Source organism: Arthrobacter sp. JZ12 (genome assembly GCF_035189165.1).
Lineage (GTDB): Bacteria > Actinomycetota > Actinomycetes > Actinomycetales > Micrococcaceae > Arthrobacter_D.
In genome coordinates this window covers 1315183-1430525 of the sequence record NZ_CP045246.1, presented here as the reverse complement: position 1 = coordinate 1430525, position 115343 = coordinate 1315183, and the positions used below count along the sequence as shown (strand labels likewise).

Below are 115343 nucleotides of genomic sequence, written 5' to 3'. Positions count from 1 at the left end.
GATAGGCTCCCGGCCGTACTTCTGGACCTCGACCACCTTTTCGGGAGTCATGTCGAGCTCCAGCGCAAGCTCTTCCGGAGTGGGTTCGCGGCCGAGGTCCTGCAGCATCTGGCGCTGCACACGGGCGAGCTTGTTGATGACTTCAACCATGTGCACCGGAATACGAATGGTGCGTGCCTGGTCTGCCATTGCGCGGGTGATGGCCTGTCGGATCCACCAGGTTGCATAAGTGGAGAACTTGAAGCCCTTGGTGTAGTCGAACTTCTCGACAGCACGGATGAGACCGAGGTTGCCTTCCTGAATCAGGTCCAGGAACAGCATGCCTCGGCCGGTGTAGCGCTTGGCGAGCGAGACCACCAGGCGGAGGTTGGCCTCCAGCAGGTGGTTTTTCGCGCGCTTCCCGTCGTGGATGACCCATTCAAGTTCGCGCCGCAGCTTCGGATCGATATTCTCGTTGGCCGCCAGCTTCTCCTCGGCGAACAGGCCGGCCTCGATACGAAGGGCCAGATCGACTTCCTGTTCGGCGTTGAGCAGCGCCACCTTACCGATTTGCTTCAGGTAGTCCTTGACGGGGTCGGCAGTAGCACCGGCCGAGACAACCTGCTGGGCGGGGGCGTCGTCGTCATCAGCGTCCGAGTAGACGAAACCCGTGCCGGTGGTCGGTTCGGTGACCTCAGGTTCAGCGGTCTCCGCCTCGACGGTGTCGACGTCGGCAGCCGTCGGCTCGAGCTCCGGCTCCTCCTGCAGTTCCTCGTCGGGAACAACCTCGACAGCCTTCGTGTCCGCACTGCCCTCTTTGGCCGTGCGCTTGGAACCACGTGCGGTACCCGCCTTCGACGCCGGTTTTGCGGCGGAGGCTTTGCGCTTGGTTGCGGTTGCACCGGATTCGGTCAACACCGGTGCTGTTGTCTTCTTGGCCGACACAGAGAACCTTTCATACGGCGGTGTGTGGCGCCACCAAGGGGGTAACACCACTATGACCCTGTCAAGTCCGTGTTGAATTCAGACCCGATGGCGGAAACTGTCAGCATGTACAACAGCTCCGCCAAGTGCGCTATTCCCTCATGCTCATGCAAGCCGAATGGCTTCACACGCGCAGACATCCTGGCGCTTTGATCTGAAACACGAACCCAACCGGGTCTCGGTTCCATTGTCGCACGCTTTGGCGGGCGGGCGTAATCCCGGCCGGCAGAGATGAGCAGTTGAACCTGACCCTCGGAAACCGGGTGTGTTCGGCGCGGACAGGCAACTCGGACCCTCAGGCGGCACTGCGCGAATCGGACGTCCACGCCGTTTCCCTGCTGCGCGCCCACGGAGAGAGTGAACCAGTGCCAACGAGAGCCAGAAGCAACTCCCCCAGTGTGTATCCGGGCGTCTCCGCCAGGGCTTCCTGAAGGTAACGGTGTGCGCGGGACCCTCGACCCCGTGCCCATTCAATCCAGCCGAGAATACTGAGCAGCGCGGATCGCGGCTCGCCGCACGTTATCCCTGCCAGCCGAAGAAACAGTGTGTGGGCACAATCCATGCGGGTCCAGTTCGGAGCAGCGAGCGTTGCCAGAAATACCTCCCTGAACAATGCTGCCGGCTCGGGTCGGGACGGACAGGTCGGAACTGACGAACCGCCGTCCGCTTCGTCCTGGTCAGCGGCTGCCTGTCTCGAGAGCAGCAGCGCGCATTCGGGCGGCACAATCTGCTCTTCGGGAGCGACAGGCAGCACGCCGCTATGCTCGGTTGCGTCCAGCGCTTCAGCCAGCCCGGTTGCCGACAGGACGATCACGCTGTCCCGGATGGCGGCGCACTGCAACCCGGCCAGCAGGAAAGCAATCGGTTCCGGACCGCGCCCGAACTGCGTGTCATCGGGGTTGGTAATCAGGGCGTTCCAGAGGATCAGCGAGTCGCGCCCCAGACTGGTGCGGTCCCACTTGCCCTTCCACTGTTCGCTGTAGACAGAGGTCAGGCGCTGGATGTTTTCGCTGGGGACGCTCGCAAGCGTCCCCACGGCCGCCTCAAGCGTCTGCTCGTAGGCGCTTCCCTGATACACCAGTTCTGCGTTGAGCACGCTCTCGGTGATGCTCGCGAGTGGGTGCCCGGGCCAGGGACAACATGCAGCATCAAGGCAGAAATAGTCCCTCCAGTGGCTCGAGCTGACCAGCCACCCGTCCAGGAGGCCTAGGCCTCCAGTCTCAAGCACGAGGTCGAGACAGTGCACCAGATCCGCATATGGCGGGCTGCACGGCTCACGCCATGCGCGGTCTGTGTATAGGACCATCAGCACGCCGTCGGCGGACGTGTCCGCCTCAAGGTAGCTCCGGACGCTCTGCGCATAGTCCAGCGGATCTGCCTCGGCCATCGGAAGGTCGAGCCGGAGGGTGGCTCCGATGCGCTTGCCGGACATGCTGAGGAACACAAGGCTCTCCTGCGGCTGGAAGCCGAGGACGTGGGGGATGTAACTCAGGATGTCCGCGGGGTTGGACACGGAGATGGGTGCGTTGGAAGTCATGCATAGAACTGTGGTGCTTCCGCAAAGGGTTGCAACGCGGGACGTCCCGTATGTGGAAAGGTGACGGGCAACCTGCATGGTGTGGAGGACCGGTCCCTACGGAAGGGAAACCCTCCCTACTTCCGTGCTTCCCGCCGTCGTCGGATCTCACGGGCAATCGCCTGCCTGAGGGGTGGCACAACCACCGACTGCCGGGCCAGCTGAGCCCTTACGCGACGCCGCAGCACAAGAATTGCGACTGTTCCGACGGCGAGGAAGAGGAACTGCACTGCGAAGGCAATCCGGAAGGATGCGAGGTCGTAAAGGTTCCCGTTCGAGAATCCGCTCGCAAGGAGCACGTCCAGGATCAGGCCCACTGCGAACATGGTCAGCAGCGCAGCGGTGAAACCACCGATGTTCACGATTCCGGTGGCGGTTCCCAGGCGCGATGCGGGATTGAAGGTTCTGGCGAAGTCGAAGCCGATCATTGAACCCGGGCCACCGATCGCGACCGTGACCACCAGCAGCGCGAGCAGCCACAGCGGAGCCGGGCCGGGGTATGTGAGAACCACGAGCCAGCCCAGGGCGGTAGCTGCAGTGATGGCCAGAACCATGGTGGAGCGGCGCAGAGGGTGCCGGGCGACATAGATTCCGAGGAGGGGTCCACACACAATCCCGACAACCACGAAAAGGGTCATGAGCGCCGAGGCAACGGCGGCCGGCTGTTGCTCGGCGCTGACCAGGTAGGGATAGCCCCAGATCAGGACAAAGACCGTGCCGGAGAACTGGGTAGTGAAATGGCACCAGAGGCCGAGCCGCGTGCCGGGTTGTTTCCAGGCCTGGTTCAGGGACACGCCGGTCTGCCGTAGGGACACGCGCTGACGTTGTCCTTCACCCTCCCGATGATCACGGATCAGGGTGATGCCCAGCACCGCGGCGAGCACACCGAGCCCTGCTGCCGACAGGAAAGCCGGGGTCCATCCGGCGTGCTGCAGAACGGCGAGGAACGGGACCACGCTCAGAATCTGCCCGAGCTGCCCGAGAATGCCGGTCAGCTGGGTCAGAATGGGGATCCTCCTGGCTTCGAACCAGGCGGGGAGCAACCGCAGCACCGCCACGAAAGTCATCGCATCACCGCCGCCCACCAGAAGACGACCGGCGATACCGCCCGAAAGGGAGTCCGCGAATGCCAGCTGGGTCTGGCCCAGCGCCATCAGTGCGGCACCCGAAACAATGAGAACCCGTGGACCGAACCGGTCCACGAGCACTCCTACGGGGATCTGCAGGCCGGCATACACAATCAGCTGCGCGACGGTGAACACGGCAAGGGCGGAAGCAGCGGCGTCGAAACGCTCAGTGGCTGCGATGCCGGCTACACCGAACGATGTCCGTTGGGTGACCGCGATCAGGTACGCCAGGACACCGGCACCCCAGATGATCCAGGGACGCCGGTCACCCGTGCGCGTCGCCTCAGTCCCCAGGTTTCCGGTTCCCGTCTGTGGCGCTGTCATCAGCGGAACTGTCACCGGCGTCCTCGTGGAATGCGTCGTCGATGTTCTCATACAGGCGCTCGGGATCGGTCGGGGCGTTCAGCGCCTGTTCCAATTCTTCGGCGGCCCGGGGCCCAGCGAGGTAGGCCTCGACTGCAGCACCGATTTCGTCCGCACCGGCCAGTTCCATGTTCTGCTTCACCAGCAGGGACCTGCGGGACCCGTCGGCGTGCTCGTCGTAGCGCTTCTCGAGGGACGAGACCACGCCCCGGACCTCGGCCGAATTGTCCACCTGGCGCGCGATCTGGCGCTCGACGTCCCTCCCCGCTTCCCGGAGCCTGTCGGTGGGAAGAACCCTGCCGATGGAGGCGCCGAGGTATTCGAGCGCAGCGACGGCGGCGGGCGGGTACTCAGCCTCCGCAAGGTAGTGAGGCACGTGCACGACGTAACCGACGACGTCGTGCCCCTCCTGGGTGAGGCGCAGTTCCAGCAGGTGCCCCATTGAGGCCTGCAGTTCGGCAGTGGGCTTCCAGGAAGATCCCATCCCCTCGATGAGGTCACTTCGGTTTCCGTGAACGGTCACCCCGATCGGCCGGGTGTGCGGAACCGGCATGGGAATCGAGTGGATCCACGAGACCAGCGGAGTATCCAGCCGGGTGACAAGCTGCCGGACGGCGGCGGCGAACCGCTCCCACTGCAGGTCCGGTTCCATACCACTCAGCAGGAGGAACCGCTCCCCCAGCCGGTCCTGGAGTACCCGCAGTTCGAGGGCAGGGGGCTGATAGTCGGTCAGGTGATCCTGGTCAAAGGTGATCCGGGGGCGGCGGCTGCGGTAGTCGATCAACTGGTCCGTGTCGAAAACCGCGAGTACCTCGTTCTCCAGGGAATCCAGAAGCTCCTCGCGGACCTGGGACACGACCTGGCCGGCGTCAACAAAGCCCGTGAAGCCGGCAACGAGCGGCAGACCCTGCAGGGCAGGATCGTCAATGATCGAGTTGTTGAGGTTGTACAGGGTTCGCGGCTCCAACATTGCTTCCTCCTCAGCTGGAATCCCGGCGCAGACGGCCGACCGGACAGTGTGCATCTCACCCTAGATGATGCCTGTGGACTTCCAGAGATACGCAACGTCGGGGCTCCCGGCGGACATTCCCCGTTCGGCTGCCGTAGGACGCATGTCACAGGGTGCCGCTACGATCGGTAGGAACGGATGGGGCCGCACAACCTGCGCTCCAGACAGTCACCTCCAGACACTCGGAAGCGAGGATAAGCCTTCGTGAGCAACACCAGCGAAATTGACCTGACCGCGGTCTCGAAAGACATTCGGAAGTCAGGGTGCGAGGTCCTAGTGATCGGCACCGGCCAGAGCCCTGACGGTCCGGTGCTACTGGACAACCCGCTGACGGGCAAATCAGCGCGCGCGCTCGCCGACACCCTTTCATCCCTGGCAGTCACGGGTGCCGCGGATGAGGTCCGGCGTTTCCCCGGCCTGCCGGAAACAGGTGCGGACGTGCTCGTGCTCGCTGGAACAGGCCGTTCAGGCTCGGGACAACCCCTGACGGAGGAGACGCTGAGGCGTACGGCCGGAGCCGTCGCCCGCCAGCTGTCCAATGTGGAAAGCGTTGCCTTCGCACTTCCCGCGCCCACCGTCGATCAGGCCGCAGCGGTGGCCGAGGGCATCCTGCTGGGCAGCTACACCTACACCGAGCATTACTCAACGGTGGGCGGCAAGGCACCTCGTCCCTCCACCCGTTCCCTGCGTCGGGCCACCATCCTGACGCCGGCCGCCCAGGACCGCCGCCTCAAGCCGGCCCTCGAGCGGGCCAGGACAATTGCTCACGGCGTCAACGCCACCCGGACGCTCGTCAATCAGCCGCCCAGCCACCTGTACCCCGAATCCTTCGCACAGTTCGCTCGGGAACATGTGAAAGGCCTTCCGGTGAAGGTGACTGTGCTCGATGAGAAGAAGCTGGAAAAGGACGGCTACGGGGGCATCCTCGGCGTCGGCAAGGGATCGTCCCGGCCTCCGCGCCTGGTGAAGCTGGAGTATTCGCCGGCCAAGGCAAAGATCAACCTCGCCTTCGTCGGCAAGGGAATCACCTTCGATTCGGGCGGCCTGTCGCTCAAGCCCGGTGCAGGCATGCAGACCATGAAGCTTGACATGGCGGGTGCCGCCGTCGTCCTCGCCGCCGTGGCGGCCGTCGCAAAGCTGGGGCTTCCCGTCAGCGTCAGCGGCTGGCTCTGCCTCGCCGAGAACATGCCCTCGGGCACCGCCCAGCGCCCCTCCGACGTCCTCACCACCTTCGGCGGCCGCACCGTAGAAGTCCTGAATACCGATGCCGAGGGGCGGCTTGTCATGGCCGACGCCCTGGCCGCGGCCAGTGCGGAGGGCCCGGATGCGATCATCGACATCGCCACTCTCACCGGCGCACAGATGGTCGCCCTCGGCAAGCGCATGTCGGGCGTGATGGGCGACGACGGCGTTCGGGACGCGGTGAAGGCCGCAGCCGACCGCGTGGGTGAGCAGTTCTGGCCCATGCCCCTGCCCGAAGAGCTGCGTCCTAGCCTCGACTCCACCGTCGCCGACATCGCGAACGTGGGCGAGAAGTTCGGAGGCATGATGACCGCTGCCGTCTTCCTGCGGGAATTCGTGGGAGATGCCGACGGCGCCAAGATCCCCTGGGCCCACCTGGACATCGCCGGTCCGGCCTTCAACGAGGGCGGTGCGTACGGTTACACCCCGAAGGGTGCCACCGGCGTCGGAGTCCGCACCCTGCTCGCCTACGTCGAGGACGTCGCCGAGCGGGTGGACCGGCACTCGAACTGAGCCCCGCCCGGCAGGGTGAGACTCGACACATAGGGGCGTGCTCTGCCCTTCATCAAGTGGCTGATGGTGTGATCTGGCGATAGGGTGAACCCTGATCACACAGCATTCCGCCAGACATCAACCGACGCGCGCGATCCAGGCGCGTCACCGATCACGCGAGGGAGCGTCCACGTGGCCGATACGGCAACTGCGCAAGAATTCGACATCCTGGTACTGGGCGGAGGCAGCGGGGGTTACGCCGCCGCCCTTCGGGCCGTCCAGCTCGGCTTCACCGTTGGGCTCATTGAAAAGAGCAAGCTCGGAGGAACCTGCCTCCACAACGGGTGTATCCCCACGAAGGCACTGCTGCACTCCGCCGAGGTTGCAGACAGCGCGCGCGATGCCGGGAAGTACGGAATCAAGGCAACCTTCGAGTCGATCGACATGGCCGCGGTGAACGCGTACAAGGACGGCATCATTGCCGGCAAGTACAAGGGGCTGCAGGGCCTGATCAAGGCCAAGGGAATCACCGTCATCGAGGGCGCCGGCAAGCTGACCGGGCAGAACACCATCGAGGTCAACGGCACCACCTACACCGGCAAGAACATCATCCTTGCCACCGGTTCGTATTCCCGTTCGCTGCCCGGCCTCGAAATCGGCGGCAAGGTCATCACCTCCGACCAGGCGCTCACCATGGAGTCCATTCCCAGCAGCGCAATCGTCCTCGGCGGCGGCGTCATCGGCTGTGAGTTCGCCTCCGTCTGGAAGTCTTTCGGCGTGGACGTCACCATTATCGAGGGTCTGCCGTCGCTGGTCCCCAATGAGGACGCCTCCATCGTCAAGAACCTTGAGCGCGCCTTCAAGAAGCGCGGCATCAAGTTCAACACCGGCACCTTCTTCGAGAAGGTCGAGCAGAGCGATGCCGGTGTCAAGGTGACGCTGGCAGACGGCAAGACCTTCGAGGCGGACCTCCTCCTGGTTGCCGTCGGTCGTGGACCGGTGACAGACGGACTCGGCTACGAAGAGGCCGGCATCACCCTCGACCGCGGATTTGTCATCACCGATGAGCGCCTGCACACCGGCGTCGGAAACATCTACGCTGTCGGCGACATCGTTCCCGGCCTCCAGCTTGCACACCGCGGCTACCAGCAGGGCATTTTCGTCGCCGAGGAGATCGCCGGCCTGAAGCCGGTCATCGTCGAAGACGTGAACATCCCCAAGGTCACCTATTGCGAGCCGGAAATCGCTTCGGTCGGCCTGACCGAGAAGGCGGCCAAGGAGAAGCTCGGCGATGACCGGGTGGAAACCCAGGAGTACAACCTCGCCGGAAACGGAAAGAGCTCCATTCTCGGAACCGGCGGAATCGTCAAGCTCGTGCGGGAGAAAGACGGACCGGTCGTCGGCGTACACATGATCGGAACCCGCATGGGCGAGCAGATCGGTGAAGCCCAGCTCATCGTGAACTGGGAAGCGTACCCGGAGGATGTGGCCCAGCTGGTCCACGCACATCCCACCCAGAACGAGGCACTCGGAGAGGCTCACCTCGCTCTCGCCGGCAAGCCGCTTCACGGCTGACCGCAGCTTCCGCTGCAACACGGGGCAGCCTTTCCGGCTGCCCCACCCTCCAACCAAAGCATCACTGGCAACCTCACACCGACCGGCTGTTACCGGGACCGGCGGTCGGGGTAGAACAAACAAGGAGAAACGGACACCATGTCTGAATCCGTGAACTTGCCGGCCCTGGGCGAGAGCGTCACCGAGGGTACCGTCACCCGATGGCTCAAGCAGGTCGGCGACCGCGTTGAAGTCGACGAGCCCCTGCTCGAAGTATCAACAGACAAGGTCGACACCGAGATTCCCTCCCCCGTAGCCGGGGTGATCGAGGAAATCCTCGTTGCCGAGGATGAGACCGCCGAGGTTGGCGCTCCCCTGGTGAGGATCGGTGACGGGTCCGGAGGCTCCGGCAGTTCGGACAACTCCGCTTCCGCTGCTGCTCCTGAGGCTCCGGCCGAAGAGCCCGTAGAGGCGCCTGCCCCCGCTCCGGAACCTGCAGAGGAAGCTCCCTCCGCCCCCGCAGGCAGTGGTGAGGGCAGCGGTCAGGGCACGGAGGTGACCCTTCCCGCCCTCGGCGAAAGCGTCACAGAAGGAACCGTGACGCGCTGGCTCAAGGCAGTAGGCGATGAGGTCGCCGTTGATGAGCCGCTCCTTGAGGTGTCCACTGACAAGGTGGATACCGAAATCCCCTCGCCGGTTGCCGGTACCCTACAGGAGATCAGGGTCAATGAGGACGAGACCGCGGAAGTGGGCTCCGTCCTCGCCGTTATCGGTTCCGGAAGCGCCGCTCCCGCCCAGGCAGAGCCCGCCAAGGCCGAGCCTGTTGCCGCGGCACCTTCCACTGAGCGTGAGGAACCGGTAGCCGAGCCTGCGCCGAAGGCTGAAGCCCAGCCGGAACCGGCTGCACCCGCACCGGCCGCAGCACCGCAGCCGGCTGCACCGGCACCTGCCCCTGCAGCGGAGAAGCCCCGCGAAGAGTCAACCGGCTCCGACTCCACCTATGTCACTCCGCTGGTGCGCAAGCTCGCGAACCAGCAGGGAGTGGACCTCTCCTCCGTCAAGGGCACCGGAGTCGGTGGACGCATCCGCAAGCAGGACGTCCTCGAAGCCGCTGAAGCAGCCAAGGCAGCACAGCAGGCACCGACTGCTCCTGCAGCGTCCTCCGCACCCGCTGCGGCGCCCGCCGCAGCCTCGAAGCTGCGCGGGACGGTTGAGAAGGCACCGCGGATCCGCCAGACCATCGCCCGGCGCATGCGCGAGTCCCTCGAGGTATCTGCCCAGCTGACTCAGGTCATCGAGGTGGATATGACCCGCGTCGCCCGTCTCCGTTCCAAGGCGAAGGACACCTTCCAGGCACAGAACGGCGCAAAGCTCACCTTCCTGCCGTTCATCGCCAAGGCGGTCACCGAGGCTCTCAAGCAGCACCCGAAGCTGAACGCCTCCTTCGATGAGGAAGCGAAGGAAGTGACCTACCACGACGCCGAGCACCTCGCGATCGCGGTGGATACCGAGAAGGGTCTTCTGGTTCCGGTGATCAACGATGCCGGCAACCTCAACCTGGCCGGCCTCGCAAAGAAGATCTCCGACGTCGGTGCGCGCACCCGCAACGGTCAGATCGGACCTGATGAGCTGTCCGGCGGCACCTTCACCATCACCAACATCGGATCGGTCGGAGCGCTCTTCGACACGCCGATCATCAACCAGCCCCAGGTTGGCATCCTGGGCACCGGTGCGATCGTCAAGCGCCCCGTCGTCGTGACCGATGCGGATGGGGAAGACACCATCGCCATCCGTTCGATGATGTACCTCTGCCTCACCTACGACCACAGGCTGGTGGACGGCGCAGATGCAGGCAGGTTCCTGCAGTCGCTGAAGTCGCGTCTGGAAGATGGCGCCTTCGAGGCCGACCTCGGTCTGTAGATGCACTGTGCACAAGGCAGCGTCCGGGATTCCTGGGCGCTGCCTTTGCCTTGCTGCCGGTTACACAATCTTCCCGTCAATGACGGGGAAACCGGACACTTCCGTCCGGATGCATGATTCAACCACTGAAGAGGAGAACTCATGGCTACCGTACGCTCAGCACACACCGTGTGGACAGGTGACCTTCCGTCCGGCTCGGGACAGGTGTCGCTGGACACCTCCGGCCTCGGCACCTACGACGTGACTTGGAAGGCACGAGCGGAGCAGGCAGAGGGCAAGACCAGCCCGGAGGAATTGATCGCTGCCGCGCATTCGGCGTGCTTCTCCATGGCGTTCAGCCATGCACTCGGCGGCGAGGGAAAGACTCCCGACCGTATCGAAACCAAGGCTGAGGTGGACTTCCAGCCCGGTGAGGGCATCACGGCCATTCGTCTCACACTGAGGGCATCCGTGCCCGGTCTGAGCGAGGAGGACTTCCAGCGCCTCGCCAACGACGCAAAGACGGGTTGCCCGGTCTCCCAGGCTCTCGCAGGCGTCAAGAACATTTCATTGGATGCCACCCTGGAGTCCTGATTCACGGATCAACAAAGGAAGAGCGCCCGTCCACCATCAGGTGGAAGGGCGCTCTTTCTTTGTGAGGCTCTGCGGTGTGACTAGCGGTGTGGCTAGCGACGCGGAGGCAGCGGAGGCGGAGCCAACCGTGGATGGTTCTCCCGCACCGGCGGAACATCCGTGGGCAACTCGGCGATCATCTCGCGAAGGATGCCCACGGCATGCTCCAGCTGCGGGTCCTCCTGGTTCGCGTATGCATGTGGCGGGAACGGCACCTCGATGTCGGGATCCACGCCGTAGTTCTCGACACCCCACTCCACGCCGCCGGTCATCCAGAAGGCATACCGCGGTTGGGTGACGCCGGTTCCGTCGGCAAGGTTGAAGCGGCCGTCAATACCGACGACGCCGCCCCAGGTGCGGGTGCCGATCACCGGACCGATCCCCCTTAGTTTGGCTACCTGCGTGATGATGTCCCCGTCTGAACCGGCGAATTCGTCCGTCAGCACCACTACGGGGCCGCGCGGGGCGTGGGCCGGGTAGGTGCCGGGCTGCTCACCGCGCGGCAGGGACCAAGCGGTGACCTTCCGCCCAATCAACTCAGCTACAAGCTGGGACGTGTGACCGCCGCGGTTCCGTCGAACGTCGATGATCAGGCCGTCGCGCGCGGTCTCCCGGTCCAGGTCCCTGTGCAGCTGCGCCCATCCACGCGCAACCATGTCCGGAATGTGCAGGTAGCCGAAGCGCTTATCCGACGCTTCATGCACGATCGCACGATTGGCATTCACCCAGTTCTGGTAGCGCAGCCGCTCTTCGCTGCGCAGCGGCACCACCGCCACGCGGCGCACGGCGGGCTGGCCGCCGTCGTCGTCAACCCTTGCAACCGTAAGTTCAACGGGGCGGCCACCAGCTGCGGTGAGCAGCACGGAAGGACCGAGCTCCGCAGGCACAGGGACACCGTCAATCGCCTGGATGATGTCCCCAGGCTCTACAGCGACGCCGGGAGCGGCGAGCGGCGAAGTGGCCTGTGGGTCTGACGACTCACCGGCGAAGATGCGGTCAACACGCCAGCCGTAGGCGGACCGGCTCAGTTCCGCGCCCAGGAAGCCGTGGGAACCGGCGCCGGGCTCGCTGACCAGGGCCGGTGTGACGTAGGCGTGGGAGGTCCCGAGCTCACCGTGCAGTTCCCACAGCACGTCCACGAGGTCGTCGTGTGAGCCAAGGCGATCGAGCAACGGCCGGTACCGGTCGCGGACCGCATTCCAGTCCAACCCGCCCATGTCTTCCGCCCAGAAGAAGTCACGCTGGAGCCGCCAGGCATCCTCGAAGGCCTGACGCCATACGCTCGGCGGGTCGAGCAGCACACGGATCCGGTTCAGGTCCACCGTGATCCGGTCGGGAGAGTCGGCGTCTGCCGGTCCCGAGGTCGGCACCGCCGTCACAGTGCCGCCCTTTATGATGACGGCACGCTTACCGTCGCTGCTCACCTCGAATGAATCGACTTCCTGCACGAGGGTTGCAGTTTCCCGCTTGACCATGTCGAACCGTTCCAGCCGCTTGGCGGGTTCTTTTTCGTCTGTCGTGGCGCGGCCGTCGCCCGTGGTGCCCATCAGGTCTCCCGCAACCCAGAGAAGCGCGTTCTCGACTGCCCGAAGGCCCTCGTAGGTGCCCTGCGGTACCGGAACCGGGATGATGCGTTCGGCCAGGCGTTCCGGCGCTACCTCCACCGCCGGAGCTTCCCCATCGGACTTCTCCGCGCCGTTGCCTGCCACGGCGGCAGGCCGGTCATGTACGGCCGGGCCGAAGGGCGAGGCGGTGTCCGCCGCAAGCGCGACCAGGAACGGCTTTGTTGAGGCAGGGAAGCTCAGGTCGAACCTGTGTGTGTCGTAGACCGGATCGAAACTGCGGTCCGACAGGAAGGCAAGAAACCTGCCGTCGGGTGTGAACGACGGCGCGTGGTCGCGGAAGCGGCCGTCGGTGACATCAAGGACCTCGGAATCCCGGGTGATGCGCGCCAACCGGATCCGGGTGCGCGCACCTTCGCCCGTGACCGGCTCGGCCCACACCAGCCATTTTGAGTCGGGTGAGAACGCGAGGTCGTCGATTGCGCCATGCGGCGTCGACGAGAGCGCGAAGAAGTCGTTGGAACCGACCTCGTGGATCAGGATTTCGCCCATTTCCCCGGCAACCGCCACGGCCTGCCCATCCGGGCTGACCGCCAGATTGCTCGCCCTGAAAGGTTGGGGGAACGCGATCCGTTGTCCTGCCGGTGAGCCGGCGCTGTCCTGAGCATCGACGACGACGGTCTGGGGCGACTCACCGTCGCCCGGGCTACCTGCGCTGCTGTCTTCCGTTCGGCCCACGGCTTCGTCGGGCTGCGACGCCGGAACAGGTGCGGGCAGATCGTGATCTGCGGGCTTTACATCCGGATCGGCGGGAGCAGGCGAGACCGGTAGGTCGACGTCGAACATGTTGCGGATGAACAGCGCTTCCTCACCGTCGTGGTCCGCCACGTAGGCAACGCTGTCGGGGCCGAGCGGGCGGCCGAGCCGGGAGCGCACGCCGGCAGTGGCATCGACCACGCGCGACGGTCCGTCGCGGTGGGTAAGGAGGTGAAGCGTCCCGTGTGACTCAACTATGCTGGCGCGACCGTCGGGGACCGGCACGGCGGCCGAAAGATGCCGGGCGACGTTGAGCGGTTGCGGGCGCCGCAGCGTGGATGCGGAACCGAGGGAAATATTTAGCGGCGCCGGCTCGGCGTCCAGCCCGTCCAGGAGCCATAGGGCACCTGCCGACTCATAGATCACCCTGGTGCCGTCGGTGGTTGCGTGACGGGCGTAGAAGTCCTCGTGGTCGGTGTGGCGGCGCAGGTCATCTCCGCCGGGCGTAACTGAGTAGAGGTTGCCGTAGCCCTCATGGTCGGACAGGAACGCCAGGCGCCCACCGACCCACATCGGGTCCGTGAGGTTGCCGTCAAGGTCAGAGAGGAAGCGTCGAAAGTCACCCGATCCATCGCCGTCGATCCAGAGCTTGCCCGCCGTACCGCCGCGGTAACGCTTCCACCATGCCTGCTCGCGGGTCATGACGCTGCCGATGACCGCAGGGCGTTCATCTCCCAGCGCTTCGCCATGGACGATCGCGTCAACCGGGCCATAGGGAATGGTCCCGTAGGAAGAGCCGTCAACCGGGAGGGTGTAGGCCCAGGTGTGCCGGGGATCTTCGTGGCGGAATGCGCTGGTGGCGATGATCCGGCCGTCGGCTGTGAACCCTTTCACCCGCGTGCTCTGGTGACCCCAGTAGGTGAGGCGCCTGAAATTGCCGCCGTCGGCGTCCGCAACGACGACCTCCGGCGCTGCTCCCTGCACGACCGTCCAGGCGATGATCGAGCCGTCCGGCGAAAAGCGCGGATTGCGGACCGGTAGCTGCAGTGCCGAGATCCGCCATGCCCTCCCTCCGGACACTGGGGCGACCCAGACGTCATTCTCAGCCGCGAAAGTGATGAGATCTCCGGACAGATGCGGATAGCGCAGGTAATGAGAGGAGGCCATTGTCCGATCATAACCACACATATGAAAGGGGCCTCAGACCCCGTCCGGCGTGTGCACCTGTCCTATTTTCCATGTGCCGTTGACCCTTTCCAGCAGGAAGAGCAGTTCCTGCGGCGCCGGCTCGGGGACGTTTTGCACCACCTGTCCCGATGTGTCCGCCTCGGTATATCCCGACATCTGGGCGGTCGCCCTTACCGCTGCTTTGTCATCCGCCGCACCCTCCGCCATGGTGTTCTCTTCCAGCAAGCTCATGCTCTCCAGCCGGACGCTCAGGCCTTGATAGACATGCCCCTGCTCTGCCAGGGTGCCGAGGATCTCCCTGTCCGCGGCCATCGCATCAGAGCCGTCAACGTTCACATGGGAAAGAAGGCCGGGGTCTCCCGTGGCAAACGCACGGGCACGAACTGTCGCCAGGGCGGGCAGCGCTTTCAGCGGGTCTCCGTTGTCAAGGCGATCCAGCACCGCCTCGGAAAGCTGCGTGTTCGTCCTTGCCGTGTGGATTTGCGTCGTGTCGGTGCTGTCGGCGTTTTCACTGGCACTTCGGTCATTCAGGTCGGCCGGCCCAGGAGATGTTTCAGCTGCTCCGGGAAGCTGAGGAAGGACCAGAAAGGTCCCGGAAACGACGAGACCCGCTGCGACGGCAGGCCTGACCATGCGTTGCAGACGCTGCCCGCCTGCGCCACCGGTACCGTGAGCGACGTGGGCACGGCGGCCCTGCGCCTTCCTCCGGCGGGCCAGCACCTTGATCCCGCCCAGTGTCGCCGACAGCTTCCGGTGCCCGTCCGTCTGCTGGTCCCGCGTCGCGCGGCGCGTCAGCAAGTGCGGCAGGACCGTCGGATGCACCGCGTTAACGAGATCGAGGGGCTGTGCCTCTGCCGCGGAAAGTACTGCCTGCGCAAGGTCAGACGCAGTTGGGCGCCGGCGCGGGTCCTCGTCCAACCCTGCCTCCAGAATGTCGCGCAGTTCCGGCGAGACCTCGGGCACCAGGACTGTCAAGGGCGCCCGATGGCGGGCTTGCCCGGGAGCCTGCCCCGTCAGTACGTACCAACCGAGCGCTGCCACGGAATACACATCAGAACGCGGGTCAGGCGGATGCCCCTGAATCACTTCTCCTGCCGCAAAACCGTCGGTGAACCTCTCGACGGATTCTGCCTCCGCGATGAGGCGCCCCGTGCCCAGGTCTGACAGCAGCGGCATTCCCTCTGGGGTTAGAAGCACATTTCCCGGTGCGACATCGCCATGCACCACTGACCGGCTATGCAGGAAAGCCAGCGCCCGTGCTAAAGGCACCAATACCGTGACACATTCGCCAACGCTCAACCGGCGCCGCACCGTCACGAGGTTGAGCACTGAACCGCCGGCAGCGTAGTCCATCAGAAGCGCGGGCCCGAGGTCCGTCGCTACGACGTCGTGGATTGCCAACAGGTGAGGATGCGTGAGGCCGGCCAGGACGGTCACTTCCCGCCGGAGCTGCCTCAGGTCCGCGACGCCGTTCGGCGAAGCCTTCGGGACCTTCAGGGCTCGCGCTTCACCCGTTCGCGCATCCGTTACGAGCCACACGGCGGCGCTCCCGCCCACACCAAGCAGTCTTCCGGTGTGATACCCGTCCGCGTGCGGCGGCACCGCAGAATCGGAATCGGTCACCGTGTCCGCAGGCCCTGCTGCCGTCTGGCGAAGGAAGTTGTCCATGGCGACCAGTCTTGGGCATTTCCGCCGAGCCCGCAGAAGTTATCCACAACACATCCCGGTCCCCGAATGTGAGTTCACTGTCGGCCGGGTCTACCCTTGAGGAATGACTCTGGAGTTCTCCCGAATCGGGTTCGACCCGCACTTCGTCGACTACCTCGACGGCTGGGAACGGCAGCGTGTGCTGCATGAGGCGGTTGTCGAAGGTACGCACCCAAGCACGGTCCTGCTTTTGGAGCACTCTCCCGTGTACACCGCCGGCAAGCGGACCGAGGAGCACGAAAAGCCGTTCGATGGAACCCCGGTTGTTCCCGTGGACCGCGGAGGAAAGCTGACCTGGCACGGTCCGGGCCAGCTGGTGGGCTACCCCATCCTTGCGCTTCCGGAGCCCACCCGTGTTGCCGACTACGTGGGAATTCTTGAGGACGTCATCATTGCTGTCCTGCAGGACTACAACATCCGCGGTGTCAGGATCGAGGGCAGGTCCGGAGTGTGGTTGGCGGCGGACGATCAGAAGCCGGCGCGCAAGATCGCAGCGATCGGCATCCGCATCAACCGTCGGGTTACCATGCACGGCTTCGCCATCAACTGCAGCAACGACCTCTCCCCCTTCGCCCAGATCATCCCGTGTGGCATCACCGACGCCGGAGTCACCAGTATCTCGGCGGAGCTCGGGCGTACGGTCACGCCTGCCGACATCGTGTCGCGGATCGAGGAAGAGCTGCGCAAAAATAAGGAATCGCTGGTTCTCGACGCCGAAACCGTAGTGCCGGCGTCCGGCACAGCCCAAGCGGTCGGAAACGACCAGCCGGAAGGAGCATTACTGTGAGCCTGGCCCCCGAGGGACGCCGTCTGCTGCGCGTCGAGGCGCGAAACGCCGCGGTTCCCGTCGAACGCAAGCCTGACTGGATCAAAGCCAAGGTGAACATCGGCCCCGAATTCGTCAGCCTGAAAAACCAGGTTAAGAAGGAAGGGCTTCACACCGTCTGCGAGGAAGCAGGCTGTCCCAACATCTTCGAATGCTGGGAGGACCGTGAGGCCACCTTCCTCATCGGTGGGTCCGAATGCACCCGCCGCTGCGACTTCTGCCAGATCGACACGGGGCGTCCCGCACCGCTGGACCGCAGTGAACCGTTCAAGGTTGCGCAGTCCGTGCAGTCGATGAACCTGCGCTACGCAACTGTCACCGGCGTGGCACGTGATGATCTCCCGGACGAGGGTGTCTGGCTGTATGCCGAGACCATCCGGCAGATCCACGCTCTGAACCCTGGCACCGGCGTCGAAATACTCATTCCGGATTTTTCCGGCAAGCCCGAGCACATCGCTGCCATCTGCGAAGCCCAGCCTGAGGTCTTCGCCCACAACGTCGAGACCGTTCCCCGGATTTTCAAGCGCATCCGTCCCGCCTTCCGTTACGAGCGCTCACTCGACGTCATCACGCAGGGCCGCGACCGCGGCATGGTCACCAAGTCGAACCTGATCCTCGGAATGGGAGAGACCCGTGAGGAGATTTCCGAGGCACTGCGCGATCTGCACGCCGCGGGCTGTGATCTGATCACGATCACCCAATACCTTCGCCCAAGCGAGCGGCACCTGCCCGTGGACCGCTGGGTGAAGCCGCAGGAGTTCGTTGAGTTGCAGGAGGAAGCGGACGAGATCGGCTTCCTTGGCGTCATGAGCGGGCCCCTGGTTCGTTCCTCCTACCGCGCCGGCCGCCTGTGGGCTCGCGCCATGCGGAAAAAGGGTCTGGAGCTGCCCCCCGAACTGGCACACATCGAGGATTCGGGAAGCACCCTTCAGGAGGCCTCCAGCCTGATCGCTGGCTGATCCCCTTTCCAGTACGACGGCGGACGTCCCCTTGGTGCGGCGTCCGCCGTACGCCCGGCATCCCGTAGAATTAACCCACTATGGCCAACAGCACTGATACCGACGGATCACGTCCACAGCGTCGTCTCTTCTCTCGCAAGCCCAAGGCGGACAAGCCGCCCAAGAAGCCGGGAACCTGGAAGCGCATCGCTGAAGTTTTCGCGATGACGCGGCGCAACGATCCGAACGTCGTCTGGATCATGGTCCTGACTTTCCTGGCTGTTATCGCCGTCGGACTGCTGATCGGCTTCCTTATCCGCAACGTGATCACCATGGTCATTATCGCGGTGCCGCTGGCATTCCTCGCTGCGCTGTTCATCCTCTCGAGGCGTGCTGAACGGGCCGCCTTCGCGCAGATCGAAGGAAAGCCGGGCGCGGCCGGGGCTGCGCTGAGCGTCCTCCGCCGTGGCTGGATCCTCAAGGACGAACCGGTGGCGGTCAACCCGCGTACTCAAGACGCCGTCTTCCGCGCAATCGGCCGTCCCGGGATCGTCCTGGTCGCCGAAGGGCCCGTTGTCCGCGTCAAGCAACTGGTCAATGGGGAGCGGGTAAAGATGAACCGGATCGTCCCCGGTGTCCCGGTGCACGTGGTGCACGCCGGCAGCGGAGAGGGACAGGTGCCGCTCCAGCGCATCGCCAAGAAGCTGCAGAAAATGAAGAAGACCCTTACCCGTCAGGAAGTCACCGCCGTCGACAAGCGGTTGAGCGCCCTCGGAACCCGTATGCCTATTCCCAAGGGTGTGGATCCGTTCAAGGCCCGCCCGGACCGGAAGGCCATGCGGGGCCGCTAGCCCTGAGGGACAGAATCAAGCAGAAGGCCGCCGGCGCCCTTGGGTGCCGGCGGCCTTCTGCTACTTCTCGTCGGTGCTGTGCGGCGCCGCCCTCAGGCCGGGACGGTGTCACAACTTCCCCAGGTCATATCCTCACGAGGACGGTTCGGGCCGCGCGGTCATGCAGGCCGCGTTGATCCTCGTCGAAAACCACCGCTGGGATCACGAGGCAGATCAGCAGGGTACGGATGATCCCTGAGCCGAAGCCCGCCGCCTGCCCGGTCAGCTTTTGGACCTGCATGCCGAAAACCCTGTGACCCACGCTGTAACCGAGCGTTCCGACGAGAACCATCTGCTCGATCGCGAAGATTCCCAGCGTTGCCATCCCGTCGTAGCGAAAGAATGCGGCGGAAATCAGGGTGCACAACGCCCAGTCAATCGCAAGGGCACCCAATCGGCGTCCGGGACGGGCAATGGAGCCCTTGCCGTCCCTCGGACGGCCGAGGCGCTGCCCCGGCCAGTGGCCCTCTCCGCGCGACGGCGGACCCTCCAGCCATGAACTGATATCTCTACGCTCAACCACTTCACCACTCTATCGCTCGGCGGTGAGGCGCCGTTGGAAGCAGGCGCCCGCCGTCGGGCCGCCGGCCCCGGGGCCTGAGTAGCCGCAAGACGTTAGGGTGGAGAAGCAACGGGTGCGCTGCATCCCGGTTAAGTTACACGCCGGAAACATTTGCGACACCAACGGGTAACTGCGCATTCATAGTGTTGGGGCTGTTGCGGCCGCGGCTCGTATGCCAGGCGGCGGTTCCCCCGCGCTACCGACTCCCGGTCGCTCTCCCCCGAATATGCGTTAGGAGCATAATCCGATGTTCAAGAATGCGGACGAAGTCCTCAAGTACATCGCTGACGAAGATGTGAAGTTCGTAGACGTCCGTTTCACCGACCTTCCGGGCGTTCAGCAGCACTTCAACGTGCCGGCGAAGTCAGTAGACGCCGACTTCTTCGTACATGGTCAGCTGTTCGACGGATCCTCGATCCGGGGCTTCCAGGGCATTGCGGAATCCGATATGCAGCTGATCCCCGATGTCACCACCGCGTTCATCGACCCCTTCCGCATCGAGAAGACCCTCGCGCTGAACTTCTCGATCGTGAACCCCCGTACCGGTGACCCCTACCACCGCGACCCGCGCGGCGTGGCTGAGCGCGCCGAGGCCTACCTGGCATCAAGCGGCATTGCAGACACCGCCTTCTTCGCCCCCGAGGCCGAGTTCTACATCTTCGAGAACATCCAGTACGAGTCCAGCCCGCAGGGCGCTTTCTACAAGCTGGACTCGATCGAAGCACCCTGGAACACCGGCCGCGAGGAAGTCGGCGGAAACCTGGGCAACAAAACCCCCTTCAAGGGCGGCTACTTCCCCGTCTCGCCCGTTGACAAGCAGGCCGACCTGCGCGACGCAATGTGTGTTGAGCTGGATGCCGTAGGCCTTGAGGTCGAGCGTTCGCACCACGAAGTCGGCGGCGCCGGACAGGCGGAGATCAACTACAAGTTCACCACCATGGTGCACGCGGCTGACGACCTGCAGAAGTTCAAGTACATCATCAAGAACGTTGCCAACGCCTGGGGCAAGTCGGCAACCTTCATGCCGAAGCCGATCTTCGGTGACAACGGTTCCGGCATGCACTGCCACCAGTCGCTTTGGAGCAACGGCGAACCGCTGTTCTACGACGAGCGCGGCTACGCCGGCCTGTCGGACCTTGCTCGCTGGTACATCGGTGGCCTGTTGAAGCACGCTTCTGCAGTCCTCGCCTTCACCAACCCGACGGTCAACTCCTACCGCCGCCTGGTCAAGGGCTTCGAGGCTCCCGTCAACATGGTCTACTCGCAGGGTAACCGTTCGGCTGGCATCCGCATCCCGATCACCGGTTCCAATCCCAAGGCCAAGCGCATCGAGTTCCGCGCTCCGGACCCCTCCTCCAACCCGTACCTGGCGTTCGCCGCACAGCTGATGGCGGGCTTGGACGGGATCAAGAACAGGATCGAACCGGCTGACCCGATCGACAAGGACCTGTACGAGCTTCCTGCCGAAGAAGCCAAGGACATCCAGAAGGCACCGGGTTCGCTCGAAGAAGCTCTCATCGCCCTTGAGAACGACAATGAGTTCCTGCAGGCGGGCGGCGTGTTCACCCAGGATCTCATCGATACCTGGATCGCCTACAAGCGCGAGGTGGAGATTACTCCGCTCGCGGCACGCCCGAACCCCTACGAGTTCGAGCTGTACTACGGCGTCTAGGACGTGACTACGGAAATAGGGCCGCACCTCGGTGCGGCCCTATTTCCGTTAAGCAACCCGTGTCCGTTCAACCCCCGTTTCGGCTTCCGGTCAAAGTCCCAAGTAGTCAGCCGTCGTAGCCGTAGAAGTGGCGCTCGAAGATGGCACGGCTGCGTCGGGTCAGCCGCAGGTAGTCCTCTTCAAGCTGGGTTCCCTTGCCCGACCCGTACCCGCACCAACGCGCTACTGCCTCGAGGTCGCGTCGCGAGGACGGCAGGAGGTCGGACTGCTTCCCGCCCCAGATGGTGTTCGCCGACCGGATGCGGGAGGCGAGTCGCCAGCTGGCACGCAGGGTGGCGACGTCGTCGGACGGCAGAAGCCCATGTTCCTGCACAGCGTCCATTGCTTCCAGCGTTGAAGTGGTCCGAAGGGCGCGGATGTCGCGGGCGTGTTGAAGCTGCAGGAGCTGTATCAGCCACTCGACGTCACTGAGTCCGCCCCTGCCCAGCTTCAGGTGGCGTGAAGGGTCCGCTCCACGCGGAAGCCGCTCGGATTCGACCCGGGCCTTGATCCTGCGAATCTCCCGGAGGTCCGCATCGGTGACCGTCCGTTCATACCTGAGCGGATCGATCAGTTCCTGGAATGCCGAACTGAGCCCGTCATCGCCGGCCATCGGAAGGGCCCGCAACAGCGCCTGCGACTCCCACACCAGCGACCAGCGGCGGTAGTACTCGCGGAAGGATTCGAGCGACCGGACCATCGGCCCCTGCTTGCCCTCAGGTCGGAGGTCCGCGTCGACTTCGAGGACGCGCTCAGCGAGGATCGGCGGCGTGCACGGCTGCTGGAGGCGCTGGCGCAGCAGCGTGACGATCCGTTCAGCCTCCCGCTGCGCGGCCTCGGCCTCCGCACCGGGGCGCGGCCGGTGCACGTACATTACGTCGGCATCCGAGCCGTAGGTGATCTCCCGCCCGCCCTGGCGCCCCATCGCCACCACCACGACGTCGGTCAGCGGCTCATCGCCGCCCCGTACCTCTGCTTCTGCAACGTTGAGAGCACCGAGGACCGCGGCCCGGTCGGCGTCGGCAAGGGCCCTTCCCACTTCCTCCTGGCTGAGCAGACCGGAGCTGTCAGCGATGGCGATCCTCAGGATCTCGCGGCGTCGGATCAGGCGGATGAGCCGGATCGCCTCCTGCGGCTGCGGATGACGGGACATCTTCGACTGGATCTCCTGCCACTGCGCTTCAAACGGCAGCGGCTCCAGTTCCTTGTCCGTTCCCAACCACTTGGTGGACTCGGGCGAGACTTCCAGCAGGTCGGTGATGAACCGGCTCGATGAAAGGATGTGGCAGAGCCGCTCGGCGGCGGCCTTGGCATCCCTCAGCATGCCCAGGTACCAGTGGGTCTCCCCAAGCGACTCACTCAGGCGGCGGAAGCCGAGGAGGCCTGCGTCGGGATCCACGCCGTTGGCCAGCCAGTCGAGCAGCACCGGCAGGAGTTGGCGCTGCAGGGCGGACCTCCGGCTGATGCCGCTTGTGAGCGCCTCAATATGCCGCAGGGCGCCACGCGGGTCGAGATAGCCGAGTGCTGCAAGCCGCGCGCGCGCCGCTTCCGGCGTCAGACGAACCTCGTCGGCACTCAAATTTGCTGCCGCGTTCAACAGCGGACGGTAGAAGATCGACTCGTGCAGCCGCCGTACCAGCCGTTTGGTCTGCTGCCACTCATCGGTCAGGGCTGCTGCCGTCGGCCGGGTGTCGACCAGCGGACTCGCCGAGGACTTCGCCAGTGCCTTAAGGCTCGCCTCGTCCTCCGGCATCAGGTGCGTGCGGCGCATCTGGACCAGTTGAATCCGGTGCTCAAGGACACGCAGGTACCGGTACGCCCGGTCGAACTCCTCAGCGTCCCGCCGCCCGATGTAACCGGCGGCGCTGAGCGCAGCAATGGCGGCGGTGGTTGCCGGCGTACGCACGGACTCGTCCACCTTGCCGTGCACCAGTTGGAGCAGCTGCACAGTGAACTCGACGTCGCGAAGGCCGCCCGTGCCGAGTTTGATCTGCCGGTGGACCTCGTGGGATGGGATGTTGTCGGTCACGCGGCGGCGCATTGCCTGCACTGATGCCACGAAGCCCTCGCGTTCCGATGATGTCCACACGAGTTCGGAGACGGCTTTGGCGTACCGGGCGCCGAGGTCGGCGTCGCCCGCGACCGGCCGGGCTTTCAGCAGCGCCTGGAATTCCCACGTCTGCGCCCATCGGGCGTAGTAGGTCAGGTGCGAATCCAGCGTCCGTACAAGGGGTCCGTCCTTGCCTTCGGGCCGCAGATTCGCATCGACTTCCCACAGTCCGGGTTCCCGGCCCGCCGAGATGATCGCACGGGAAATCCCGGAAGCAAGTGCGGTCCCAATGCGGGTTGCACGCTCCTCCTCCAGCCCGTCTGCTTCAATCACGTAGATGACGTCGACGTCGGAAATGTAGTTCAGTTCGCCGGCACCGCACTTGCCCATGCCGATCACCGACAGCCGGACCGCCGCGATGTCGGCTTCGGGGAATGTGCCGGCCAGGTCCGCGCGGGCGACGGCGAGGGCCGCTTCCAGCGCGGCAGCAGCGAGATCGGCCAACTCCCGTCCCACCGCAGGCAGGAAATCGGTGGGAGAGGCGGCACTCAGATCGCGGATGGCAAGCTCTGCGAGATGCCTGCGGTAGCGCGTCCTCAGGGCACGGTAAGCGTCCGCTCCCGCTACACCGGCAACCGGCTGTGATGACCGGTGATCCGCTTCAACCGAGGACAGCAGTGATGTCCGCAGCTCCTCGGCATCTACGCGACCCGGCTCAGCGCTCGTCCGGGCCCGCACAACATCAACATGTTCCGGATGCCGCATCAGGAACTCGGCCAGTGCCTCTGATGCGCCGAGGAGCCGGAAAAGCGCCTCTGCATCACCGTCCCCGGACCGGACAAGGTCTGCCAGATCCGGCTGGACTGCGAGCAGGCGCACCAGGGACTGCAGGGCCAGATCCGGGTTCGCGGCGCTCACGAGGCCCGCGAAGAGCCGGTCTTCAGGTATGTTCCGCAGCTCCGGCGCGGCGAGGAACCGGCTGCTCTTGTCGAGGTCGGTGAATCCCCTGCTGATCAGTTCCCTGTTCAGGCTCATCTGGTGCCTTCCCGCCTACAGGATGCCGAGGTTCCGCCTCAGTTCGTAGGGCGTGACCTGGATGCGGTAATCATGCCATTCGGCGCGCTTGTTCCGCAGGAAGTTCTCGTAAACCTGCTCGCCCAGAATCTCGGCTACGAGTTCCGAATCCTCCATTGCCCGGACCGCGTCATGCAGGCTCGCGGGGAGGGGATCGTGTCCCATCGCCCGGCGCTCTGCGGCGGTCAGGCTCCAGACATCGTCCTCGGCGCCGGGAGGAAGATCGTATCCTTCCTCGATACCCTTCAAACCGGCGCCAAGAAGAACCGAGTAGGCAAGGTATGGATTGGTTGCCGAGTCGATGCCGCGGTATTCGATCCGCGCCGACTGCCCCTTGTTGGGCTTGTACAGCGGAACCCGCACCAGGGCGGAGCGGTTGTTGTGGCCCCAGGAAAGGTAGCTCGGCGCTTCGCCTCCACCCCACAGCCGCTTGTATGAGTTCACGAACTGGTTGGTGACGGCTGTGAATTCCGGAGCGTGGCGCAGGATTCCTGCAATGAACTGCCGCGCCGTCTTCGAGAGCTGGAACTCCGCTCCTGCCTCGAAGAAGGCGTTGGTGTCTCCCTCGAACAGGGAGAAATGAGTGTGCATGCCGGAACCGGGATGGTCGGAGAAAGGCTTCGGCATGAAAGTGGCGTAGCTGTTCTGCATGAGTGCCACTTCTTTGATGACGGTACGGAACGTCATGATGTTGTCAGCGGTCTGCAGGGCATCGGCGTACCGCAGGTCGATCTCGTTCTGGCCGGGCCCGCCCTCGTGGTGGCTGAACTCTACGGAGATACCAACCGATTCGAGCATTGCGACGGCGGTGCGGCGGAAATCCTGCGCAACCCCACCGGGCACATGGTCGAAGTAGCCGGCCTGGTCCACCGGGACCGGCTGCCCGTCCGGACCCAGCTCAGCCGACTTGAGCAGGTAGAACTCGATCTCGGGGTGCGTGTAGCAGGTGAATCCCATGTCGGCGGCCTTGGCGAGGGTCCGCTTCAGCACTCCGCGAGGGTCAGCCGACGACGGCTGACCATCCGGCGTGAGAATGTCGCAGAACATGCGTGAGGTTTGTTCCCGCTCGCCCCGCCAGGGAAGGATCTGGAATGTCGAAGGGTCCGGCTGCGCAAGCATGTCCGATTCGAAGACGCGGGCCAGTCCCTCGATCGAGGACCCGTCGAAGCCAAGGCCCTCTTCGAAGGCGCCCTCCACTTCCGCCGGGGCCAGCGCCACGGACTTCAGGGATCCGACGACGTCGGTGAACCACAGCCGCACGAACCGGACGTCCCGTTCCTCGATAGTGCGTAGGACGAACTCCTGCTGCCGATCCATTCCAACCTCTTTCCCACTCGATGCCGATGCCGGTGCCGTGCCCGCACGCGGCAGGGCGCTCCGAAGTCCGTGTTCACTCTACTGACAATTGGGCAGCGCACGCGGATCCACCGGGCGTCCAAGACCTCGGGGAACAGTATGTCGAGGCTGTGTTACGGCGGCGTTACCCGTGAAGTAGGCTCAGAAGCATGAATTCCGCGGAGATTCCTGCCCCCTACGGAACCGGATCGCAGCAGGGCGGTACGCCGTCGTCCGCTTTGCCGGCACGGATTCGCGTTCATCACCTGCAGGCCGCGAAGGACGAAGGCCGCCGCTTCGCCATGCTTACCGCATACGACCAGTACGCCGCACAGATTTTCGACGAGGCCGGCATCGAGGTCCTCCTGGTCGGCGACTCCGCTGCCAATAACGTGCTTGGACACGCCACCACCCTGCCCATCACCCTGGACGAGATGATTCTGTTCTCCAGGGCGGTTGCCGGCGCTTCAAAGCGTTCGCTCGTCGTCGCCGACCTGCCGTTTGGGAGCTACGAGGTCTCCCCCGCGCAGGGTGTGGAGTCGTCCGTCCGGCTCATGAAGGAAGGGCTGGTGCACGCTGTGAAGATGGAGGGCGGGAAGCACCATGCTGAGACGGTTCGCGCCATTGTCCAGGCAGGGATTCCGGTCATGGCCCACGTCGGCTTCACTCCGCAGAGCGAGCACTCGTTGGGCGGCTACCGGGTTCAGGGGCGGGGCGAAGCCGCACGAACGGTGATTGACGACGCCGTTGCGCTGGCTGAGGCAGGAGCGTTCTGTGTGCTGATGGAAATGGTGCCGGCTGATGTGGCAGCCGAGGTGGACCGGTTGGTGGCCGTTCCCACGATCGGCATCGGAGCAGGCTCAGCAACAACCGGCCAGGTTCTGGTTTGGCAGGACATGGCGGGCCTTCGCTTGGGGAAGCAGGCGCGGTTCGTGAAGAAGTTCGCGGACGTCCGCACGGTCCTATCAGACGCAGCCCGCGCCTACGCGGACGAGGTGCGCGAGGGCACGTTCCCCGGCCCGGAGCACAGCTTCTAGCGGTCAGTCCTCGTCGTCCTGGGCTTCCCAGGCGCGGTTCCGCTCGCGGACCTTCTCCAGCGCCCGTTCCGCTTCAGCCCGGGTTTCATAGGGACCGATGAGCTGGCTCCAGTCCGATTGAGCATCTTCTTCAACCTCATGGGTCCGCACGTTGTACCAGTACTGCACCATCCCGGCCTCCCCGTTCCATGAACTGTTGCTCCAGTCCCGTTATTTTTCGGCACCGGCGGTTCTCCACCGCTAGGATCTAGCGTATGCCCCAGCACTCTTCTACGGCACCCGTCGGCACCCTCAGCCAGGGAACGGTCAGCCCCCAGCGCAGCGTTCCGTCGTCGATCAAGCGGCCGGAATACGTTGGACGTCCCGGCCCGGCGCCATTCGAGGGGTCGGAGGTCAAATCGGAAGAGACCATCGAACGCATCCGGCGGGCATCGAAGATCGCCGCGCAGGCCATTCAGGAAGTCGGTCGCCACATTGCTCCTGGTATCACTACTGATGAACTAGACGCCATCGGCCACCAGTTCCTGATCGACAACGACGCCTACCCCTCGACCCTCGGCTACCGTGGCTTCCCGAAGTCAATCTGTTCGTCGCTGAACGAGGTCATCTGCCACGGCATCCCCGATTCGACTGCGCTGGCCGACGGCGACATCATCAACATCGACATCACGGCGTATATCGACGGCGTGCATGGTGACACGAACTACACCTTCCTAGTTGGCGACGTTGACGAGGAATCCCGCCTGCTGGTTGAACGTACGCAGGAAGCGCTCAACCGGGCCATCAGGGCGGTGGCGCCCGGACGAGAAATAAACGTCATCGGCCGTGCCATTGAGTCCTACGCCAAGAGATTCGGTTACGGTGTGGTGCGGGACTTCACCGGCCACGGCGTAGGAGAGGCCTTCCACACCGGGCTGATCATCCCCCATTACGACGCTGCTCCTGCGTACAACAGGATCATCGAACCGGGGATGGTCTTCACCATCGAGCCCATGCTGACGCTCGGAACCATTGAATGGGACATGTGGCCGGATGACTGGACCGTGGTCACGAAGGACCGTCGGAGAACCGCCCAGTTTGAGCACACGCTGGTTGTCACCCAGAACGGCGCCGAAGTACTGACGCTTCCCTGATTAGAGACTTCCCCGGCACCACCTTGCGCGCGGACACCGTTCCCGTGCGCTTCGACCTGAACCATCCCAACGATCCCCTGGAGAATCATGGGCAAGAAGAGCGAGAAGAAGCTGGGAAGCACCAAGCTCCCCAAGACCGTCATCGGCATCGATATCGGCGGGACCGGCATCAAGGGAGGCATCGTTGACCTCGCGGCCGGTGAAATCGTAGGCGAGCGGTACCGGGTGGAAACACCCCAACCTGCAACTCCCGAGGCAGTCGCCGTCGTCGTTGCCGACATCGTCGCCGAGCTTTCCAGCCGTGAGGGCGCCCCAACAGAGAAGCTGCCCATCGGCGTCACCTTCCCCGCCATCATTCAGCACGGTGTCGCGCGCTCAGCTGCGAATGTTGATGAGAGCTGGATAGACACGGATGTCGATGCGCTGTTCACGAAGGTTCTCGGCCGGGACGTGCATGTCATCAACGACGCCGACGCCGCCGGCCTTGCCGAGGTTCAGTACGGCGCGGGCAAGGGCGTCGACGGCACCGTGCTGGTGATCACGCTCGGCACGGGCATCGGGTCAGCCTTCATCTTCGACGGCAAGCTGGTCCCCAACGCTGAGCTTGGCCACCTTGAGATTGACGGACACGACGCCGAGACGCAGGCTTCAGCCGTGGCGCGCGAGCGTCTGGGCCTGGACTGGGATCAGTACGCGGTCAAGCTGCAGCGGTACTTCTCGCATGTCGAGTTCCTCTTCTCGCCGGAGCTGTTCATCGTCGGCGGAGGAATCTCCAAGCGAAGCAAGGACTTCCTTCCCCAGCTGAATCTTCGCACCCGAATCATCCCCGCGGAACTGCGTAATCACGCGGGCATCGTTGGAGCAGCTTTGCAGGCGGCCCTGCACTTCAAGAGCGAGCCGGTCGAAGTTCACTGAGACTGTTGCTTGGTGCCGGTGGTGGCGGCGGCTTCCCCTCCGCTGCCACCACCGGAGATCAGGTAGCGGTGAGCGGACGCTGGGTACCGGCCGGCACGCTGCGCGCAGAGCTTGATGCCTCGCGGCGCAGCTTCTCGATCGCCTTTTCGAAGTCCTCCAGCGAGTCGAACCCCTGGTAGACGCTGGCGAAGCGGAGGTAGGCAACCTGGTCGAGGTTCTGCAGTGGCCCAAGGATGGCCAGCCCCACCTCATGCGCGTCGATTTCCGCCGCGCCGCTGGCACGGATCGATTCCTCGACTTCCTGCGCAAGCAGGGCCAGGTCATCCTCGGTGACGGGCCTTCCCTGACAGGCTTTGCGAACCCCGCTCACAACCTTGCTGCGGCTGAAGGGTTCGGCGACGCCCGAGCGCTTGATGACCGAGAGACTGGTGGTTTCCAGCGTTGTGAAGCGCTTGCCGCACTGGGGGCACTGCCGACGGCGACGGATGGCAGAGCCGTCTTCGGTGAGGCGGCTGTCCACCACGCGGGAATCGGAACTGCGGCAGAACGGACAGTACATTCCACCCCTCGTTTCGGCACTTTGGCTTCTGAACAGCTGCTGGACGGCTACTAGGCCCCATTGAACAGCTACGACACGAACGCACCAAAAGGGCTCGTCGCGCAACACCATTTTAGAACTAGATGTTGTGAAACTACAACATTGTTATTACTACATGTGGGGTTCCAATGACCCGCCGCGGGTGCCGGCGCGGCGGATCAGCTCAGGAGAATCGGACCCGCACAGCGTCACCGTGACCCGGAAGATCCTCAGCCTTGGCGAGCTCGACAACATGGGCGCTTACTTCCCGAAGGGCATCAGCGGAATAGTCGATGACCTGCATTGAACGCAGGAAGGTGTGTACTCCCAGCCCTGATGCGAAGGCGGCGGTTCCTGCGGTGGGCAGCACGTGGTTGGATCCAGCGCAGTAGTCGCCCAGGCTGACCGGACTGTAGTCCCCCACGAAGATGGCACCGGCATTCCGGATTCGCCCGGCGACCGCTGCTGCGTCAGCAGTATGAATCTCCAGGTGCTCGGCAGCATAGGCGTCACATACAGCGATGCCGTGCTCGACGTCGTCAACCAGGATAGTGCCGGACTGCGGCCCCGACAGGGCCGTCTCCACCCGCTCCCGATGCCGGGTTGCAGGCACCTGCGCCGCGAGTTCGGACCGGACGGCAGCGGCCAGTTCTTCGGACGGGGTGATCAGCACGGATGCCGCGTTCGGATCATGCTCAGCCTGGCTGATCAGGTCGGCGGCAACCAGACGGGCCTGAGCGGTCCCATCGGCCAGCACGGCGATCTCGGTGGTACCTGCTTCGGCATCGATCCCCACCACACCCTTGACCAGGCGCTTGGCGGTAGCCACGTAGATGTTACCGGGGCCGGTTACGACGTCGACCGGCGCGATCGCTTCCCGGTCCCCTTCCGCGCGAACGCCGTAAGCGAAGGCAGCGATAGCCTGGGCACCGCCGATGCCATACACCTCATCGATGCCCAGCAGCGCGGCTGCGGCCAGGATTACCGGATGGGGCATGCCTCCAAAATCCTTGTGCGGCGGTGAGGCAAGCGCGATGGACTCGACCCCTGCAGCCTGCGCGGGCACCACGTTCATCACCACGGAAGACGCCAGAACTGCCAGCCCTCCGGGAACGTAGAGTCCCACCCGGTTTACCGGCACCCAGCGTTGGGTCAGCGCGGCCCCGGGCCGGATGTTGACGGAAACGTCCTGCGGCTTCTGCGCCAGAGCGAAGACCCGGGCGCGGTCGATCGACTCTTCAAGGGCGGCCCGCACATCCGGGTCCAGCGATTCGAGTGCCTCCTTGAGCGCCTTGGCGGGGACGCGCGGATGGGGCTGCGTTACGCCGTCGAAACGCTGGGCGAGATCACTGAGCGCATCAAAGCCCCGGGAGCGCACATCGTCAATGATGTCCTCAACGCGCGACGCGACCGAATCGAAGGAAGCGGTTTCGCTGCGGGGCATCGCCCCCTTCAGATCAGCGGCGGACAGCTGGGCTCCGCGCAGGTCGATCGTGCGGAAGGCATCAAAGGAAACGGGGGAAGTCTGTGCGGTCACACCCGCAATTCTACCGGCGTGAAAGCCGGTCCCCTCCTACTCCGTCTGGTGGGGAGACCGAACCAGCAGCAGCCCGAGCAGGGAGGCGAGGAACACCACCAACGCGGTGGCCGCCGGCCAGATCACCGCAGCACCGAGCGACCGAAGGACGAACGGGAACTCGGTGTCGCCTCCGGAGAACAGCGCCCCCAGCCCCTGGCCGACCACAACTGCGAGCAGCGAACCCAACAGAGCACCCGTTACGGCCGCGCACACCCGCTCCCAGGCGCCGGGACGCTCCAGCCGGTTGGTCAGCAGCCAGCCGACAACGACGCCGGCAAGCAGTTGCAGACCGGCGAACACCAGGTCCCGCAGCAACCAGGTCTCGGCCTCGGAGCGGTCACCGTACAGCGCTCCTCCTGGTGCGGCGAGCCACCAGACCACACCGAGGATCGGCCCGAGAAGCGTCATCGCTGCCGCCCACCACGCGAGGGACGATGGCGGCGCCGTCGTCGTCGTGGCCGGACCGGTGTAGACCGGAGGTGGGTACGTGCCCGGCTCCGCCGGTGATTCCTGCATCCGTCTACCCTAACTGCCGCTGCAACCTGCGCCCGTCACGCATCGAGGCAGGTGGGCCCGAGCAGCACTTTCAGGTCCCCGAACAGGGCCGGCGTGGGATTGACCCGCAAGTCTACCGGCAGCGAGAGGACGGATAGCTGTCGCTCCTTCCGGACATGCAGGCGCACCTCGGAGTTGCCCCGATGCTGGCGGAGTACGGAACCCAGCTCGTGGATAACCGGTTCGGTGGCTCGGTGGTGCAGCAGCGAGATGACCACTGGGCCGGAGTGGCCCTCCGTCAGGTCCGGGACGGAGAGTTCCTGGGCGTTGAGGGTGACCGTGCCGTCGTCGCGCTTCTGGAGCCGTCCGCGCACCACCACGATCAGGTCCTCGGCCAGCACTGAGGCAATAGGGCCGTATACCTGGCCGAAGAACATCGCTTCGATGGACCCTCCGAGATCCTCGATCTCAGCACGGGCGTAGGCATTGCCGCTGTTCTTCGCGATCCTCCGCTGCAACGAGGTGATCATGCCCGCGATGGTGACCATGGCGCCGTCGGGCGGGCCGTCTTCCCCGATTATGGAGGTGATGGCAGAATCTGCGTGCTGGCTGAGCAGTCCCTCCAGTCCCTGGAGCGGGTGGTCCGAAACGTACAGCCCCAGCATGTCGCGCTCGAAGGCCAACTTGTCCTTCTTTGCCCACTCCGGCAGGTCCGGAACGTCGACTGACAGTCCGGTCCCGGCGCTGGGATCGTCGAAGGCGCTGAACAGGTCGAACTGGTTGGCCGCCTCATTCCGCTTGAGCACGACGACGGAGTCCACCGCTTCCTCGTGGATCATCGCCAGCGCACGGCGCGGGTGGCCGAGCGAATCGAATGCGCCCGCCTTGATCAAGGATTCGATGGTGCGCTTGTTGCACACCACGGCAGGCACCTTCTGCAGGAAGTCGGAGAACGACTCGAACGCGCCCTTCTCCTCCCTCGCTGAAACCATGGCGCCGACCACGTTAGCTCCGACGTTGCGGATTGCACCCATGCCGAAGCGGATATCCGTGCCCACTGGCGTGAAGTTGACGCTCGATTCGTTCACGTCCGGCGGCAGAACCGTGATGCCCATGCGGCGGCACTCGTTCAGGTACAGGGCGAGTTTGTCCTTGTCGTCGCCCACGCTGGTCAGCAATGCCGCCATGTACTCCGACGGGAAGTGGGCCTTCAGGTAGGCGGTCCAGTACGCGACGACACCGTATGCGGCGGAGTGCGCCTTGTTGAACGCGTAGTCGGAGAACGGAAGGAGGATGTCCCACAGGGTCTTGACGGCGGCGTCAGAATAGCCGTTGTCCTTCATGCCCTGCGAGAAGCCGGCGAACTGCTTGTCCAGTTCCTCTTTCTTCTTCTTGCCCATCGCACGGCGGAGGATATCCGCCTGTCCGAGCGAGTAGCCCGCGACCTTCTGGGCGATCGCCATGACCTGCTCCTGATAGACGATCAGGCCGTAGGTTGTGTCCAGGATCTCGGCGAGGGGTTCCGCCAGCTCCGGGTGGATGGGAGTGATCTCCTGGACGCCCGTCTTGCGCAGCGCGTAGTTGGTGTGCGAGTTGGCACCCATGGGCCCGGGACGGTACAGCGCGATGACAGCGGAAATGTCTTCGAAGTTGTCCGGGCGCATCAGCTTCAGAAGCGACCGCATGGGACCGCCGTCGAGCTGGAACACGCCCAGCGTGTCACCGCGTGCCAGGAGGTCGTAGGACTCCTTGTCCTCCAGCGGGAGGGTCTCGAGGTCCAGGTCGAAGTCGCGGTTGAGCTTGATGTTCTCAATTGCGTCGGTCATGATCGTCAGGTTCCGCAGACCGAGGAAGTCCATCTTGATCAGGCCGAGGCCCTCACAGGTGGGATAGTCGAACTGCGTGATGATCTGGCCGTCCTGGTCGCGGCGCATGATCGGAATGATGTCGATCAGCGGCTCGGAGGACATGATCACACCGGCCGCGTGAACGCCCCACTGCCGCTTCAGTCCCTCGAGGCCCAGGGCCGTTTCGAACACCTTCTGCGCGTCCGGGTCGCTCTTGAGCAGCTCCCGCAGTTCCTCGGCCTCGGAGTAGCGCTTGGCGTCCTTGTTGTGGACGTCAGCAAGCGCGATGCCCTTGCCCATGACGTCCGGGGGCATAGCCTTGGTCAGCCGCTCGCCCATGGAGAACGGGTAGCCCATCACTCGGGACGAGTCCTTCAGCGCCTGCTTGGCCTTGATGGTGCCGTAGGTGACGATCATGGCCACCCGCTCGTCACCGTACTTCTCGGTGACGTATCGGATCACCTCGGGGCGGCGGCGATCGTCGAAGTCGACGTCGAAGTCGGGCATCGACACACGGTCCGGGTTGAGGAACCGTTCGAAGATCAGTCCGTGCCGCAGCGGGTCCAGGTCGGTGATGCGCATGGCGTAGGCGGCCATGGAGCCGGCGCCGGAGCCACGGCCTGGTCCCACGCGGATGCCGTTGTTCTTGGCCCAGTTGATGAAGTCGGCAACCACCAGGAAGTAGCCCGGGAAGCCCATCTGCGAGATGACGCCCACCTCGTAGTCCGCCTGCTTGCGGACGTCGTCCGGGATGCCGTCCGGGTAGCGGTAGTGCAGTCCCTTCTCGACTTCCTTGACGAACCAGGACTGCTCGTTCTCGCCCTCCGGGACGGGAAAGCGCGGCATGTAGTTGGCGCTCGTGTTGAACTCCACGTTGCAGCGCTCCGCGATGAGCAGCGTGTTGTCGCAGGCCTCGGGATAGTCGCGGAAAATGGCCCGCATCTCCGCCGGGGACTTCAGGTAGAACTCGTCGGCGTCGAACTTGAACCGCTTTGGGTCTGCCATCGTGGAGCCGGACTGCACGCACAGCAGCGCCGCATGCGCCTTCGCGTCCTCGGCATGGGTGTAGTGGAGGTCGTTGGTGGCAACCAGCGGAAGTCCGAGCTCGCGGGCCAGTTTCAGGAGGTCCGCCTGGACGTTCCTTTCGATGTCCAGGCCGTGGTCCATCAACTCGCAGAAGAAGTTGTCGGCGCCGAAGATGTCCCGGAAATCCGAGGCGGCCTGCATGGCCTCCCGGTAGAGACCAAGCCGGAGCTTTGTCTGCACCTCACCGGAGGGACAGCCGGTGGTGGCAATGAGTCCCTTCCCGTAGGTCTGCAGCAGGTCCCGGTCCATGCGGGGCTTGTAGAGGTAGCCCTCCAGCGATGCCAGGGAGGACATCCGGAACAGGTTGTGCATTCCCTCGGTGGTTTCGGACCACAGGGTCATGTGCGTGTATGCGCCCGCACCGGAAACGTCGTCACGTCCGCCGCCGCCCCACTGGACACGGGTCTTGTCGGCGCGCGCTGTGCCTGGGGTGAGATAAGCCTCGACGCCGACAATCGGCTTCACGCCCGCGTTGCGGGCCTTGTTCCAGAAGTCGAAGGCGCCGAAGACGAACCCGTGGTCCGTGGTGGCCAGCGCGTTCATCCCGAGCTCAGCCGTGTGGCTGAAGAGGTCGTTCAGCCGAGCGGCGCCGTCGAGCATTGAATACTCGGTGTGGTTATGCAGATGGACGAAGGAGTCCTGGGACAACTGGGAGGGGGAAGCTGAGGAAACCACCAATCCATTCTACCGAGCAGCTCCCCCGGCATCCGGACCGGACACCCGGGTGTCGCCCTCTAGACCGTCCCGCTGCCGAGGGCGTCGAGTGCGTACTGCAGGTCCATGGGGAACCTGCTCTCCACCGTCACCCGCTCACCGCTGCGGGGATGGTCAAACGACAGGAGGCTCGCATGCAGCCACTGCCGGGTCAGTCCGAGCTCTGCGGCGAGCCGCGGATCTGCCCCATAGGTCAGGTCGCCCGCGCACGGGTGGCGCAGCGCGGAAAAATGCACGCGGATCTGGTGCGTCCGCCCGGTTTCCAACCGGACCTTGACCAGACTCGCTTTTCCGAAGGCCTCGACCACCGAGTAGTGCGTGACGGATGGACGTCCATCCTCCAGAACGGCGAATTTCCAGTCATGAGCCGGATGACGGCCGATCGGTGCGTCGATGGTGCCCTCGAGCGGATCCGGCAGACCCTGCACAAGGGCGTGATACTGCTTTTCCACAGTACGTTCACGGAAAGCCTGCTTGAGGACCGTGTAGGCGTGCTCCGACTTGGCGACCACCATGGCCCCGGAGGTTCCGACGTCGAGCCGGTGCACAATGCCAACCCGCTCGGGCGCCCCGGACGTGGAGATCCGGTAGCCCGCGGCCGCCAAAGCGCCCACGACGGTTGGGCCTACCCAGCCCGGTGAGGGATGCGCCGCCACACCTACGGGCTTGTCGATCACTACAAAATCTTCGTCGTCGAGCAGGATTTCCATCCCGTCGACCGGCTCGGCCACGATCGCCAGCGGGTCGGCTTCTTCCGGTACGACGACGGTAAGCCGGCTCCCAGCCACGGCCTTCACCGACTTCTGCACGGCAGCACCGTCCATGGTCACGTAGCCGGCGCTGCACCAAGCGGCCGCGGCAGAACGTGACGCACCGGTCAACTGGGCAAGGACGGCATCCATCCGCTGGCCGGCAGCGGACTCGGGGACATCGAAGGTGCTAGGGGCGTTCGTCATTGTCCACTCCGGCGCCGTCGGTGGCCGCTTCATCCTCGTTGCTGCGCCTGCCGTCCAGGCCCACACCGCGCAGGGTGAGCAGGCAGATCAGAACCACACCGCTGACCACCGCGCTGTCCGCGATGTTGAAGATGGCGAAGTTTGGAAGCGCGATGAAATCGACAACATGGCCCTGGCCGAACGCAGGCTCACGGAACAGCCTGTCCGTCAGATTTCCAAGCGCACCGCCCAGCACCAGTCCGAGCGCAACGGCCCAGCCCCAGGAAGCTACCTTCCGGATCTGCGTGATGATCGCCGCCGAGACCAGGACCATGATGATTGTGAAGACCCAGGTGATCTCCGTACCGATCGAGAAAGCAGCACCCGAGTTTCGAATGAAGTGCCAGCTCAGCAGCGGAGGAAACACCTCCGTGATCTGACCCTCTTCCATGGTCGAGACAACCCAGATCTTGGTGAGCTGGTCGAAGATGTAGGCGACCACGGTACATGTGAGAAGAACCAGGGCATAACGGGCCCCGATGCGCTTCCCGTGCCGCGCATGTGCGCGGCCGGAGTCCGGACTGGATGCGGGCGGTTGCTCGGTCATGGTGCTTTCGGTTGTGTTGCGCCGGATCGGCGTCGAGGATGGCTCACTTCCAGAGTACGTCAGAGGCCAGCCACCGGAAGAAACCGGTGGCTGGCCTCATGAACGTGGCTGGTGACTAGGCGTCAGCCGTCTCGGCTGCCAGCGAACCGCGGGAGTCGAGGTCACGCAACTGGCCTTCGATGTAGGCCTTGAGCCGCGAGCGGTAGTCACGCTCAAAGCTGCGGAGCTGCTCAACCTTGCGTTCGAGGACGGCCTTCTGCTGCTCCAGTGCGCCCAGAATCTTGCGGCTCTTCTCCTGGGCGTCATTGACGAGGCCGCTTGCCTCGATCTGCGCCTCGGCGATGATCTTGTCGCGCTGCTCGACGCCTGCATTCACGTACTCATCGTGCAGCTTCTGTGCCATGGCGAGGACTCCGGCGGCCGATTCCGCGGTTCCGGCATGCTGGTTGGCAACCGGGGCAGGTGCGGGAGCAGGAGCAGGAGCCGGGCGCTCCTCAACCTTCGGAGCCTCAACCTTGGGCTCTTCCGGCTTCTTCTCCTCGCGCACCTCTTCAGTCTGGGTGCTGGCAGCAACCGGAGCCGGAACGGCAGTGTTCTGCACGGTGCCGGACGACGCCTCGGAAAGCTGGCGGCGAAGGTCGTCGTTCTCCTGGTTCAGGCGGCGAAGTTCGACGACGATTTCGTCGAGGAAGTCGTCCACCTCGTCCTGGTCGTAACCCTCACGGAACTTGGTGGGCTGAAACCGCTTGTTGACAACATCTTCTGGCGTCAGGGCCATCTGGTCACCTCATGTGGATTAGTCGAAGCGGCCTGTCGAGCAGACCTGACAACGGTACCGATTTGTGGACGTGTTCGGGGAGGTCCCCTCCTGCATCACACCAATATGTGATTCAGCGTATATCTTTTAGGTCTCGAAAACTAACCGGCTCAACCGACGGCGAGACCGCCGACGATCGACTTCAAAATGGCAACCGCGAGGAAGACCACAATGAAGGCGAGGTCGAGCGCAACACCACCGAGCCGAAGCGGGGGAACCAGTCGCCGGAAAAGCTTGATGGGCGGATCCGTAACCGCGTACACCAGCGAAGCAAGCACGAGGGCCAGCCTCCGTGGCCGCCAGCTTCGGGCGAACATCTGGACCGCGTCGTAGACGATGCGAATGATCAGCGCCAGCTGGAAAAGCATCAGCACCAGGTAGATCAGGGCGAAGACCAAGCTCACGTGCGGGTTCCAGTCCTCTGGCAGCTAAGGGAAACAGTTAGCAATAACAGTAACTGCGTCAGCTCTGATTGAAGAAACTGCTCTGCCCGTCGCTCGCCTTCTGGTCTTCCCCGAGGACCTCAATGTAGGACGGTGAGAGCAGGAACACCTTGTTGGTGACGCGCTCGATCGACCCGTGCAGGCCGAAGACCAGGCCTGCGGAGAAATCAACCAGCCGCTTGGCGTCGGATTCCCCCATGTCGGTGACGTTCATGATGACCGGGATACCGTCACGGAAGCTCTCACCGATCACTTTCGCATCGTTGTACGAACGCGGGTGCACCGTGGTGATCTGCCGGAGGGACGCGGAATCCTCCCGAGCCGACTGTGCTCGCTTGATGGGGGTGACCGGAGCGCGGTATTCCTCGGGAGCAGCCTTTGTTACAGGCGCGGCCTCGACATGGCGTTCGTCACGGTCGTAGTCCACGGAGTAATCCTCATTCCTGCTGTTTGCTGTCTTGGGCTCGGGCTCGTAGTGCTCGTCACCGTCGGCGAGCCCAAGGTAGATCATTGTCTTGCGCAGTGCGCCAGCCATGGTTGCTCCTGTCATTCCTTCGTCATGCGAGGTGTCGTGCAGCGTCTTGTGCAAGTAATTCCATCAGCGCCTTTCAGCGCCCGCAGTTACAGCTCAGACGCTACCCCACGGGAGGGCGGGCACCGAGGACATCTGAACCGATACGCAGGTGTGTCGCACCGGCAGCCACTGCTTCCTCAAGGTCACCGCTCATGCCGGCCGAAATCGCCGCGGCATCGGGAAATCGAGCCTTCACCTCAGCCGAGATGTCCGCGAGGCGGCCGAACGCCTCACGGGCAACACCTCCAAGCGGGGCCACGGCCATCACCCCCGCTATGCGAAGGTGAGGAGCTGCGTCGATAGCGGCCGCCAGGTCCTGTACTTCTTCCGGCCGCGCACCGCCCCGACCTGGGGCAGCATTCGGATCCAGGTTCACCTGAACGAAGCAGTCAAGGAGCTCCCGGGGCCGCAGTTCCTCCGACGCCTCCCCGGCTCCCCCGCGTTCAGCCTCGCGCTGTGCAGCCTTCTGGAGGGCATCAACCAGACCCATCCGGTCAACGGAATGAACAGAATGCGCGTATGAAACCACGGACCGTGCCTTGTTGGACTGGAGTTGTCCGATGAAATGCCACCGCAGACTGCGATCACCAACGCTGGATGCTTTTTCCGAAGCCTCCTGATCGCGGTTCTCACCGACGTCCCTGACACCGAGTTCGGCGAGCAGCCGCACGTCGCTGGCCGGAAAGAACTTGGTCACAACGATGAGGGATGGACGGCCGGTACGTCCGCAAGCCGCCATAGCCGCGTCGATCCGTTCGTTGACACGCCGAAGATTCGCCTCGAGCTCCCCGCGCCGCTGCGATCCCTCAGCCACTGAACCACACGAGTCCGGCCATCCTGCCTTCCGGACGACCCTGGGGCACAGCACGGTGCGAGAACAGGCGCTCGTTCTCGAGGCTGCAGAGGTCGTTGCCCTCAGCGATGGAGCCCACTTCCACGCCTGCGTCCTCCAGCTGGCTTCGGACGCCGGCCGGCAAATCGAGCGAAGGCGCCCCCCAGCTGGTGGTGCCGTAAGCGGCAGGAACTTCGCGCACCACCTGTTCCCGCATGTCGGCGGGAACCTCGTAGCAACGCCCGCAAATTGATGGACCCACCCAGGCCGACAGGGAGACTGCTCCGGCTTCGCGCATGCGGGTAACCGTCCTGGCGACAATATTGCCCTGGACACCGAGCCTTCCGGCATGCACGGCGGCGGTCACCGGTTCCCCGTTCCCTTTCTGCCCGACAAGGATCACAGGTACGCAGTCCGCTACCATCACCGCGAGTGGGAGCGATCCGTCGGAGCTGACCAGCGCATCTGCTTCCGGCGTCCCATCTCCGGCGTCGGCCACGGTGGTTGAATGAATCTGCTTCATGAACCGCAGGGATCCGGGCGCAACGCCAAGCGCAGTTTCCAGCGTCCTCCGGTGGAGAGCGACGGCCTCCGGGTGGTCACCGACGCGGGTCGCGAGGTTTCCCGCGGTCCGATCGGTGAAGGCCACCCGGACACCCGGCGCCACCGTCGACGTCCAGAAGAACACCGGTTACTTCAGGAAGTCGGGAACGTCCAGGTCGTCGGAGCGGCCGGCAGCATAGTCCGGCTCGACAACCGCAGGCAGATCGACGTCGAACCCGGCGTCGCCTGGCACGTCGTTGCGGCTACCCCCGGAGGAGTGCTGGGACCAGCCGCCGTAGCCGGCGCCTACTGCCGCAGTCTGCGGCGCGGGAACCTGCTGCTCCCGGCCGATTGCCGGTGCAGCTGCCGGCTTGGCTGCGGGGGCGGCCGGCTGTGAGGTGGCGTCAACCTGGTCGAACCCGGCGGCGATCACGGTGACACGGGCCTCGTCCCCGAGAGCGTCGTCGATCACTGCACCGAAGATGATGTTGGCCTCGGGGTGGGCAACTTCCTGCACCAATCGCGCGGCTTCGTTTATCTCGAAGAGACCCAGATCGGAACCGCCCTGAATGGACAGCAGGACTCCGTGGGCACCGTCAATTGAGGCTTCGAGGAGCGGGGAGGCAATTGCAAGCTCGGCGGCCTTGACCGCCCGGTCCTCGCCCCGCGCCGAACCGATGCCCATAAGCGCGGATCCAGCTCCCTGCATCACGGACTTCACGTCGGCGAAGTCCAGGTTGATCAGACCCGGCGTAGTGATGAGGTCGGTAATACCCTGGACACCCGAGAGCAGCACCTGGTCGGCCGAGCGGAACGCGTCCAGCATGGAGACGTTGCGGTCGCTGATCGACAGGAGGCGATCATTAGGGATCACGATGAGGGTGTCGACTTCATCCCGCAGCGTGTCGATGCCGCTCTCTGCCTGGTTGGAGCGACGGCGGCCCTCGAAGGTGAACGGGCGGGTGACCACACCGATGGTCAGTGCTCCGAGGGACCGCGCGATCCGCGCGACAACCGGCGCACCGCCGGTTCCGGTACCGCCGCCCTCGCCGGCCGTCACGAATACCATGTCAGCGCCGCGGAGGACCTCTTCAATTTCTTCCGCGTGGTCTTCTGCGGCCTTGCGGCCAACCTCCGGATCAGCGCCGGCTCCGAGTCCGCGGGTAAGCTCACGACCGACATCAAGCTTGACGTCAGCATCGCTCATGAGAAGGGCCTGCGCGTCGGTGTTGATCGCGATGAACTCCACGCCTCGCAGGCCAACTTCGATCATCCGGTTGACGGCGTTCACGCCACCGCCGCCGATGCCGACGACCTTGATGACGGCCAAGTAATTCTGCGGTGCTGCCACGTCCTGTGTCCCTTGTTCGATCTGTGCGCTGGTTGGTTTTGTCTGATTGGTCTGTAGGGCTGGGGTTCCAACCTTCAACCTGACGAACATTTACCTTCAGGTTGAGGGTTAACGTTATGTCAAGTAGTTTCTTACTGAGACGCTAGGTGTCACGCCACGCGCATGCAATGACCGTCGCCGCGTGTCGGGAAAGTTCATCGCGTCACCGGTCTGGATGGCGTACTGACGTCATAAACCTTGACCGGTAAGTCCTTCTCGGTGAGCATGGCGGCGATTACCTTCGCCTTGGCCTGGTTCTGCTCCGCGCTCCCCCAGAAGATCGTCTTGCCGTCCGTCAGCTTCAGCTCCACGGAATCGATAGAGCTTGCCGAAGCGTGAACAAGCCGCTCGCGAATCTCAGCCGGCAGAGAGGCGAGCACGTCGGTGATCGACGAAAAGACTGCGCTGTTGACCGCGTTGGTGCCGCCGTCGATCAACGGCAGCGACGCGGATTCGCGTTTCGCGACGGTGGAGAGCTGCCGGCCTTCGGGGTCAATGAGGATGAACTTGCCGCCGCTCTCAAGGACAGCAACCGGCGTGCGCTCGTGCACCGTTACGATTAGCGTGGACGGCGGTGAGGCCGCAACGGACACGTCTTCAACGGGTGGGAAATCGGCAAGCAGCGCGCGGACCCCATCCTCCCCCACCTGGGTCAGTGACTGGCCGACCAGGGGGGCGAGCGCGGCCGAAACCTGATCCTCGGGTACCAGCCGGTTTCCCTGCACTTCGATGTTCCGCACTGCCAGGGCCGGCGACAGGACGAGGAACGCAAGCAGCCCCGCAACCGCAAGCACGGTCGTAACGACGCCGATCAGCCACCAGCGACGCCGACGTCGTCCCGGAGGTTCCGGAAAGGCAAGCACCGTGCCGGATTGTTCACGGTCCAGCAACGCAACGGGTGTCTCCCGATGTGCTGTGATGGTTTCAGGCGCGGGATCCTCATGGGTGCGCCGAGCCGGCACCAGCTTTGTTGCGCTGATCGTTTCGGGTGCGTCGGGCGTTGGCCTACTGCCGTTCCCCGGCCGGCGCGGCGGCCGCCGCGTCACCGGGAGTCCCCGTCCCCGGCCAGCAAGTCGACCAGCAAGGGGCCGAATCGCGTAACGTCGCCCGCCCCGACAGTGAGGATGATGTCTCCGCGCTCGGCGGTCCCAGCTATTGATCGCAGCGCTTCCTCGGCATCCGGGGCATGGCCGCCGGGAACCGTCAGCCGGTCGCTGATCAGCCTGCTGGTAACGCCTTCCACCGGATCTTCCCGCGCAGCGTAGATATCCAGGACGTGGACTGAATCAGCAAGCGAAAGAGCCGCGGCGAATTCTTCCGCGAACTCCATCGTGCGCGAGAAAAGGTGCGGCTGGAAGAGGACATGCACCCGGTGCTCGCCCGCAACAGTCCGTGCGGCCGCCAGAGCCGCTGCCACCTCGGTGGGGTGGTGGGCGTAATCGTCGAAGACGCGGATGCCCCGGGATTCGCCCTTGGCCTCGAAACGGCGGGCGGCACCGGAAAAGGTTGCCAGTCCGGCGGCGGCAGCAGCCGGATCGATGCCGAGCTCGAGGCCTACGGCGAAAGCGGCCGCAGCGTTGAGGACATTGTGCCGTCCGGGCACTCCGAGCTGGAGCTCCTGCTGGCTGTCCAGTCCGTCCAGGGTGAAGGACAGAAGGCTGTTCGACGTGCTCCCAAGCGCCCGTGTGTTGCTGATGCGTATATCGGCGCCGTCCCCATAGCCGTAGGTTCGGACGCGCCGGGTCGCTGCCGTCCGCTCCGCCAGAGCTGCGGCGCCGGCGTCGTCGTGACAGGTGACCAGCACGCCGTCGTCAGCGGGCAGGAGCGCAGCAAAGCTGTCGAAGGACTGGAAAACCGCCTCAGCGGAGCCGTAGTGATCAAGGTGATCGGCCTCGACGTTGGTGACGACCCCGATTCGGGGCCGGTAGTTGAGGAATGATCCATCGGACTCATCTGCCTCTGCCACGAAAACATCGCCCTCGGCCCACTCGGCGTTGACGCCCAGCGCAGCAACGTCACCCCCGATAGCGAAGGAGGGCTTCGCCCCGGCACTTTGCAACATCACGGTGATCATCGCCGTCGTGGTGGTTTTGCCATGGGTGCCCGCGACCGCGATCACTTCCCGTCCGCTCATCGCCGCGGCCAGGGCCTCCGAGCGGTGCAGGATGCGCAGTCCGCGGGACCTCGCTTCCTGAAGCTCGGGGTTGGTCTCGCGGATGGCGCTGGAGACGACGACTGTGTCAGCGTCGCCAAGGTTGGCGGCGTCGTGTCCTACATGCACGCGCGCACCGAGGGACGAAAGCGCCTGGAGACCCCGCGAGTCCGCGGCATCCGATCCGGACACTGACACAGAGCGGCCGAGGAGTACTCGAGCAACGGCCGACATGCCCGCTCCGCCCAGACCGATGAAATGCACCCGTCCGAGGGGTTCAAGTTCCGGCTGTCCTGCGTGCTCCGGGTGTCCTGCGTGATTCATGCTGTTGCTCATGCGCGTCCTCCGGCGGCTTCGAGAATCAGGTTGGCCATCTGGACATCGGCGTCTCGCACGCCAAGGGACGCTGCCGCAGCCGACATCGCGGCGAGGCGGTCCGGATCACCCAGTAGGGGAAGCGCTTCGGAGAGCAGCCATTCGCGTGTGAGGCGGGCGTCCTCGACCAGCACCGCGGCTCCGGCCTCAACAAGGCCCGCGGCATTGAGCCGCTGCTCACCGTTGCCATGCGGCAACGGGACCAGTACGGAGGGAAGTCCGACGGCGGCGACCTCGCAGACGGTCGCTGCACCGGCTCGTGCGAGCAGGAGGTCCGCCGCGGCGTAAACCTTTTCCATGCCGTCCACGTACTCAATCTGCCGGTAGCCCGGCGCTTCAAGGAGTCGACCGTCGGGCGTGGTCACCTGCTTCCCACGGCCCGTGATGTGGAGGACCTGGACATCACGGCCGTCCTCGGCGATCCTCGGCGCCGCCGACGCAACAGCGCGGTTGATGCTGGCGGCGCCGGACGACCCACCCGTAACAATGAGCGTGGGAAGGTTCGGGTCAAGTCCCAGCTCCGCCCGCGCTTCTTCCCGCTGCTGCACCCGATTGAGGCCTGATATCTCGGTGCGCATGGGCATACCCACCCACTTCTCCTCCGGCAGGCCGGTGCCGGGGAACGCGACGGCAACCGAGCGGGCGATTCGGGCACCGATCCGGTTGGCGAGGCCGGCCCTGGCATTCGCTTCGTGGATGACCACCGGGATCTTCCGGATCCAGGCGGCCAGGTACAGCGGGGTGGAAACATACCCGCCAACACCCACGACGACGTCGGCCGATTCCGCGTCGATGATCGCCAACGCCTGCCGCACCGCCCGTACTAGGCGGACCGGCAGCTTGATGAGGTCGATCGACGGCCGGCGGGGCATCGGGACCCTTTCGATTGTCTCCAGGCGGAAACCCGCAGCAGGAACCAGCCGGGTCTCCATTCCGGCCGCCGTTCCTACGGCGGTGATGCGTGCGTCGGGCCGGGCTGCTGCAACTGCGCGCGCAATCGCAAGCAGTGGGCTGATGTGGCCTGCAGTCCCTCCGCCGGCAAGGACAACGGACAGGGCAGCGGATTCAGTCACTGGGTTCTCTTGGTCTTTCACTTGGTTGGAACTGCCTCTGGATCGTTCCGGAGGGCGTCAGGAACGGCTGGCGGCATTCGCCGCGCGAAGGCCAGCAGGACCCCGACGGCGGCGAGGGTGAACGTGAGAGCCGAGCCGCCGTAGGAGATGAACGGCAGCGGCACTCCGATCACCGGAAGGATGCCGGTGACCATGCCGATGTTCACGAATGCCTGGCCGATGAGCCAGACAAGGATTGAACCCAGGAGGATCCGGACGAAAGGGTCTGTGTACCGGCGGGCGACACGCAAGGTGGCAACGGCCAGGATGCCGAACAGCGTGATGACAACCAGCGTGCCGATCAGCCCGAACTCCTCGCCGATGATGGCGAAGATGAAGTCGTTATGGGCTTCGGGAATCCAGTTCCACTTTTGGCGGCTTTGCCCGATTCCCACCCCCCACCAGCCTCCGGACGCCAGGGCGAACAGGCCCTGGTTCGTCTGGAAACAAGGGTCGGAAGCGCTATCGCAGTTCAGCCGGAGCCAGGCCTGGATACGCGTGCTGCGGGTGCTGTTCAGCAGGATCGCACTGAAAGCTGCTGCGGTGAGGAATGCGCCTGTCACCAGAAACATCTTGATCGGTGCACCGGCGAAGAAGAGTGCTGCGGTCAGGACCATCGTGAGGATGATGGCCGTACCGAGGTCGCCTCCGATCACCACGAGACCGATAACCAGTCCGCCGAACGGAAACAGTACGGGCACAAGGACATGCTTCCAGTTGCGGATCAGGCCCCGCTTGCGTTCGAGAACCGTGGCGCTCCAGAGGGCAAGCGCAAGCTTCGCCGGTTCCGAGGGCTGCATGGTGAAGCCGCCGATCTCGATCCAGTTCTGGTTACCGTTGATTTCCTTGCCGATGATCAGCACCAGAACCAGAAGGACCACGGCGATTCCCAGGCCGAGCCACGCAAGGCTCTTGAACACGCGGGGACCGAACCGGGACAGGATGAACATCAGCAGCAGGCCGCCGACAGCCCACATGCCCTGCTTGAGGAAAAGGTCAAAGGCGGTGACGCCGCTTTCAACCGCATCGCCTTCAGCCGCGGCCGCGGCGATAGATTCCACCGACGATGCCGAGAGCACCATCATCAGGCCGATTGCCGTGAGCGCGAGGGTGGCTCCGAGAATCATGTAGTAGCTTGAACCGCTGCTGTGTCTCTCCGACCCTTCCAGGAAGTGCCACACCCGGACAAACAGTCCGAGGAAGCCCTTCCGCTGCGGTCGGACGGCGGTGGCTGCTGTGGCGCCCTGCGGCGCCGAATCGGCCGGGACCGTACCGTCGGTCCGCGAGGAGTACTGGCGCATCGCCGGTTTCCGGCGCGGGTGCCGGGTTGGCGTGCTGGCCATTTACAACTCCTTAGCGGTGAATCCCTGCCCCTCCACGATTCCGCGTACCGCCTCAATGAAGGCGGCACCCCGGTGGGCGTAGGAAGGAAACTGGTCCATCGAGGCGGCTGCCGGCGCCATGAGCACGGCGTCGCCGTCCGCCGCCAGGCGCAGCGCTTCGGTAACCGCAGCGCGCATGGCCTGGACGCCGTCCAACTCCGTGTCCTGGGACAGCTGCTCGTCCTTACCAGTGTGACCTGTGGCCAGGTCGATCACCGGAACATCCGGCGCGTGTCGGCGCAGGGCGGATCCAAGGTCGGTACTGTCCCTGCCGATAAGGACTACCGCCCGGAAGCGGCTTGCGTTGTCGCGGACAAGATCCGTGTAGTCCACTCCCTTGGACAGTCCGCCCGCGATCCAGACCACTGAGTGGAACGAGGACAGCGATGCATGGGCGGCATGAGGATTGGTGGCCTTGGAATCGTTGATCCAGAGCACTCCGTCCCGCGCTGCCACCAGCTCGATACGGTGTCCGGACGGTCGATAGTTGCGGATTCCCTCACGAACGGCGGCAGCCGGTACTCCAGCCGCCCGAACCAGTGCTGCAGCCGCCAGCGCGTTGGCCACGAGATGGCGGGGAACCACGTCGCCCAGGTCTGAGACCGACGCCAGTTCGGCTGCGGAATCCCTGCGCTGCTCGATGTATGCGCGGTCCACGAGCAGGTCGTCCACGACGCCAAGCATGCTGATCGACGGTGTGTTGGTGGTGAAGCCGATGGCGCGGCAGCCCTCCTGGACATCGGCTTCCTCGACCATCCGCTCGGTTGCCGGCGCCTCGACGTTGTACACGCAGGCCACCTTGGTGTTCTCATACACCTTCGCCTTGTCAGCGCGGTAGCCTTCGAACCCACCGTGCCAGTCCATGTGGTCCTCGGCGAGGTTCAGGCAAACACTCGCCAGCGGAGCAATGCTGGAACTCCAGTGCAGTTGGAAGCTTGAAAGCTCGACGGCGATGACGTCGTAGCCCTGCGGGTCCCGGATCGCATCCAATAACGGGGTGCCGACGTTTCCGGCGGCTATAGCGCGCAGACCGGCAGCGCGGAGCATCGACTCGGCGAGGGTCACCGTCGTCGTCTTTCCGTTCGTTCCGGTGATGGTGAGCCATTCAGCTGTCGGGCGGCCTTCGCGAATCCGTACCCGCCATGCCAGTTCCACGTCGCCCCAGATGGGGATACCGGCAGACGCAGCAGCTGCAAGCAGGGGCTGGTTAGGGCGCCATCCCGGCGAAGTGACCACCAACTCGGGAGTCTGGCCATCGATCTCCGGGAGCTGCTCGGCGGCGCCGCCCCCGAGCAGCACGTCAACCGCTCCGACAATTCGAAGGGTGTCCGCCTTCGCCCGCGTCTCCTCGGAATCCGTGGAGTCGCACACCACCACGCGGGCACCGAGCTCGATCAGCGTGTCAGCCGCCGAGAAACCCGAGAGACCGATCCCGGCGACGACGACGCGGAGTCCCTTCCAGTCGGCGTCCCAGGAGGTCAGATTCTCCAGGCGCCCGGAAGCGTCGGAACCAGTCACAGCAGCACAACCCATTCAGCGTAGAAAATTCCCAGGGCAACGGCGACGAACAGGCCGGCCAGCACCCAGAAGCGGACAACCACCGTTACCTCTTGCCACCCCTTCAGCTCGAAGTGGTGCTGGAGGGGCGCCATCTTGAACACCCGTTTGCCGCCTGAGAGCTTGAAGAAGCCCACCTGAATGATGACGGACAGGGTGATCATGACGAACAGGCCCGCCATGATGACCAGGAGAAGCTGGGTGCGGGACAGGATGGCGAACCCGGCGATAGCGCCGCCGATTGCCAGGGAACCGGTGTCGCCCATGAAGATTTTGGCGGGAGAGGTATTCCACCAGAGGAATCCAACCAGGGCACCGCACATGGCTCCCGCAATGAGCGCAAGATCCAGTGGGTCGCGGACTTCGTAGCAGATGTTCGCAGGCACGTCGGGTGAAGCGCAGCGCTGGTTGAACTGCCAGATACCCATCAGCATGTAGGCGCCGAAAACGAAGACCGAAGCACCGGTGGCAAGCCCGTCGAGCCCATCCGTGAGGTTCACGCCGTTGGTTGCCGCCGTGATGATCAGGTTTGACCAGAGAACAAACAGGATGGCTCCGATGACGGAACCTGCGAAGGCCAGGTCGAAGGCGGTATCGCGAACGAATGAGATTGCCGTTGATGCGGGCGTCCGGCCGTTCTCATCGGGGAAGTTCAGCGCCAGGATGGCGAAAGTGACGCCGACCGCTGTCTGGCCGACGATCTTCGCGGGCGCGCTGAGCCCGAGGCTGCGCTGCTTGGAGATCTTGATGTAATCGTCGAAGAACCCAACGAGGCCCATGCCCACTGTCACCATGAGGAGCAGCAGCCCTGAAACGGTGGGGCCGTCGGAGACACCCGCGGCGGTCATGATCAGGTGCGTCGCGAAGTAGGCAAGGACAACCGAACCGATGATGACGGCCCCGCCCATAGTGGGCGTGCCGCGCTTGGTGTGGTGCGCGGTAGGCCCATCGTCGCGGATGAACTGGCCATAACCCTGGCGCACCAGGATACGGATGAACAGCGGGGTACCGACGAGTGCAAGAACCAGGGCGGAGGCTGAGGCAATCAGCAGCGTGATCACAGCGAAAGTCCCCCTGGGTGATTGTTCGACGAGGTTGCTAAACGATCACCCAGGTGGCGCAGACCCGCGCCGTTGGATGACTTCACCAGAACGAGGTCGCCCGGCTCCAGCTCGCGGTCGAGAATTCCCTCAGCCTCGCTGACATCGCTGACAAAGACAGCCTCGTCTCCCCAGGACCCTTCGAGGACTGCTCCGGTATGCATTGCGCGCGCGCCTTCACCGACCACGATCAGCTTGGAGATATTCAGGCGAACCACAACCCGGCCGAGCGCGTCATGGGCAGACACTGAGTCCTCGCCGAGTTCAAGCATTTCTCCGAGAACCGCCCAGGTGCGGCGTCCGCGGCCCAGTTCGGCCAGCGTTGCGAGGGCTGCCCGCATCGATTCGGGGTTTGCGTTGTAGGCGTCGTTGATGACCGTGACGCCGTCGGGCCTGTCGGTGCGCTCCATGCGCCAACGGCTTACCGCGCGCGCGCCGGAGAGCGCGGACGCAATCCGCTCTCCCGGCACGCCGAGGACGTGCGCTGCTGTCGCCGCCGCAAGCAGGTTGGCAACGTGGTGCCGGCCGATCAGGAGCGATCGCACCTGATGCCGTCCGCCGTCGGGAAGCACCAGCGTGAAGCATGGGTTGCCCTCGACCGACAGGCTCACGTCTTCCGCTCGCACGGCAGTGCCTGCGGTTCCGAAGGTCGGGTCCTCTGTGAACCAGACTGTGGGAGCCTGGGTCATCTCCGACATGGCCGCAACGCGGGCATCGTCGCCGTTGAGGATGGCCACCCCGTCCCGGCTCAGTGACCGGGGCAGTTCCGACTTGGCTTCCGCAATCCGCTCCACTCCCCCGAATTCGCCCGCGTGGGCCGAGCCGACGCAGAGAACGATTCCGAGGTCAGGACGCACCATGGAGGTCAGATACTCAATGTGTCCGACGCCGGTCGCCCCCATCTCGATAACGAGGTAACGGGTTCCGTACTCGGCTGAGAAGACAGTCAGCGGAACACCGATCTCGCCGTTGTAGGAGCCGATCGGGGCTACGGTGGGACCCTCCTCCTGGAGGATCTGCGCCAGCACGTCCTTGGTTGTGGTCTTGCCTGCGGACCCGGTGATGCCGATGACAGTCAGGGGCGAGTGCTCCCTCAGGCGACGCACAACTTCCGCTGCAAGCTTGCCCATTGCTTCCACTGCATCCGGTACGACGACGGCGGGATACTCGTTGCCCGCATCATCCGTCACCGGGCGCTCCACGAGGGCGAGGACCGCGCCGTTGGCGAAGGCACCCGCTACGAAGTGATGGCCGTCGGTTGCCTCTCCCGGCTTCGCGATGAATAGGCCTCCCGGCAGGCTCTCCCGGGAGTCGGTGGTCGCGGAACTGACTACCCGGGACGGCTCCTGCTGAGCCGGGCCCGAAAGTACTCCGCCGGTGATCGCCGCGATGTCGGCTGCACTGAGTTCAATCATGACGATCTAGGACTCTATCCTGTTGCCGGGAAGCGCAGAGAATCCATGCCGTGTCAATGCCGCGGCCAGTTCCACGCGGTCGTCGAGGGGCAGGTTCACGCCCTTGACCTCCTGCCAGACCTCGTGCCCGCGGCCTGCTACCAGGACGACGTCGCCCTCCCGCGCAAGTGCCACAGCCCGGTCGATCGCAGCTGCCCGGGGAAAGATTTCCAGGATCTCGCAGTGCAGGTTTTCGTCCTTCTGCGCTTTCAGCGCACCCTCCAGTACCCCCGCGCGAATGACGGCGTCATCCTCGTCGTGGGGGTCGTCGTCGGTGACAATGACCACGTCGGCGCGCCGGGCGGCGGTGGCTCCCATGATCGGGCGCTTCGAGATATCCCGCTGTCCGGTCGCGCCGAAAACCACCAGCACCCTCGAGTCGCTACCCTGCACCCGGACCGACTCAAGGGTCAGCGCCAGTGCGTCGGGGTTATGGGCGAAATCGACGATGGCAGCGGGCCTTTCACCGACCAACTGCATCCTGCCCGGCACCTGCGTGGTGAAGGGATCGTGGCCATCCGCTGCCTGCTGCAGCTCGTCTGCGTCTACTCCCGATGCGAGGACCATGACGGCCGCCAACGCCGCGTTGGCCACATTGAACGTACCCGGCAGGCCGCAACGAAGGCGTAGGCGAACGCCGTCGGGCCCGCAGAGCGTGAAGGCGTGGCCCAGGCCGTCCCGCACGAGGTCCACGACCTTCCAGTCCGCCGGGCCGGTCCCGGCCACGGACAGTGTCAGAACCTCAACGTCCGTTTCAGCGGCGAGTCGTCGCCCCCACGGATCGTCCACGGTCACGACGGCGCGGACGGCCCGGTCCGAGCGGAAGAGCGCCGCCTTGGCCGCGTAGTACTCTTCCATGCTTCCATGCAGATCCAGGTGGTCCTGCGTGAGGTTTGTGAAACCGACGACATCGAAACGCACCCCGTCGACCCGCCGGTACTCGATCGCATGGGAGGACACCTCCATTGCAGCTGCGTCAATGCCCCGCTCCCGCATGAGTCCGAGAATGCCATGCACCTGCGGCGACTCCGGTGTGGTGAGGATCGACGGGATCGCCATGTCACCGGCGCGGATTTCTATGGTTCCGATCAGACCGGTGCTGCGCCCCAGCGCCGAGCTCAGCGCGTTGAGGAAGTAGGTGGTTGTGGTCTTGCCGTTGGTGCCGGTGACACCGTAGAGAACGGGCTTGCCCGTTGCGGGCTGGCTCTCGAAGACGACGCCGGCAAGTGGGCCCACGTAATCGCGCACCGGTGATGCGCGGTACAGGGGAACGCTCGACCCACCGAGCGCAGCGGAAGCGGCGGGCACGCCGTCGTCGTCGGTGAGGACTGCCGCAGCCCCGGCTGCCACAGCCTGTGCGGTGAAATCGGCACCGTGGCGCCCCGTTCCGGGAACGGCGATGTAGAGGTCTCCCGGCACTACCTGCCGGGAATCAATGGTGACCCCGGAGACGAGGGTGGAAGCGCCGTCGTTCTCGGCCGAAGCCACCGAAACAGGGGCTGGAAGCGAGGACGGCAACGAAGCCAGGACGTCATCGAGACGGCGCGGTACGACTGTTGCCGGCCGCATGCGCGCGGCGACAGCTGACTGTTCATTTGTGGACACGGTGAGAGCCTGCTCTGCGGATCAGTAGACGACCGGGTAAACCTCAGGCTTACCGGTCGAGGGCGGGACGTTGTTCGAGTTCAGAACGTGCTTCATGACCTTCTGGAAGGATTCCCCCGGAACCAGATAGTACAGGTCCCCCTGGGGTCGCTGCAGGGTCACCACGACCACGTACTGCGGGTCTTCGATCGGCGCGATGCCCGCGTAGGACAGGGTATAACCGTCGTAGCCGCCTGATGCTCCGGGCGCCTCCGCGGTACCCGTCTTGGCTCCCACGCGGTACTCCTCGAGGGCACCCGAAGCACCCGATCCCTCCACGGTGACCGTCTCAAGCATTTTCTGGAGCTTGCCCGCCGTGTCCTCGGAAACCACCCGGGTACCCTCCGCCTGGGGCACCTTGTGCTCGGTGCCGTCCGGATCGATATACGCGTCAATGAGGCGGGGCTGCAGGCGTACGCCGTCGTTGGCGACAGTCTGATAAACCATGGCGGTATGCAGTGCGGTCTGGGCAAGGCCCTGCCCGAAGAGCACGGTGTACTGCTGCCTCTCGTCCCAGGAATCGGGAGTGGGCAGGATACCGGCGGTCTCACCGTTCAGGCCCACGTTGAGGGGTTCGCCGATTCCGAACTTCCGCAGCCAGTCATAGCGTTCCTGCTTGGTGAGCTGCTCGCCGATCATGACCGTGCCGGTGTTCATGGACTTGGCGAACACACCCGCGGCTGTGCGCTTCTCGGTGCCGTGCTCGAAGGCGTCCTTGAACGTCTGGCCGTCCACGGTGTAGGTGGGAGGGGTCTCGAAGCGGCTGGTCGGCTCGATGATGCCCTGCTCAAGCCCGGCTGCCATGGTTATCAGCTTGGTGGTGGAACCGGGCTCGAACGCAGCGGTGACCGAAAGCGGCTCACGGAACTTCGGATCGGTTGCGGCGTAGTCGTTCGGATCGGGCGTCGTGGATTCGGCCATCGCCTTGATGGCGCCGGTCTTGGCTTCGACCACCACGATGTTTCCCCACTCGGCGTTGTAATCCTGGACCTGGGCCGCGATTGTCTGCTGCGCGAAGTACTGAAGGTCCTGATCAATGGTGGTACGGACCGACTGCCCGTCCTCGGCCGGGACATCCTCGTTGGTGGCATACGGGATACGGATACCGTCGCCGCCGATCTCGAAGGTCCGGCTTCCGGCGGTTCCCGTGAGCTGCTCGTCCTGGGTCAGCTCAAGCCCGCTGAGCGGGCGTCCGTCACCGCTCATGAACCCGAGGATGGAACCGGCAACAGCACCGGATGGGTAGGTGCGCACCGTGGTGGGGTCGGCGTACACCCCCGGCATTCCTACGGCAAGGACCCGATTCCGCACTTCAGGGGTAACGGAGCGCGCCACGAAGGCAAACTTCGCGTCGCCAAGGATCGCTTCCTTCAGGGCGGCAACATCCTGACCGAGAATCGCCGAGAGTTCCTGGAAGCCCTGCTCCATCGGGATGCCCTCGACACGCTCGTCGGTCTCCGCGTCATACCTGTCGAAGGTTTCACCTCCGCTGAGCGTCTGGTCCACCACGATGTCATAGCGCTGGACGGTGTGTGCCAGTTCGTTGCCCTCGTCGTCCAGAATGCTGCCGCGCAGCGCGGGCACTTCCTGCGTGACCAACCGCTTGTTGAGCCCGGCCTGGGCCATACCGTCGAAATCCAGGGCCTGCACCTGGAACAGCCGCACGCCGAGCACCAGGAGCAGGATCAGCACGAAGGCCAACCCCACACGGAGCCTCGTGGCTCCGAGCGCGACCCGAAGTGATTCGTGGTTGGGGTTCTCGGCAGGTGCCACCGTGGTTTCCTCGTTGCGTTCGGTTGACTGCTGTCTCTTACTGTCCGGGCGTTGCCTGCTGCGGCGCGGGGATGGATCCGCCGCCTTCCGCCGGCTTCTCCGCCGGTGCGGATTCTGAAGCAGCGGACACCGCCGGCACCTCCTCGACCGCGGGTGCGCTCACGGCGGGCTCTGGCGAATCAGCCACCGGCTCCGAAACGGGAGGCAGCGGGCTGGGCAGGCTCACCGCGGGTGCGGGCACAAAAGCTTGCGGAGCATCTGACTCCTTGGCGGGCTCCGGACTTCCGGTAACTGTTTTCGAATCTACATCAATGGTTCCGAATGTCGGGGAGGTAACCATGTCGAGTTCATGAGCTGCCGCGGCCAGATTCTGCGGCGCGCGGAGGTCCTCGAGCTGCTGGGCAAGCGCCTCGTTTTCCTCACTGAGCGCAGCTTCCTCACCACGCATCGAAACAAGCTCGTACTGCCTGCTCGAAACCGAAATGTTGAGCATAAGGACCACGACAAGCGCGGCTACCAGCGCAGCCATTGAGAACACTGCGAAGGGAACCCGGCCGCGCGTCGGAGGGGCCGGTACAAGCGACAGTGGGGTTCGCCGTCGTTCCCGCTCCGGGTGCTGCACCGCAGGCTGACGCAGGGCACGGGCGGTGTTGCCTGCCACGGCGAGTGCGGCGGCGTGTACGCTCTGCTGCATCTGGCTCATCGTGCTTTCCTGTCTGTAGTGCGTGTTCCGGTTCGTTCAACTGCCCTGAGCTTGGCTGAAGCCGCTCGCGGGTTCTCGGCTATTTCCTCGTCGGTGGGGGCTTCGGTTCCCCTGGTCAACGTCCTCAGGTACGGACGGTGCTCCTCCAGCTCAACGGGGAAACCGACCGGCGCCGAGGACTTTGTTCCCGCGGTGAAGGCCGCCTTGACGATCTTGTCCTCAAGAGAGTGGTAGGACATGACCACAACGCGTCCCTGCACTGCGATGGCATCAATGGCTGCCGGGATTGCCCGGGTGAGCACGGAGAGTTCTTCATTGACCTCGATGCGCAGGGCCTGGAAGGTCCGCTTGGCGGGGTGGCCGCCTGAACGGGCTGCTCCAGCGGGAACCACGGAGCGAATCACATCAACCAGTTCTCCGGTGGTCGTGAAGGGTTTGCTTCGCCGTGCAGCCGCAATTGCTGAGGCGATCCGTCCAGCGAACTTCTCTTCTCCCCACATGCGGATGATCCGGAGCAGCTCATCCTCGGCATAGGTGTTCACAACGTCGGCTGCGGTTTGACCCCTACTGGTGTCCATACGCATGTCGAGGGGAGCGTCGTAAGAATAGGCAAATCCGCGCTCACGCTCATCAAGCTGTAGTGACGAGACACCTAGGTCGAACAGAACGCCGGATACCCGGCTGATGCCGAGGTCTTCGAGCACGGAGGAAATTTCGTCGTACACCGCGTGCACCAGATCGATGCGGTTCTGGAACGGCGAAAGCCTCTCACCGGCCAGCCGGAGTGCCTGCTGGTCCCGGTCGATTCCAACCAGGTGCAGATTGCTGAACCGCTTCAGTAGGGCTTCGGAATGCCCGCCCATGCCGAGGGTGGCGTCGACGACGACTGCGTCATCTCCCGCTGCCTCGATTGCGGGTGCTAGCAGGTTGATGCACCGATTCAGGAGAACGGGGATATGCCGTTCCTCGGTTGGGCGCTCCTCCCCCATGTACCCGCTCCTTCTGCCGTTTCCTGCAGACTGCATGCCTGCTGAGGACGATGCGCCGGTTCTTGGATCAGATCCCCATCCGCTCCTGACTGCCGGCCTGCCTGACTCCGGGGAAGGTGAGTCAGGTAGCGGCCGCCGGGCGGCTGGAGGTCTCATCCGAGAACGAAGCGCTGTGCTGTTGTATCGATGAGGGTGACCGCAGGAATCAGATGATCCCCGGCAGCGCATCCTCGTCAGTTTCGGAGAAGGCAGTTTCCTTCTCTTCGAGGTAGGCATTCCATGCGTTGGCATCCCAGATCTCGGCCCGGTTTCCCGCGCCGATAACTGCCAGTTCCCGGTCCAGCCCCGCGTAGGTCCGCAGCGCCGGCGGGATAGTTACCCTGCCCTGCTTGTCCGGAACCTCGTCAGAGGCACCGGACAGGAATACCCGAATGTAGTCACGAGCCTGGCGCGAGGAGATTGGCGCCTCCCGCATCTGTTCGTGAATCTTCTCGAACTCCCGCTGACTAAAAACGTAGATGCAGCGCTCCTGCCCCCTGGTCAGTACCAGCCCGTCACTCAGTTCGTCTCGGAACTTCGCCGGGAGGATCAACCGCCCCTTTTCGTCCAACCGGGGCGAGTGTGTTCCGAGGAACATCTGCCACCGCCTGTCGGTCCGGGAGAGCCAAGCGCCACCACGCTCTTATGTCCTCCACTTTACTCCACATCGCTCCCCCGTCAACGTGAACAGGGGTGTTTCGAGGCATGGTTTCCCTCAGGATTTCCCTAATTTCCGCGGGAGAACGGACGTGGTGGAAAGTGGAGGAATTTCGGCGTCGGAAGGAGCGCTCACACCTCCGGCGGGCCTTAAAACACCCAGGGCCCGCCATCCGGCGGGCCCTGGGGTGGAAAGTGGAGGGCAGTGATTGGTACGGCGCTAGGGCTGATCCCTCTTACGTTCGTCCCATTTCTCTTCGAGACTGCTGAAGAAACTGCCCCGCGGCGAACTCGAAGCCTTGGGTGTTTTGCCCGACCTAGGGACAGCGCCGTCCAGCTTGGCCTTCGTGGTGGCGTAATAAACGCCGGCGCCCATGAGCAGGAAACCTGCTACCCCAACGGGGATGAACTGGTTCCAGATTCCCAGTAGCAGAACCGCGAGACCCGCAACGGTCACGAGCGATCCCAGAACAATACGACGGGTTGACATCGATCGCGTTGTACTCGATGCCATGGAGTTGGCGAACTTGGGATCATCGGCATGAAGCTGTTGTTCCAACTGGTCAAGCAGCCGCTGCTCGTGCTCCGAGAGTGCCATCACTGCCTCCTTGCTACTAATACCGAATCCCTCAAACCCAACAACGAGTTCAGCCGGGAACAAGTTCCCGGCTGCTGCCGCTGCGGGTTACCGCTGCAGCCCTTCGAAAGTGGGCGGGTCAAACTGCTTGATCCCTACCAATAAGGATAGATTGCAATGACGCCAAGCGAAAGCTGCACGGGTTGCTCCGACCGGCTGTCTGGCCCGGAATTTCAGCGATCTGGGGACGGTATGGACGAGCCGCTGCCACCGGCCTCGGGCGGGCGCCGGAGCAGCCTCGCGGGCCGCAGCATGGAGGCCCCGAACTTTCCGTTCACCCTGTCGAGTGCCGCCTCCGCGAGCCGCCAGTTGTCGTCCTGACGATCGATGGTGAGCTGTTGAACGCCATCAGCGGACTCGAGTCGCTCAGCGCGGATGCCGATGAGCCGGACGCTCATCGGCCGGTCGCCGAGCGCCTCGAGCAGTTGGCGGACAGCGCCGTACAGGGCGTGGGCACTATCCACAGGTTCAGCCAGCCGGCGCGATCGCGTGATGGTCGAAAAGTCCGCGTAGCGCAATTTCAGGGACACTCCCCCTGCTCGCAGAGCCGCAGACCGTAGCCGGGCAGCCGTCCGGTGGGAGAGCCGGAGGAGCTCGGCGAAGAGAACGTCGTCGTCGGCCACGTCAGCGGCAAAGGTCTCCTCTGCTCCGATGCTCTTTTCCTGGCGCGTCACTGTGACCGGCCTTGGATCCTCGCCCCAGGCAAGCCGATGCACATGGGTGCCCGTCGCACCCAGCACCCGCTGAAGAACGGACACCGGCGTCCGCGCCACATCCTCGACCGTCCGTATCCCAAGCCTGGCGAGAATATCCTGTGTTTTCGATCCCACTCCCCATAGCGCGGACACCGGCAGGGTGTGCAGGTACTCGACTGTGCGGTCCGCCGGGATGAGCAGCAGTCCGTCCGGTTTTGCCCGGGTGGAGGCGATTTTGGCGACAAACTTGGTCGAGGCGATTCCCACACTCGCCGTGATGCCGAGTTCGCGGTGGATGGTGGAGCGGATCTGCTCGCCGATCGCCCTTGGGGAGCCCAACCGGCGAAGAGAGCCGCGAACATCAAGAAAAGCCTCGTCTACGCTCAACGGCTCCACCACAGGTGTGACCCTGCCGAAGATTTCCATCACCGCCCTGGACACCTCGGCGTACTTGCTGTGATGCGGTTCGACAATGACCGCCTGCGGACAGAGGCGCAGCGCGGTGGACATCGGCATCGCTGAGCGGACTCCGAAGCGCCGGGCCTCATAAGACGCAGACAGTACAACGGAGCGGCCCGAAGGCGAACCTGCAATAACAGGCCTGCCGCGAAGTTCGGGCCGGGTCAGCAACTCCACGGACACGTAAAAAGCGTCCATATCCACGTGCAGGATAGTGCACTCCGCGTCCTCTACTCCCGCGGTGCTGGAACGGGCGGGCATGGATTCATCCTAGCCCCCGGCCCATCAGGAATCGGCAGAGCCCCGCATCAAGGCGGGGGCGGACCATCCGCAAGCAGCATCGGCCAACGACCTAGACTGGGGCTATGACTGACGGAATTGCTGCGCCTTCGACACCGGTACATGCCGAACAGGAAGCCTTCCGCCAGTCGCTTGCGGCAGCAGTCACGACCTTCCTGGCCCGTCAGCGCAGCATCCTCTCGTCTGTGTCACCCGACAGTGCCGTCCTGGTGGATTCCATCGAGCGGCTCACGGCCGGTGGCAAGAAACTGCGGCCCCTCCTCTGTTACTGGGGTTGGCGTGGGGCGGGTGGAACCGCGGGCGACGACGGGATCGTCACGGCCGGTCTGTCACTTGAGCTGTTCCAGGCGGCAGCGCTGATGCATGACGACATCATTGACCGCTCGGACTTCCGCCGCGGCGCGCCCAGCGTGCATAAACAGTTCGAGAAACTCCATGCCGACGGCGGCTGGCATCTGGACGGCCAGCGCTTCGGTTCTGCGGCGGCGATCCTTGCCGGTGATCTCTGCCTGTCAATCAGTGAAGAAGCTTTCGCCGCCATCGCCGCACCGATCCCCGCGCTCCAAAGCGCTCGGAGCATTTTCAACCGCATGCGCACCGAGGTTATGGCCGGTCAATACCTGGACCTTCTGGAAGAGGCGGTCGGTCCTGACAGGCGCCCGGCCGACGCGGTCGAGCGGGCCCTCGGAATAGTTCGGTTCAAGTCCGCGAAGTACTCGGTGGAGCATCCCCTCTGCATCGGCGGCGCGCTTGCGGGGGCAGACCCGGCCCTCCTCGCCTCATACTCGGCCTTTGCGTTGCCCCTAGGCGAGGCATTCCAGTTGCGCGATGATCTTCTTGGCGTTTACGGCGATCCGGCTGTCACCGGCAAACCGGCCGGCGACGACCTGCGGGAGGGAAAGCGGACCGTCCTGATCGCGAAGGCTCTGCAGGCTAGCCACCGCGACGAATCACGCGCACTCAACGCCGGCCTGGGCAAGGCCGGACTCACCGACGACGAAGTGAACCATCTGCGGGACATCATCGACCGTTCGGGCGCCCGGGAGGAGGTCGAAGCGCTGATCGCTGAGCTTGCGCGCTCTAGCCACACTGCCTTGGAAACGCTTAGCGTCGATCCGCTGAGCCGGGAAGCCCTGACGGCACTCGCGGAAGCAACGGTAAGCCGGGTTTCCTGAACTACCAGGCGAGCGCCTGCGCGCGGCGACGGATCTCGGTCTTGCGTCCACCCTTGAGTGCATCAATGGGACGTCCGGGAAGGGATTCGTCCTCTGTGAACAGCCAGCGGATGATCTCCTCGTCGGAGAATCCAGAGTCACCGAGGACTGCGATGGTGCCTTTGAGGCTGTCCAGAACGGCATCGTTCACGAGAAATTCTGCAGGTATCGAGCGGATTCCCCGTTCCCCGATCCGAACCGCTACAAGCGCCCTCTCATTCAGGAGTCCATGCACCTTGGTGATGGACAGATCAAGCGCTTCAGCGACGTCGGGAAGGGCGAGCCACTCGCCTACGAGATTCTCCAGAGTTTCCATTCTCTAAGCGTGCCATGGCGAAACCAGTACACTCCACCCCTGCGCCCGACACGCCTAAGAGCCCAAATACAGGTCGTTACACAACTGTTGTGCTATCGCCTGAATGGTGTACATTCACATGAGTCACACAAGTAACAGTAACAACTTGTGTCGCAACTGCACCAAGGGGACGGGGAGCACGGCGCTTTGCCGGTAGTGGCCCTGCCCTGCCATGGGGGCAACCCCGCCGACATAGATGAGGACCAGACCATGACCGCCCAGCGCCCGTCATCGCCGCTGAACGCACCGGCCGCCTGCACTCCAGCCCTCGGTAAGCGCGGACTCGGCATCGCCGTATCCTCCGCCGCGATTCCCGCGGTTGTACTGTCGTCGGTTGCTCTTGCAGCACCCGCCGTTGCCGCTCCGACTCCTGGCCTTACCGCTTACCAGCCGCTGAAGACCATTCCCGCTACGAGTGGTTCCGCAGCATCCGTGATTCCGGCCGCCCTCGTCCCGGCGCAGGTTCCGAGCATGCTTTCCATGCAGAGCACGCCCAGCACCTACGTGGTGCGTGCGGGGGACACGATCAGCGGTATCGCTGCCCGACATGGGCTGGATATGCACGCCGTACTCAAACTGAACGGCCTCAAGATCAACTCGATCATCCACCCGGGCAAGAAGATCAAGCTTTCGGGTGCTTCTGTGAATACTGCGCCCGCGGCGAGGACTGCACCTGCCGGCCAGCGGCCCGCGAGCACATACACCGTCAAGTCCGGGGACACCTTGGGGGCCATCGCCGCGCGCCACGGCGTCAGCCTCGCCTCGGTGCTCAAGGCGAATGGCCTCTCAATGACATCGATCATCCATCCGGGCCAGAAGATCAAACTGTCCGGCTCGTCAGCCGCACCGGCTCCGAAGCCTGCGGCTCCCAAGCCGGCCGCTCCCGCCTCGGCCAGTACTTACGTCGTCAAGCCCGGGGACACCCTCGGCGCCATCGCCGCCCGCCACAAGATCAGCCTCGGCTCCATTCTCTCCGCCAACGGATTTTCCATGAACTCCGTCATCTTCCCGGGCCAGAAAATCAGACTGGCAGGTGTGAAGAGCGCGCCCGCTCCCAAGCCCGCCGCCCCGGCCCCTGCGCCGTCGTCATCCGGCGGGCAATACACCATCAAGCCGGGTGACACGCTGGGCGCAATCGCCGCCCGGCATGGTGTCAGCCTCAGCGCGCTGCTTTCCGCCAACAAGCTGACGGCTTCCACCATCATCTACCCGGGCAAGAAACTCACGATCCCGGGAGGCTCGAAGCCCGCACCAGTGCAGGCGCCCAAGGACCTCGTACCGTCGACCTTCCTTCACTACACCTACCCGGACGCGGTTGTCGCGGAGGCTAACCGGAACAAGCACACGCTCAACAACCTGCCGGCTCCCACGCAGGCGCAGATGAAGGCCATCGTCGCCGATACCGCCCGTAGGATGGGCGTGGATCCCAGCCTCGCTCTCGCCTTTTCCTACCAGGAGTCCGGGTTCAACCAGAGGGCTGTGTCCCCCGCCAACGCGATCGGCGCCATGCAGGTAATTCCGATGTCGGGCCAGTGGGCTTCCGAGCTGGTCGGGCGGAAGCTGAACCTTCTTGACCCCCACGACAACGCAACAGCCGGTGTTGCCATCATCCGTGCTCTGATCCGCAGCAGCCCCAACCTGGACATAGCGATCGCGTCCTACTACCAGGGCCAGTATTCGGTGAAGACCCACGGCATGTTCCCGGACACCAAGAACTACGTGGCGGCGATCAAGGCTCACCAGAAGAATTTCCGGTAAGCCCTCGCGACATCCGGACGGCGGCTGAGCCCTGAACCGACTCGTGTTGGTACGGGCTCAGCCGCCGTTTCACTTAGTATCGAAGGGTGCGGGAGCGACCGAAGGATCCATTGGAAGGTAGCGTCGTCGAAGGACGTTATCTCGTTCACTCTCGGCTCGCGCGCGGCGGCATGTCGACGGTCTACCTGGCTACTGACCAGCGGTTGGAACGGAATGTAGCGCTCAAGGTCCTTCACCCGCACCTCGCGGAGGACGAACACGCCGTCGAGCGCTTCGAGCAGGAAGCCAAGTCGGCCGCGAGGCTTTCGCACCCTCATGTGGTGGGTGTTCTTGACCAGGGCGTCGAGGACGGGCCGGAAGGCAGCCTTGCATACCTCGTGATGGAGTACGTGCCCGGACGCACCCTCAGGGACCTGCTCAGGGAGAAGGGGCGGCTCACGCCGCGGCAGGCGCTTGCGCTGCTTGACCCGGTTCTGGAGGGTCTGGGCGCAGCGCACGACGCCGGCATCATCCATCGCGATGTGAAACCCGAAAACGTGCTTCTTGCGGAGCGCGGAGGCATAAAGATCGCGGATTTCGGGCTCGCCCGTGCAGTTTCAGCGAATACCCATACCGGCACTCTTATCGGCACCGCAGCCTATCTTGCCCCTGAACTGGTTACGGATGGCACGGCCGACGCCCGCAGCGACATCTATTCGACGGGCATCATGCTTTTCGAACTGCTGACCGGGCAACAGCCCTACCATGGGGATTCCCCCATACGGATTGCCTTCCAGCACGCCAACTCCCGCGTTCCTCCTCCATCCCAGTTGGTTCCCGGCCTGGCTGCCGACCTTGATGAACTGGTGCAGTGGTGCACCGCCGTCGACCCTGAAGAGCGCCCTATAGACGGAAACGCCCTCCTCGGGGAACTCCGTCATGTGAGGACCACGCTCAGTGACTTCGAACTGGATGCGGGCACTGAGGAGCAGGTAGGGCCCCAACCCCAGGAGGCGCACCACACCGAAGTCATCGGGGCCGGTGACTCACTCACCGAGGTGGTGGGAATCCCTTCCTCCCCCACCACAGTCATAGGAGCGGGCAATCATCCCGCAACCGTCCTCAGTGGAGATTTAAGTCCCACCTCCGTGATCGGCGCAGCTCCACGTGCACGCCCTGATCGCACCATGGATGGACCCGCAGCGCAGAAGCTTGCGGCACGGGACTTCAAGGCCTATCAGAAAGAACAGGCTCGGGCGGCCCAACGTCCGGCGAAGAGCCTCCGGCGAGGCAACAGCCGACGCAGGAACGCCGTGCTGGTGATCCTGCTGGCACTTCTGGCGATTCTTGCTGCCGCGGCCGGGTGGTTCTTCGGAATGGGACCCGGCGCCTTTGTCGCTGTCCCCGATGTCACGAGTCGGCCGGTGAGCGCCGCCCAGGCCCTGCTCACAGAGGTAGGCCTGTCCTCAAGCACCGACGAAGTCCACTCCGATTCGATCGCAGAGGGCCTCGTCGTTGCGAGCGAACCCGAGGCCCGCACGCAGGTGAGGCCCTGGCAGGATATCCGGTTACTTGTGTCGATCGGACCTGAACTGTTCATGGTGCCCAACACAGTCGGGCTCGCAGAAGCCACCGCAGCTGCGTCCCTGGTTGCGGCCGGTTTCGACCTGGGTGAGGTGACTCGCGAGTTCAGCGAACAGGTGCCTAGCGGCGAGGTGATCGGCTCAACGCCGGCAGGCGGCGAGCAGGTGGCAGCAGGCACCCCCGTTGCTCTCGTGGTGTCCCAGGGTCCCGAACCGATCGATGTCCCCTCATTGGTAGGCCTCACCGAAGCGGAAGCGGTTGCTGCCGTTGAGGCCGCGGGCCTGACCGCGGGCATCGCCGATGAAACGATCAACGACGCCGACGTTCCGGCGGGTTCGGTGGCAACACAGAATCCGCAAGGAGGGCAGCTGACGCGGGGTGAGACGGTCACGCTGACGATCTCAGCCGGACCAAGGCTCGTTCAGGTGCCGGACGTCTTCTCCGAGCCCGAGGCCGACGCTGTCGCGGCGCTCGAAGAAGCCGGCTTCGAGGTGCTGGTCGACTACGCCTTCGGTGTACCGGTGCTCGGGCTGGTAGCCGGGCAGGACCTGACGGGAGAACAGCCCGAAGGCTCCACGGTCACCATCACAGTGACCTGACCTGATGTTTCTGCCCCGTCAGTCCTGACAGCCGCCGGCGGGCAGCTACCGCCGTGACGTTTACCGGCGGGAGAGCGCTCCGGCAACCAGGAACGCCATCTCGAGTGACTGCATGTGGTTCAGGCGAGGATCGCACACCGACTCGTACCGGTCCAGGAAAGCTTCCTGATCGATCGGGTCAGCTCCGCCAAGGCACTCGGCGACGTCGTCGCCCGTCATTTCGACATGCAGGCCGCCGGGGAAGGTTCCAAGCTCGTTGTGCACCTCGAAAAATCCACGGACCTCGTCCATGACGTCGTCGAAGTTGCGGGTCTTGTAGCCGTTCGGCGAGGTGACAGTGTTGCCGTGCATCGGGTCGGTGACCCAGAGCACCTGTGCGCCCGAGTCCGTGACCCGCGATACGAGGTTGGGCAGCTTCTCCCGGATGTTCTTCGCGCCCATGCGGGTGATGAAGGTCAGGCGTCCCGGCTCGCGGTTGGGGTCCAGCTTGTCGATGAGCGCAAGGGCGTCGTCGGGTGAGGTGCCGGGTCCGAGCTTGACTCCAATGGGATTGCGTACGCGCGAGAGGAAATCGACGTGGGCTCCGTCGATGTCCCGGGTCCGCTCTCCGATCCACAGGAAATGTGCGGACGTGTCGTAAGGCAGGCCGGTACGGGAGTCGGTCCGGGTAAGGGCGCGCTCGTAGTCCAGCAGGAGTGCCTCATGGCTCGCGAAGAATTCCACACGCTTCAGCGCGTCGAAGTCGGCACCGCATGCTTCCATGAACCGCACTGCGCGGTCGATCTCCCGGGCCAAAGACTCATACCGGGAGTGCGCAGGGTTCGCTGTGAAGCCCTTGTTCCAGTGATGGACCAGGCGAAGGTCGGCGAAGCCTCCCTGGGTGAACGCACGGATGAGGTTCAAAGTCGATGCCGAGGTGTGGTAAGCCCGGACCATTCGGGACGCGTCATGTCCACGGCTCTCAGGAGTGAATTCGTAGCCGTTCACCATGTCACCGCGGTACGCCGGCAGGGTTACACCTTCCCGCGTCTCATCGTTCGAGGAGCGCGGCTTCGCGAACTGGCCCGCCATCCTGCCCATCTTGATGACAGGCAGTGACGCACCGTAGGTGAGTACAACCGCCATCTGGAGGATGGTCTTCACACGGGCGCTGATCTTGTCGGCGGTGGCGCCGTCGAAAGTTTCAGCACAGTCACCGCCCTGCAGGAGGAACGCCTTCCCCTGGGCGGCGGCCGCAAGCCGCTCCCGAAGCACGTCGACCTCTCCGGCGAAGACGAGAGGTGGAAGCGCAGACAGCTCGGCAAGCGAGGACCTGTGAACTGCCGGGTCCTGCCACGTGGGCTGCTGGGAGATGCTCAACTCCCTCCATCTATCCAGCCCCTGGTCGGAGGCTGTTGAATCGGGAGCGGAGGCCAGGGTTGTTTCGGTCACCGGTTAAGCCTAATGGGTTTGGCGGACGACGGCGGACTCAACCGTCATGAGGGACAGTACCGTCCGTCACACGGCCTTGCTGTCGGGGTTCTCATCGGCCGCCGAACCGTCCGAGATAGGCTCTACGCCGCCTGACGGGCCGGCAGCACGACCGATGGTGCGCACTTCTCCAGGCAGGGGACTTTCCGCACTGGGAGGGAGGGACGAATCCGTTGCCGGTTCCGTACTGCGATCGGGCACTGCTCCCTCGAGCCGCACCGCGGCCTGGCGAACCGGGTCGACGGGTCGCTGAGGCTTTTTCCCGGCCGTCTTTGCCCCGGCGAGGCGCTCCTTCACGCTGCTCGCGTACACGTCCACGTACTCCTGGCCGGAGAGCCGCATGAGCTCGTACATGATTTCGTCGGTGACTGAACGCTGCACGAACCGGTCATCGGCCATGCCTGCGTAACGGCGGAAATCCATGGGTTCTCCCACAATGATCCCGATGCGGCGGATGTTGGGGATCTTACGTCCGATCGGCTGGACCTTGTCGGTACCGATCATGGCGATCGGAATGACCGGCACGCCGGTTGCCAGGATGAGCTTAGCGACACCGGTCTTTCCGCGGTAGAGCCGTCCATCGGGACTACGTGTTCCCTCGGGGTAGATGCCGAGAAGTCCGCCGCCCTTCAGTACCTCCTCACCTGCTGAAAGCGAGGTGGCGGATGCAGCACCTCCCGACCTGTCCATCGGCAACTGGTTGGAAAGCCTGAAGAAGGCAGCCGTGAGCTTGCCCTTGATCCCCTTGCCGGAGAAGTACTCGGACTTCGCGAGAAAAACGACGGGACGCGGCACCGCCAACGGCAGGAAGATGGAATCGGAAAAGGAAAGGTGATTACTCACGAGCACCGCCGGACCGTTTGCCGGGATGTTGTCCAGTCCCTTCACCCACGGCCTGAACAGGAGATTCACAAGCGGACCAAGGATGATCCGCTTCATGATCCAGTAGAACACTCTGCCAGCCTTCCTGCGAGGATGTTCCCGGTACCTGGAGACGCACCTACCGTGCGTCCGGAATCTACCATGCGTCCGGAACGGGCTTCTTGAACACTACTCTACGGGCGGACACCGCTCGCGGTGTCACTGGCCGCCTGAATTACGCAATGACACCATTGCACTCATGACGGCAGATCCCGCAATTGCAGCGTTCTCTTCCGAGGGCAACGGCGACCATGGTCGGATCGGCGTGCTTCTTAGCCACGGCTTCACCGGATCGCCCGCCAGCCTCATCGACTGGGCCCGCTACCTCGCCGATCAGGGTTTCGCTGTCCGGCTCCCCCTTCTTGCCGGACATGGCACTACCTGGCAGGAACTCGCCCGCACGCCCTGGCTGCGCTGGTACGACGGCGTGGAAGCCGCCTACCGTGAGCTCGCGCAGAATACCGACGCCGTGGTCGTGGCTGGACTGTCCATGGGTGGGGCTCTCGCGCTGCGGCTGGCCGCGCTGGAACCGGTGGCCGGCGTCGTCGTCGTGAATCCCGGCCTGACTTTCACCGACCCGCGAGCCCGGTACGCAGGCTTGCTGAAGTATCTGCTGAGGTCAGTGCCCGCCATCGGCAACGACATCCGGCTGGAAGGCGCAGACGAGCGCGCCTACGCCCGCACTCCGGTGGCTGCGGTCCACCAACTATCCCAACTTTTCCGCGATACGACCGCACGACTGCCGCAGGTCACAGCACCGACCCTGGTATTTCGGTCGAGCGTGGACAGAATTGTTCCGGAAAGCAGCATTGAGGTGCTGAGACAGCACATCGGAAGCGCAGATTTTGAGATAATACGACTGGAGAACAGTTACCACGTGGCCACCATGGACCATGACCGGGAGCTCATCTTCGAGCGCTCCGCAGCATTCATCAAGAACGTGACGGCAGGTACCACCGCATGAGTCCCCGACCACAAGAACCGAACGAGTCGACGGACGACGCCATTTGGCAGGACCTTGTGGCCCGTCTGGAGAACACCCCGAGCAGCAGCATCGATCCCGAGGCCGGCTCCCCCAGCGGCACCACAGCGGAGGAACGGGTTCGGGCAATCTTCGAAGCCCAGCCCGCCCTCGACGCCGGCGGTCCACGCGACTATACGGCTGCAGACGATGACGAGAGCTATCAGCCGCCCGAACCTCCCGCGCTGGGCGTAGGCGACCCGCTGGTGGTCCTGGCCTGGCTTGGCGCGGTTTGCGGCCCGATTTCCCTGGTGCTCATCACCATGTTCTGGCGGTCCGCGCCCAGCAGCGTGATGCTCGGCATCGTGGCCGTTGTGATCGCCAGCGTAAGCTTCCTGATCTTCCGGCTGCCGAAGACCCGCGATTACGACGACGACGGCGCGGCGGTCTAGCGCACCGCTCACCCACCGTGCGGGGTTAGCTTGGCGTGGAGTTACTACGGGCGTCGGTCGCTCCAGCGTCCGGAACCCGCCGTGCCATAAGGCCGGCCCAACAGCGGACGGTGGCGGATTCTTGAGAGGTCTGCCGCACCCACAAGACCCGCGTCCGGTCCGAGGGCTGCCGCAATGATGCGTGCGGCCGGCCGGAAGCCCCGCCCGGTGAGGTTGCGTTCGAACGTCCTGCGCGCCGGGTCGATCAGTAGTTCTCCGGCCGCTCCCAATCCGCCCCCGATCACGAACGTCCCCGGGTCCAGGGCAGCAGCCAGATTCGCCAGGCCAACCCCGAGCCACTGTCCGACGTCCTCGATCAGCTCCCGGCACGTCGGGTCGCCCTTGAGCGCCAGGCGGGTGACGACGGCGCCGGTGATGGCGTCCACATCACCCCGAACTTCGTGCAGCAGGGTCTGTGCGACCGGAGAGTTGGCCGCGGCAAGCTCACGGGCTTCCCTGCCGAGGGCGTTGCCGGATGCGTACTGCTCCCAGCAGCCGCGGTTGCCGCATTCGCAGCGGTGACCGTTGGGGACGATAATCTGGTGGCCGAACTCCCCTGCCACCCCGTGCCGTCCCCGTTCGAGCACACCGTCCATGATCATGGCTCCGCCGATTCCAGTGCCGAGCGTGATGAGCACAAGTCTGGGCTCGCCGCGGCCGGAACCGAAGCGCCATTCAGCCCAGGCCGCGGCATCTGCGTCGTTCAGGACGGTGACGCGCCGGCGTAGTGCCTTCTCAAGGTTCGCCCTCAGCGGCTCGTTGCGCCAGGCAAGGTGCGGGCTGAAGAGAACAGTCCCGTTGTCCAGGTCCATCCACCCCGCCGCGCCGATCCCGACAGAGCGAATCCGCCGCCCCCGGCCAAGCTCGTCCACCAGGTCAACGATGACCGATTCCACTGCCCGCGGATCAGAACCGGGCGTCTCCCAGCGAGCGGACGCCACAATTTCACCCGCTGGATCGACGACGCCGGCTGCAACCTTGGTGCCTCCGATATCGATGCCTATCGCAAGGCCCCGGGTTCGCAACGGGCGCGGGGCATACCGGGCGCTTGCGGCGTCGGGCGCGCGCCCGGTCCGGCGGTATGCATCGAAGACACGTCGTGACCCCTGGTACCCCGGCCCGCCGCCCTCTGGTCCTTCGTGCATGAAGCGCCGGCCTCCCGCCGTCGTTCTGGGCTCGCCGCAAGATGGGCGGCCGATCACCGTTACCGTTTCGTAGATTACTGGGAAGGAAGTGGCTGCGGGAAAAGCTATAGGCTAGAAACGTCCCTCAATTTGTGACGTAGATCAAAGGAGATATCCGTGCGCGAATTCAGCGTTCCGGCCAGGGTCCAGGTGCCTCGGGACAGCAACACCACCGAACTGGTGATGAAGCAGGCCCGCAAGGCAAGCAACCCAGCCCTGTTCGCCACCAAGGACGCTTCAGGGCAATGGTCCGACGTGCGCGCTGTCGACTTTCTCTCGGATGTCCAGGTACTCGCCAAGGGCCTGATCGCTTCAGGCGTCGGTGCCGGGGACAGGGTGGCCATCATGGCGCGCACCCGATATGAGTGGGCGTTGGTGGACTTCGCAATCTGGTTCGCCGGCGGCGTCTCCGTGCCGGTCTATGAGACCTCCTCGCCGTCACAGGTTGCCTGGATCCTCGGAGACTCCGGCGCGATAGCTGCGTTCGTCGAGTCCGGCCGGCATGAGAACGTGGTGCGGCAAGCCGTCGCCGCCGAGAAGCTCGAGGGTTTCACTGATGTATGGCAGTTCGACGGTGGAGGCCTGGACAGGCTGCGAGCCGCTGGAACCGACGTTGACGATGCAACGCTGGAGGAGCGCCGCACAGCCGCCGGCCTCGATGACCTCGCGACGATCATCTACACCTCGGGCACAACGGGAAAGCCCAAGGGCTGCGAATTGACGCACGGCAACTTCGTGGAGCTGGCAGAGAACGCTGCAGCGTCGCTGCCCGAGGTTGCACACGAGGGTGCGCAGACCATCATGTTCCTTCCGCTGGCGCACGTTTTTGCTCGATTCATCTCTGTGCTGTGCGTTGCGGCCGGAGCAACCGTGGCGCACACCCCTGACGTCAAGAACCTGCTACCTGATCTGCAGAGCTACAAGCCCACCTTCATCCTGGCCGTGCCGCGCGTCTTCGAGAAGGTGTACAACAACTCGATGCTCAAGGCCGAGGACGGCGGCAAGGGCAAGATCTTCCATGCCGGCGCCGACGTCGCCATCGCCTGGTCCAAGGCTGAGCAGGCAGGCAAGGTGGGCCTCGGGTTGAAGGTCAAGCACGCGATTTTCGACAAGCTGCTGTACAGCAAGATCCGCACGGCCATGGGTGGCAGGGTGCAACACGCCGTGTCTGGAGGGGCTCCGCTGGGCGACAGGCTCGGCCACTTCTTCCACGGCATCGGACTGATGGTGCTTGAGGGGTATGGGCTCACGGAGACCACGGCACCGATCTCCGTGAACACGCCCCAGAAGATCAAGATCGGTACCGTCGGGGCGCCACTCCCCGGGAACGCGGTGAAGATTGCCGACGACGGCGAGATCCTCGCCAAGGGCGTCTGCGTGCTGAGGGGCTACTTCAAGCGGCCCGACCTCACCGAGGAAGCCTTCACCGACGGCTGGTTCCACACCGGTGATATCGGCCAGCTCGACGACGACGGCTTCCTGAGCATCACCGGACGGAAGAAGGAAATCATCGTCACCGCCGGCGGGAAGAACGTCATCCCGGCCCATCTCGAGGACACTATCCGCGCCAATGCACTCGTCTCGCAGTGCGTGGTGCTGGGAGACCAGAAGCCTTTCATCTCCGCGCTGATCACCCTCGACGAGGAGGCTCTGCCGGGCTGGCTTGAGCGGCACAACCTGCCCGCGGAAACCACTATGGCGGAAGCGGCAAGGCATTCCGCGGTGCAGGCCGAGATTCAGTCCCTGGTGGACGCGGCAAACGAATCGGTCTCGCAGGCAGAGGCAATCAAGGTCTTCCGCATTGTGGACCGCGATTTCACTGAAGCCAGCGGGCACCTCACGCCCTCGATGAAGATCAAACGAGCACAGGTGCTGGCGGACTACTCCACTCTGGTGGATGAGATCTACGCACAGCCGCGCACGCAGCAGAACGTCTGACAGCCGCCCCGGACTAGGTGGAGGGTGCCTTCAGCGAGAGCAGGGCATTCTCCACCACTTCGGACAGCGCCGGATGGATCCAGTACTGGCCGCGCGCCATAGTGAAGGCGTCGAGCCCGAAGTGCATGGCCTGGATGACCGGCTGGATAAGGTTGGATGCTTCATGGCCGAGGATGTGTGCCCCCAGGAGTGTCCCGGTGTCTTCCTCGGCGATCAGTTTCACGAACCCGATCTGGTCCTCCATCGCCCATCCATAGGCAGTTGATCCGTATTGTTGAACCGCCACGAGCACCCGGGAGCCGGTCTTTTCCGCCCGTTCCAGGGCTTGCTCCTCAGTGAGGCCGACCGTGGCAATCTGCGGCCGGGTGAACACTGCGGCAGGGACATACCGATGGTCGCTCGTGCGCAGCGCATCGGGATGCAGCAGATTGTGGGACACAACTCGCGCCTCATGGTTGGCCACGTGCTTCAGCTGGAACGGACTGGAGATATCTCCCAGTGCCCACATGCCCGGGACGGGCTGACCGTCGCGAAGTACCCGCTGGAAAGCATCAACTGCCACACGGCCGTCGTCGGTCAGATCGAAACCGACATCCGCAGCTCCCACCCGGTCGCTGTTGGGCGTACGGCCCGTCGCGACCAGCACGACGTCGGACTCGACGTCGATCTCTGTCCCGTCCGGTCCTGCGATTGTTGCCATCACCGATCCGTCAGCGTTTGCCGCTACTGACCGGACATGGTGCTCCCGCAGTACGGTCCACTGTGTCTGGGCAACCCGGGTGAACTCCTCCGAGAGCGTTCCGTCGAGAGCGCGGAGGAGCTGGGCTGACCGGGCGACCATTGTCACGTCCGTGCCGAGGGCGGAAAAGATGTGGGCGAATTCAGCTGCGATGTATCCCCCGCCGATGATCAGCATGCGTCGGGGCTGCTGATCCAGCCGCATCACTGTGTCGGAGGTGTGCACCTGCGGCAGGTCCAGTCCGGGGATATCTGGCACCACTGGTCGCGAGCCCGCCGCTATCACCACCTGGTCAGCGGTGATTTCCCCACCGGAGGCCGTGACAATCGTCCTGTCAGCGGTTAGGCGCACCTCCTCCTCGTAGAGGTCCACGTGTTCGAGCTCATCCGCACGGTAGACCCGACCGGCATCAGAAATGCTGTCAATGCGCATGAAAATGCGGTCCCGCAACTCACTCCACCGTGTGCCGGTGAACTGCAAGTCGACTCCCAGGCGGCGGGCATCTTCGCTGGCACGGGCAAGGTCAGCCGGATAGACGAACATCTTCGTGGGGATGCATCCCACGTTCAGGCAGGTGCCGCCGAAGGTGCCGCCCTCGACAATGGCAATCTTCTTGTTGTCCCACTCGGGCGTGACGAGTGTGTTTCCGGAGCCGGAACCGATGATCGCCAGGTCGTAGTGAACCACGGGTCAGTGCAGCTGGTCCACGACGAGGGCAGCAAGCTCGATTACCGCATCCTGGGTCTTCGGCTGGAGCTTGGCCAGCTCGATCCGGGATCCCTCGGCCAGGTGGCGGTCGTATGGAATCCGCACCACGGTGTTGACGCGTGAGCGGAAGTGCTCCTCGATCTCGTCGACGTTCACCTCGGTCCGGTTGCCGGAAGACATGTTGACCACAACGATTGCCTTCTCCACCAGATCGTGGCGGCCGTGGGCCTCGAGCCAGGAGAGCGTCTCGGAAGCCAACCGCGCCTCGTCGACGCTGCCGCCCGAAACCAGCACCACGGCGTCGGCCTTCTCCAGGGTGCCCTTCATCACGGAATGGACCATTCCGGTACCTGAGTCCGTCAGGACGATGGAGTAGTACCTGCCCAAAATGTCCGTCACGGCGCGGTAGTCGGCGTCGTCGAATGCCTGTGCAATTGCTGGATCGGTATCCGACGCCAGAACGTGAAGCCGGGAACCATCCCGCGCCACGTAACTGGACAGCTGCGCGAATGAGTCCACCATAAACCGGTTCTGGACCAACTGGCGTGCGGTGAAGTCTGCCCTGCCCGGAGAACGGTCGGAGAGGGTGCCGCGGTCGGGATTCGCGTCCATGGCGATGATGCGGTCCTCGCGGAGGTCAGCAAGCGCCATGCCGAGAAGGGTGGTCACAGTTGTCTTGCCCACGCCACCCTTGCGGGACAGTACGGGAACATAGCGGGTCCTCTCCCCCAGCCGCACCGATACGCGGTGTTCGAGGGCACGGCGGATCCGGATGGCGTCGGAGTCGCCCAGGTTCACGTAACCGAAAGTCGCCTTATAGAGCCACAGCCGCCACCCGCCCACGGGCGGACGCTGCTGGGAGGTGAGCAGTCGCTCAGGGGTCAATGACGACGCCGGCTCAGGCCCTTCCTCCTTGTCCCGACGGGCGCTGCGGTCTGCCGCCGGGGCAACTGCCGGCGCTGTTGTCGGGTCCTGGGCCTGCTCGGTCCGCCCGGTCGACGGCGTCCATCCGGTCGCGTCGTCGTCCGCCAGTCGGACATCTGTGTCTGCCAGCGTCAGGTCGCCGGGCTCCGCGGGATGCTGCCCGGAAAACTGATCCGCGGGGAACTGTGCGGCCGGGAACTGCGCGGCCGGGGACTGGTCAGCGGAGAACTGTGAGACACCGATGTTTGGAAGCCTGTCGGGCATAGGCACCTGAACCACGGACGGGCCGGTGACGGGCTCAACTCCAAACGCCGACCCCGGATCTGTAGCTTGCTCCGCACCTGGTTCGGCTGCCTCTGAACTCAGCGTAAATTCCTGCTCTGCCTGGACAGCTTCCGGTTGGACAGCTTCCGGTTGAACGCCGGCCGAGGTAGCAGGCGGCTTACCTTCGCCTGCTACCTGGCCTTCATTGTGATTGCCATCGGTTGCTTCGGCCGGGTTGCCCGAAGCTTCCTGCGAACCTGCCGGTTCCTGCACGTCCTGGTGCGCCCCGGGTGACTGATGTGCCGGCTTCTTGTCGTTCGCCATGGTTCCTCACGCTCGCTCAACGCCCGCAGCGGAAGCTGCAGGTAATTCTGCCTCACCTTAGCGCAGGCTACCCCCGTCAGGTGGGGTCGATGACCAGGAGGAGGTCACCTCCGTGGACCTGTTCGACGGCGTTGATCGCTACCCGGCGGACGGTGCCTCCGACGGTGGTGGTGATGCCGGCTTCCATTTTCATTGCTTCGATGGTTGCCACGGTGTCTCCGGCCTTGACGGTGTCGCCCTCGGTGACGCCGACGGTGACGGCGCCGGCGAACGGGGCTGCGATCTGTCCGGGCTGGGTGGGGTCGGCTTTCTCGGCTGCCTTGACGTCGGTGTGCACGCTGCGGTCGCGCACGCTTACGGGACGCATCTGCCCGTTGAGCGTGCACAGTACGGTGCGCATGCCCTTCTCATCCGGGTCGGACACCGCTTCAAGAGTGGCGATGAGGCGCACGCCCTTTTCCAGCTGAATGACATGCTCGCTGCCGTGCTGCAGGCCGTAGAGGTAGTCCCGGGTATCCAGGACGGACACGTCGCCGTAGGTGCGGCGGGTGTTCTCGAATTCCTTGGTGGGACCGGCGAACAGCAACCGGTTCAGCGCCTTCCGCCGGGTGGCAGAATCGCCCGCCAGTGCCTGCTGGTCCTCGGGGTTGAGTTGGACATCGCGAACCTTGACGGTGCGCCCCTGCAGGGCTTTGGTGCGGAACGGTTCCGGCCACCCACCGGGCGGGTCGCCGAGTTCACCGCTGAGGAACCCGATCACCGAGTCGGGGATGTCGAAGTTCTGCGGGTTCTCCTCGAAGGCTGCCGGGTCCACGTTCGAGCCGACCAGCTGCAGGGCTAGGTCTCCCACGACCTTGGAGGAGGGGGTGACCTTGACCAGGCGACCGAGCATCCGGTCCGCGGCCGTGTACATGTCCTCCACGGCTTCGAACCGCTCCCCCAGCCCGAGGGCGATGGCCTGCTGGCGCAGGTTCGACAGCTGCCCGCCCGGGATCTCATGGCGGTAAACCCGGCCCGTGGGCCCGGGGAGTCCGGACTCGAACGGGGCGTAGACCCGGCGCACCGCTTCCCAGTACGGCTCCATCGAGCTCACGTCCTCCAGCGACATGCCGGTGTCACGTTCGGTGTGCGCAAGAGCTGCGACCAGGGCCGACGCGGCCGGCTGGCTGGTGGTACCCGCCAGCGACGCGCTGGCCACGTCCACAGCATCTACACCAACGTTCGAAGCTGCCAGCAGCGTGGCCAGCTGGCCTCCCGCGGTGTCATGGGTGTGCAGGTGAACCGGCAGGTCAAACCGCTCCCGCAAAGCGGTGACCAGCTTCGCCGCAGCGGCCGGGCGCAGCAGCCCGGCCATGTCCTTGATCGCCAGGATGTGCGCGCCGGCGTCGACAATCCGCTGCGCCAGGTCCAGGTAGTAATCCAGGGTGTAGAGCTTCTCGGCCGGATCAAGCATGTCTGAGGTGTAGCAGAGGGCGACCTCGGCCACCGCCGTCCCGGTTTCCCGGACCGCACGGATAGCAGGTTCCATCTGCGAGACATCGTTGAGGGCATCGAAAATGCGGAAAATATCTATGCCGGTCGCCGCGGCCTCCTGCACGAACGCCCGGGTCACCTCTTCCGGGTACGGGGTGTAACCGACAGTATTGCGTCCGCGCAGCAGCATCTGCAGGCAGATGTTCGGCAGCTCGGCGCGCAGCGCGGCCAACCGCTCCCACGGATCCTCGCCCAAGAAGCGCAGCGCGACGTCGTAGGTGGCACCGCCCCAAGCCTCCACCGAGAGCAGCTGCGGCATCTTCGCCGACACCGCCCGCCCCGCCGCGACCAGGTCACGGGTGCGCACCCGGGTAGCCAGCAGCGACTGATGCGCATCCCGGAAGGTGGTGTCCGTGACCGCCAGTGCGGTCTGCGCCCGCAATTCCGCGGCGAAGCCCTCCGGCCCCAGTTCCAGCAGACGCTGCCGCGAGCCAGGCACCATAGCCGCGTTATCCGCGATCTTGGGAAGCTTCTCCGCCGGGTCCAGCTCCACCGTCAACTCACCATTGGGCTTGTTCACCGTGACATCAGCCAGCCAGCTCAGCAGCTTCGTACCCCGGTCCGCCGGCACGCGCGCGGTCAACAACTCCGGCCGCTCATCAATGAACGACGTTGCAACGTTACCGGCGATGAAGTCCGGATCATCGAGCACTGCCTGCAGGAAGGAAATGTTCGTGGACACACCACGCACCCGGAACTCCGCCAGAGCGCGCCGGGCCCGGCGCACCGCCGACTCATAGTCCCGGCCCCGACAGGTCAGCTTCACCAGCATCGAGTCAAAATGCGGGCTGATCTCCGCACCGGCATACACGGTGCCGCCATCCAACCGCACCCCCGCGCCGCCAGCCGAACGGTACGCGGCGATCCGGCCGACATCCGGCCGGAACCCGTTCGCCGGGTCCTCCGTGGTGATGCGGGACTGCAACGCCGCACCCCGCAACCGAACCGTCTCCTGCGACAAGCCCAAATCGGCCAGGGTCTCCCCTGCCGCGATGCGCAGCTGCGACTGCACCAGGTCCACGTCGGTGACCTCCTCAGTCACCGTGTGCTCCACCTGGATGCGCGGGTTCATCTCAATGAACACGTGCTGACCGGCACGCTCACCGGCAGTGTCCACCAGGAACTCCACGGTGCCCGCGTTGACGTAGTTCAGTTCCTTCGCGAAAGCCACAGCGTCCCGGTATAGCGCCTGGCGGATGCTCTCATCCAGGTTCGGGGCAGGGGCGATCTCAATGACTTTCTGGTGCCGGCGCTGCAGTGAACAGTCCCGCTCGAAGAGGTGCATGACGTTACCCTCCGCGTCGGCGAGGATCTGAACCTCGATATGACGCGGGCGCAGCACCGCCTGCTCCAGGAACATCGTCGGATCACCGAACGCTGAATCCGCTTCGCGCATCGCCGACTCCAGTGCCTCACGCAGGCTCTCCCGGGACTCCACCCGACGCATCCCGCGCCCACCACCACCGGCCACCGCCTTCGCGAAGATCGGGAACCCGATCTCATCCGCAGCAGCAAGCAGCTCATCAATATCAGCACTGGGCTTCGACGACTTCAGGACCGGGATGCCGGCCTTACGCGCCGCCTCAAGCGCGCGGACCTTATTACCGGCCAGTTCCAGCACCTCCGCCGGCGGGCCCACAAAAGTAATACCGGCGTCGGCCGCTGCCCGTGCAAGATTAGGGTTCTCTGACAGGAAGCCATACCCCGGATAAATCGCATCACAGCCCGCGTCCTTGGCAACCCGCACAATCTCGTCAACATCCAGGTACGCCCGGACCGGGTGGCCCTTCTCACCGATCAGATACGCCTCGTCCGCCTTCTGCCGGTGAATCGAGTTACGGTCCTCATGCGGGAACACAGCGACCGTCTTGGCGCCGATTTCAAAACCCGCCCGAAAAGCGCGGATGGCGATTTCGCCACGGTTGGCTACCAGAATCTTCGAGAACATTGCACTCCTGCGCTTTCGCGGGTCAATGACTGACAACTTAGCGTCCCCAGCCTACATTTTGTCGCTCAGGTCACAGTAATCGAGGTCACATTCGCGGTCATGTGGGAAAGGGGTGGTGTTCGCCCGGCTCTTCACGACTATCGAAGCTTCTTTCCGACTGCCGCCGAGCCGTGTTCGTACGATGTTCGGGTCCACCTATGATGAGTAGGTGTGCGGGCACAGAGATCCTGCGGTATGGCACTCAAACGTTAGGTATTGGTTCATCAAGTGCAAGTTGTGAGCATCAGCAGCCTCAAAGGTGGGGTCGGCAAGACCTCGGTCACCCTGGGACTGGCATCCGCGGCGTTGTCTGCGGGGATTCCCACTCTTGTTGTAGACCTTGATCCTCATGCTGACGCCACTACCGGCCTCGGGGTGCAGGCCGACCACCAAATGGACATCGGCAGGCTATTGAAGAACGCCCGGCGCGGAGACCTTGCCGGGAATGTGGTGCCAAGCGGTTGGGTCAAGACGGCTGTCAAACGAAACTCGAAGACGTCCGCTCCCGTCCTCGACGTGGCAATGGGCTCCGCCTACTCCGGAATCTACGACCGCCCGGATCTCGGAAAGCGCGACCTCCGCCGTCTCTCCATGCTGTTGGACCGAGTGGAGGGCTACCGTCTGGTCCTGGTGGACTGCCCGCCCTCGTTGAACGGGCTGACCCGCATGGCCTGGACGGCGAGCAATCGTGTGTTGCTCGTGGCGGAACCGGGCCTCTTCTCCGTTGCCGGCACAGAGCGCACCATGCGTGCGATCGAACTATTCAAGAACGAGTTTGCTCCCAATCTCACCCCGGCGGGCATCGTGGCCAACCGGGTCCGCACCGGATCCAACGAACACACGTTCCGCCTGAACGAGATGAAGCAGATGTTCGGTGACCTGCTTCTCAGCCCCACGATTTCCGAGCAAGCAAACTGGCAGCAGATCCAGGGTGCGGCGCACGCTGTACACCACTGGCCGGGCGAGTCAGCAAAGCAGGCAGCCGGATACTTCGATGACCTGCTGCGCACCCTCCTGGACACAGGGCGGATGCGCAACCGGGTGGCCCGCCGCTAGGCATTAAACCGGTCTCCAGAACCACACCCCCGGGCAACAATGTCCCCCTGAAACACGAAAGCCCCGCACATGGCGGGGCATTTCTGTTTCGGCGACAGTGTGTCAGCTGATCTTGCGCGCTGCTCGGCGCTTGCTCAGTTCGTCGTCGGGGAATTCCTGATTTGCCGCATGCTCGCTGGGCAGTGCGGCAAGGCTACCTTCGACCTCACGCCAGACACGGCCGACGGCGATTCCGAAGACGCCCTGTCCACCCTGGACGAGGTCAATCACCTCGTCAGCGGAGGTGCACTCGTAAACGCTGGCGCCATCGCTCATGAGGGTGATCTGTGCAAGATCCTCGACACCGCGTTCGCGGAGGTGCTCGACCGCGCTCCGAATCTGCTGCAGTGAAACGCCGGTGTCCAAGAGACGCTTGACGACCTTCAATACCAGGATGTCCCGGAAGCCGTACAGCCGCTGCGATCCTGATCCTGAAGCACCGCGCACCGCAGGTTCCACCAGACCCGTACGCGCCCAGTAGTCGAGCTGGCGGTAGGTAATGCCTGCGGCCTTGCAGGCGGTAGGCCCGCGGTAACCTGCGTCCTCGTCAAGCACTGGAAGGTCTTCGGTGAAGAGCAGGCCCTGTGCGCTGGCAGGTATGGCTCCACCCGTTGTGGCTGCGTTGGAACCCGTGCCGGCGTCGCCTTTCGGACTCACGTGTTGCCTCCTCGTTCTGGTTCCCGGGGGAAGTGGCACATGCCGAGGTCCACAGGGTAATAAAAGTCTTTCCTGAGTTTACAGCGGGTGCGGTGGGAACTGTATGCTTCGACGTTAGATCCCCGGATACCCGAGGTCAAAGACGCAGGGCATAACAATCCGGGCGTGTCGCCTCTTCCCTAACGCTCGAAATCCTCGGGCTCGACGTCGGCCAGGAACTCTCGGAACTGCTTCAGCTCGCGTTCGGCGTTCTCCTGCCCCTCTGCAGAGGAAGCCTCGCCGGCATCCTCGTCTGCCTCGCTGATCTCCACTCCGGTGTCCTCAACTACCTGGGGCGCGCAGTAGATAGGGCACGGAACCCGAAGAGCAATCGCGATCGCATCGGACGCGCGGGAGCTGACGGTCGTGCCGTCCTCGAAGACCACTTCGGCGTGAAAAACGGTGTCTTCAACGCGAACAATCCGTACTTCCGTCACGCTGTGGTTCAGGGCAGCGACGATGCTCACGAGAAGATCGTGGGTCATGGGACGAGGGGGAATGATGCCTTGTTGGACGAACGCGATCGCGCTGGCTTCCGGTGCGCCGATCCAGATGGGGATGTGGCGCGTTCCCCCAGATTCTTTCAGCAGGACGAGGGGCTGGTTGGAGGGCAACTCGATACGTACCCCGACCACATCCATCTCGATCATGTCTGCCTCCTAGTTTTCCATCCGTGCGATCTGTCCCTGAACCAGGGCGCTGTGGAGGTTGAGGCAAAGCTCGCTTATTTCGCGAGCTGTCTCAGCGGCGCGGGCCTTCGAAGCGACGTCGCGACGGGAGGCGACCGGGGCTACCACGCGTTCAACCAGGCCAAGCTCGCGGTCTGCCGCGGCGCGGAAAGGCCGGAGATGCCGGGGCTCAATACCGTGTGATTCGAGCTGTACGCAGGCGCGGGTGATCTTCAGGGCGTGCTCATCGAACCGGCCGTCAACTTCGGAGATGAGCCCGAAGGACATGAGGTCCTGGATAAGCTCCGGACGCGCACCGGCCTCTGCAGCCAGTGTTTCCCGAGTGAGCCGGCGGGAATGCGAGCCAAGTTCGCGGGCGAGCTGATCCGAGACCATTCGCGGAGCGAGCGTAATTCCGCCCGGCAGGTTATCGGGACGCTCACCGCGATCGATAGCGTCAAGGTAGTCCTTGATGACTTTCAAAGGCAGGTACTGGTCGCGCTGCAGGGCCAGCACAAAGCGCAGGCGGTCGACGTCGACCGCTGTGTACTTGCGGTACCCGGCACGCGTCCGCTGCGGGCTGATGAGGCCCTTTTCCTCAAGGAAGCGAATCTTGGACGCGCTGATCTGGGGGAAGTCCCCTGCCAGCTCGGTGAGGACCTCCCCGATATTCAGGACGTTCCCGGTAACGCGCTCCGGGGCGATGCCCACGGAACGCCGGGACGGCTGGGAGGAGGGCATGAACGTCCTAGTCCTGCGAGGGTGAGACGCTGCCGGCGGCGTAGAAGGTGAGGCGGAACTTACCGATCTGTACCTCATGCCCATTGCGCAGGACCACGCTGTCAACGCGGTCGTTGTTGACGTAGGTCCCGTTGAGGCTGCGGGCATCGACCACTCGGAACCCTTCCGGGCCACGGCGGAACTCCGCGTGCTTACGGGACACGGTCACATCGTCGAGGAAGATGTCGGCGTTCGGGTGGCGCCCCGCAGTGGTGATGTCCTCATCCAGGAGGAAACGTGCACCGGCGTTGGGGCCGGAGTGGGCGATCAGGAGCGCTGACCCTGCAGGCAGGGCTGCTACAGCCGCGCGCTCCTCCCTGGTGAGGCGGGGCTCGACCGAGGGGCCGGCTGGCTGCGGGGGAAGGCCGATAGTGGTGGTCTCAGGTGAGGGCACGCGCGATCCCGAAGCGTCCTGTGCGGCTGCGTTGTTCTCGCCTACCATTGTGAAAATTCCTCCCCAAAACGCGTGGCCAACCGGTCCCCCGGCTGGCCACTAACCTTAAGCCTAAGCCTGTGACTCTAGCCTACCTGCTGTGCGTATTCCGAAGAACTGAGAAGTTCCTCAACCACGGAGCTGTCCTCGACGCGAATCTCAAGAAGCCAGCCATCACCGTAGGGGTCGGAGTTGATGAGGGCGGGATCGCCGTCGAGCGCTTCATTACGGCTGACCACTTCACCGCTCACCGGCGCATAGATATCGCTGACGCTCTTGGTTGACTCCACTTCGCCCACGACGTCGGACGAGGCGACGGTGGAGCCGGCCTCCGGCATCTGGACGTACACGACGTCGCCGAGGGCGTCCTGCGCGAAGTCAGTGATGCCCACGCGCACAACGCCGTTGTTGTCGGGCGCGGTCACCCACTCGTGTTCGGAGGTGTAGTAGAGGTCTTCCGGAACGTTGCTCATTGTCGGCCTTTCGTGGGCACCGGACGGATACTGCTGTGAATCGGCGGCCGCTTTCTCCGGGGTCGCATTCCCCCGGGCCGGGCCACAGGTTCGAGTATAGGCACAGGGCGCGTGCCGCGCGTCACCCCGCATGCGCTCCTGCCAACTACTGGGGATCCTCCGGCGGATACCCCTCTCCGCAACAGTTCCTCTGCTGTCTTTTCCCGTGCATTAGGGCAGGATCGAATCATGACTGAGCTGCCCTTCCCCCTTCAGCCGATGCTCGCAAAAGCCGTCGATGCCGTTCCGGACGCGGACAGCGTTCCCGGCGGTCTAATCTACGAACCCAAGTGGGACGGCTTCCGCGCGATCGTGCGAATCGAGAACGGCACGGGCGAGATAGGCAGCCGCGGCTCCAAGACCCTTACCCGCTACTTCCCGGAACTGGTTGAGGCGCTGCTCGAGAACCTTCCCGAACGGTGTGTCGTGGACGGAGAGATAGTCGTACGGCGCGGCGAGCCCGGAGCTGAACGTCTCGACTGGGAGGCACTCTCACAACGTATTCACCCGGCCGACAGCAGGGTGAAGTTGCTTGCGAAGGAGACACCGGCGTCGTTCATCGCCTTCGATCTCGTAGGGCTCGACGAGCACAACCTGCTCGAGGTGCCCTTCGCCGAGCGCCGGAAGGCGCTGGAAGGCATCGCGGAGACCTTCTCCGAGCCGGTGCATCTGTCGCAGGTGACAGACGACGTCGAACTCGCCCGCCGCTGGCTCGTTGAGTTCGAAGGTGCAGGACTGGACGGCGTGGTGGCAAAGCCGCTTACCGCGGCCTACGAGCCGAACAAGCGGCGGATGCTGAAAGTGAAACACAAGCGCACGGCCGATGCGGTCGTGGTGGGCTACCGGGTTCACAAGAGCGGTCAGGGCGTAGGTTCCCTGCTTCTTGGCCTGTACGACGACGGCGGTGAGCTTCGGAATGTGGGCGGCGCGTCTGCTTTTTCCGACAAGCGGCGGCTCGAGCTCGTGGAGGAACTTGCACCTGACGTAGTGCGGGACGAAGACGGGGAGGCTGTGCTGGGCGAGACCGATCGCAGCCGGTTCGCGTCCGCGAAGGACGTGTCCTACGTCCGCCTGCATCCGCGCCGGGTTGTGGAGGTGCGGTACGACCAGATGGAGGGCGACCGCTTCCGGCACACCGCCCAGTTTGAGCGGTGGCGGCCGGACCGCGAGGCGAAATCCTGCACCTTCCAGCAGTTGGAAATTCCTACCGCGTACGACCTGAACGAGGTTCTTGCGTAAAGCTTCTCGGGCGCTGTGGATAAGCTCTGGGCGATTCACCGCGCATGGTTAGGATGGGTTTCGGCTCACAGACAACCATATGGTCGGGGAATTCATGGCTCAGTCTCGCAGGGCGCACATCCTTCTCGGTGCGTCCATCTCAGTTCTTCTGCTCACCGGGTGCCAGGGCGGTGATCCCAGCGCTGTCCAGACTCCTGTGGAATCGGCGAGCGCTTCTTCGTCGGCTTCCGCATCGGCTTCTCCGACGGCGGATCCTACTCCCACTCCGTCTCCGGCTTCCGCCGAAGGACCGGCCGTCAACCTGCCCGTCCCCGAGAAGCCCGCGCTGGCCGACGAGAACTCCGTGGAGGGCCTGGAGGCGTTCACGAAGTGGTGGTTCGAACTGCTGAACTACGCCTACGCCACGAATGACCTTGGGCCTCTGAAGGCCGTGACAGACGAAGGTTGCACCACCTGCCAAAACATCGAAGAGTCGATTGCGCAGGTTTATGCGGACGGCGGATGGATGTCCGGCGGGGATGTATCGCTCGATTCATTCAATACTGACTTCAGGCCAATCGAGGGTGGGGCTATTGACGCGTTCGTCGGCAACACCCAAGCAGCGACAACTGTCTACGATTCGGCTGGATCTACTATTGGCCAATTCCCAGAACAACGGTACGAGGCTGCTTCACTCTTCCGGGCGATCTATGTGGAGAACGCGTGGCTTGTAGTCGACTACGGATTTAGTTCATCCGGCGAATGACATGCGATCCCTAACTTCCACAACTGCAATTCAGCTGACACTCGTTCTTGCCCTAGCGAGCCTTTTCCCATCGACCCCTGCAACGGCGGATAGCGGAAGTCTCAATCCAACCCTTGGTGAGGATTTTGCAGCCGTCGACCAGAAGGTCCCAGGAAGAGTCGACGGTTCGGAAGGTCTTCCGGAATCTTCGGGACAGCCGCCAGCCGCCGTAGTGAATGAGTCCGAGGCTACTAGCAACATCTCCTACAGGTACGAGAGGGTGTGTCTTCAGGGGGTCGGAGACTTTCTGGACCCGGCTGAATGTGTGAGGGTAAATGCACAGTGTGACGCGGAGCCGGACGGTGCACTTGTCGCGTGGATCGCGGTGGACAGTTCCACTACTCCCCCGACCGAAACCCCGACGGGCGAGCGCTCCTGCCTCTACCCCAACTCTCCCGCTCCCGAACCTCCAAACGGCGGCGAAGCGGCCGAACCCGCCGTCGTAATCACCCTTGAGGACTTCCAAAGCCAGCCCATCGTCGCGGCCACTGTGGTCTCGGAGCCGGGTAACTTCGGACTCCTCGGCGGCCACAACAACGTGTGGGCCGATGCCGAAGAGCAGGAGTTCACCTTCGAAACGCTGGGCGACCAGGTGACTATCCGCGCCTGGCCCGTGGCCTACGACTGGAATTACGGTGACGGCGGCACGCGAACCACGCAGACCGGAGGACATTCAGTGCCAGAGTCGGACTGGCTTCTGGTCGAAACACCCACGAGCCACGTTTATCCCGCCACCGGGGACTACAACCTCGTGCTCACCACCCGGTTCAACGGTGACTACTCCGTGAACGGCGGCCCATGGACTCCCATCGTGGGCCAGGCTGCCGTCGAATCCGAGCCGCATCTAATCAGCATCTGGCGCTCCGACAACCGGCTCGTTGACGGCTCGTGCACTCAGGACCCAACAGCGTGGGGCTGCTCCTAGGAGTTACTTGTCCTTCTTGGCACGGCTCGGCTGAACGCGGGGCGGCTCCCCCGGCATCTTCGGGTAATCCGGAGGGAAGGGCAGCTCGCCCAGACCAGAGTCAAGGTCCCGCTGCCACCAGTCCAACAGGGTGTCGATACTTCCCGGGCTCGCATGGAAATCAGCCCAGGGATCGCCAACGGTCCGCAGCCGTTCGGGAACGGTAAGGATCGTGAACTCCTTCGGGTGCACATTCTCCAGCTCATCCCAGGTGATGGGACAGGAAACCGGGGCATGCGGAAGAGCCCGAGGACTGTACGCGCCGGCAATCGTCCGATCGCGGTTGGCCTGGTTGAAGTCCACGAAGACCCTCTGCCCGCGCTCCTCCTTCCACCAAGACGTTGTCACCTTGTCCGGCATGCGGCGCTCCAATTCCCGGGCCGCCGCGATGACAGCATGCCGGACATCCAGGAACTCCCGCACAGGCTCGATCGGGGCATAGACGTGGATGCCGCGGTTGCCGGACGTCTTCAAAGAGGCTTCCAACCCGGCCTCCTTGAGCACATTGCGCAACTCGAGCGCTGCCGGCACTGCGTCGTCGAAATCAGTACCCGGCTGAGGATCCAGGTCGATCCGCAGCTGGTCCGGGTTGTCCGAATTCTCAGCGCGGGACGGCCACGGATGGAAAACCACAGTGTTCATCTGTGCCGCCCACACTGCAGCGGCAGGTTCGTCGATCACCAACTGAGGGTGGGAACGCGCGCTTGGATACTCGACCTTGACCGACCGGATATAGTCAGGCGCGCCCTTAGGTGGATTCTTCGAGAAGAATTGTTCGCCGTCGACATTGTCCTTGAATCGCTGAAGCGCAAGGGGCCGGTCGCCGTTAGCGGCGATGAAGGCCTCGCCCACGTCGACCAGGTACTGGGCCAGATCCAGCTTGGTCAGGCCAAGCGCCGGCCACATGACCCTGCTCGGACTGGAGATGCGGACCTCGCGTGGGCCGTTGGGCCCATCAACGGACAGGACTGTCGCCTCGGATGCCATGCGTCCAACATACTCCGGCGCCCCCGCCTCGTGCCCGCTGCGGCTCGCCGCCGTCAGGCGGGGAGAACGATCCCGATCGGCTCCCGTTTCTCCGCCTGGAAGCGGTCCTCAGTTCGTCCTGCTGCCCAGTAACCGGACAAGGAGAGCTGGGACTTCTCGAGACCGCGTTCCTTCAGGAAAACGTCCCGGAGGGTCTTCATCGACTCACGCTCACCATGCGCAAACACATGTACCCGGCCCTCGGGCCACGAGTAGGCCGATACAGCGCCGGCCAGCAACGATGGGGTCGAATCGTCACGCCCCTCCCTGCGCACCCAGACAACTTCGACGCCGGCGGGCTTGGCAAGGTCGACGACGTCGTCAGGTGCACCGTGCTCAAGGAAAGCCACCCCTGAAGCATCGGGAGGAAGGGACTCCAAGGCGGCAGAGATAGCTGGAAGGGCCGATTCGTCCCCGGCGAAAAGATGCCAGTCAGCGGTGAGGTCGGGCGAATAGGCGCCGCCGGGTCCCATGAGCGCAATCCTCTCCCCCGCTTGCACGCGAGCAGCCCACGGCCCGGCGAGCCCCTCATCACCGTGCACCACAAAGTCCACGTCGATCGTGCGTTCCTCGGAGTTCACGCGGCGCACAGTGTAGGTCCGGGTGACAGGTACGTCCTCTGCAGGCAAAGTGTCGCGCAGGGCGACAAGGTCGTAGGGCGGCTCCAGTCCCAGCTCAGGATTGGCGAACAACAGCTTCACATAGCTGTCGGTGACCGCCTTCTGCTGGAACTGGTCGAAAGCGGGACCTCCAAGGGTCACCCGAACCACATGAGGCGTCACCCATGCTGTACGGACCACCTCGAAGACAAGCTGAGGGCGGGGCGGTCTAGCGGGCGTTGCGTTCTGCATTATTCCAATTTCTCACGCTTACCACCGAAGCTCAGAACCGGCGTGAACTTGCGTGCCCGCATATATGCATGGTCCTATATAGGACATGTCCCTCAAGCACTCTATCCTCGGCCTCCTCGCATTGCGCGCGATGACGGGCTACGACCTGAAGAAAGCGTTCGACGGGTCCGTCGCGCACTTCTGGAACGCCGATCAGGCCCAGATTTATCGAACGCTTGCAAAGCTCACCGAGGAGAAGCTTGTCACTGTGCACGTGCTGCCGCAGGACGGCAAGCCTGACAGGCGGGAGCACCGCATAACCGACGCCGGTCAAGCGGAACTTTCAACCTGGCTGCGCTCCCCGCTACCGGCGGAAGCAACACGAGAACCATTCTTGGCGCGTATCTTCTTCGCCGGTGAGGAGGAAGACCCGGAACTGGTGAGGGAAATGATCGCAAACCGCCGCGCTGCTGCGCGGGAGCGTCTTAACGCCCTCGAATCGATTTCGGCCAGCGGCGATTCTCTTGCAGCCCGGCTGCGACGGGCCACCCTACGCAACGGTATTGACCACCTACGGACCGAACTCAGCTGGCTCAGAGACTTGGAGAAAGAACTTTGATGCATGTCACCGAATACCACTCCGGTTCAACGGAATCCGTCCTGTTCCTGCACGGAGGGAATGTGGCTGGCTGGATGTGGCACGCTCAGGCCGAAGCCCTGCCCGGCTTCCACGCACTGGTCCCCGATTTGCCCGGCTTCGGCGCATCCTCGCATATCCGTTGGACAAGCCTCGAGGAAGTAGTGGATGCCCTTGCGGAAGTCATCGCCGAGCAGGCCCATGGAGGGCGGGCCCACGTCGTCGGGCTCTCACTTGGCGGAGTGCTTGGTGTGCTGCTCACGGCTCGGCACCCGGACCTGGTCCGGAGCACATTCGTTTCCGGCGCCGCGATCGACGGTGTTCAGGGGTTCACCCGCGCGGCCGGACTTTGGCAGCTCAAGCTGTGGGGACTGGCGTCCTACTGGCGCGGCCTTGCGGGGGCGTTCCGCCTTCCGGCGGACTCGGTAGAGCAATTCGTGGTCACCGGGTTGTCGATTCACCGTCCGTCGGCACAGCGCATGATGACACAGGTCTACGACGGTATACAGGATCCGCAACTTGCAGGGCTTCAGAGTGCAAACTTCGCTGTGCTCGCGCTCGCCGGTGAATTGGAGCCCCGCATGGTCCGTTCGTCGTTGGAACGAATTACTAGTCTGGTCCCACAGTCGGTGGCGCGCCTGGCTCCCCGTATGCATCACGTCTGGAGCGGGGAGGATCCGGAACTGTTCCATCGAGTGCTGACCCACTGGCTGGAGCATGCGGAGCCGTCGCCGGAGTTGCTGCCGGTGAATCCGGAGCAGTCCGGCCAGGGGTTCGCACCTGAAGAGACGGCTTAAACGACAATCGCCCGGTGAAACCGAAGTTCCACCGGGCGAATTTGTCGGGATGACAGGATTTGAACCTGCGACCCCTTGACCCCCAGTCAAGTGCGCTACCAAGCTGCGCCACATCCCGATCGGCTCAGACATTCCGTCCGAACCACCTGAAGAATCCTATCCTATCGCCGGCCGTATCGACGAACCGGCACGGGGACAGGAACAGGACCTACTTCTTGCGCCCCCGCTTCTCGCGCACACGCATGCTGACCTCAATCGGCGTTCCTTCGAAACCGAAGGTCTCGCGGAGACGGCGGGTGATGAACCGCCGGTAACCGGGGTCGAGGAATCCGGTGGTGAACAGCACGAACCTGGGTGGACGCGACGAGGCCTGCGTCCCGAACAGGATGCGGGGCTGCTTTCCACTCCGCAGCGGGTGCGGATGCGCCGCAACCAGCTCACCCAGGAACGCGTTCAGCTTGCCCGTCGGGATGCGCTTGTCCCAGGACTCCAGCGCGCGGTCGAGCGCCGGCACCAGCCTGTCCTTGTGCCAACCGGTCTTGGCGGAGATGTTCACCCGCGGCGCCCAGTCGACGTGCGCAAGATCCTGCTCGATCTCGCGTTCGAGGTAGCGGCGGCGTTCGTCGTCGAGCAGGTCCCACTTATTGAAGGCGAGAACGAGCGCGCGACCGGACTCGATGGCGAGGTTCAGGATGCGCACATCCTGCTCGCTCAGCACCTCGTCGACCGCCAGAAGAACGACGGCGACCTCCGCCTTCTCGAGCGCGGACTGGGTACGGAGCGAAGCATAGAAATCAGCGCCCTGCTGCATGTGCACCCGACGGCGGATGCCCGCGGTGTCCACGAACCGCCAGGTCCGTCCGCCCAGCTCGATCATCTCGTCCACAGGGTCACGGGTGGTCCCGGCCAACGGATCCACCACGACTCGCTCGGAACCGGCCAGCTTGTTCAGCAGGGACGACTTCCCGACGTTCGGGCGGCCGATCAGTGCCACTCGGCGAGGACCGCCGGAGCGCTCCAGCCCGCCGTAGGCAGAAAATTCCGGCAGGACCTCGACGGCGCGATCCAGCATGTCGGCCGTTCCGCGCCCGTGCAGTGCGGAGACCGGCATGGGCTCACCGAGTCCGAGAGCCCACAGCGCTGCGGCGTCGGCCTCGTTCTGCACATCGTCAACCTTGTTTGCCACGAGGATGACGGGCTTCTTCTTGCGGCGCAGCATCCGAACCACGGCCTCGTCCGTGGCCGTGGCGCCAACAGTCGCATCGACAACCATGAGCACGGCGTCAGCGAGGTCGACGGCGGCCTCCGCCTGGTCGGCAACACGGGCGTGGATGCCGCGCGCGTCATGTTCCCATCCGCCGGTGTCCACCAGGGTGAAGTTGGTGCCGCTCCAGGTTGCCGAGTACATCACGCGGTCGCGGGTGACGCCCGGGGTGTCTTCGACAACGGCCTCACGACGGCCGAGGATGCGGTTCACCAACGTGGACTTGCCGACGTTGGGCCGGCCCACGATGGCAAGGACCGGGTCCAGCCGGACCGGCGCGTCGTCGTCGTACTCGCCCAGTTCCTGGGCAAGGAGTGCTGCGTCCTCCTCGTCGAGTTCGTACTCGGCCAGGCCGGCACGCAGGGACTCTGCCCGGCGCTCCGCCTCCGCCTCATCGAGGGCATGGACGTGCTCGGCCACGGAGTCCTCGCTCGCGGGCTCGTACTCGTCCTCAAGTTCGGTCTGGTTCTCGCTCATGTGCGCGATCCTTCGTGTTAGTGGTGGGCGACGGTGCGCACAACATCCAGCACGGCCGTCACGGTCTGCTCAAAATCCAGGTCCGACGAGTCAACGGTAACTACACCGTTGGCGGCCTGGTGGAAATTCACCACGGAGGAGTCCCTGGCATCTCGGGCCAGGACCTGCTGCTTCAGCTGCTCCGCGGTTTGGGTGCCACCCAGCTGATCCCCGCGGCGGCGCAACCGCGCCTCCTCGCTTGCGGTCAGGAGGATCCGCACCTCGGCATCGGGCGCGACAACGGTGGTGATGTCCCTGCCCTCGGCAACGATTCGGTGGTGTGAGTCGGCGATAATCTGCCGCTGCCGCCGGATCAGCTCACTGCGTGCACCAAGCGTGGTGGCGACGGCGCTGACGGCGCGCGTCACGCGCGGTTCACGAATGGCGTCCGTGACGTCGATGCCGCTGACAAGGACCGCCTCCGTATCCGGACGCGTGCTGATGGAAAGGTCCAGCTCCCGGGTGGCACGCTCCACGGAGCCGGCGTCGGTCAGGTCGACACCCTTCTCCAGGCAATGCAGCGTGACGGCACGGTACATGGCTCCCGTATCGAGGTAGGCCGCGTGCAACCGCCGGGCGGTCTCCCGGCTGACGCTCGATTTTCCGGATCCCGATGGCCCGTCGATGGCCACCACCAGGGACTTGCCGAACCGGAAACGGGTCATTGTTGACGTATCTGTGTCCATTACTGGACCACCTTCCATCCGCGGCTGGTGAGGAAATCGGTGAGTTCGTGGCGCTTCCCCGGCAGCACCGACAGCTCGGCCAGGCCTACCTGCCGCTCCGGCGAGTGTTCCAACCGGAGGTCCTCGAGGTTGATGCCGGTGTCGCCGATCTCGGTCAGCAACCGGGCGATCTGGCCAGGTACGTCGTCGACCAGCACCGTCAGCTTCGCGAACGCCTCGGGAGGCGTGCCGTGCTTACCCGGGATTCGAGCCTGGCCGATATTTCCCTCGGCAATCAGCTGGGCCATATCCAGCCGCGCTCCCTCACCCAAGGGATTCTCGAGAGTGCCGATCAGCCGGTTCAGGTCTTCGCGTACACCGTAGAGGATCTCGACCAGGCGGCCAGCGTTCGCGGACAGGATCTGGACCCAGAGGCGCGGGTCGCTGGCGGCGATACGGGTGACGTCACGCAGTCCGTTGCCGGCGAGCGAGAGCGCGTGAGCGGGTGTGTCCTGCAGTCGGCTGGCCAGCAATGAGGACAGCACTTGCGGCAGGTGGGAGATAACGGCTACTGACTGGTCGTGTTCCTCCGCCGACATCCGGGAAACAACGCCTCCGAGGTCGATTGCCAGCGCCTCTGCCGTGCGCACCGCATCGGGAGCGCTCTTCTCCGACGCACAGATGACCCACGGCATGGAGGTGAACAGCTCGGCACGCGCGGCCACCGGGCCGGATTTCTCCCTGCCGGCCATCGGGTGGGTGCCAACGTAACGGGAGAGGGCGCCGTCGTCGGCCTTTTTCGCCACGGCCTGCAGGACCGCGTCCTTGACGCTGGCAATATCGACGACGACGGCGCGCGGGTACGAGGCCAGAGCCTCCAGCACCAGCGACCCGGTGACGTCGGGCGGCGCAGCGACAACGACCAGTTCCGGCGAGAAATCCTCGCCGGCACCGTCGAGGGGACGGCCCGCACCGATGTCCTGGGCCACCGCCTGCGTGGACGGTGAGAGGTCTGACAGCACGACGTCCAGACCGCGCCCGCGCAGTCCAAGTCCAATGCTGGTTCCCAGCAAACCCGTTCCGATGATCAGCACCGGACCGGACAGGTGGGTACCACTGTTCGTGACGGTCATGAGCTACATCTCCACGGCGGCCAGGAGATGCCCAACTTCCTGACGGCCCAGGACGCGGATGCTGCCCTGCCGCTGGTCTCCCACTCGGATGGGGCCGAACTGCGTGCGCACAAGTCGCTCGACGGGATGACCGACCGCGTCGAAAAGGCGGCGGACAATGCGGTTGCGTCCCGAATGCAGGACAACCTCGACAAGCACATGTCCGGGGGTGGAATCGACCAGCTTGAACGAATCGACCTTCGCGAGGCCGTCCTCGAGTTCGATGCCTTCCTTCATCTGCGCACCGATGCCGTGCGGCATGGGACCGCGAACCTGGACAAGGTAGGTCTTCGGTACCTCGTACGAGGGGTGGGTAAGGCGGTTGGCCAACTCGCCGTCATTGGTGAGCAGCAGCAGCCCCTCGGTGGCAACGTCCAGACGCCCGACGTGGAACAGGCGTTCGCCCTTCCGGTTCTTCAGGAAGTCGCTGATGCAGGGGCGGCCCTCGGGATCATCCATGGTGGAGACAACGCCCTTGGGCTTGTTGAAGGCGTAGTACTTCATGGTGTCGTTCAGCTGCAGCCGGATGCCGTCAACGTGGATAACGGCAGTGGCAGGGTCAACACGTACACCGAGGTCGGTCACGATACTGCCGTCCACCTCTACCCGACCATCCCTGATCATGTCCTCACAGACACGCCGGGAAGCGACGCCGGCAGAGGCCATCACCTTCTGAAGGCGGACGCCGTCGGGATCGTGCACATCGAGACGGTCCACCGGGGGCGCCTTCGGACGCCGCGGGCGGTGAACGGGGCCAAGGTTGCGCCCAAAGCGCTCCTTCGCGAACGGGGCCGACCCGGCCGAAGCGCCCTTCTGCGCCTTGCCCGAGCCCTGCGGCTTCCCGGTTGCCTGCGACTTGCCCGCGCCTTTTGCCCCGGATGCGCCCTTCGACGAGCGGGCGGTCTTGCCGACCTTTCCAGTGTTGCCGGCGGGGTCGGAGGCATGGCTGCGTCCGGCGCGGTTCCTTCCGGATCCGGAGCGGGGCGCGTGTGTCATTGGGAATCCTTAGCTGTTGTGCGTCAGTACGCTGTGTCGTCGAAGTCCTGCAGGTTTTCCAGGCCCGGCAGGTGCGGAGAGAGCTTGGGCAGCTCGGCTACGGTGCTGATACCCAATCTTTCCAGAAAAAGCGGCGTGGTTCCGTAGAGCACCGCGCCGGTCTCCGGATCCGTGGCCACATCAGCGATGAGTCCGCGCTGAATGAGTGTGCGGACAACCGAGTCGACGTTCACCCCGCGGATCGCCGACACCCGGGACCTGGCTACAGGTTGCCGGTAGGCAATGACCGCCAAGGTTTCCAGCGCCGCCTGCGACAATCGCGCGCTCTGGCCTTCAAGGACAAAACGACCGACGACGGCGGCGAACTCGCTCCTGGTGTAGAAACGCCACCCGCCTGCAACATTGCGAAGCTCGATGCCTCGTCGCCTCAGCGGCTGGGCATCCGTGCCCGGACCAGTATAACCGTCGTACTCGGCCCGAAGGTCCTGCAGGGCTTCGCGCACCTGGTCCACCGGTACGTCCAACGCAGTCGCAAGCTGCACATCGGTGACCGGCTCCTCTACGACAAGGAGAACCGCTTCGACGGCGGCGAGCACTCCCCCGGGCAACGACGCCACATCGGGACCCGTTCCCGGTGTCTCCTCAGCCCGCTCTGTCATCGGTTGCTCCCTCACCTGCTCCTTTGTTGCCCGCCGCTGACCCGGACGGGTCCAGGTCGTACTCCTCGCTGATGCTCTCAGCGGTCCATTCCCGTTCCCCGGCCGACCAGCGCACTGTCAGTTCACCGAGCGGCGCGGTCTGGTCCATGGTGATCACGGCATCCCGGAACATCTCCAGCAATGCAAGGAACCGGACAACCACCACCAGCAGCGACTCCGCGTCTGCGGCGAGCTGCCGGAATGACAGGACGCCGTGCTCCTGAAGCCGGTGTCCGATGATATCCGCCTGTTCCCGGACGCTCACAGCCGGTGCATGGAGGTGTCCGATTCCCACCTCGGTGGGAGCCGGTTCGCGCGGTTCAAGCGCCTTGGCAGCGACAGCGGCGAAGTCCGACGCCGACATCCGCCACGTCAGTTCCGGCATCATGGCTGCGAATTGGGGTTCGAGTGCGACGCTGCGCGGGTACCGTGCGCTTTCCTCGGCGAGGCGGTCACCCATCCGGCGGGCGATCTCCTTGAAGGCCTTGTATTGAAGTAGGCGCGCGAACAGGAGGTCGCGGGCTTCAAGAAGCGCAATGTCCTCGTCATCCTCGACCTCGCCCGCCGGCAGCAACCTGGCCGCCTTCAGGTCCAGCAGCGTCGCGGCGATCACCAGGAATTCACTTGCCTCGTCCAGTGAGAAGCCATCCCCCGCAGCGGTGGCCGCGCGAATGTAGCCGATGAACTCGTCCGTGACTTTTGCCAGTGCGATCTCGGTGATGTCCAGCTCGTGCTTTGAAATCAGGCTCAGCAGGAGGTCGAAGGGACCGTTGAAGTTCTCGAGGCGAACTTCAAAACGCCCGCCGCTTGTGGGCTCCTCCGCCGCGAAGGGCGCGCCGTCGTCGTCAGCTTTCGCCGCCATCGGAAGATGGCTGCTTACGGTGCACCGCCGCGCCAGATCAGTTCACGGGCAAGGTTGCGGTACGCATCTGCGCCTGAGTGGTTCCCCGCGTAGGTGGTGATCGGCTCGGCCGCCACCGTGGCGTCCGCGAACTTGATGGTGCGCTTGATGACGGTCTCGAACACCTTGTCACCGAATGCCTCAACGAGCCGGGCAATGACCTCGCGGCTGTGCAGTGTCCGTGCGTCATACATGGTTGCCAGGACGCCGTCGACCTGCAGTCGCGGGTTCAGGCGGTCCTGGACCTTTTCGATGGTCTCGACCAGGAGGGCAACGGCGCGCAACGCGAAGAACTCGCAGATCAGCGGGATGATGACGCCGTGCGCAGCCGTGAGGGCATTGACCGTCAACAGTCCGAGCGAGGGCTGGCAGTCGATCAGGATGACGTCGTAATTGTCTTCAACCTTCCGCAGTGCGCGCTCCAGCACCTGCTCACGTGCAACTTCGTTGACGAGCTGGACCTCAGCTGCGGAGAGGTCGATGTTTGCGGGCAGCAGGTCGATGTTCTCGACGCCGGTCTGCTGGATGGCGTCCTCAATGTTGACCTTGCGGTCCATAAGGACGTTGTAGACGGTGACGTCAAGCTCGTGAGGATTGGTGCCCAGGCCTGCGGACAGCGCACCTTGCGGGTCGAAGTCGACAAGCAGCACGCGCCGGCCGGCTTCTGCGAGCGCGGCACCCAGGTTGATGGTGGAGGTGGTCTTGCCCACCCCACCCTTCTGGTTGACCATCGCGATCACGCGTGCCGGGCCGTGCGAAGACAGCACGGGCGGCTCGGGGAATTCCGTGACCGGGCGTCCGGTGGGGCCGATCTCGGAGTCGGTTGCGTCCTTCAGAGTTATTGAACCCTGTTCGCTACTCACGTATCTGTCCACGCTTCCGTCTAGTGCTTCTTCAGTAACGGGTTACTGTTCGCTTGCTTTCCAACGTTACAGCCGACGCCGGTCGCACCCGCGGAAATGCGCCGGCAGCCCTCCGCGAGCCTTGAGTCTCAAGTTGAGGTTCAAAGTTGACCCGGAATTAAAGTCACCCCCCTCCGTGAAACCGCAGGAGACACCCCTTATGCCGCGCATAAGGGGTGTCTCCTGCTGGATGAATGGGGGTTAGCGGCGTGCAGCTACCCGGTCGTCATCGCGGCCCTCGAGGTGGGCCTCGGCCACGTCGGCCTTGGTCTCGGCTCCATCCTCGGCGGTGTCGGCCTTCGCGTCCTCGAAGTGTCCGGCACTCATGGTGGTCTCATCGAACGGCAGGCGTCCGGAGAGCACCTCGTCCACCTGGTCGCGCTGGATCTCCTTGGTCCAGGTACCGATCAACACGGTGGCCACGGCATTTCCGGTGAAGTTGGTCAGTGCGCGCGCCTCGGACATGAAGCGGTCGATTCCTACGATGAGGCCGACGCCGTCCACCAGGTCGGGGCGGTGCGACTGCAAGCCGCCTGCAAGAGTTGCGAGGCCCGCGCCGGTTACGCCGGCTGCACCCTTGGACGCGATGATCATGAAGATCAGCAGCGAGATCTGCTCGCCCAGGGCAAGGGGGGTGCCCAGCGCCGATGCCACGAACAGCGCCGCCATAGTCAGGTAGATGGCCGTGCCGTCGAGGTTGAAGGAGTAACCGGTGGGGACCGTTACGCCGACAACCGGCTTGGACACACCGAGGTGCTCCATCTTGGCGATCAGGCGCGGGAGGGCCGCTTCGGAAGAGGAGGTCGAGAAGATCAGCAGGTACTCACGTCCGAGGTACTTCATCAGCTTGAAGATGTTGACACCTGTGACGATCTTGAGCAGGCCGCCGAGGATAACCACGATGAAGACGATGCAGGTGATGTAGAAGGCAGCCATCAGGGTGAACATGCTCACGATCGCCTGGACGCCTGTCTGCCCCACGACTGCTGCGATTGCGCCGAACGCACCCAGCGGTGCAAGCCACATGACCATGATGAGGATGCGGAAGACGAGGGCCTGGATGTGACCGATGCCGCGCAGGACCGGCTTGCCCGCCGGGCCCATCTTCTGCAGCGCGAAGCCGACCAGCAGGGCAACGAACAGTGTCTGCAGGATGCTTTCACCGGTCAGCGAGGAGAGCAGGGTGGTCGGAATGATTCCGAGGAGGAAATCGACCGTACCCTCGCCTTCCTTGGCCTCGGTCTCATAGGTGGCTCCCGAGATGTCCAGACCTTCACCGGGCTGGACGATGTTGCCGACCACAAGGCCGATGGCGAGCGCAAAGGTGGACATAAGCATGAAGTAGCCGAGGGCGAGGCCGCCGACCTTGCCGACAGTGGCCGCCTTCGCGATGGATCCGATGCCCAGAACGATGGTGCAGAAGATGATCGGCGCGATCATCATCTTGATCAGGCCGATGAACGCGGTGCCGATGGGCTTGAGGGCGACCCCAACCTCCGGCGCGACGAGACCCAGGATGGCGCCGAGAATAACCGCGGCGATGACCGCGATGTACAGGAAGTGGGTCTTGTCCACTCCCTTGCGTGGCTTGCCTGTCGCTGCGACAGACTGTGCAGGCGTCTTCGCCATGCTTTTACTCCTTATGCTGGTAGGCGGCCCATCGGCCGGATCCCTACCATCCTGCGGCGGTACAGTGATGTGGGTCACCATTGCGTTCATACTGTTCGCCGTGCGTTTACCCAACTGCGCGCAACAAGGGACGGACTTGAGCAGAGGAGCGTGTTGGACGTGAGGAACTGGAGCCTTGCCCGCCAGTTTTTCGTCGGTCAGCTCGTCTTTGTCCTCGCCCTGACCAGCGTGATCTCCTGGGTGCTCTACCTCGATGCCGAGGACAATACGTTCGACTCCGAATCTCAGCGGATGCTGGCCGTGGCCACCACGTTCGCCAATGATCCGTTCGTGGGCGAGTCTGTGCAGGCGCCGGACCCGAGCCGCCTGCTGCAGCCCTATGCCGCCGAAGTGATGGACGAGCTTGGCGTTGACTTCATCACCATCATGGACACCGACCGCACCCGCTACACCCACCGCAATGAGAGCGAGATCGGCGGCCGGTACATCGGGTCCATCGAACAGGCGCTGTCCGGAAGTCCTCACGTCGAGGTTTTCACCGGCACCCTGGGCCCCTCGGTCCGCGCCATCGTTCCAGTGTTCGGCGCGGGCGACAATTCTGCGGAAGAAGTCATCGCCCTGGTCTCCGCCGGAGTCACCGTGGACACCGTGTCCATCGCGCGCAATGCCCAGCTGCCCCTGGTCTGGCTGCTTGCCTCCGGCGCACTCATCGCCGGAACGGCAGTCTCCCTACTGCTCAGCCGCCACCTGCGCCGGGCCACGCTGAACCTCGGCACGCAGGAACTTTCACGCATGTTCGTCTTCTACGACTCGGTGCTCCACTCAGTTCGGGACGGCCTCGTGCTGACCAACCTGCAGGGAGAGCTGGTTCTGTACAACGACCAGGCAGCTTCCCTGCTGAACCTCCCGCCCTCGGTGCCAGGGCAGCCGGTGCCGGTGTCCGACGTCGGGCTCTCCCCTTCCATCCGCGAGCTGCTGGCGAGCGGCCGGCGCGCCGTCGACGAACTGCACGTCACCGACGACCGCGTCCTTGTGGTGAACCAGGAACCTGCGGTTCCCGCTTCGGGCACCAAGCCGCTGGGCACGGTGACCACCATCCGGGACCACACCGAGCTCGAGGCGCTGACCGATGAGGTGCAGACGATGCGGACGCTCACCGGCGCCCTGCGAGCGCAGACGCACGAGCATGCGAACCGGCTGCACACGATTGTCTCCCTGATCGAGCTCGATCGCAGTACCGAGGCGCTCGAATTCGCCACACGGGATCTGGAGCAATCACAGCAGCTGACCGACGAGGTAGTGGCGGCGATCGACGAGCCGTTCATCACCGCACTGTTGGTAGGCAAGGCCGCGCAGGCCAACGAGCGCGGGCTGCACCTGTCCATCGATGTGCCCGGCGTTCTGCAGACCGGCGGCATGGACCCGCGGGACCTCGTCACCATCATCGGGAACCTGCTGGACAACGCGTTCGACGCCGCGGCCGCCTCGGATGACCGCTCGGTGGACCTGTCTATCCGGCCCGATGAGGAACACACCGACGTCGTCATCATTGAAGTGTGGGACAGCGGGCCCGGCCTGGACAGCGACCAGCTGGGCAATATCTTCACCCTCGGGTTCACCTCCAAGGGTGCCGCAGGCACGCGCGGGCTGGGGCTGGCTCTGGTGCGGCAGGCTGTGCACCGCCTCGGCGGCACAATTCACGCAACCAACGACGGCGGCGCCCGCTTCACGGTCCGTCTCCCCCTTGGAGGGCCTTCAGGAAGGAAGGAGCAGCATGACTGAAACCCCCGGCAGCGAGCCGATCCGGGTGCTCGTCGTGGAGGACGATCCCATCTCGGCCGAGGCCCACGCGCTGTACGTCCAGCGCCTGGACGGTTTCGAACTGGCCGGCACAGCCGCTACCGGATCCGACGCACTCGCCGCGCTGCGCCGGGATTCGCCGGGTCGGGCGGTTGATTTGGTGTTGCTGGACATGAACCTTCCCGATCTGCACGGACTGGACATCATCCGCCGGATCCGCGGCTCCGGCAGTGCGGTGGACATCATTGCGATCACTGCGGTGCGAGACCTCTCCGTGGTCCGGTCGGCCATCTCCTCCGGGATTGTGCAGTACCTGATCAAGCCGTTCACCTATTCGGCGTTCAGCGACAAGCTGGGAAACTACCGGCAGTTCCGCCAGAACCTGCAGGCCCAGGCTTCATCGACGACGCAGTCGGAGGTGGACAACGCCCTGGCGGCCCTGCGTCCGTCGGCGCAGGCAGTTCTGCCCAAGGGGCTCTCGGAGGAGACGCTTCGGGCGGTTATCTCCTTCATGTCATCGGCGTCTGCGCCGGTATCAGCCGTCGAGGTCGCATCGTCGCTGGCGCTGTCTCGTGTGACTGCTCGGCGTTACCTCGAGTACCTCGCCGACAACGGATCCGCCGGTCGCACGCCTCGGTACGGAACCCGCGGCCGCCCGGAGCTTGAGTACACCTGGAACCGGTGATCAGCGCTCGTCGACTCTGTCGGGCAGGCCGAAGGCCGGGAAAAGCTCCGGATAGAGGAAGTTGTGGTGGCCCACGATGCGGCCGTTCGCGGTTTCGATGACCTGGATTGCAAATGGCTCCCACAGGCCGGGCTCCACAAAGTGGTAGGCGCCGAAACCCGCTGTCCCATTGACCATTACAGGCAGCAGGCGGCTGTCCTTGCACACGATCCCCTGCCCTAGGAACCAGGCTGCGCAGTCTTCCGGTCCGCGCAGCCATAGCCTGAATGGCGGCATCGACAGCACCGCGTCATCGCGCAGCAGCGAGACAAGGCGGTCGATGTTGTAGCTTTCGAACGCTTCAACGTACTGCTCGAGCAGTTCCGCATGTTTGCGGTCCATCGTCGACATCAGCTCGGGACCGCGGTGCGCTGCAAGTGTCTTCCGGGCGCGCTGCAGCGCGCTGTTCACGGACGCGACTGTCTGCTCCAGTAGCGCCGCTGCCTCGCTCGCCTTCCACGCGAGGACCTCACACAGAATGAGCACCGACCGTTGCAGCGGCGGCAGGTGCTGCAGTGCAGCGATGAACGCCAGGCGAATCGATTCCTTTGCGAGCGCCACTTCCGCCGGGTCCGCCGTCAGGTCAATGACCTTGCTGTCCGCGATGGGCTGCACGAAGACGGTCTCCGGAAGAGGCTCCCCAAGCACCGCAGCGGAGGTGGGGGTGGCTCCACCCAGGTCCATGGGTCGCGCACGGCGTTGGGGACTACGGAGCATGTCGATGCACACGTTATGGGCGATCCTGTACAGCCAGGTCCTCAGGGAAGACCGTCCGTTGAAATCCGCACGCCGGTCCCAGGCCTTGAGCAGGGTTTCCTGGACAGCGTCCTCCGCTTCGGCTCCTGATCCCAGCATCCGGTAGCAGTATCCGGTCAGCTCGCGGCGATACGCCTCTGGATCCTGCTCGGAGGATTTGGTCGACTGTTCGGGCTCCATCGTGGAGTGCATGGAACCAGCCTAGGGCGGCTTTCCAGCCGAGAAAGGCCGCGTCGCAAAAGTTTTCCGGAATTTCCTCCTGCGACCGACCGATGATTTTCGGTACGCCCCGCCGTCTATTGGTTGAGCGAGCAATCTCGCCGCCGTTCATCCAACCGAAGGAGAGCATCATGGCCACCAGCGTCTTCATCAACCTTCCTGTCAGGGATTTGCAGAAGTCCAAGGACTTCTACACGAGTTTCGGCTGGACCCTGAATCCGGCTTTCAGCGATGAGAACGCCGGGTGCATCGTAGTCAGCGACACCATCTACGTGATGATCCTGACGCACGATCACTACCAGCAGTTCACCGAAAAGCAGATCGCCGATACGTCCACCACATCCGCAGTACTCAATGCCATCAGCGTCGAAACCCCTGAGGAGATCGACGACCTTGTAGACAAGGCCATCGCGGCTGGCGGGACTGAGGGCAAACCCCAGGACTACGGCTTCATGCGCTCGCGCACCTTCGCAGACCCGGACGGCCATTCCTGGGAATTGCTGTGGATGGACCCCATTGCACAGACCGGAAACTGGGAAGCGGTTCAGGAGAAGTACCCCCAGCAGGCCTGAATTCGGCACACTGACAACCGACGACGGCGGCACTCAGGTCTGGGAGCCGCCGTCGTCTTGTCAGCGGGTTTTGTATACAGCCGCAAGGCCTGACCCTAGATAATGTGCGTCCACCCTTGCCTCCCGCACCTTTGCTGTATACATTGGAGCCGTGAATCGGGCGGAGTGGATGGCTGATGCGGGCAAGTGACCGCGCCTACGCAGCTCTTCGCGATGACATCATCGATTGGCGCCTGCGCCCCGGCGCCGTGCTGGCCGAGGTTGAACAGTCCGCACGGCTGGGAGTCTCCCGCACCCCGCTGCGCGAAGCGCTATCCCGGCTGACCGCAGACGGGCTGGTTACGCCGCAAGCCGGACGCGGCGTCGTCGTAACCGACATTTCCCTTGATGAGGTGGCCAGCCTCTTCGAGGTGCGCATTCCCCTTGACTGCGCCGCCGCGGCGCTGGCGGCGGCGCAACCCAATCGGCGGGCCTTCGCCGACCTCGCCCTTCGGTTCGAAGACGCCCCCTCGCTTATCTCGGGCCGCGGTTCCGGCGCGGGGCGCCAGGATTACTACCGGCTCGCTGCGGAACTGGACACCGCAATCGATACCGCCGTGGGAAACCCCTACCTGCTGCAGGCGCAGCGGCCACTGCGAACCCACCTCGCCCGGGTGCGCCGACTCGCGCACGACGACGCCGCGCGCCTTCTTGCTTCGGCCTCGGAACACGCCCAGATTGCCCGTTCGATCGCTGCCGGCAATTCCGACCTTGCTGCCGCTTCAACCAAGGTCCACCTGCACAACAGTCTCTCCTACCTGTTGGCCCTCCGGGCCAACACAGAAGCGCCCACCCGAAAGGAAGCCGCCCATGGTTGAGCTCCATCCCGTCCGTGTCTATCGCAGCGAGGAGAACCTTCCGCGCGCCGGCCAGCTCGCCTGGAAAATCGCGGAAGTTGCCGCGGACCCGGTCCCCGTCGACGACGACGTCACCGACATGGTGATCAACCGGATCATCGACAACGCGTCGGTAGCCGTTGCCTCGCTGAATCGGGCACCGATCGTCGCCGCCCGAGCGCAGTCGCTCAGCCATCCGGTGTCGGCCAACGGTTCCGGAGCGGGAATTTTCGGAATCCGGGAAAAGACATCGCCGGAATGGGCGGCCTGGGCCAACGGCGTGGCCGTCCGGGAACTGGACTACCACGACACGTTTCTTGCCGCGGACTATTCCCACCCGGGCGACAACATTCCCCCGATCCTTGCCGTGGCCCAGCACACCGGAGCATCAGGAGCGGACCTCCTGCGTGGGATAGCCACCGGTTACGAGATTCAGGTCGACCTGGTCAAGGCGATCTGCCTGCACAAGCACAAAATCGACCACGTTGCCCACCTTGGGCCGTCGGCCGCTGCAGGCATCGGCACCCTCCTGGGACTGGCTACAGAGACGATCTTCCAGGCGGTCGGCCAGGCGCTTCACACCACCACCGCAACCCGGCAGTCACGCAAGGGCGAAATCTCCACCTGGAAGGCACACGCGCCGGCCTTCGCGGGAAAGATGGCTGTCGAGGCAGTGGACCGGGCCATGCGCGGACAGACCTCCCCCACTCCCATTTATGAGGGCGAGGACGGCGTCATCGCCTGGCTGCTGGACGGCCCGGACGCCCGCTATGAAGTACCGCTGCCGGCGAAAGGTGAAACCAAACGGGCCATCCTGGACACCTACACAAAGGAACACTCCGCCGAATATCAGGCCCAGGCCTGGATCGATCTCGCACGCCGCCTGCATGCGGCCCACCCGGAGGTCACCGATCCGGCGAATGTGGCGGCGGTGAAGATCCACACCTCGCACCACACGCACTACGTCATCGGATCAGGCGCCAACGATCCGCAGAAGTATGACCCCGCCGCATCCCGCGAAACCCTCGACCACTCTATTCCCTACATTTTCACGGTCGCGCTGCAGGACGGCGCGTGGCACCACGTCGACTCCTACACCCCGGAACGTGCCTCGCGCCCGGACACCGTTGCGCTGTGGCAGAAAGTATCAACGGTCGAGGATGCCGAGTGGACCCGCCGCTACCACTCCCTGGACATCAGCGAGAAGGCCTTCGGCGGACGCGTCGAGATCACGCTAACGAACGGGTCGACCGTCACCGACGAGATCGCTGTGGCCGACGCACATCCCCTGGGCGCGCGTCCGTTCGCTCGCGAGCAGTACATCGGCAAGCTTCGCACTCTGGCCGACGGCATCGTCGACGCCTCTGAGGTGGACCGCTTCCTTGAAGCAGTCCAGCGTCTCCCCCACCTGGCACCCGGCGAGCTTGACCAGCTGAACCTGACGGCTGCCGCCGGGGTGCTTTCCACCTCCGCACCGAAGGGACTGTTCTGATGCTGTTCTCCACGCGCACACCTGAACAGAAACGCAGGGACCTCCGGGACGGGCTGGACTCGGGGCGGATCCAGCAGTTCCCCGGCGCCTTCAATCCGCTCTCGGCCCGCCTGATCGAGGACAAGGGGTTCGACGGCGTCTACATCTCCGGGGCGGTGCTGGCCAACGACCTGGGCCTTCCGGACATCGGACTCACCACGTTGACTGAGGTGGCCACCCGGGCAGGGCAGATAGCCCGCATGACCGACCTGCCCGCCATGGTGGACGCGGACACGGGATTCGGCGAGCCCATGAACGTGGCCCGGTCCATCCAGGAACTGGAGAACGCGGGACTTGCCGGTTGCCATATCGAGGACCAGGTCAACCCCAAGCGGTGCGGACACCTCGACGGGAAAAACGTGGTCGACGTCGACACCGCCGCCAAGCGGATCCGTGCCGCTGCCGACGCGCGACGGGATCCCAATTTCCTCATCATGGCGCGCACCGACATCCGCGGAACCGACACGCTGGCCGCAGCCCAGGACCGCGCGCGTGCCCTGGTCGACGCCGGTGCTGACGCGATCTTCCCGGAGGCCATGCGGAATCTCGCCGAGTTCGACGCAATCCGGCGCGCGGTCGAGGTGCCGATCCTCGCGAACATGACCGAGTTCGGGAAGAGCGAGCTCTTCACGGCCTCGCAGCTGGAGTCAGCCGGCGTCAACATGGTGATCTACCCGGTGACCCTGCTCCGTAGTGCGATGGGTGCGGCGGAGCGTACGCTGGACACCATCAGGGCCCACGGCTCCCAGCAGGCTGCCGTCGACTCGATGCAAACCCGTGCTCGGCTCTATGAGCTGGTCGATTATGAGGCCTACAACCGATTCGACACCTCAGTGTTCAACTTCCAGGTGCCCGGCGGACACTAGACTCGCCGCGTGGGCCTGGAACTACCCAGACAAAGGAGTTCTGGCATGACCGAACAGCCGATTTCCAAGGGCCTCGCCGGAGTTGTTGCGGACACCACCGCAATCTCCAAGGTGAATCCGGAATCAAACTCACTGCTCTACCGGGGTTACCCGGTGCAGGAGCTGGCCGCCGCCGTCGGATTCGAAGACGTCGCGTGGCTGCTGTGGCACGGAGAGCTTCCCAACGAAGCCGAGGCCCAACAGTTCCGTTCAATCGAGCGCTCATCGCGGGGGCTGGCGGACAACGTGAAAGCCGCCATCGACCTGCTGCCGCTCAGCTGCCACCCCATGGACGTAGGCCGCACGGCCGTGTCGGTGATCGGCGCAAGCCACCCGCGGGCGGAAGACTCATCGCCGGAGGCTGAGCTGGAAAAGGCGGTGGAGCTGTTCGCAGCGTTTCCCGCCGTCGTTGCCTATGACCAGCGACGTCGGCGCGGGCTGCCGGCCGTCGAGCCGAGGGACGACCTCGATTACTCCGCAAACTTCCTCTGGATGACGTTCGGAGAGGAAGCGGCACCGGAGGTTGTCCATGCGTTCAACACGTCGATGATCCTGTACGCCGAGCACTCCTTCAATGCGTCAACGTTCACCGCGCGCGTCATCACATCCACCCTGGCCGACCTGCATTCCGCCGTCACCGGCGCGATCGGCGCGCTCAAGGGGCCTCTCCACGGCGGTGCCAACGAAGCAGTGATGCACACCTTCGAAGAGATCGGCATCCGGCAGGACGAAGCACCGCAGGACGCGGCCGAACGGGCAAGGGCCTGGATGGATGAGGCACTTGCCCAGAAGAAGAAGGTGATGGGGTTCGGGCATCGCGTGTACAAGAACGGCGACTCGCGTGTGCCAACCATGAAGGCCGCACTTGACGGCATGATCAAGCACTACGGGCGCCCGGAAATCCTCGGGCTCTACGAGGGGCTCGAAACGGCAATGCAGGAAGCCAAGGGCATCAAGCCCAACCTCGACTACCCCGCGGGCCCTACCTACCACCTGATGGGCTTCGACACCGAGATGTTCACGCCATTGTTCATCGCCGCACGCATCACCGGCTGGACGGCGCACGTCATGGAACAGCGGGCATCCAACTCGTTGATCCGTCCGCTCAGCGCCTACAGCGGACCCGAGGAGCGGCACCTGTCCTGAACACGGACCGAATCTGTCCTCAATGAGGCAATTCTCCTCCCGGATCGGTTCGACGGGCCGATAGTCTCGGCGCATGGACATCATTCTGGTACCCGGATTCTGGCTCGACGCTTCCTCCTGGTCGGGCGTTACACCGATCCTCACTGCCGCGGGGCATCAGGTTCACCCGCTCACACTCCCCGGGCTCGAATCAAGGGACGCTTGCCGCTCGGGCATCGGCCTCCGCACGCACGTTGAGGCGGTCACCGCCGCCGTCGACGCCCTGAACGGGGATGTTGCGCTGGTTGGACACTCCGGTGGCGGCGCTATTATCCACGCTGTGGTTGATGCGCGCCCGGAGCGGGTTGCCCGGGCCATCTACGTGGACAGCGGGCCGCTCGGCCATGGGGGCGTCATCAATGACGAGCTGCCCGAGCAGGGAGACGAGATCCCCCTGCCTGACTGGACCGTGTTCGACGACGCGGACCTGCTGGACCTGGACGAGGAACTGCGTGCCGAGTTTCGGAGCCGGGCCATCCCACAGCCCCGCGGGGTGGCCTGCGACCCGCAGCAACTCTCCGACGACGAGCGGCGCTACAGCGTTCCGGCCACGATAATCGCCTGCGAGTTTCCCTCCGCGCAGCTACAGGAGTGGGTCGCACAGGGCCATCCCTTCGTCGCCGAACTGGCCAGGATGAAAAACGTTGAGTACGTGGACCTGCCCACCGGGCATTGGCCGCAGTTCACGCGGCCAGCCGAGCTTGGTGCGGCAATCCTGGCAGCGGTGGACGGCGCACAGTAACCTTCTTCGCGCGGACCTGCTAGACGAAGTCCGCCGTGGCCACCGTCTTGTTGTCCGGATTCAGCGTGACTGTCACGTTGAGCCGCTGGTTCCGGAGTACGTGTCCCAGCCAGTGCTTTGCGTCGTCCCACATGCCGTCCCATGGAACGCCGTTCACCGGGTACCAGCAGGGATCGATTTCGTCGCTGATGGCCGGCTCCCCGGTGAACCGGTCGGTGGTGAAGACAACTGCGTCCATGTCGAGCACCGGCTTCACCGGGAATCGCCAGCGCACTTCCCCCAGTTTTGTGAGGTCGGCGACGTCGATGGCGACACCGGCTTCTTCGCGCGCCTCGCGCGCCGCTGCCTCCACCGCGGTTTCGCCAGGCTCGATGCCGCCGCCCAGGGCGACGATGCGGCCGGTACCGAAGCCTGAACGCTTCAGGCCCAGCAGCACTTCGCGTCCTGACGGCGTGTTCCGGAACAGGAAGCAGAGGGCGACGTGGCGGGGAGTCATGGGCTTCAAGTTTAGTCGTGGCCTTGTACGGGCGGCTCCTCGACGCTCGGAGCCCCTTGGTTCTTGCGATCCTCCCGGAGGAAGAAGGCACCGAGCGATCCTGCGAGGGTTGCGAAAACAGCTATCGAGTACACCGCAAGGACCACCTGGACAATACGGGCGAAGCCGGTCCGCGGAGTGATTCCGCTTCCGGTTATTGTGGCCATCGCACTTTCAAAGAGCGCTTGGCCGTAGCTGCTGTGGGTCTCTGTGGCATAAAGCAGCTGACTGGCGGCGAGGATGACGACGGCGGTTACGGCAGCCATCCACCCGATACGGCTGGACAGGAGCTTCCCGGCTGAGCGGGACCCGCGCACTCCCGCGGACAGGATGCCGCCTACGCGTGCAACTCTTGCCAGTCTGAGCAGACGAACCGTCTGTAGCGCGCGGAAGAACCTGAGGAAGGGGACGAGGAGGAAGATTACCTGCCACCAGTTCTTCTTCCAGAAGGCGGCGCTGAAGCCCGCGATATACGCACGCAGGAGGAACTCGCCCACGAACACCGCCCAGAAGACCCAACCGGCTATGGAAAACGCGAGGCTCAGCGCCGGATCGGTCGCGACCAGTTGACCGAGAACGACGAACAGGAAGATCACGCCGAGAACGCCCATCGGCCGGTCAAGCCGGCGGGCCAGGAGTTCAGCTGTGCTGAGCCTACGGACTGTTTCCGGCGGCTCCGGGTCTCCGGCGCGAGGATCGGCGTCGTTCATCTCCCCCATCTTTCCACGGACGAGCAATGAACTCGCTAGACTGCACCGGTCCGGCAATCCGTCGAAGAGTTTGGAGATACGCGTGCTGTGGCTCCTGTCAGTGCTTGGCGTCGTCGTGATTCTGCTAGGGCTCGTCGAGGTGTTTCATACACTGCTTCATCCCAGTGGTCGGGGACGCTTGAGCCGTCTCTGCGTGGTGGCGGTATGGCGTAGCGTCCGCCGTCTGGGCGACGGGCCGGCAGCGATTGCCGGTCCCTTGTCGCTTGTAGCAGTCATCCTCTTCTGGGCGGTCCTTCAGGCGGCGGGGTGGGCTCTCCTGCTCTATCCGCACATTCCGGGGGGCTACAGCTACTCGCCGGGAATCGATCCGTCACAGTACGGCAACGTTGCTGAAGCCCTCTACATCTCCACCGTCACACTGACGACGCTCGGCTACGGTGATGTCATTGCGATTGATCCCGTCATCCGGTTCCTTTCGCCGTTTGAAGCGCTCACCGGGTTCGCGCTGCTCACGGCGGCGGTGTCCTGGTTCATGCAGATCTATCCTGCGCTTGGTCGGCGAAGGGCATTGGCGCTGCGATTATCCCTGCTCCAGGAAGCCGGCTATGCAAACCGCATCGACGTGGCGGAGGCCAGCGCCGTTGCGAACACCATCGAAGCCCTCACGGCTGACCTCGTCCAGATACGCGTAGATCTGACCCAAACCTCGGAAACCTACTACTTCTGGGAGTCGAACAAGTCGTTGTCCCTTCCCGCGTCCCTGTCCTACGCATGTGACCTCGCTGCAAGCGCGTGCCGGTCCGGCCGGCCCTCGGTGAGCACCGCCGGTACTATGCTGAACGGTTCGCTCGATGCTCTCGCAGCGTTCCTCAAGGACGAGTTTCACATTCACGGCAGCTCGACCGAAGATGTTTTCCGCTCCTATGCTGCCGACCATCGATACTCATACCGGGAACCTTGAAACGACAGGACCCCCATCCTGCTGTTAGTCGCCGACCAGCAGGATGGGAGAGTGCCCTCAGTTTCGCTGGCCCTGTCAGTTAGTAACTACCAGGGACTCTGCAATTTCGGCCAGAACGGCGAACTCTTCGGAGTCGGCGTAAGCTTCGGCTTCTGCCCGGGAGGCAAATTCCAGCGCGTTGCCCGCCTCGTGGGGTGAGAGGGTGAACGAGGTAGCCAAGGCAAGCAGCCCGGTGGCCGGCTCGCTGATGACGTTGTAGAGCATGCAACTCTCCCCTGAGGTCGGCTCATGCGCTGCCACCAGGGCCGGCGTGGCCAACCGCGGGTTGCCGTCGAAGATGCGAAGAGTGAAGCGCGCGGCAATTTCAACGCCTCCCGTTCCGGTAACGGAGACGGGCACCGCACCAATCTCCTCCCACGCCACCGCATCCTGCACACACGCGCCACCCAGCCCGCTGGCATTCGAGTGCTGCACATTGGCTACTTTGGTGCCTTCGGCGTTGACCAGATCGACGCCCTGTGAAGCAGGGAGCACCTCCCAATCACCCGGGGTCTCAAATACCAGTCCCAGATCGGTGAGCTGATGAAGATTACGTAGGTCGGACATTTCGGGCCCTTCCCCAACCAACTCTTCACGAAGCTCCACCGGGATCCCGGCTGCAGCGAACCGCTGGTCCATCAACTCCTGCGGCGTGAAACCCTCCGGATGCACATACGTGTCCCACTTCAAAATGGTGCCGTAGGAGTTGGTATCGAGAAGCCACTGACCGTCGACCCTGCGTGCGATGTAAAACCATGCGTTGCCACCGTCCAGCTGACTTGCCTCGTTGGCTTCGTCTGTCATCTCCAGAGCCATCCACTCGTCCGTGCAGCCCACCACCACGTAATCGCTCGGGTTGGTAGTAAGCGGAGTCAGGCTCATGAAATCGCTGCCCTGCTCCATAACGCGGTCGACATCCTCAACGCGGCAGCCCTCGTCGGCCGGCGGCCCGGTGGGGACACCGGTCGGTTCCGCTGTGGGGTCCGCGGTGGGCTCCGGTGTCGGCGATGGGGCCCCGGTTGCTTCCTCTGAGGGTGCAGCCGACGGCGTCGGGTCGGTGCTCGCGGCCGGCAACGGGTTAGGTGCCTCCAGCGTCCCGCCGACGACGACGGCGCCCGCCACCGCCGCGGCCGCTGCTGCCCCCGCGATGATTGCGGCGACCCGGCGTCGGCGCTGGAGCGGGACGACCGTCCCGCGGTCATCGCTGAATGCCTGCTGCTCATTCTCATCCGGGTCCAGTCCGGAGACGGGTCCGCTGTGGATGGATTCGGTGTTCATGGTAGCTCCGTGTTCCCGGCTCCCAGCGTCTGTTGCAGACTCGGCTGGGAAGGCCGATGGGAAGGAAAGAATCTCGGTGGGGGAATCGGAGGATTTCCGTTCCGCGCGCACGGGGTCCAGGCCCCGGATCAGGTTCTCTATGCGGTCCATCTCAGGCACCTTCCTCTGCCATCAGAGCGGCAGGCATCATCTGTGCAAACGCGGCGCGGGCCCGGTGCAGTCGTACTTTGGCGGCGGAGGCGCTGCAGCCCAGCACCTCGCCGATCTCGGTAATAGACAGGTCGTCCCAGTAGGCGAGCAGCAAAACCTCGCGGTCCTTTTCCCGCAGGCGCATCAGCGAGTCGGCGACGGCCTGCTGCTGTGCACCGTGACCGGCGCGCGCAGCAATGACCACGGAGTCCCGCACGCGCTGCATCAGGTGCTCGGCACGCTCACGGCGGCGGTACTCGTTGCCAATCACGTTGCGGGCGACGGTCAGCAGCCATGCCGAGGTCATGTCGGAAGCGCTCGGATTGCGCTGCCAGGCGATTCGGAATACATCGTTGGTGAGTTCTTCGGCTGACTCCCGGCTGCTCACGCGCCGGTATATGTAGGAGAAGACCCGTGTGCGGTGTTCCCTGTGGAGCGCCGCGAATACGTCATCGGATCGCTGCAGCACTGTCCCCCCTGGTGTAGTTAACCTGTCCATACCCCTTGTGTTTCCGGATGGACGGATGAGGTTACAAGGTTTCTCTAATTAAAGGACTTAAAGAGCGCGGGGGTGTGCGGCGGCGTAGATTTCGCGCAGTGTGTCAGCGGTGACCAGGGTGTAGACCTGCGTGGTGGTGACTGAAGCGTGCCCCAGGAGTTCCTGCACCACGCGCACGTCGGCCCCGCCCTGTAGCAGGTGGGTCGCGAACGAGTGCCGTAGCGTGTGGGGCGAGACATCCCCACCGACCTGGGCCCGCTCGGCTGCCGCCTTCAGAATGGTCCAGGCGCTCTGGCGGCTCAAGCGACCGCCGCGGATGTTCAGGAACAGCGCGGGTGCACTTCCCCGGGCGGAGGCGTTGGCGGCCAGGGCGGGACGGGCCCGGACCAGGTAGGCCTCGATCGCCCGCGCCGCGTAGGAGCCGAGAGGCACCAGGCGCTCTTTGGAACCCTTCCCGAAAAGCCGGACGACGCCGGGACCGTCCAGGGCGGCATCGACCGACACGTCGTCAACGTCGAGACCCACTGCCTCGCTGATGCGGGCACCGGTCGAATAGAGGAACTCGAGAAGCGCACGGTCCCGCAGACCGGCGGGAGTGGAGGTGTCCACGGCCTCGAGGATGCGGGTCACGTCGTCCACCGAGATAGCCTTCGGCAGACGCTGCCCGATTGTCGGCGGGTGCACGTCTTCAGCGGGATCCGCCGTCGTCGTTCCCTCCAGCGCGAGGAAGCGGTGCAGGCCGCGCACTGCCACGATGGTGCGCGCCGCCGAGCGGGCGCTGAGCGGGGCCTGACCGTCCTCGCCGGTGGCAAGTCCCTGGGCGAAGGTGGAGATGAGCGGTCGGGTGACAGCGTCCATCGACTCGATGCCATGGGCGATGAGGAAGCGGTGGTAGCGCAGCAGGTCCCGCCGGTAGGCAGCGAGCGTATTGGCGGATAGGCCACGCTCCACGAGCATGTGCTGCAGGTACTCGCTGATCACCCGGCCGGGAGCAGTGGTCAGCAGCTCGTCCTGCGCGGTGGCCTGCCCGCCCTCGGCCATGTCAGCCCTGAAGGACGGGTCCGGCGGGCCAGGTGCCGTGCTGGCTGTGGTGCTCCGGCCAGGGTGCGTCGGCAGGGCGAAGCGACCGGTAGTTGATGAGCTTGGCGGCAGCAGCGGCGAGGATCGCAGCGGTAGCCGACGGACTGTGGATCCGACCGGCCAGCACCGCCTCGACTGCTTCCTCAAGCGGCACCCACGCCAGCTCAATCTCCGCTTCCTCGTGGGTCCGGGTGTGCCGGTCCTCGTGCGGGACCTCCGCGATGCCCTGTGCCAGGTAGATCCGCAGGGCCTCACTGGAGGAGCCGGGGGAAAGGAAGAGGTCCGTCAGGACGTGCCAATCCGTGGCAGTGAGGTCCGCTTCCTCAGCCAGCTCCCGCGCTGCCGCCGCGACGAAGTCCTCGCCGTCGACGTCGAGCAGGCCGGCAGGGATTTCCCACAGGTCCATACGCACGGGATGACGGTACTGGCGCAGCAGCAGGACGCGCTCCTGGTCATCCAGAGCGAGAATGGCCACTGCTCCGGGATGCTGGATGTACTCGCGGGTGAGCGGCTCACCGTCCTCCTGCAGGAGGAACTTCTCGCTGACCACGTCCCAGATCTTGCCTGCGAAGACAGTCTCGGAAGCCAGCAGCCGGCGGGGGCTCTGGCGGTCGGCGATCAGCTCGGGCCGGGACTCTTCCCCCACCGGCTAGGCCTTCACGCCGCGACGACCGAGCGCAGCCTTGACCAGCCCCGCGAACAGCGGATGGGGACGGGTAGGGCGCGAGCTCAGTTCAGGGTGGGCCTGGGTGGAAACGTAGTACGGGTGGGTCTGCGCGGGCAGTTCAACGAACTCCACGAGCTTGCCGTCCGTGGTGGTTCCCGACACGACCAGCCCGGCAGCCTCGATCTTCTCGCGGTACTCGTTGTTCACTTCGTAGCGGTGACGGTGACGCTCGCTGACCTCGGTGCGGCCATAGGTCTTCGCAATGACCGAGCCTTCCTTCAGCTTTGCGTCCCAAAGGCCGAGGCGCATGGTGCCGCCCATGTCGCCTTCGCCCGCGACGATCTCGAGCTGCTCGGCCATGGTTGCGATCACCGGGAATTCGGTATCCGGGTCGAACTCGGTGGAGGATGCGCCCTTCAGGCCCACGACGTTGCGGGCATACTCAATCACCATGCACTGCAGGCCCAGGCACAGCCCAAGAGTAGGGACGCCGCTCTCGCGGGCGTACCGCAGCGCACCCAGTTTCCCTTCGAGGCCGCGGATGCCGAAGCCGCCCGGGACGCAGATGGCGTCCGCGCCTTCCAGCGCCTTGGCGGCACCTTCTTCCGTGGCGCATTCGTCGGAGGGAACCCAGCGGATCTGGACCTTGGCTTTATTCGCGAACCCGCCGGCCCGCAGAGCCTCGGTGACGGAGAGGTAGGCGTCGGGCAGGTCGATGTACTTGCCGACCAGCGCGATCTCGACATGATGGCGCGGGTGGTGGACAGCGTCAAGCAGCTTGTTCCACTTGGTCCAGTTGACGTCCTTGAACTTCAGGTCCAGCGCCTGCACGATGTAGGCGTCCAGGCCCTGGGCGTGAAGGGTCTTGGGAATGTCGTAGATGCTCGGGGCGTCCGCGGCGTTGATGACGGCGTCTATATCCACATCGCACATCCGACCGATCTTCTCGCGCATCGCGTCCGGGACCTCGCGGTCGGAGCGGATGACGATGGCGTCAGGTTGGATACCGATGGAGCGCAGCATGGCAACGGAGTGCTGGGTGGGCTTGGTCTTCAGTTCCTGGGAGGGACCGATGTAGGGCACCAGCGAGACGTGGAGGAAGAACACGTTATTGCGGCCGATGTCCTGCCGAACCTGCCGGGCGGACTCAAGGAACGGCTGGGACTCGATGTCACCGACCGTGCCGCCGATCTCGGTGATGATTACGTCCGGCGCCCGGCGTGAGCCCGTAGGTTCCGCGGGGAGGCGCATCCGGCGCTTGATCTCATCAGTGATGTGCGGGATGACCTGAACGGTGTCACCGAGGTATTCGCCGCGCCGTTCCTTCGCGATGACCGTCGAGTACACCTGGCCGGTGGTGACGTTCGCGGAGCCATCCAGGCTCTCATCGAGGAAGCGCTCATAGTGGCCGATGTCGAGGTCCGTCTCAGCGCCGTCGTCGGTCACAAAGACCTCACCGTGCTGGAACGGGTTCATGGTGCCGGGATCGACGTTCAGATACGGATCCAGCTTCTGCATGGTTACGGACAGACCACGCGCCCGCAGCAGGTGCCCGAGGCTTGAAGCCGTCAGTCCCTTGCCGAGAGAAGACGCCACACCACCGGTGACGAAGATGTGCTTGGTAGTCTTGGCGGACTTTGTGAACCGGGAGATTGTTTGCTGCACCACGGAGTTCGAGCCTATCACCTGGCGGCGGTCCGCGCTGCATCAAGCAGCAGTTCTTCGGCGTGTGCCTGCGCACTTGCCGACTCCTCCTGACCGGCGAGCATGCGCGCCAGTTCGCGGACCCTTTCGGCCTCGGGCAGGACTTCCACGTCGCTGGCGGTGAACCCTCCGTCGGCAGCGCGGCTCTTGGTCACACGGATATGGTGCGACGCGAATGCCGCCACCTGCGGCAGGTGGGTCACGACAACCACCTGGACGTGGCGTGCCAGCATTGCCAGGCGGCGTCCGATTTCGACGGCGGCCTTGCCTCCCACACCGGCGTCCACCTCGTCGAACACGAAGGTGGGCACGGGGTCGACGGCGGCGAGTACCACCTCGATCGCCAGCATTACCCGTGAGAGCTCACCACCGGAGGCCCCCTTCCCGAGTGGGCGCGGCGCGGAGCCGGCGTGCGGCTGCAGGGAGAACGCGACGTCGTCCGCTCCCAGGGCGCCCGGCGTGCCGTTAGGGGTGACCTCGATGATCAGCTGGGCATCCGGCATGGCCAACGCGGTGAGTTCCTCGCTGACCCGCGCCGCCAGGTCATCCGCGGCGGCGGAGCGCAGTCCGCTGAGCGTTGCAGCTTCCTCGGTAACCCTCGCCTCGAGCGCTGCCGCTTCCTGCTGGAGCTCGTCGATGCGGTCGGAGTCGCCGCTGATCTCCTCCAGCCGTTTCCGGCTTGCCGCGGCCCAATCGAGTACCTCATTGATGGACGGCGCGTATTTGCGGATGAGGGCATTCAGGTCAGCCCGTCGGGCCTCGACTTCGGCCAGGCGGCCGGGCCCCTCGGAATCGAGGGACGCCGCGTAACCGGCAAGATCGGTGGAGATATCGGCAAGGATGTACCCGACTTCCGCCAGCCGTTCCGCCAGCGCCCCGAGCGCGGCGTCGTGTGCTCCGACGGCTTCGAGCTGGCGCTTTGCCGCGTCCACCAGCGTGGTCGCATCCCCCGACTCGGGGAACTCTCCAGACACAAGGGCCTGGTGGGCTGCAGCAGCCGCGGCTCGGAGTTCTTCGACGTTGCCGAGCTTGAGGGCCTCAGCCTTCAGCAGCTCATCTTCATCCGGCTGGGGGTCGACGGCGTCGATTTCCTCCAGTGCCACCTGCAGCGATTCGGCTTCCCGCAGCCTGTCGCGCTCGGCGTTGCGGAGCGTGTCCAGGTCCGTTGCAACCTCCCGCCACCGTCGGTACGTGGCCTGGTAGGCGGCGAGGGCGGCAGCCAGCTCCGGGCCGCCGAACTTGTCCAGCGCCTCCCTCTGGGCGGCAGCGCTGCGCAGCCGCAACTGGTCCGACTGGCCGTGTACGACGACCAGCTTCTCCCCCACCTCGGCGAGGACGCCGGCCGGCGCGGACCTGCCTCCCACATAGGCCCGGCTGCGGCCGTCGCTATTCACGGTGCGGGCGAGGATGAGGCCGGCATCGCCGTCGTCCGTTTCCAGCTCACCGCCCGCCTCCACCGCGCGCTGCGCCGCGGCGCCATTTGGATCGACCCGTAGCACCGCCTCGGCAGAGGCGTTCTTCGCTCCCAGGCGCACCGCACCGGCGTCGGAACGGGCTCCCATCAGCAGATTCAGCGCGGAGAGCACCATCGTCTTTCCCGCGCCGGTCTCACCGGTAACCACGGAGAATCCCGGCCCAAGCGCAAGGGTTGCGTCGGCAATGACGCCGAGATCTCGAATCCTGATCTCCTCGATCATTTGGCGACCTCCGCGTCGTGGGTCACCGGACCACGCCAGCCCTGGGTGGGCAGCTGAAATTTGCGGACCAGCCGCTCGGAGAAGGGGGTCTGATGCGTGCGGGCAAGGCGAACGGGGATCCGTGAGCGCGTGGCTTCCACGCGTGCGCCGGGCGGCAGGTCCACGGTGCGGCGGCCGTCGCACCACAGCACGCCCGAAGCGTCGGTGCGGGTCAGGATCTCAACCGCAAGCAGCGACGTCGGCGCGACCACGAGCGGTTTGGCGAAGAGGGCGTGCGCGCTGATCGGTGCGACCAGGAGCGCTTCGACCTCCGGCCAGACGACGGGCCCGCCCGATGAGAACGCGTAGGCAGTGGATCCTGTCGGCGTGGCGAGCACGACGCCGTCACAACCGAAGGAACTGACCGGTCGGCCGTCCACCTCGAGAACGACTTCGATCATCCGCTCGCGGTTGGCCTTCTCGATTGCTGCCTCGTTGAGCGCCCACGTCTGGGCAGTGAGCTGGTCTCCGCGCCACACCTGCACGTCGA

The 115343-nt window shown here is 64.4% G+C and carries 100 protein-coding genes and 1 tRNA gene (2 of these 101 only partly in view); 32 read left to right on the top strand and 69 right to left on the bottom strand.

Going from position 1 to position 115343, the window contains the following annotated elements; all coding sequences use genetic code 11:
- The 4 genes from GC088_RS06620 to GC088_RS06605 form a co-directional block, all read right to left on the bottom strand.
- Window positions 1-924: the 5' portion of an RNA polymerase sigma factor gene (locus tag GC088_RS06620; RefSeq protein ID WP_323961543.1), read on the bottom strand. 324 nt of this gene lie to the left of the window's left edge; 924 of the gene's 1248 nt are visible here — the first part of the coding sequence; it begins with the start codon at window positions 922-924; its stop codon lies off the left edge, out of view.
- A 334-nt stretch (window positions 925-1258) separates the two neighbouring features.
- Window positions 1259-2500: a DUF4192 domain-containing protein gene (locus GC088_RS06615; protein WP_323961541.1), complete on the bottom strand. Its 1242-nt coding sequence runs from the start codon at window positions 2498-2500 to the stop codon at window positions 1259-1261.
- 116 nt (window positions 2501-2616) lie between these two features.
- Window positions 2617-3990 carry an MFS transporter gene (locus GC088_RS06610; protein ID WP_323961540.1) on the bottom strand — a complete coding sequence of 458 codons (1374 nt, stop codon included), beginning with the start codon at window positions 3988-3990 and terminating at the stop codon, window positions 2617-2619.
- Window positions 3950-4999 (bottom strand): proteasome assembly chaperone family protein, encoded by a 1050-nt coding sequence (locus tag GC088_RS06605; protein WP_323961538.1) that lies wholly within the window; start codon window positions 4997-4999, stop codon window positions 3950-3952. The genes GC088_RS06610 and GC088_RS06605 overlap by 41 nt, the downstream gene beginning before the upstream one ends.
- Before the next feature lie 243 nt (window positions 5000-5242).
- On the opposite strand from GC088_RS06605, the gene GC088_RS06600 reads away from it, so the two are divergent.
- From GC088_RS06600 to GC088_RS06585, 4 genes are all read left to right on the top strand, one after another.
- Window positions 5243-6793 (top strand): leucyl aminopeptidase, encoded by a 1551-nt coding sequence (locus tag GC088_RS06600; RefSeq protein WP_323961537.1) that lies wholly within the window; start codon window positions 5243-5245, stop codon window positions 6791-6793.
- Between the two features lie 171 nt (window positions 6794-6964).
- Window positions 6965-8347, top strand: a complete 1383-nt coding sequence (lpdA, locus tag GC088_RS06595; RefSeq protein ID WP_323961535.1) for a dihydrolipoyl dehydrogenase — start codon at window positions 6965-6967, stop codon at window positions 8345-8347.
- A 138-nt stretch (window positions 8348-8485) separates the two neighbouring features.
- Entirely contained in the window at window positions 8486-10246 is a 1761-nt protein-coding gene (sucB, locus tag GC088_RS06590) for a 2-oxoglutarate dehydrogenase, E2 component, dihydrolipoamide succinyltransferase (protein WP_323961534.1), read from the top strand.
- Window positions 10247-10387: 141 nt separating this feature from the next.
- Window positions 10388-10819: an OsmC family protein gene (locus tag GC088_RS06585; protein WP_323961533.1), complete on the top strand. Its 432-nt coding sequence runs from the start codon at window positions 10388-10390 to the stop codon at window positions 10817-10819.
- Between the two features lie 92 nt (window positions 10820-10911).
- Here GC088_RS06585 and GC088_RS06580 read toward each other — a convergent pair whose 3' ends face one another.
- The gene (locus GC088_RS06580; RefSeq protein ID WP_323961532.1) at window positions 10912-14343 is read right to left on the bottom strand and encodes a S41 family peptidase; all 3432 of its coding nucleotides are present in this window, start codon (window positions 14341-14343) and stop codon (window positions 10912-10914) included.
- 33 nt (window positions 14344-14376) lie between these two features.
- Window positions 14377-16032, bottom strand: a complete 1656-nt coding sequence (locus tag GC088_RS06575; protein ID WP_323961531.1) for a serine/threonine protein kinase — start codon at window positions 16030-16032, stop codon at window positions 14377-14379.
- 103 nt (window positions 16033-16135) lie between these two features.
- On the opposite strand from GC088_RS06575, the gene lipB reads away from it, so the two are divergent.
- From lipB to GC088_RS06560, 3 genes are all read left to right on the top strand, one after another.
- The gene (gene lipB, locus GC088_RS06570; protein ID WP_323961529.1) at window positions 16136-16858 is read left to right on the top strand and encodes a lipoyl(octanoyl) transferase LipB; all 723 of its coding nucleotides are present in this window, start codon (window positions 16136-16138) and stop codon (window positions 16856-16858) included.
- The gene (lipA, locus tag GC088_RS06565; protein WP_323961527.1) at window positions 16855-17856 is read left to right on the top strand and encodes a lipoyl synthase; all 1002 of its coding nucleotides are present in this window, start codon (window positions 16855-16857) and stop codon (window positions 17854-17856) included. The genes lipB and lipA overlap by 4 nt, the downstream gene beginning before the upstream one ends.
- Window positions 17857-17936: 80 nt before the next feature.
- Window positions 17937-18686, top strand: a complete 750-nt coding sequence (locus GC088_RS06560; RefSeq protein ID WP_323961525.1) for a DUF4191 domain-containing protein — start codon at window positions 17937-17939, stop codon at window positions 18684-18686.
- 124 nt (window positions 18687-18810) lie between these two features.
- Here GC088_RS06560 and GC088_RS06555 read toward each other — a convergent pair whose 3' ends face one another.
- The gene (locus GC088_RS06555) at window positions 18811-19248 is read right to left on the bottom strand and encodes an RDD family protein (RefSeq protein WP_323961523.1); all 438 of its coding nucleotides are present in this window, start codon (window positions 19246-19248) and stop codon (window positions 18811-18813) included.
- A gap of 286 nt (window positions 19249-19534) precedes the next feature.
- Here GC088_RS06555 and glnA (GC088_RS06550) point away from each other — a divergent pair, with 286 nt between their 5' ends.
- Window positions 19535-20959, top strand: coding sequence for a type I glutamate--ammonia ligase (gene glnA, locus GC088_RS06550; RefSeq protein ID WP_323961521.1), 1425 nt, complete (start codon window positions 19535-19537; stop codon window positions 20957-20959).
- A gap of 106 nt (window positions 20960-21065) precedes the next feature.
- On the opposite strand, the gene GC088_RS06545 is transcribed toward glnA (GC088_RS06550), so the two are convergent.
- Window positions 21066-24083, bottom strand: coding sequence for a bifunctional [glutamine synthetase] adenylyltransferase/[glutamine synthetase]-adenylyl-L-tyrosine phosphorylase (locus GC088_RS06545; RefSeq protein WP_323961519.1), 3018 nt, complete (start codon window positions 24081-24083; stop codon window positions 21066-21068).
- Between the two features lie 15 nt (window positions 24084-24098).
- Window positions 24099-25439, bottom strand: a complete 1341-nt coding sequence (glnA, locus tag GC088_RS06540; protein WP_323961517.1) for a type I glutamate--ammonia ligase — start codon at window positions 25437-25439, stop codon at window positions 24099-24101.
- A 188-nt stretch (window positions 25440-25627) separates the two neighbouring features.
- On the opposite strand from glnA (GC088_RS06540), the gene panB reads away from it, so the two are divergent.
- Window positions 25628-26494 carry a 3-methyl-2-oxobutanoate hydroxymethyltransferase gene (panB, locus tag GC088_RS06535; RefSeq protein ID WP_323961515.1) on the top strand — a complete coding sequence of 289 codons (867 nt, stop codon included), beginning with the start codon at window positions 25628-25630 and terminating at the stop codon, window positions 26492-26494.
- A 3-nt stretch (window positions 26495-26497) separates the two neighbouring features.
- Here panB and GC088_RS06530 read toward each other — a convergent pair whose 3' ends face one another.
- A complete protein-coding gene (locus GC088_RS06530; protein ID WP_323961514.1) occupies window positions 26498-26665 on the bottom strand; it encodes an SPOR domain-containing protein in 168 nt (55 codons plus the stop codon).
- Window positions 26666-26748: 83 nt separating this feature from the next.
- On the opposite strand from GC088_RS06530, the gene map reads away from it, so the two are divergent.
- Window positions 26749-27627, top strand: a complete 879-nt coding sequence (gene map, locus GC088_RS06525; protein WP_323961512.1) for a type I methionyl aminopeptidase — start codon at window positions 26749-26751, stop codon at window positions 27625-27627.
- Window positions 27628-27714: 87 nt separating this feature from the next.
- Window positions 27715-28542, top strand: coding sequence for a polyphosphate--glucose phosphotransferase (ppgK, locus tag GC088_RS06520; protein ID WP_323961510.1), 828 nt, complete (start codon window positions 27715-27717; stop codon window positions 28540-28542).
- A gap of 58 nt (window positions 28543-28600) precedes the next feature.
- On the opposite strand, the gene nrdR is transcribed toward ppgK, so the two are convergent.
- The 26 genes from nrdR to dinB form a co-directional block, all read right to left on the bottom strand.
- Window positions 28601-29101, bottom strand: coding sequence for a transcriptional regulator NrdR (nrdR, locus tag GC088_RS06515; RefSeq protein WP_323961508.1), 501 nt, complete (start codon window positions 29099-29101; stop codon window positions 28601-28603).
- A gap of 202 nt (window positions 29102-29303) precedes the next feature.
- Window positions 29304-30656, bottom strand: a complete 1353-nt coding sequence (gene hisD, locus GC088_RS06510) for a histidinol dehydrogenase (RefSeq protein WP_323961507.1) — start codon at window positions 30654-30656, stop codon at window positions 29304-29306.
- Window positions 30657-30692: 36 nt separating this feature from the next.
- Entirely contained in the window at window positions 30693-31214 is a 522-nt protein-coding gene (locus GC088_RS06505; protein ID WP_323961505.1) for a hypothetical protein, read from the bottom strand.
- 35 nt (window positions 31215-31249) lie between these two features.
- The gene (gene dnaE / locus GC088_RS06500; protein ID WP_416377520.1) at window positions 31250-34726 is read right to left on the bottom strand and encodes a DNA polymerase III subunit alpha; all 3477 of its coding nucleotides are present in this window, start codon (window positions 34724-34726) and stop codon (window positions 31250-31252) included.
- A gap of 134 nt (window positions 34727-34860) precedes the next feature.
- Entirely contained in the window at window positions 34861-35796 is a 936-nt protein-coding gene (locus tag GC088_RS06495; RefSeq protein ID WP_323961501.1) for an RluA family pseudouridine synthase, read from the bottom strand.
- Window positions 35780-36382: a signal peptidase II gene (gene lspA / locus GC088_RS06490; protein ID WP_323961499.1), complete on the bottom strand. Its 603-nt coding sequence runs from the start codon at window positions 36380-36382 to the stop codon at window positions 35780-35782. Before lspA ends, GC088_RS06495 begins: the two co-directional genes overlap by 17 nt.
- A gap of 115 nt (window positions 36383-36497) precedes the next feature.
- A complete protein-coding gene (locus GC088_RS06485) occupies window positions 36498-37160 on the bottom strand; it encodes a DivIVA domain-containing protein (RefSeq protein ID WP_323961497.1) in 663 nt (220 codons plus the stop codon).
- 149 nt (window positions 37161-37309) lie between these two features.
- Entirely contained in the window at window positions 37310-37603 is a 294-nt protein-coding gene (locus tag GC088_RS06480) for a YggT family protein (protein ID WP_323961495.1), read from the bottom strand.
- 58 nt (window positions 37604-37661) lie between these two features.
- Entirely contained in the window at window positions 37662-38177 is a 516-nt protein-coding gene (locus GC088_RS06475; RefSeq protein WP_323961493.1) for a cell division protein SepF, read from the bottom strand.
- A gap of 100 nt (window positions 38178-38277) precedes the next feature.
- Window positions 38278-39030 carry a YggS family pyridoxal phosphate-dependent enzyme gene (locus GC088_RS06470; protein ID WP_323961491.1) on the bottom strand — a complete coding sequence of 251 codons (753 nt, stop codon included), beginning with the start codon at window positions 39028-39030 and terminating at the stop codon, window positions 38278-38280.
- Entirely contained in the window at window positions 39023-39736 is a 714-nt protein-coding gene (locus tag GC088_RS06465; RefSeq protein WP_323961489.1) for a purine nucleoside phosphorylase YfiH/LACC1 family protein, read from the bottom strand. Before GC088_RS06465 ends, GC088_RS06470 begins: the two co-directional genes overlap by 8 nt.
- Before the next feature lie 3 nt (window positions 39737-39739).
- Window positions 39740-40942 (bottom strand): cell division protein FtsZ, encoded by a 1203-nt coding sequence (ftsZ, locus tag GC088_RS06460; protein ID WP_323961487.1) that lies wholly within the window; start codon window positions 40940-40942, stop codon window positions 39740-39742.
- Window positions 40943-41136: 194 nt separating this feature from the next.
- Window positions 41137-42027 (bottom strand): cell division protein FtsQ/DivIB, encoded by an 891-nt coding sequence (locus GC088_RS06455; protein WP_323961485.1) that lies wholly within the window; start codon window positions 42025-42027, stop codon window positions 41137-41139.
- Complete coding sequence (gene murC / locus GC088_RS06450) at window positions 42024-43469, bottom strand: UDP-N-acetylmuramate--L-alanine ligase (protein ID WP_323961484.1); 1446 nt, start codon at window positions 43467-43469, stop codon at window positions 42024-42026. The genes GC088_RS06455 and murC overlap by 4 nt, the downstream gene beginning before the upstream one ends.
- On the bottom strand, window positions 43466-44581 hold the full coding sequence (gene murG, locus GC088_RS06445; protein ID WP_323961483.1) for an undecaprenyldiphospho-muramoylpentapeptide beta-N-acetylglucosaminyltransferase: 1116 nt from the start codon (window positions 44579-44581) through the stop codon (window positions 43466-43468). The genes murC and murG overlap by 4 nt, the downstream gene beginning before the upstream one ends.
- 17 nt (window positions 44582-44598) lie before the next feature.
- Window positions 44599-45963: a putative lipid II flippase FtsW gene (gene ftsW / locus GC088_RS06440; protein WP_323961481.1), complete on the bottom strand. Its 1365-nt coding sequence runs from the start codon at window positions 45961-45963 to the stop codon at window positions 44599-44601.
- A complete protein-coding gene (murD, locus tag GC088_RS06435) occupies window positions 45964-47535 on the bottom strand; it encodes a UDP-N-acetylmuramoyl-L-alanine--D-glutamate ligase (RefSeq protein WP_323961479.1) in 1572 nt (523 codons plus the stop codon).
- Entirely contained in the window at window positions 47517-48620 is a 1104-nt protein-coding gene (mraY, locus tag GC088_RS06430; protein WP_323961477.1) for a phospho-N-acetylmuramoyl-pentapeptide-transferase, read from the bottom strand. Before mraY ends, murD begins: the two co-directional genes overlap by 19 nt.
- Window positions 48617-50074 carry a UDP-N-acetylmuramoyl-tripeptide--D-alanyl-D-alanine ligase gene (locus GC088_RS06425; RefSeq protein ID WP_323961476.1) on the bottom strand — a complete coding sequence of 486 codons (1458 nt, stop codon included), beginning with the start codon at window positions 50072-50074 and terminating at the stop codon, window positions 48617-48619. The genes mraY and GC088_RS06425 overlap by 4 nt, the downstream gene beginning before the upstream one ends.
- A 6-nt stretch (window positions 50075-50080) precedes the next feature.
- Window positions 50081-51682, bottom strand: a complete 1602-nt coding sequence (locus GC088_RS06420; RefSeq protein WP_323961974.1) for a UDP-N-acetylmuramoyl-L-alanyl-D-glutamate--2,6-diaminopimelate ligase — start codon at window positions 51680-51682, stop codon at window positions 50081-50083.
- A 57-nt stretch (window positions 51683-51739) separates the two neighbouring features.
- Window positions 51740-53530 carry a peptidoglycan D,D-transpeptidase FtsI family protein gene (locus GC088_RS06415; protein WP_323961474.1) on the bottom strand — a complete coding sequence of 597 codons (1791 nt, stop codon included), beginning with the start codon at window positions 53528-53530 and terminating at the stop codon, window positions 51740-51742.
- A gap of 37 nt (window positions 53531-53567) precedes the next feature.
- Window positions 53568-54233: a cell division protein FtsL gene (locus GC088_RS06410; RefSeq protein ID WP_323961472.1), complete on the bottom strand. Its 666-nt coding sequence runs from the start codon at window positions 54231-54233 to the stop codon at window positions 53568-53570.
- Complete coding sequence (gene rsmH, locus GC088_RS06405) at window positions 54230-55222, bottom strand: 16S rRNA (cytosine(1402)-N(4))-methyltransferase RsmH (RefSeq protein ID WP_323961471.1); 993 nt, start codon at window positions 55220-55222, stop codon at window positions 54230-54232. Before rsmH ends, GC088_RS06410 begins: the two co-directional genes overlap by 4 nt.
- A 205-nt stretch (window positions 55223-55427) precedes the next feature.
- A complete protein-coding gene (gene mraZ / locus GC088_RS06400; protein ID WP_323961470.1) occupies window positions 55428-55859 on the bottom strand; it encodes a division/cell wall cluster transcriptional repressor MraZ in 432 nt (143 codons plus the stop codon).
- A 279-nt stretch (window positions 55860-56138) separates the two neighbouring features.
- Entirely contained in the window at window positions 56139-56516 is a 378-nt protein-coding gene (locus tag GC088_RS06395) for an SCO2097 family morphological protein (protein WP_323961469.1), read from the bottom strand.
- 212 nt (window positions 56517-56728) lie between these two features.
- A complete protein-coding gene (gene dinB / locus GC088_RS06390) occupies window positions 56729-57970 on the bottom strand; it encodes a DNA polymerase IV (protein WP_323961467.1) in 1242 nt (413 codons plus the stop codon).
- 104 nt (window positions 57971-58074) lie between these two features.
- Between dinB and GC088_RS06385 the strand changes: the two genes are divergently transcribed.
- A complete protein-coding gene (locus tag GC088_RS06385; RefSeq protein ID WP_323961465.1) occupies window positions 58075-59184 on the top strand; it encodes a polyprenyl synthetase family protein in 1110 nt (369 codons plus the stop codon).
- 1 nt (window position 59185) lies between these two features.
- On the opposite strand, the gene GC088_RS06380 is transcribed toward GC088_RS06385, so the two are convergent.
- Window positions 59186-59539: an Rv2175c family DNA-binding protein gene (locus GC088_RS06380; RefSeq protein ID WP_323961463.1), complete on the bottom strand. Its 354-nt coding sequence runs from the start codon at window positions 59537-59539 to the stop codon at window positions 59186-59188.
- A 249-nt stretch (window positions 59540-59788) separates the two neighbouring features.
- Here GC088_RS06380 and GC088_RS06375 point away from each other — a divergent pair, with 249 nt between their 5' ends.
- Together GC088_RS06375 and pknB are read left to right on the top strand one after the other, a co-directional pair.
- The gene (locus GC088_RS06375) at window positions 59789-61336 is read left to right on the top strand and encodes a LysM peptidoglycan-binding domain-containing protein (protein WP_323961461.1); all 1548 of its coding nucleotides are present in this window, start codon (window positions 59789-59791) and stop codon (window positions 61334-61336) included.
- Between the two features lie 110 nt (window positions 61337-61446).
- Window positions 61447-63498: a Stk1 family PASTA domain-containing Ser/Thr kinase gene (gene pknB / locus GC088_RS06370; RefSeq protein ID WP_323961459.1), complete on the top strand. Its 2052-nt coding sequence runs from the start codon at window positions 61447-61449 to the stop codon at window positions 63496-63498.
- A gap of 60 nt (window positions 63499-63558) precedes the next feature.
- On the opposite strand, the gene GC088_RS06365 is transcribed toward pknB, so the two are convergent.
- Both GC088_RS06365 and GC088_RS06360 read right to left on the bottom strand, forming a co-directional pair.
- A complete protein-coding gene (locus tag GC088_RS06365; RefSeq protein WP_323961457.1) occupies window positions 63559-64929 on the bottom strand; it encodes a class II 3-deoxy-7-phosphoheptulonate synthase in 1371 nt (456 codons plus the stop codon).
- 66 nt (window positions 64930-64995) lie between these two features.
- On the bottom strand, window positions 64996-65922 hold the full coding sequence (locus tag GC088_RS06360; protein ID WP_323961455.1) for a lysophospholipid acyltransferase family protein: 927 nt from the start codon (window positions 65920-65922) through the stop codon (window positions 64996-64998).
- Window positions 65923-66088: 166 nt separating this feature from the next.
- On the opposite strand from GC088_RS06360, the gene GC088_RS06355 reads away from it, so the two are divergent.
- Both GC088_RS06355 and GC088_RS06350 read left to right on the top strand, forming a co-directional pair.
- A complete protein-coding gene (locus GC088_RS06355) occupies window positions 66089-66853 on the top strand; it encodes an alpha/beta hydrolase (protein ID WP_323961454.1) in 765 nt (254 codons plus the stop codon).
- Window positions 66850-67302 carry a hypothetical protein gene (locus tag GC088_RS06350; protein ID WP_323961452.1) on the top strand — a complete coding sequence of 151 codons (453 nt, stop codon included), beginning with the start codon at window positions 66850-66852 and terminating at the stop codon, window positions 67300-67302. Before GC088_RS06355 ends, GC088_RS06350 begins: the two co-directional genes overlap by 4 nt.
- Window positions 67303-67346: 44 nt before the next feature.
- Here the strand turns inward: GC088_RS06350 and GC088_RS06345 are convergent, their stop codons facing one another.
- A complete protein-coding gene (locus tag GC088_RS06345) occupies window positions 67347-68486 on the bottom strand; it encodes an ROK family glucokinase (protein WP_323961450.1) in 1140 nt (379 codons plus the stop codon).
- A gap of 156 nt (window positions 68487-68642) precedes the next feature.
- Here GC088_RS06345 and GC088_RS06340 point away from each other — a divergent pair, with 156 nt between their 5' ends.
- Entirely contained in the window at window positions 68643-70463 is a 1821-nt protein-coding gene (locus GC088_RS06340; protein ID WP_323961448.1) for an AMP-dependent synthetase/ligase, read from the top strand.
- 13 nt (window positions 70464-70476) lie between these two features.
- On the opposite strand, the gene GC088_RS06335 is transcribed toward GC088_RS06340, so the two are convergent.
- The 3 genes from GC088_RS06335 to GC088_RS06325 all read right to left on the bottom strand — a co-directional run bounded on the left by GC088_RS06335 (window position 70477) and on the right by GC088_RS06325 (window position 76903).
- Complete coding sequence (locus GC088_RS06335) at window positions 70477-71889, bottom strand: mycothione reductase (RefSeq protein ID WP_323961446.1); 1413 nt, start codon at window positions 71887-71889, stop codon at window positions 70477-70479.
- A gap of 3 nt (window positions 71890-71892) precedes the next feature.
- On the bottom strand, window positions 71893-73422 hold the full coding sequence (locus GC088_RS06330; RefSeq protein WP_323961444.1) for a nucleotide-binding protein: 1530 nt from the start codon (window positions 73420-73422) through the stop codon (window positions 71893-71895).
- Between the two features lie 76 nt (window positions 73423-73498).
- A complete protein-coding gene (locus GC088_RS06325) occupies window positions 73499-76903 on the bottom strand; it encodes a pyruvate carboxylase (protein WP_323961442.1) in 3405 nt (1134 codons plus the stop codon).
- Between the two features lie 267 nt (window positions 76904-77170).
- Here GC088_RS06325 and GC088_RS06320 point away from each other — a divergent pair, with 267 nt between their 5' ends.
- The gene (locus GC088_RS06320; RefSeq protein ID WP_323961440.1) at window positions 77171-77998 is read left to right on the top strand and encodes a ParA family protein; all 828 of its coding nucleotides are present in this window, start codon (window positions 77171-77173) and stop codon (window positions 77996-77998) included.
- A gap of 102 nt (window positions 77999-78100) precedes the next feature.
- On the opposite strand, the gene GC088_RS06315 is transcribed toward GC088_RS06320, so the two are convergent.
- The 5 genes from GC088_RS06315 to gcvH form a co-directional block, all read right to left on the bottom strand.
- The gene (locus GC088_RS06315) at window positions 78101-78694 is read right to left on the bottom strand and encodes a MerR family transcriptional regulator (RefSeq protein WP_323961439.1); all 594 of its coding nucleotides are present in this window, start codon (window positions 78692-78694) and stop codon (window positions 78101-78103) included.
- Window positions 78695-78873: 179 nt separating this feature from the next.
- Window positions 78874-79383 (bottom strand): bifunctional nuclease family protein, encoded by a 510-nt coding sequence (locus tag GC088_RS06310; RefSeq protein ID WP_323961438.1) that lies wholly within the window; start codon window positions 79381-79383, stop codon window positions 78874-78876.
- A 9-nt stretch (window positions 79384-79392) separates the two neighbouring features.
- Window positions 79393-80142 (bottom strand): transcriptional regulator FtsR, encoded by a 750-nt coding sequence (locus tag GC088_RS06305; RefSeq protein ID WP_323961436.1) that lies wholly within the window; start codon window positions 80140-80142, stop codon window positions 79393-79395.
- Between the two features lie 7 nt (window positions 80143-80149).
- Window positions 80150-80623 carry an FHA domain-containing protein gene (locus tag GC088_RS06300; protein ID WP_323961434.1) on the bottom strand — a complete coding sequence of 158 codons (474 nt, stop codon included), beginning with the start codon at window positions 80621-80623 and terminating at the stop codon, window positions 80150-80152.
- Window positions 80624-80700: 77 nt separating this feature from the next.
- Window positions 80701-81087, bottom strand: a complete 387-nt coding sequence (gene gcvH, locus GC088_RS06295) for a glycine cleavage system protein GcvH (RefSeq protein ID WP_323961433.1) — start codon at window positions 81085-81087, stop codon at window positions 80701-80703.
- Between the two features lie 228 nt (window positions 81088-81315).
- Between gcvH and GC088_RS06290 the strand changes: the two genes are divergently transcribed.
- The 3 genes from GC088_RS06290 (at window position 81316) to GC088_RS06280 (ending at window position 84074) form a co-directional block, all read left to right on the top strand.
- Complete coding sequence (locus tag GC088_RS06290; protein ID WP_323961431.1) at window positions 81316-82365, top strand: ATP-dependent DNA ligase; 1050 nt, start codon at window positions 81316-81318, stop codon at window positions 82363-82365.
- Window positions 82366-82459: 94 nt separating this feature from the next.
- Entirely contained in the window at window positions 82460-83110 is a 651-nt protein-coding gene (locus tag GC088_RS06285; protein WP_323961429.1) for a DUF6318 family protein, read from the top strand.
- Window positions 83111-83414: 304 nt separating this feature from the next.
- Window positions 83415-84074 carry a hypothetical protein gene (locus GC088_RS06280; RefSeq protein WP_323961428.1) on the top strand — a complete coding sequence of 220 codons (660 nt, stop codon included), beginning with the start codon at window positions 83415-83417 and terminating at the stop codon, window positions 84072-84074.
- Between the two features lie 3 nt (window positions 84075-84077).
- Here the strand turns inward: GC088_RS06280 and ligD are convergent, their stop codons facing one another.
- Together ligD and GC088_RS06270 are read right to left on the bottom strand one after the other, a co-directional pair.
- Window positions 84078-85100 carry a non-homologous end-joining DNA ligase gene (gene ligD, locus GC088_RS06275; protein ID WP_323961426.1) on the bottom strand — a complete coding sequence of 341 codons (1023 nt, stop codon included), beginning with the start codon at window positions 85098-85100 and terminating at the stop codon, window positions 84078-84080.
- Window positions 85101-85153: 53 nt separating this feature from the next.
- The gene (locus tag GC088_RS06270) at window positions 85154-85990 is read right to left on the bottom strand and encodes a siderophore-interacting protein (protein ID WP_323961424.1); all 837 of its coding nucleotides are present in this window, start codon (window positions 85988-85990) and stop codon (window positions 85154-85156) included.
- Between the two features lie 85 nt (window positions 85991-86075).
- Between GC088_RS06270 and GC088_RS06265 the strand changes: the two genes are divergently transcribed.
- Entirely contained in the window at window positions 86076-86588 is a 513-nt protein-coding gene (locus GC088_RS06265; RefSeq protein ID WP_323961423.1) for a PadR family transcriptional regulator, read from the top strand.
- Window positions 86588-87403: an alpha/beta fold hydrolase gene (locus GC088_RS06260; protein WP_323961421.1), complete on the top strand. Its 816-nt coding sequence runs from the start codon at window positions 86588-86590 to the stop codon at window positions 87401-87403. The genes GC088_RS06265 and GC088_RS06260 overlap by 1 nt, the downstream gene beginning before the upstream one ends.
- A gap of 44 nt (window positions 87404-87447) precedes the next feature.
- Here GC088_RS06260 and GC088_RS06255 read toward each other — a convergent pair.
- The 9 genes from GC088_RS06255 to GC088_RS06215 form a co-directional block, all read right to left on the bottom strand.
- Window positions 87448-87521 (bottom strand) — tRNA-Pro (locus GC088_RS06255).
- 90 nt (window positions 87522-87611) lie between these two features.
- On the bottom strand, window positions 87612-89144 hold the full coding sequence (gene der / locus GC088_RS06250; RefSeq protein ID WP_323961420.1) for a ribosome biogenesis GTPase Der: 1533 nt from the start codon (window positions 89142-89144) through the stop codon (window positions 87612-87614).
- Between the two features lie 17 nt (window positions 89145-89161).
- Window positions 89162-89869 carry a (d)CMP kinase gene (gene cmk, locus GC088_RS06245; protein WP_323961419.1) on the bottom strand — a complete coding sequence of 236 codons (708 nt, stop codon included), beginning with the start codon at window positions 89867-89869 and terminating at the stop codon, window positions 89162-89164.
- The gene (locus GC088_RS06240) at window positions 89869-90981 is read right to left on the bottom strand and encodes a prephenate dehydrogenase (RefSeq protein ID WP_323961417.1); all 1113 of its coding nucleotides are present in this window, start codon (window positions 90979-90981) and stop codon (window positions 89869-89871) included. Before GC088_RS06240 ends, cmk begins: the two co-directional genes overlap by 1 nt.
- A 3-nt stretch (window positions 90982-90984) precedes the next feature.
- On the bottom strand, window positions 90985-92016 hold the full coding sequence (locus GC088_RS06235; RefSeq protein WP_323961416.1) for a pseudouridine synthase: 1032 nt from the start codon (window positions 92014-92016) through the stop codon (window positions 90985-90987).
- A 23-nt stretch (window positions 92017-92039) separates the two neighbouring features.
- A complete protein-coding gene (gene scpB / locus GC088_RS06230) occupies window positions 92040-92675 on the bottom strand; it encodes an SMC-Scp complex subunit ScpB (protein ID WP_323961415.1) in 636 nt (211 codons plus the stop codon).
- On the bottom strand, window positions 92659-93576 hold the full coding sequence (locus tag GC088_RS06225; RefSeq protein WP_323961414.1) for a segregation and condensation protein A: 918 nt from the start codon (window positions 93574-93576) through the stop codon (window positions 92659-92661). The genes scpB and GC088_RS06225 overlap by 17 nt, the downstream gene beginning before the upstream one ends.
- Before the next feature lie 14 nt (window positions 93577-93590).
- Window positions 93591-94478 carry a ParA family protein gene (locus GC088_RS06220; protein ID WP_323961413.1) on the bottom strand — a complete coding sequence of 296 codons (888 nt, stop codon included), beginning with the start codon at window positions 94476-94478 and terminating at the stop codon, window positions 93591-93593.
- Window positions 94479-94718: 240 nt separating this feature from the next.
- On the bottom strand, window positions 94719-96146 hold the full coding sequence (locus GC088_RS06215) for a cation:dicarboxylate symporter family transporter (RefSeq protein ID WP_323961412.1): 1428 nt from the start codon (window positions 96144-96146) through the stop codon (window positions 94719-94721).
- A gap of 159 nt (window positions 96147-96305) precedes the next feature.
- On the opposite strand from GC088_RS06215, the gene GC088_RS06210 reads away from it, so the two are divergent.
- The gene (locus GC088_RS06210; protein ID WP_323961410.1) at window positions 96306-97928 is read left to right on the top strand and encodes a sensor histidine kinase; all 1623 of its coding nucleotides are present in this window, start codon (window positions 96306-96308) and stop codon (window positions 97926-97928) included.
- Window positions 97921-98631, top strand: a complete 711-nt coding sequence (locus GC088_RS06205) for a response regulator (protein ID WP_323961408.1) — start codon at window positions 97921-97923, stop codon at window positions 98629-98631. The genes GC088_RS06210 and GC088_RS06205 overlap by 8 nt, the downstream gene beginning before the upstream one ends.
- Here the strand turns inward: GC088_RS06205 and GC088_RS06200 are convergent, their stop codons facing one another.
- Window positions 98632-99618, bottom strand: a complete 987-nt coding sequence (locus tag GC088_RS06200; RefSeq protein ID WP_323961407.1) for a sigma-70 family RNA polymerase sigma factor — start codon at window positions 99616-99618, stop codon at window positions 98632-98634. It abuts the gene before it with no gap.
- A 158-nt stretch (window positions 99619-99776) separates the two neighbouring features.
- Here GC088_RS06200 and GC088_RS06195 point away from each other — a divergent pair, with 158 nt between their 5' ends.
- The 6 genes from GC088_RS06195 (at window position 99777) to GC088_RS06170 (ending at window position 105455) form a co-directional block, all read left to right on the top strand.
- On the top strand, window positions 99777-100217 hold the full coding sequence (locus GC088_RS06195; protein WP_323961406.1) for a VOC family protein: 441 nt from the start codon (window positions 99777-99779) through the stop codon (window positions 100215-100217).
- A 176-nt stretch (window positions 100218-100393) separates the two neighbouring features.
- On the top strand, window positions 100394-101074 hold the full coding sequence (locus tag GC088_RS06190; RefSeq protein ID WP_323961403.1) for a GntR family transcriptional regulator: 681 nt from the start codon (window positions 100394-100396) through the stop codon (window positions 101072-101074).
- Complete coding sequence (locus tag GC088_RS06185) at window positions 101067-102584, top strand: MmgE/PrpD family protein (protein WP_323961402.1); 1518 nt, start codon at window positions 101067-101069, stop codon at window positions 102582-102584. The genes GC088_RS06190 and GC088_RS06185 overlap by 8 nt, the downstream gene beginning before the upstream one ends.
- Entirely contained in the window at window positions 102584-103489 is a 906-nt protein-coding gene (gene prpB, locus GC088_RS06180; protein ID WP_323961401.1) for a methylisocitrate lyase, read from the top strand. Before GC088_RS06185 ends, prpB begins: the two co-directional genes overlap by 1 nt.
- A gap of 45 nt (window positions 103490-103534) precedes the next feature.
- Window positions 103535-104674 carry a bifunctional 2-methylcitrate synthase/citrate synthase gene (locus GC088_RS06175; protein ID WP_323961400.1) on the top strand — a complete coding sequence of 380 codons (1140 nt, stop codon included), beginning with the start codon at window positions 103535-103537 and terminating at the stop codon, window positions 104672-104674.
- 73 nt (window positions 104675-104747) lie between these two features.
- On the top strand, window positions 104748-105455 hold the full coding sequence (locus GC088_RS06170) for an alpha/beta fold hydrolase (protein WP_323961399.1): 708 nt from the start codon (window positions 104748-104750) through the stop codon (window positions 105453-105455).
- A gap of 19 nt (window positions 105456-105474) precedes the next feature.
- On the opposite strand, the gene GC088_RS06165 is transcribed toward GC088_RS06170, so the two are convergent.
- Window positions 105475-105951: an NUDIX domain-containing protein gene (locus GC088_RS06165; protein WP_323961397.1), complete on the bottom strand. Its 477-nt coding sequence runs from the start codon at window positions 105949-105951 to the stop codon at window positions 105475-105477.
- 11 nt (window positions 105952-105962) lie between these two features.
- On the bottom strand, window positions 105963-106700 hold the full coding sequence (locus tag GC088_RS06160) for a hypothetical protein (protein WP_323961396.1): 738 nt from the start codon (window positions 106698-106700) through the stop codon (window positions 105963-105965).
- Between the two features lie 82 nt (window positions 106701-106782).
- Between GC088_RS06160 and GC088_RS06155 the strand changes: the two genes are divergently transcribed.
- Window positions 106783-107661, top strand: coding sequence for a potassium channel family protein (locus tag GC088_RS06155; protein WP_323961395.1), 879 nt, complete (start codon window positions 106783-106785; stop codon window positions 107659-107661).
- Window positions 107662-107736: 75 nt separating this feature from the next.
- On the opposite strand, the gene GC088_RS06150 is transcribed toward GC088_RS06155, so the two are convergent.
- The 7 genes from GC088_RS06150 to GC088_RS06120 form a co-directional block, all read right to left on the bottom strand.
- Complete coding sequence (locus GC088_RS06150; RefSeq protein WP_323961394.1) at window positions 107737-108978, bottom strand: PT domain-containing protein; 1242 nt, start codon at window positions 108976-108978, stop codon at window positions 107737-107739.
- Window positions 108979-109129: 151 nt separating this feature from the next.
- Window positions 109130-109636 (bottom strand): RNA polymerase sigma factor, encoded by a 507-nt coding sequence (locus tag GC088_RS06145; RefSeq protein ID WP_323961393.1) that lies wholly within the window; start codon window positions 109634-109636, stop codon window positions 109130-109132.
- Between the two features lie 87 nt (window positions 109637-109723).
- Entirely contained in the window at window positions 109724-110707 is a 984-nt protein-coding gene (xerD, locus tag GC088_RS06140; RefSeq protein WP_323961392.1) for a site-specific tyrosine recombinase XerD, read from the bottom strand.
- 1 nt (window position 110708) lies between these two features.
- On the bottom strand, window positions 110709-111392 hold the full coding sequence (locus GC088_RS06135) for an NUDIX domain-containing protein (protein ID WP_323961391.1): 684 nt from the start codon (window positions 111390-111392) through the stop codon (window positions 110709-110711).
- A 3-nt stretch (window positions 111393-111395) separates the two neighbouring features.
- Complete coding sequence (locus GC088_RS06130) at window positions 111396-113099, bottom strand: CTP synthase (RefSeq protein ID WP_323961390.1); 1704 nt, start codon at window positions 113097-113099, stop codon at window positions 111396-111398.
- Window positions 113096-114814, bottom strand: a complete 1719-nt coding sequence (gene recN / locus GC088_RS06125; protein ID WP_323961389.1) for a DNA repair protein RecN — start codon at window positions 114812-114814, stop codon at window positions 113096-113098. The genes GC088_RS06130 and recN overlap by 4 nt, the downstream gene beginning before the upstream one ends.
- A protein-coding gene (locus tag GC088_RS06120; RefSeq protein WP_323961388.1) for an NAD kinase crosses the window boundary here: on the bottom strand, window positions 114811-115343 show its 3' portion. It continues 394 nt past the right edge of the window; only the last 533 of its 927 coding nucleotides appear in the window; its start codon lies beyond the right edge, outside the window; it ends in the stop codon at window positions 114811-114813. Before GC088_RS06120 ends, recN begins: the two co-directional genes overlap by 4 nt.

Coding starts and splice junctions, on each gene's coding strand:
- GC088_RS06615 (WP_323961541.1), bottom strand. CDS start 2,500: ATGACTTCCAACGCACCCATCTCCGTGTCCAACCCCGCGGACATCCTG.
- GC088_RS06610 (WP_323961540.1), bottom strand. CDS start 3,990: ATGACAGCGCCACAGACGGGAACCGGAAACCTGGGGACTGAGGCGACG.
- GC088_RS06605 (WP_323961538.1), bottom strand. CDS start 4,999: ATGTTGGAGCCGCGAACCCTGTACAACCTCAACAACTCGATCATTGAC.
- sucB (WP_323961534.1), top strand. CDS start 8,486: ATGTCTGAATCCGTGAACTTGCCGGCCCTGGGCGAGAGCGTCACCGAG.
- GC088_RS06585 (WP_323961533.1), top strand. CDS start 10,388: ATGGCTACCGTACGCTCAGCACACACCGTGTGGACAGGTGACCTTCCG.
- GC088_RS06580 (WP_323961532.1), bottom strand. CDS start 14,343: ATGGCCTCCTCTCATTACCTGCGCTATCCGCATCTGTCCGGAGATCTC.
- GC088_RS06575 (WP_323961531.1), bottom strand. CDS start 16,032: ATGGACAACTTCCTTCGCCAGACGGCAGCAGGGCCTGCGGACACGGTG.
- lipB (WP_323961529.1), top strand. CDS start 16,136: ATGACTCTGGAGTTCTCCCGAATCGGGTTCGACCCGCACTTCGTCGAC.
- GC088_RS06560 (WP_323961525.1), top strand. CDS start 17,937: ATGGCCAACAGCACTGATACCGACGGATCACGTCCACAGCGTCGTCTC.
- glnA (WP_323961521.1), top strand. CDS start 19,535: ATGTTCAAGAATGCGGACGAAGTCCTCAAGTACATCGCTGACGAAGAT.
- GC088_RS06545 (WP_323961519.1), bottom strand. CDS start 24,083: ATGAGCCTGAACAGGGAACTGATCAGCAGGGGATTCACCGACCTCGAC.
- glnA (WP_323961517.1), bottom strand. CDS start 25,439: ATGGATCGGCAGCAGGAGTTCGTCCTACGCACTATCGAGGAACGGGAC.
- panB (WP_323961515.1), top strand. CDS start 25,628: ATGAATTCCGCGGAGATTCCTGCCCCCTACGGAACCGGATCGCAGCAG.
- GC088_RS06530 (WP_323961514.1), bottom strand. CDS start 26,665: ATGGTGCAGTACTGGTACAACGTGCGGACCCATGAGGTTGAAGAAGAT.
- map (WP_323961512.1), top strand. CDS start 26,749: ATGCCCCAGCACTCTTCTACGGCACCCGTCGGCACCCTCAGCCAGGGA.
- ppgK (WP_323961510.1), top strand. CDS start 27,715: ATGGGCAAGAAGAGCGAGAAGAAGCTGGGAAGCACCAAGCTCCCCAAG.
- nrdR (WP_323961508.1), bottom strand. CDS start 29,101: ATGTACTGTCCGTTCTGCCGCAGTTCCGATTCCCGCGTGGTGGACAGC.
- GC088_RS06505 (WP_323961505.1), bottom strand. CDS start 31,214: ATGCAGGAATCACCGGCGGAGCCGGGCACGTACCCACCTCCGGTCTAC.
- dnaE (WP_416377520.1), bottom strand. CDS start 34,726: ATGCTCGACGGCGCCGCTCGGCTGAACGACCTCTTCAGCCACACGGCT.
- GC088_RS06495 (WP_323961501.1), bottom strand. CDS start 35,796: ATGACGAACGCCCCTAGCACCTTCGATGTCCCCGAGTCCGCTGCCGGC.
- lspA (WP_323961499.1), bottom strand. CDS start 36,382: ATGACCGAGCAACCGCCCGCATCCAGTCCGGACTCCGGCCGCGCACAT.
- GC088_RS06485 (WP_323961497.1), bottom strand. CDS start 37,160: ATGGCCCTGACGCCAGAAGATGTTGTCAACAAGCGGTTTCAGCCCACC.
- GC088_RS06475 (WP_323961493.1), bottom strand. CDS start 38,177: ATGGCTGGCGCACTGCGCAAGACAATGATCTACCTTGGGCTCGCCGAC.
- murC (WP_323961484.1), bottom strand. CDS start 43,469: ATGAGCAACAGCATGAATCACGCAGGACACCCGGAGCACGCAGGACAG.
- ftsW (WP_323961481.1), bottom strand. CDS start 45,963: ATGGCCAGCACGCCAACCCGGCACCCGCGCCGGAAACCGGCGATGCGC.
- murD (WP_323961479.1), bottom strand. CDS start 47,535: ATGGGTTGTGCTGCTGTGACTGGTTCCGACGCTTCCGGGCGCCTGGAG.
- GC088_RS06425 (WP_323961476.1), bottom strand. CDS start 50,074: ATGATTGAACTCAGTGCAGCCGACATCGCGGCGATCACCGGCGGAGTA.
- GC088_RS06420 (WP_323961974.1), bottom strand. CDS start 51,682: ATGCGGCCGGCAACAGTCGTACCGCGCCGTCTCGATGACGTCCTGGCT.
- GC088_RS06410 (WP_323961472.1), bottom strand. CDS start 54,233: ATGAGCCAGATGCAGCAGAGCGTACACGCCGCCGCACTCGCCGTGGCA.
- rsmH (WP_323961471.1), bottom strand. CDS start 55,222: ATGGGGGAGGAGCGCCCAACCGAGGAACGGCATATCCCCGTTCTCCTG.
- mraZ (WP_323961470.1), bottom strand. CDS start 55,859: ATGTTCCTCGGAACACACTCGCCCCGGTTGGACGAAAAGGGGCGGTTG.
- GC088_RS06395 (WP_323961469.1), bottom strand. CDS start 56,516: ATGGCACTCTCGGAGCACGAGCAGCGGCTGCTTGACCAGTTGGAACAA.
- dinB (WP_323961467.1), bottom strand. CDS start 57,970: ATGCCCGCCCGTTCCAGCACCGCGGGAGTAGAGGACGCGGAGTGCACT.
- GC088_RS06385 (WP_323961465.1), top strand. CDS start 58,075: ATGACTGACGGAATTGCTGCGCCTTCGACACCGGTACATGCCGAACAG.
- GC088_RS06380 (WP_323961463.1), bottom strand. CDS start 59,539: ATGGAAACTCTGGAGAATCTCGTAGGCGAGTGGCTCGCCCTTCCCGAC.
- GC088_RS06375 (WP_323961461.1), top strand. CDS start 59,789: ATGACCGCCCAGCGCCCGTCATCGCCGCTGAACGCACCGGCCGCCTGC.
- GC088_RS06355 (WP_323961454.1), top strand. CDS start 66,089: ATGACGGCAGATCCCGCAATTGCAGCGTTCTCTTCCGAGGGCAACGGC.
- GC088_RS06350 (WP_323961452.1), top strand. CDS start 66,850: ATGAGTCCCCGACCACAAGAACCGAACGAGTCGACGGACGACGCCATT.
- GC088_RS06345 (WP_323961450.1), bottom strand. CDS start 68,486: ATGCACGAAGGACCAGAGGGCGGCGGGCCGGGGTACCAGGGGTCACGA.
- GC088_RS06330 (WP_323961444.1), bottom strand. CDS start 73,422: ATGGCGAACGACAAGAAGCCGGCACATCAGTCACCCGGGGCGCACCAG.
- GC088_RS06325 (WP_323961442.1), bottom strand. CDS start 76,903: ATGTTCTCGAAGATTCTGGTAGCCAACCGTGGCGAAATCGCCATCCGC.
- GC088_RS06310 (WP_323961438.1), bottom strand. CDS start 79,383: ATGATCGAGATGGATGTGGTCGGGGTACGTATCGAGTTGCCCTCCAAC.
- GC088_RS06305 (WP_323961436.1), bottom strand. CDS start 80,142: ATGCCCTCCTCCCAGCCGTCCCGGCGTTCCGTGGGCATCGCCCCGGAG.
- GC088_RS06300 (WP_323961434.1), bottom strand. CDS start 80,623: ATGGTAGGCGAGAACAACGCAGCCGCACAGGACGCTTCGGGATCGCGC.
- gcvH (WP_323961433.1), bottom strand. CDS start 81,087: ATGAGCAACGTTCCGGAAGACCTCTACTACACCTCCGAACACGAGTGG.
- GC088_RS06290 (WP_323961431.1), top strand. CDS start 81,316: ATGACTGAGCTGCCCTTCCCCCTTCAGCCGATGCTCGCAAAAGCCGTC.
- GC088_RS06285 (WP_323961429.1), top strand. CDS start 82,460: ATGGCTCAGTCTCGCAGGGCGCACATCCTTCTCGGTGCGTCCATCTCA.
- ligD (WP_323961426.1), bottom strand. CDS start 85,100: ATGGCATCCGAGGCGACAGTCCTGTCCGTTGATGGGCCCAACGGCCCA.
- GC088_RS06270 (WP_323961424.1), bottom strand. CDS start 85,990: ATGCAGAACGCAACGCCCGCTAGACCGCCCCGCCCTCAGCTTGTCTTC.
- GC088_RS06265 (WP_323961423.1), top strand. CDS start 86,076: ATGTCCCTCAAGCACTCTATCCTCGGCCTCCTCGCATTGCGCGCGATG.
- GC088_RS06260 (WP_323961421.1), top strand. CDS start 86,588: ATGCATGTCACCGAATACCACTCCGGTTCAACGGAATCCGTCCTGTTC.
- der (WP_323961420.1), bottom strand. CDS start 89,144: ATGAGCGAGAACCAGACCGAACTTGAGGACGAGTACGAGCCCGCGAGC.
- cmk (WP_323961419.1), bottom strand. CDS start 89,869: ATGGACACAGATACGTCAACAATGACCCGTTTCCGGTTCGGCAAGTCC.
- GC088_RS06240 (WP_323961417.1), bottom strand. CDS start 90,981: ATGACCGTCACGAACAGTGGTACCCACCTGTCCGGTCCGGTGCTGATC.
- GC088_RS06235 (WP_323961416.1), bottom strand. CDS start 92,016: ATGACACACGCGCCCCGCTCCGGATCCGGAAGGAACCGCGCCGGACGC.
- scpB (WP_323961415.1), bottom strand. CDS start 92,675: ATGACAGAGCGGGCTGAGGAGACACCGGGAACGGGTCCCGATGTGGCG.
- GC088_RS06225 (WP_323961414.1), bottom strand. CDS start 93,576: ATGGCGGCGAAAGCTGACGACGACGGCGCGCCCTTCGCGGCGGAGGAG.
- GC088_RS06215 (WP_323961412.1), bottom strand. CDS start 96,146: ATGGCGAAGACGCCTGCACAGTCTGTCGCAGCGACAGGCAAGCCACGC.
- GC088_RS06205 (WP_323961408.1), top strand. CDS start 97,921: ATGACTGAAACCCCCGGCAGCGAGCCGATCCGGGTGCTCGTCGTGGAG.
- GC088_RS06200 (WP_323961407.1), bottom strand. CDS start 99,618: ATGCACTCCACGATGGAGCCCGAACAGTCGACCAAATCCTCCGAGCAG.
- GC088_RS06195 (WP_323961406.1), top strand. CDS start 99,777: ATGGCCACCAGCGTCTTCATCAACCTTCCTGTCAGGGATTTGCAGAAG.
- GC088_RS06190 (WP_323961403.1), top strand. CDS start 100,394: ATGCGGGCAAGTGACCGCGCCTACGCAGCTCTTCGCGATGACATCATC.
- GC088_RS06185 (WP_323961402.1), top strand. CDS start 101,067: ATGGTTGAGCTCCATCCCGTCCGTGTCTATCGCAGCGAGGAGAACCTT.
- prpB (WP_323961401.1), top strand. CDS start 102,584: ATGCTGTTCTCCACGCGCACACCTGAACAGAAACGCAGGGACCTCCGG.
- GC088_RS06175 (WP_323961400.1), top strand. CDS start 103,535: ATGACCGAACAGCCGATTTCCAAGGGCCTCGCCGGAGTTGTTGCGGAC.
- GC088_RS06170 (WP_323961399.1), top strand. CDS start 104,748: ATGGACATCATTCTGGTACCCGGATTCTGGCTCGACGCTTCCTCCTGG.
- GC088_RS06165 (WP_323961397.1), bottom strand. CDS start 105,951: ATGACTCCCCGCCACGTCGCCCTCTGCTTCCTGTTCCGGAACACGCCG.
- GC088_RS06160 (WP_323961396.1), bottom strand. CDS start 106,700: ATGAACGACGCCGATCCTCGCGCCGGAGACCCGGAGCCGCCGGAAACA.
- GC088_RS06150 (WP_323961394.1), bottom strand. CDS start 108,978: ATGAACACCGAATCCATCCACAGCGGACCCGTCTCCGGACTGGACCCG.
- xerD (WP_323961392.1), bottom strand. CDS start 110,707: ATGGCCGAGGGCGGGCAGGCCACCGCGCAGGACGAGCTGCTGACCACT.
- recN (WP_323961389.1), bottom strand. CDS start 114,814: ATGATCGAGGAGATCAGGATTCGAGATCTCGGCGTCATTGCCGACGCA.